Source organism: Paenibacillus sp. E222, assembly GCF_013401555.1.
Taxonomy (GTDB): domain Bacteria; phylum Bacillota; class Bacilli; order Paenibacillales; family Paenibacillaceae; genus Paenibacillus.
Genome location: NZ_CP058552.1, coordinates 3,863,470 through 3,978,812 on the forward strand (window position 1 = coordinate 3,863,470; position 115,343 = coordinate 3,978,812).

A 115,343-nucleotide genomic window follows, 5' to 3' on the forward strand; every position below is an offset into this window, starting at 1 on the left:
ACGCCGGATTTATTCGGAAAATCAAAGAGAGCACAGGCATTGATCTTGCTCAATACAAGGAAGGCCAGATGAAAAGACGGCTGACCACACTTCGTAACAAAAACGGATTTCATACGTTTTCTATCTTTTTTGATGCCATGCAAAAGGACAAGTCTCTATTTTATGAGTTTCTGGACCGCATGACCATTAACGTCTCGGAATTTTGGCGCAACCCTAATCGCTGGGAAGTACTGCGGGATGAAATCTTGCCCGAGTTGCTGGGTCCGAAGCGTGGCGTTAAGGTGTGGAGTGCCGCTTGTTCCACAGGCGAAGAACCTTACACGCTGGCGATGATTCTGGACACGATGGGCATTCTTAAGGGAAGCTCCATTACGGCAAGTGACTTGGATGAAGGTGCTCTCGCAAAAGCCAAGGAAGGGCGTTATATGGAACGCTCGCTTAAAGATGTTCCGAAGGAAACGGCCAATCGATACTTCAAGCAGGATGGCTTGGTGTACCGTATTGATGAACAACTGAAAAGTTCAGTTAAGTTCATGAAGCAAAATCTGTTGCTGGATCGTTTTGACGAGGGATATGATCTGATTGTGTGCCGCAATGTCATGATCTATTTTACCGAGGAAGCCAAAAACCTGTTGTATCACAAGTTTGCAACAAGTTTGCGTCCAGGTGGTATTTTGTTCGTGGGCAGTACGGAACAGATTTTCTCCCCAGGACAATATGGTCTGGAGACAGCGGAAACATTCTTTTATCGCAAAAAATAATTTTAATTATTTCATAACCGTCTGGCGTGCACATGTATATGTGTCCAGGCGGTTATTTGCATAATGGATGAATGGATATTTCCCAGACACGTCGGAATCTCAAACAATCACCATTCGAGTCCAATCCATTTTAGGACAAGAAACGACCGGCTTTCTTGTCAAAGCCGGTCAGCTATACTATAATAAGCAAAGAAATTATGGGATTTTAGCAATGTGAAGTTTAACAGTTTAAAGGGGGAACGTATTATGAGTTTACGCTATTTAACCGCAGGGGAGACGCACGGACCCCAATTAACCGCAATTATTGAAGGCTTGCCAAGCAATCTGAATATTGACTTTGAAGAGCTGAATTTTCAGCTTCACCGCCGCCAGAAGGGATATGGCCGTGGACGTCGCATGCAAATTGAGAAGGATCAGGCCAATTTCGTTGGTGGTATCCGTCACGGATATACAACGGGTGCTCCCGTAGCGTTGGTTGTTCAAAATAATGACTGGAAACACTGGCAGAATATTATGAATATTGAGCCGATTGAAGGCAGTGACGAAGAGAAACGTCGCGTTCATCGTCCACGTCCGGGACATGCCGACTTGAATGGCGGGCTCAAATATAACCTGAAAGATTTGCGTAATGTGCTGGAGCGTTCCAGTGCGCGTGAGACAACGGTGCGTGTAGCGTGTGGTGCTATTGCACGTCAATTCCTCGCTGAATTCGGAATCAAAGTAGCTGGACGTGTGTTGCGTATCGGAGAAATTGAAGCTCCTTATCAAGATCTGCCGATCGATGAACTGATCGAAGTGACAGAAGCTTCCTCCGTACGTGTAACTGATGCAGAAACCGAGAAGAAGATGGAAGCCTACATCGACCAGATCAAGCAGGAAGGCGACTCCATCGGTGGAATCGTTGAATGTATCGTTGAAGGTGTGCCTGTGGGTCTTGGTAGCCACGTACAATATGACCGTAAACTGGATGCACGGATTGCTCAGGGCGTAATGTCCATTAACGCATTCAAAGGTGTGGAAATTGGTATCGGGTTCGAAGCCGGAACGATTCGTGGTTCTCAGGTGCATGATGAGATTGTGCATAGTGAAGAGCGTGGTTATCACCGGGCTACCAACCGTTTGGGCGGATTCGAGGGCGGAATGACTAACGGTATGCCAGTTGTGGTACGTGGGGTTATGAAACCTATTCCTACGTTGTACAAACCGCTTCAAAGTGTGGATATCGATACCAAAGAAGCATTTACAGCTCAGGTTGAACGTTCTGATGCATGTGCTGTTCCGGCAGCGAGTGTCGTAATGGAGCATGTGGTAGCCTGGGAAATTGCAAAAGCTTTCCTTGAGAAATTTGGCGGAGACTCCATGGAGGAAATCCGCGCGAACTTTGCCAACTACAATAATCAACTGGAGAATTACTAAGATGCGCCAGCTGACAGTGCAGTTGGAGGAGCGCTCTTATCCAATCCTGATTGGCAGCGGTCTGTTGGCTCAAGCGCCTCAATATTTTGAGCAATATGGCTTAACCAAAAAAAGCCCCTTACTCATTATTACCGATGAGCATGTGGCCCCCAAATACTTGTCTGGTCTGGAACAAACATTGCGTACGGCTGGTTTTACAGTCGTCTCCGCAGTTGTTCCATCGGGTGAAACATCCAAATCCCTTTCGGTATATCAGGATATGATGACTGTCGCCATTGAAGGCAAACTGGATCGCAGTTCGGCGATTGTTGCTCTAGGCGGGGGTGTAGTAGGGGATCTGGCTGGTTTTGTTGCTGCTACATATATGCGTGGAATCAAGTTTGTACAAGTGCCTACGACGATTCTGGCGCATGACAGCAGTGTTGGCGGCAAGGTGGCTGTCAATCATCCGCTGGCTAAAAATATGATCGGTGCATTCCATCAGCCAGAGCTGGTACTTTATGATGTGGATACTCTTCAAACCTTACCGCCACGCGATGTCTCGGCTGGTTTGTCAGAGATGCTGAAGCATGGACTGATTCGTGACGAAGCTTTTGCATACTGGTGTGAGGAGCATGCGGATGAGCTGCTTGCCCTTGATCCGGAAGCTCTGGGATATGGCTTGGAACGAGGCTGTGGTATTAAGGCAGAGATTGTATCGCGTGACGAACGGGAAAATGGAGAACGCGCATTGTTAAATCTGGGTCATACGATTGGTCATGCCATTGAAGCGATTGCCGGTTACGGCGAATTTCTGCATGGTGAAGCCATCTCGATTGGTATGGCGGGTTCGGCATTGCTCGGTGAGAAGTTGGGAGCCCCAGCAGGCCTCTATGACGATACGGTTCGCATGCTGCGTTCACTGCGCCTGCCGGTGACGATGCCAAAACATTTGGATACGGATGCATTAATGGATGCAATGATGCACGACAAAAAGTTCCGTGAAGGCCATATGGTCTTCATTATTCCTGACCGGATCGGCGCTGCCAGAATTGTGAAAGATGTACCGGTATCGGCAGTACGCGACGTCATTGAATTGCTCAAGAAGGGAGATTAAAAGCGATGGTTACTCGGGGAATTCGCGGGGCTACTACGGTCACGCATAATAACGAAGAACATATTTTGAAAGAAACGGCTGTACTATTGCAGGAAATCGTGGATCGTAACGAGATCCAACCCGAAGATATTTGCAGTGTGTGGATTACGATGACTGGAGATTTGGATGCTGCTTTCCCGGCAAAGGCAATTCGCCAGTTGGATGGCTGGGAGCTTGTACCCTTGATGTGTGCGCTGGAAGTTCCGGTTGCAGGCGCCTTGCCACAGTGCATCCGTTTTATGGTACATGTTAACACTGCAAAAGGTCAGAATGAAATCAACCATGTGTATCTTAACGGAGCACAGTCTCTGCGTCCCGATTTGGCGGCACCTTCCAAATCGTAAGATTAGAGTGGTTGTCAAATCATTCGGAATGCTGTATAGTGAGAACCAGTTGAGTAGAGTAGAGATTGAGCTGAGAGCAGCTGAGATGAGTGGAGTATATAGCAGAGTCTAGCGGGTGGTAACCGGAGCAACAGAAGCCGGTCAACTGATTCGCGGTACGTCGTGCTACGGAATTGTTGGAAACAGGATGAAGGAATGCAAACGTGTCTAGCGACATCGTTTTGTTTAGGTATAACACAACCGATATCCTCATGCATTTCATGAAAGAATGAGTGCTATGAATGAGAATAGTGTATACCGGTACATTTCCTTATGATTTGATGGATATATATTACATCAATACAACAGCCTGTGTGATAATTCGGTAAGGATGCATGTATATGGACTTGTTATTTATGAAGCACCAACCTGTTGAAACAGCTTATAACCAAACCTCTACCTGATGGTAGAGGTTTTTTTGTATATTGACTTGTTTCTTCTACCCATATAGGTTCAACTAAACTTTTTACACAAAAACGGAGAGGACAGAAATAACCTGAAGAAGCGGAGCGTTCGCCTTTATCACCGGATTTTCCCTTTAGAAAGGGAATCAAAAAATCTGGGGATAACAGCGATCGGAAGGTTGTTCTGTCATCGGAGTGCTCAGTGTAAACCTCTTTAGTTGAACTTATATAAATCTGAAAGGACGTGATCTGATGATAACGCCAAACGTTAATCAAGTACTGAAAATGTCGAATGAATATAATCTGATTCCGGTAGTCAAACGGATTCTGGCAGACATGGAGACCCCGATTCGGATTTTTCGCCGTTATGCTGACAACGACCGGGCATTTCTGCTGGAAAGTGTGGAGGGTGGAATTCAATGGGCGAGATATTCCTTCATTGGTACAGATCCGTTCCTGATGATCTCCGCCAAAAAAGGCCGGATCGTGGTAGAAGAAGCGGGACAGATTCGAGAACTGCCAGGCAAGCCGATTGAAGAACTCAAAGCGCTGCTGCGTAAGTATCGTAGTCCGAAGGATGATGAACTTCCCCCATTTACAGGCGGGGCCATCGGTTTCTTTGGATACGATCTGCTGCAATATTATGAGAAGCTTCCGGCCCACGCGCTGGATGATCTGAAAATGGATGATATTCGCTTCATGTTCTGTGACCAGATTATCGTGTTTGACCATGTGAAGCAGCAGATGCTGCTCGTGGGCAATGTGCACGTGAAAGACGGTGCAACGGATGATGATATCCGTAAAGCTTATGCTTTAACTTCTGAGAAGCTGGAACAGGCGGCTGAACGCTTGCAGCAGCAAGGACCAGGGGAGAACCTGAACCCGCGTTCCATCCCAGGAGACGTGGAACTGGGAGATATCCAATCCAATCTCACGAAGGAACAGTTTATCGGGAATGTAGAACAGGCCAAAGAGTACATTCGGGCAGGAGATATTTTTCAGGTGGTGTTATCCCAACGTTTCCATATTGATACCGAAGTTTCTCCGCTGCATGTATATCGCGTGCTTCGGACGTTGAATCCATCACCCTACATGTATTATCTGAAGATGGACGATGAAATTATCGTAGGGACTTCACCGGAAGCGTTGGTAAAAGTGGATGGAAACCGCGTAGAGACACGGCCGATTGCGGGAACCCGTCCAAGAGGAGCTACGGAAGCAGAAGATCGTGCATTGGCCGCAGATCTGCTGCAGGATGAGAAGGAACGTGCGGAACATCTGATGCTTGTCGATCTGGGTCGTAATGATCTGGGACGTGTGTCTAACTTCGGAAGTGTGAAATGTGACATGTTCATGGAGATTGAACGATATTCCCACGTCATGCACATGGTGTCCAACGTTACAGGTGAGCTTAGAGAAGACAAGGATTTCTTTGATGCATTTCTTTCATGTTTGCCAGCGGGTACCGTATCAGGTGCGCCGAAGCTGCGTGCGATGGAAATTATCGCCGAACTGGAAAAAGAAGCACGGGGTGCTTATGCAGGTGCAATCGGTTATCTTGGTTTCTCAGGCAACATGGACTCCTGTATTACAATCCGAACGATTATTTTCAAAAAAGGAAAAGCTTATGTGCAGGCTGGAGCCGGAATCGTATGGGATTCGGTGCCTGAGAATGAATATGAAGAAACAGTAAACAAAGCCAAAGCGTTGCTCAAGGCAATTCGTACAGCAGAAGCGATGTTTCCTGCCAAAGAAAAGGATCACACGTTGAAACTTGCCAACGCCGATTATTTTGTTACCCCGGCCACGGCCGCACAAAACTGAGAGAGGAGAGACCGGAAATGAATATGAACCCAGTCATGAATGAAGAATTCGAGCGATCTGTAACTGAAGTTAGTCATGCTGAAGGCATGAAGAATGGCCTTGCCAAAATTTTGGAGGGCAGCCACCTGGAGCAGACAGAAGCGCGCGACCTAATGTACTCTATCATGAGAGGTGAGGCGACTCCGGCTCAAATCGGAGGTTTGCTTATGGGCTTGCGGATGAAGGGGGAAACGGTGGATGAAATCACGGGGTTTGCCGAAGCCATGCGTGGACAGGGCGGACGGATTCTGACGGACGGCAATGGACTGCTGGACACCTGTGGAACAGGTGGTTCAGGGATTCATAAGTTCAACATTTCAACGGCGTCAGCCATCATTGCCTCAGCAGTCTCTGTCCGGGTGGCTAAGCACGGTAATCGCTCTGCCTCAGGCAAGGCGGGCAGTGCGGATGTACTTGAAGCATTGGGCGTGAATATTCATCTGGACGGAGAGCAGGCGAGACAATGTCTCGATGAGATCGGAATCTGTTTTTGTTTTGCTCAGGTGTACCACCCTTCTATGAAACATGCTGCTGCGCCAAGAAAAGAGCTGGGTGTGCGTACGATCTTTAACATGCTCGGACCTCTCACCAATCCTGCGGGAGCGGATCGACAATTGCTTGGTTTATATGACCGCAGCCGGACACCGATGATCGCTGAAGTGTTGAATCGTCTGGGGCTGAAAAGAGCTTTGGTCGTAGCGAGTCATGATGGACTGGATGAAATCAGCATTTCCGCACCTACCCAGGTATCCGAGCTGCGCAATGGTGAAGTGCATACGTATGACATTGATCCACGTGACATGGGATTATCGTTGCATCCGCTGGAATCGGTTCTTGGAGGAGATGCGGCTCAGAATGCCGAAATTATTAAAAGGATCTTCCAGGGAGAACGGAGCGCATACCGCGATGTCGTTCTGTTGAATGCTGGAGCGTGCATCTATGTATCCGGTCTAGCGAATACCATTGCAGAAGGTGTGTTGATGGCAACAGAAGCTGTAGACTCTGGTAAGGCTGCCAGAAAGCTGGAACAGTTAATTCATACAACGGAGGCGTACAGTCATGTATCTTGATCGAATCGTAGCAACCAAACATAAAGAAGTTGAAGTTCTCGCACAAACATTTCAGATGGACGATGCGCTGAAAAAGATAGAGGCATTACCCAATACTCGTGGATTCGAACGTGCTTTATCAGAGAGACGTAATCGTAAACTGGGTCTCATTGCCGAAGTGAAGAAGGCTTCTCCGTCCAAAGGACTGATTCGTCCTGATTTCCATCCGGTAGAGATTGCTTCCGCATACGAACGGGCTGGAGCGGATTGTATATCCGTATTGACCGACGTTTCTTATTTCCAGGGAAATAGCGAATACTTGCAGGCTATTCATGAAGCTGTGAACATACCGCTACTGCGCAAGGATTTTATTATAGATGAGCGACAGATTGCCGAGGCAAGGCTGCTTGGCGCGGATGCCATTTTGCTGATTGCGAGCATTCTGACACCCGAACAGATGCGTCAATATCTGACGTTTGCCAAAAGTCTGGGCCTTGATGCATTAATTGAAGTCCATGACCGTGCAGAGCTGGAGCAGGTACTTGATATTCCGCAAGCAACACTTGTAGGCATCAACAACCGCAACCTGAAAACATTCGAAACCAGTCTCAACACCACGTTGGATTTGATGAACTTGATTCCGGATGGTGTAACATTAATCAGTGAAAGTGGAATTGACGGCCCTCAACCATTGGAATCTCTTATTGAGGCAGGTGTGCATGGTATCCTTGTTGGGGAGCATCTGATGCGCAAGGACGATGTTGAGGCAGCTGTATATGAACTGATGGGAACAAAAGCATGAATGCATTCAATCATGACGGCAAAGGCAGCAGAGACGTGGATCTGCGAAACCGGCCGGCAGCGGCTGTAAAAATATGTGGACTTCAGGACGTTGAAGTGCTAAAATCGATGATAAACTTGCCTGTGGATTACATTGGTGTTGTTTTTGCCCCATCTCGTCGCCGTATTACACCTGAACAGGGTGCCGAGCTAAGAACGGTTCTCTTGGACTGGACGATGTTCGATCGGCCGAAGCTGGCGGGTGTTTTCGTGAATCCCACGCTCGAAGAGCTGGAAAGCATCATGCAGATTTCACGCCTGGATGTCATTCAGCTGCATGGACAGGAATCGCCGGAATTTTGTGAACAGGTGAAGCAGCGCTTCGGTACCGAAGTGTTTAAGGCTTTCTCTTTTCCCAAGGATGAAACAGGTTCATTATCTGACGATACCGCCTTGCTGGCACTTGATCCATATAAAAATGTGGTGGACGCCATATTGCTCGATACGTTTGACCCGCTCTATGGAGGGGGCTCCGGTAAAACCTTTGCCTGGGAACGAATTCCTTTCTATGCCGAATGGGCAAGAAAACATGGAATCGCGTTGTTCGTGGCAGGAGGATTGCAGCCGGATAATGTGCAACAACTGATACAGACATATGCACCGGACGGCGTCGATGTATCCAGCGGCGTAGAGTCCGAAGGTGTGAAGGATATTGCGAAAATTACAGCATTTGTAGAAAGGGTGAAGCAGGCATGACACATCAATTGCCGGATCAACACGGGCGTTTCGGTCCCTTCGGAGGCCGCTTTGTACCTGAGACACTAATGAACGCTCTAATCGAACTGGAGGAAGCGTATAGCCACTTCTCCGAAGACGAGGATTTCAACAAGGAACTGAATTACCTGCTAAGCGAGTATTCTGGACGGGAAACGCCTTTATATCATGCAGAGCAATTGTCCCGCCGCTTGGGTGGACCCAAAATTTATCTGAAACGTGAAGACCTGAACCATACGGGAGCGCACAAGATCAATAACGCTATTGGACAGGGATTGCTGGCTAAACGGATGGGGAAAAAGAAAGTCATCGCTGAAACAGGTGCAGGACAGCATGGTGTTGCCACGGCAACCGTTGCTGCATTGCTAGGGCTTGAATGCAAAGTGTTTATGGGCGAAGAAGATACGCAGCGACAACAATTGAACGTATTTCGGATGAAGCTGCTTGGGGCGGAAGTCATTCCGGTGACATCTGGAACGCGCACATTGAAAGATGCAGGCAACGAAGCACTCCGCTACTGGGTTAGCAATGTGGAAGATACCTTCTACGTGCTTGGATCTGTAGTCGGTCCTCATCCGTATCCAATGATGGTACGTAACTTCCAGCGAGTGATCGGTGATGAGACACGGCGCCAGATTCAGGAGATTGAAGGACGGCTGCCGGATGTGATTGTTGCAGCTGTAGGCGGCGGAAGTAATGCAATCGGCATGTTCTATCCGTTTATTGGCGATCAGGATGTGAAGCTTGTTGGTGTTGAAGCAGCAGGTAAAGGGGTGGACACCGAGTTCCATGCGGCTACGATGAGCAAAGGAACACATGGTGTATTCCAGGGTTCGATGAGTTATCTACTGCAAGATGAATATGGACAGGTTCAGCCAGCCCATTCCATTTCGGCGGGACTTGATTATCCAGGTGTTGGTCCCGAGCATTCCTATCTCAAAGATATTAAACGTGCAAAATATGTCCCGATTACGGACCAGGAGGCATTGGATGCCCTGCAGTTACTGAGCCGAACCGAAGGCATTATCCCTGCTTTGGAGTCAGCCCATGCTGTTGCGCAGGTCATCAAGCTTGCACCTGAACTCAGCGCTGATGATATCGTTGTGATCTGTCTTTCCGGTCGTGGTGATAAAGACGTTGAATCCATTATGAAATATACAGGAGGGGACTTGGCATGAACCTGATGGACCAGACCTTCCAGCAATTGAAAGAACAGAACCGGACAGCACTTATCCCATTCCTTACGGTTGGAGATCCAGATGTAGACACCACGGTAGAAATCATTAAGGAATTGGAACAGGCGGGGGCAGACATTTTGGAGCTCGGTGTTCCCTATTCTGATCCGCTCGCAGATGGACCTGTAATCCAGCGTGCTTCCGAGCGTGCATTGAAAAGCCAGATCACGATTCGGACTTGTATGGAGACAGCGGCAAGAGCGCGTGCTGCGGGTGTAAAACTGCCTTTTGTACTGTTCACCTACTATAATCCGGTATTACAGACGGGACTGGATGTATTTTTTGACGAGTTGATCAAACACGAAATCAGCGGCATGATCATCCCGGATCTTCCGATTGAGGAAGCGGAGGATATGCGACGCCGTGCGGATGCTGCAGGTGTGCATCTGGTTCCGCTCGTAGCTCCTACGTCCAATGCGAGAATCGAGCGTATTGTCACGGGAGCACGTGGTTTCATCTATTGTGTCTCTTCTCTAGGTGTTACGGGAGAGAGAGCTTCCTTTTTCGATGGGGTAGAGAGCTTCATTGAAACTGTAAAGAGTCTTACAGATCTTCCGGTCGCTGTTGGCTTCGGCATTTCCAGTCACGAGCAGGTCGCTCGTTTCTCCCGTATCTGTGACGGCGTTGTTGTAGGCAGTGCTATCGTTCGTCAGGTGGAAGAAGCCATACCTCTTCTTGGAAACCCGGATACACGTCAGGCGGGACTGTTGCAAATTCGCAACTTTGTGGCACAATTAAAAGGATAGGGATTCAATGATGTTACATCCACGGGGCATGCTCAGCACAGGCTGAGGCATGTCCATAACTATTTTAATAACAGGAGGCGGTCGAGTTGAAACCGAAGTCCCAGATTGTCAATCTGCCTGTATATAAACCGGGCAAACCGATTGAAGAAGTGAAACGTGAACTGGGTTTGGAGCAAGTGATTAAGCTGGCCTCCAACGAAAATCCATATGGAAGTTCGCCTGCTGCGCTTGAAGCGATCACCAGAGAGCTGGTCAATGTAAGCATATATCCGGATGGAAGTTCCAAGGAACTGACTGAAGTGCTGGCGAAGCATCTGGGAGTGGAACGGAATAATCTGATCTTTGGTTGTGGATCGGATGAGATCATTGCGTTGATCACTCGTGCATTTTTCCTCCAGGGAGACGAGAACATCATGGCCGACCAGACGTTCTCTGTATACAAAAGTAATGCTGACATCGAAGGTGCTGTCAGCATTGAAGTGCCACTTAAAGATGGAACTCACGACCTGACTTCCATGCTGGCGCAAATCAATGATAAGACCAAAGCAGTTTGGGTGTGTAACCCCAATAACCCAACGGGTACAATTATCTCTGAGCAGGAATTGACGGCATTCCTGGATCGTGTACCTTCTCATGTCATGGTTGTGCTGGATGAAGCCTATTATGAATTTGTAACGGATGAGGCGTATCCACAAAGCATCCCTATGATTGAGCGTTATCCTAACCTGGTCATTTTGCGGACATTCTCCAAAATCTATGGCTTGGCTTCATTGCGTATTGGATACGGTATTGCACGTCCCGAAGTGATCGATCTGATCAACCGCGTGCGTGAGCCGTTTAATACTTCACGCTTTGCTCAGGTTGCCGCAAAAGCAGCGCTGGAGGATCAGGCTTTTGTCCAAGCATGTGCGGAGCGTAATGCAGTAGAGCGAGCGTATTTGCAAAATGAATTCAAGCGGTTAGAATTGCCGTTTTTCCCTTCCCAGGGTAACTTTATCATGGTTGATCTGGATATGCCTTCCGCAACGGCGTTCCAGTCGCTATTAAAACAAGGTATTATTGTTCGTCCTGGATTCGATGTATATCCAACATACATTCGTGTGTCCGTCGGAACATCAGAACAGAACCGTGCGTTCGTCACGGCACTGGAGAACACGCTGGCTGAGAAGGCGGTAGCACGCCCTTAAATCTGGCGACGAAAAGAGTGAGGACCCATGAAATTAAAAATTGCAATGATCGGTGTAGGGCTCATCGGCGGTTCATTGGCGCTTTGCTTTAAAGGCAAGCCCGGTGTAACGGTGATGGGCTATGCCCACCTGCCTGAATTGAAGGACAAGTACATAGCGAGTGGTGTAGTGGATGATGCTACACTCTCCCTGGAGGAAGCGGTACAGGATGCCGACTTTATTTTTTTGTGCGTACCTGTTGGGCTGCTCGAATCATATTTTGAACAGTTGGCCAAGCTTCCCTTGAAAAAGGGATGTATCATTACAGATGTTGGCAGCACAAAGGCGTCCATCGCAGCCTGTGCGGAGCATGTACGCATGAGTGATGCCTACTTTATTGGCGGTCATCCTATGGCCGGATCTGAGCGTGCAGGTGTGGATGCAGCCTCAGCTGTGTTATTCGAGAATGCATACTATGTCTTGACCCCTTCAGAATATGTACCTGAAGAAGCTTACGACAGGTTATCTGATCTTCTTGCGTATACACGTGCCCAGATTGTTCGTGTAGAGCCGCTGCTGCACGATGACATTGTGGGAGCGATCAGTCATTTGCCACATGTCATTGCAGTTGCGCTCGTCAATCAGGTGCGCGAATATAATGAATCGAACCCTTTATATAAAATGCTGGCTGCAGGCGGTTTCCGGGATATTACCCGGATTGCCTCCAGTGATGCCATTGTATGGAGAGATATCCTGCTGAGCAACCGTGAGGTGCTGCTGGGCTTGCTGAAGGACTGGAACAGCCAGATGACGGCTTTCACTGAAATGCTGGAGCAACAAAATGGTGAGGGCATTGAGGAAGCGTTCCGTCAGGCACGCGAGTTCCGCAGCGTGCTGCCAGAACGTCGGAAAGGTATGATCTCGTCGTTGTTTGATCTTTATACGGATGTGCAGGATGCGCCGGGAATGATCGGCAAGATTGCCACCGAGCTTGGGGCGAATGATATTAACTTAAGCAACATGGAAATTATTGAAAACCGGGTCGATGTGCCGGGCATTATGCGTTTGTCGTTCCGGCAGGAAGAAGAAATGGAACGGGCCAAAACGTTGCTGGATTCCCTGGGGTATCAAGTATGGGTTTAGGTTTTTGAAAGGGGGCGAAAGCCCTCTTTTTTATGTTGAAAACCGTCTGTTACAGGATATGTCCTAAAAAAGGACAAAAAAAAGACCGCTTACATAAGCGGCCATTGCTCACGTGGAGCAATACAGTTATTGGATAGGAGTGGAGAGAAACCATACTGTACTTTTATTATATGTATACGTTTTCATTTTGTCAACACTTTGAGTAAAATTGTTTAAAATAATTATAACATTCGTAAATTAAGGAAATATAATCCTTGCTTAAAGTGGAATTGATCCTTATTTGGACAATTGCATGGTAACGAAATTCTTCTGAAATTTTAAATTAATTCTTTATTCGCATAAACTTTTTGAGGCTTTCGTTCGTCCAATATAATAGTGGCTTCACAAAAGGGATCAAATTGAAGTCATGGACGAGAAAATGGCTGCATAATAATGACTGGTCGGGCTTCAATGGAAGCCATGGATTTGCCAGGATGATGCAGACCGTTGTACAATAAATACTGTTAATGTAGAAACGTTGGGGAAATTGCCATTACATAGGGGAATTTGGCGGGAAGGCCTGTTTTGGCGCTGAACGCTGTTTTATGCGGTGAAAACCGCAACTTTTTTGTGCCTGTTCGGTAATACATGGATAGAGTCGAACGGGGAGAAGCACATGGATGGGCGAGGAGGGGTCGCACTCAAATGACGGATTCCCAGTTGATTCGAGAGATCAAGGAAGGTAACCTAGAGTTATATTCCGAGCTGATGAGTCGTTATCAGCGTAAAATACTGGCTTTCGTATATCATATGTTGAAAAGTTCTAATATGGAGCTGCTTGCGGAAGATCTCTGTTCTGAGACTTTCTATAAGGCGTTCCGCAGTCTGCACTCATTCCGAGAGGTGGATGCCTCGTTCTCAACCTGGTTATATACCATTGCGAGAAATACGGTATTGAGTGAGCTTCGCAAACAGCGTAGTGGGAGTGTTCCACTTGAAGAGAGCGGTATTGTACCTGTTGCTCCTTCTGAGAATGCGCCAGAGCATGCTGTATTGCGCAGTGAGCGGGTGATGCTGGTTAGGGATGCAATTAACAATTTACCGGAGAAGCAGCGTTCTGCCATTATACTCCGTGAGTATGATCAACTAGATTACCAGGAGATTGCAAATATTCTTGGGCAGAGCGTTAGTTCTGTGAAATCGTTATTGTTCAGAGCAAGATCAAGCGTAAAAACTCAATTGGAACCTTATTTCTTCGAACCGGTCTACGAGCCATATGAAGGGATGAAGAACCGATGAATTGCAATGAAGCCCAGGAGCTGTTTGCACTGGTCTGGGACTTGCCGGAAGCTCATCCTCAGCGGATTGCATTTCATGCTCATCTCGCTGGTTGTGAAGATTGCTCGCAGCAATTTGAGGTTTGGGAAGAAGCTCAAATTCTGCTGCACAGCATACCGGTCCCAGTGACAGAACAACAGGCAGAGAGAGTAAACCGTAATGTTATGGAACGGATCTATGCGGAGTCTCCATGGCTATTGCCGGAAGAGGCAAAGGTTAATCGTTTCTCTGCTGTGATCCGCAAGCATATGTCTTTGTGGATTGCTGCTTTCCTGGCAATTTTCTTATGCAGCTTTTTGTACATGGCGATGTTTAAGCCAGACGTAACAGAAGCTGAGCAGACCAGCGTGGTCTCTACAGGTATTTTGGAGACAGGGGTAGCGGGCAGTGAGCCTACTTCCTCCGGATTGTACAAGTACAACATGACGGGAGCGGACAGAGGGAGCATTATTGAGCCCTTCGTTGTGAGCATGGGCCCAGCGTATCCTCAGTACTGGATGGCGTTGTCGTTGCTTGCAATTGGTATGGCTCTGTTCTCTCTTGGGCGTATGCATCGTTCAACGAACAAACGCAAACAAGGTGCACGTGCTTAGGTAAAGCTTTCGTTCACCGTATAGAGAAATGAGGGATGAGATGCGGATCGGGCTTATTCGTCACGGCCTAACCGACTGGAATGCGGCAGGACGTATTCAAGGACAGACAGACATACCTCTGAATGCAGAAGGTCGAGAGCAAGCTGAGCGTCTGGGTAGACGTTTGCTTACCGAAGAGTATCGTTGGGACCACATCATAACAAGCGGGCTGTCCAGGGCTCAGGAGACAGGAGAGATCATCTCCGGGCTATTGAATGTTCCTTTGCTGGAGCCAGATGCACGCTTGAAGGAGCGTGCTTTTGGTCAGATTGAAGGTCTGACGTCCGAAGAACGTGTGGCTCGCTGGGGCGCTTCCTGGGAGACGCTGGATCTGGGACAGGAACAGATTGTTGATATTCAGACACGTGCATTGGGCTTTCTGGAGGATTTATGGGAGGCTCATCAGGACCAAAATGTGCTGATTGTCTCCCATGGCGCTTTTTTAGCCAATCTGCTATCAGCTTTGTACAAAGACCGCTATACGGAACGAATTGGAAACCTGTCACTCACGATCCTGGAGAAGGAACGTGACGATTGGAGACCATTGCTTTACAACTGCACACGACACCTTTCATTGGATCTGGCGAAACAACCTGAGTGATTGACTCAGGTTGTTTTTTTTGCATTATGGGCGTTTATTACCATCTTTCTATATGATTTTGAACCTCTCATTCTTCTTCTGAGCAGGCAACTTTGGGCATAGTATGGTTAAAACATAAAAGATTTGCAAAAAAGAGGTTTAGATCATGGGAATTCCGTCAACGATGTTTACAAAACCAAACTACTCCAGGCCCCGAATCAACAGCCAAAAAGTAGTCAAGGGCGAGGCGATGGACCCATGAATCTAGCGGATATGCTTACTTTTGCCGATATCGGCCAGCTTAATCGAATAGCAGACTATTACCAGTGCGAGTGTAAGCCCAATTCCAAACATGAACTCATCCAGAGTATTCTCACTACATTGGGCAGCAGACCATTTTTTGAGCAGCAGGTTCGTGAACTAAACCAGGTAGATCTGCGATTTTTAAACAACTTGCTGTTTGATGCCCGCCAATACTTCGGTATGGAGGAACTTGTCGCCATTGCTCGTCAATCGATGGATAAAAAAGATAGCGAAGCTGGAGCCAGTCCACGTGATCTTATCGTACGGTTCACGAAGAGTGGATGGTTGTTCAATGGCACAACTCAGCAGACCAGATACCTGTATCAGGTACCTAAGGATTTGCAAATGAGATTTCGGGATGTGTTATCCAATCATCTGAAATCAGGCATTGCACAGACGAGCGAGCCTCCCGTTTACAGGGATGAATACCATCTACTCGCGGATGATCTGAAACTGTTTCTCCAATTTGTCCAGCAGCATGAAATAGCACTAAATGCAGAAGGCATGATGTACCGTCGTTCCCAGCAGCAGATCATGGAGCATTTACATGTGAGTGAAGCGTTGGTGGGTAAGGCTGGATGGAGATTCGGTTATGGTCGTTCGTTCAAGGACTACCCCGACCGATTTGCTTTCATCTATGACTACGCTTTTCATCATCGTCTGGTCCGTGAGGAGCAGGGCACGCTGAAATTGTCAGCTTCCGGTGAAGACAAGCTGGGTGCGGAGAAAACAGCCGAGATGATACAGCTATTTCGGTTTTGGTTAAGACTTTATAAAGGTGCTATTCCCAATCTGTCCTCCATTGTGTACTGGACAGGGGAATGTGCAGCTGGCTGGTCCACAGTAGAGTCTTTGTTCCGCCAGATTGGTCCCTACATTCAGCCGTTCTATTATGACACTGCAGAGACAATTTATGACAACAGGATACTTAAAATGATGCTGCACCTAGGCATGCTTCGCATTGGAGAACATGCAGATGGGCGAACAGTACAAATGACAGCATGGGGTTTACGTCTTGCGTCATCCTGTCGCTCGCTGTCCGGGGATATTACGCCCGTTATGTTTGACAAGTGAAGGACAAGTTGCTAAAATCACTCCCAAATTAAGGAGTGATACTTATGATAATTCCATACAAAGGTATGCAACCCCAGTTACACCCTTCGGTATATATGGCTGAAGGCGCCAAACTTATAGGTGATCTGACAATGGGTGAAGAATCTACGATCTGGTTCAATGCTGTGCTGCGCGCCGATCTGGCACCCATTGTGATTGGACGGCGCTGTAATATACAGGATAATGCTGTTGGGCATGTCAACACGGATCAGCCTTTGATTTTGGACGACGATGTGTCGGTGGGGCATTCTGCGATTATCCATGGATGTCGTATCGGAACAGGTTCGCTGATTGGTATGGGCGCTATCCTACTCAATGGAGCCGAAATTGGTGAATATACGCTGATCGGGGCCGGTTCTGTTGTTACTGAAAATACTAAAATACCGCCTTATACTCTTGCTTTGGGCACACCAGCCAAAGTGATACGTGAGTTGACTGACGCAGATCTTGAGCGGATGTCGAGAACTACACTAGGTTATGTTGCCAAAGGAAAGGAGTATAGGAGCTCTTAAATCCGTTTTGGAGGTGCATCCTATTGGATAAAATGAAAGTTACGTATGAAGTCATGTTGGGGCTGGCTGCTGAGATGGTGTGGGACGACGCGCTTCGTAAACAGCGCAGCGAGAAGCTGTATATGGAAATCGATAAGGCATTGGCTACCGGAGACGAAGTAGCTTTCCGGAATCTGACGGATGAACTGAAGGCCATAAACTGATGAGCATGTAAAAATAAATATATAACACAGGAAATGCGTGAAACACGCATTTCTTTTTTTGCGTTTATTACCATTCCTGCACAGAAAAAGTATGAATCTCTGGATTTATAATATACGCTCATATATAATATGGGAATAAAATGGATAGAGAGGGGAATTAGGGAATTGAAATTCAGTGAGATGACTCAAGACAGCTGGGCGGAACTACAACTCTATCTGGATACATGCCTTATTCCATATACAGCCCTGACGGGCAAGCAGTCCCCGGTTGAAGCGACCGAGGCGTTGGAGCGGCTTAGAGATTTTTTGGATATGGTAGAGATTCCGTTCAAAGGGCGTATCATGACTTACCCTGCATTCCATTATGCGTGTCCGGATATGTCAATGGCATTAAATACCTTATCCGAACAAATCAAATCCTCCGGTTTCAAATATGTGGTTATAATGTCATCTGATGGAGAATTGGAACAGACCCAAGTGACTTCAGCTGATTTGGTATTAAGTCGTTCTGTTTTAATTCAAGAGGTTGGAGAAGAGGGGATTTCGCGTTTGGTCGGGGAAAAAATTCGTGAGTTATGGAAAAGATGACCTTCCTATGACAAATGTGACAATTTACCAACATTTTTTTAATAACGCTTACAAATGAACCTTAAAAATGTGTGACAAATTCTTGACGGTGTTCTAGGGCTACTATATGATTATGTATGTTCTAGTAAGTCGTGGAATTTCTGATAATGAAAACGATTGAGAGAGTTGGCTGAAAAAGGGGGTTGGAGACAGTATGAGCAGTGAGCATGACCAGCACGAAGCTTCGATGAAATTGCCAAGCCGCATGGAAATGTCACGCAGGCAGTTTTTGACGTACACGCTTGGTGGAGCTACAGCCTACATGGCCGCCGGTGCAATACTCCCCATGGTCCGTTTTGCGGTGGACCCGATATTGCAGCACAAGGGAGAAGGCACCTCTGTCAAAGTAGCGGAAATCAGCAAAATTACGAATGAACCTCAAGAATTTACGTTTGAATTGAAACAGCAAGACGGTTGGTATTTGAGCAATGCTTCGTTAATCGCCTGGATCAGGAAAGATGAGCAGGGCAAAATTTATGCGCTTTCACCCATTTGTAAACATTTGGGATGTACCGTAGGTTGGAACAGTGATAAGCAATATCCCGACGAATATCATTGTCCATGCCATGGCGCGCATTATGACAAGGAAGGCAAGAATCTTGCCGTAGCCCCGAAGCCGCTTGATGAGTATGTGGTGAAGGAAGATCAGGGTTGGGTTTATCTGGGAGACATTATTCCGAACACCCGAGTCAAATAGGAGGCGTGAACGCAGATGTTTAAAAATGTCTATGACTGGATTGACGAGCGTCTCGATATCACGCCAATTTGGAGGGACGTTGCGGATCATGAAGTTCCAGAGCACGTAAACCCGGCTCATCACTTTTCCGCATTCGTGTACTGCTTTGGTGGATTGACGTTCTTTATCACTGTTATTCAAATTTTGTCAGGGATGTTCCTGACCATGTATTATGTGCCTGATATTATTAATGCTTACGCCAGTGTCGAGTATCTGCAGACTAAAGTAGCCTTCGGCCAAATTGTACGCGGGATGCACCATTGGGGAGCCAGCTTGGTTATCGTTATGATGTTTTTACATACGATGCGTGTGTTCTTTACCGGCTCTTACAAAGCGCCACGCGAGATGAACTGGGTTGTCGGCATGCTGATCTTTTTTGTCATGCTGGGTCTGGGGCTTACCGGGTATCTGTTGCCTTGGGATAACAAAGCCTACTTTGCAACCAAGGTTACGCTTGAGATTGCGAATACGGTTCCTTGGCTGGGACCGATCATTAAGGAATTCCTGCAAGGCGGAACTATTGTAGGTGCGCAGACGTTAACACGGTTCTTTGCCCTGCACGTCTTCTTCCTTCCGGCTGTGCTTCTGGTGCTTCTGGTCGGTCACTTTATTATGATCCGCAGACAGGGCATTTCGGGACCACTATAATCTGAGAAGGGAGGAATCGACATGGCTCACGGACACAAGTCAGATGACCAGGAAAAGATTATCTTCGTCGGGGACTCACGCGTCCGTAAAGGAGCGGGGTTTATAACTCCACCGGATTACACGGCGTATCCCGGCAAATCAGAGGCTTTTATTCCTAACTTCTTGCTGAAGGAATGGATGGTTGGTGTCGTTGTACTGGTTGGTATTCTGGTATTAACGATTTCGGAACCTGCACCACTGGGCTACCCGGCCAATCCAAGTGCATCGGTTATCCCGATGCCGGACTGGTACTTCCTTTTTCTGTATCAGTATTTGAAATACCCATATGCCTCAGGTGATTATGTCCTGCTCGGGGTACTTGGAGTCAGCGGAGTTGCTTTCGGCGCTTTGTTACTGGCCCCTTTTCTGGATACAGGCAAGGAGCGGCGTTTCTACAAACGTCCGATTGCATCATCACTTATGATTCTATCGGTGATGGCCGTTTTCTACCTGACCAATGTTGCGTGGACACACTACGCGCATGAGTTGGAAGCAAGCGGCCAGAAGCCGGAACATATTCAGCGTGAAGAAGAAGCGCGGGAGAAACACGCGCAGGGCCTTCCTACGTCGAATGCGCCAGGTCAGAAAGAAGAAGTGGCGATCGTCGAGAAGGATGACCCTGCAATGGAAACCTTCAAAAAGGCCGGATGTATCGGATGTCATGCGGCAGATATGAAGGGAGCAGGAGGCCCTTCGCTTCGGGGTGTGGGCGACAAACACAGCCAGGAAGAAATCCTGACGATTATCAAAGAAGGATATAACAGCATGCCTGCTCAGTACGACAATGCCATCGCCCAAGGGCTGACAGATGATGACATCAATCACCTGGCAGAATGGCTTGCGAAACAGAAGGCAGAACAGTAAAATCGAAATAAGCAATGAAACCTGATCGTTTATGCGGTCAGGTTTTTTTGAGGCGTTTTTCGCAACATCATTTTTTGGAACGTACAATACATATGATGAAAGGGGCAGAGCCTGTGGCTTTATCGTACTTTTGGAGCCGGGAATTTCTAACGAACCGTTATTTCCTGTGGCTTCTTTTTTGGTGTAACGCATTAGGAACAATATATGGATACATATGGTACGGGGATCAATTGGAGTATACGCTGGCACAGCAACCACTGTGGCAAATTGTGTTTGTGCCGGACAGTCCGACTGCGAGTCTGTTTTTCACACTATCCTTGTTGTGGATTTTGTACAAGCCGAAATCGATGCTTCTGAATCGGATTGGACATGTCGTACAGGCGCTTGCTGTGGTTACTTCGGTAAAATACGGAGTATGGGCAGTCTCCATCATTTTTGCAGGCTGGATGCAGGGGGGCGCACAGAATTGGCAGGATTGGATGTTAATTGCGTCGCATAGCGCCATGGCTATCGAGGCTTTGCTGTATGTGCGATTCTTTGGGTTCCGTTGGGGTGCTCTGGTGATTGCTGCATTATGGACGCTGTTAAACGATACAATGGATTATACCTATGATATCTTCCCTTGGCTGCCTGCATCGCTGATGGACCATCTGGATGGTGTCCGCAATTTCACCGTTGGACTGACGCTAGTGAGCATTCTTTGTGCATGGCTTGCCTTAAGGCAGGCCAAACGGGCCTGATTCATCATGTAAGCTTGTTCTAAGGCACCCTCCCCTGCCATACATTGGTGATGGGAGGGATGTCCATGAAGAGAACGTTCAGGATCAAAACTGGATTTATGGTGGCGTCGTTCATGACTCTATTGTTCTGGACGAACTTATCATACAGCGTATCAGCAGACAGTACAGGTGCGAACGGAAATACAGATCAGCAAGTATCAGCCAAAAATTCAATTGAGCAATTAAATGAAGAAGCGGCCCTGCTGTATCGACATGCCTTGGAGAATGATATTGAAGAGGTTAGAGGCAGTATTTTGCGAATCAGTAAAGGTCTGGAGCATATATCCTTTGAGGGTCAGACGACAGTAGAAGGCATTCATGCCCTATCCGAGACCATTGTTGAAGTGAAAGAAGCTGCGGTCAGGGTGAAAAGTGATGATGCGTCTTTGCAGCAGGCCTCTGCCAAACTTCGACTTGCGGCAGATAGTCTCGCCAACCCGGCCAAACCTTTATGGCTCCAGTATTATAAAATCGTAAAAAATGATATTGATGCGCTGTCAACCGCGGCAGATCAGCAATTAAGTTCGGCGATAATCGCAAGCCGCTACGCCTTGCTGGAGGAGCATTACGAGACCATCCGGCCTGCGGCGATGATCCGCCGTGAACCTTACGAGATCGCCCAACTGGACGCCTGGTTATCTCATACCAAGGGTCTGGCTGAGGCCAAGCAGACTGACATTGCACAATTGAAGAGTATGGTAGCCCACGGTGAAGAGCTGGTAAACCAGTTGTTCGGTCGTGAAAAGGACGAAAGTGCCTTTGTACCGTTTGTTCAGGGGCCTAATCGGAGGGTAGCCGGGTTGCTGATTACTTCCATAATCATAGCAGCGCTAAGTTATGCGGGGTACCGAAAATATCGGGCGCAGCAGCAAGGTATTTTTCCGTTTCGGCGTTAAGCTATTACTGCTATTACTGCCATTAGAATATGACAAAGACCTCTATCTGCAAGGAAGGCCAACCCGTGGCTCTTCTCTTGGGGAGAGAGGTTTTCTTTTGTGTACAAATATAAGGTCAGCTTTCCTTGAACCCTTCTCCATGTACATCATGCACATCGCTAATAATAACAAAAGCTCTTGGGTCAACCGAACGCACAATCGTCTGCAAACGTCGGAATTCCTGCCTGGAAATAACACAGTAAGCAACATGCTTGGCTTGTTTCGAATACGCACCAATGGCGGGAATGAGCGTTACACCGCGGTCCATATCACGGGTAATCAGATCTGCAATTTCGGGTGCATGGTCACTGATGATCATAAATGCGCGAGCCGAGTAGGCTCCTTCCTGAATAAAGTCGATCACTTTAGAGGCGATAAACACAGCTACAAGGGTATACAGTATTTTTTCTTTGGGAATGTAGACGAGGGAGATACCAATAATGATGAAATCGATACCTAATAGAACACGTCCCATACTCCAGCCATATTTTCGATTAAGTATGCGGGCAATAATGTCAGAGCCACCTGTCGTTCCGCCCCAGCGGAATACGATACCAAGGCCTGCCCCCAGGGTAACTCCAGCGTAAAGCGCCGCAAGTAAAAGGTCATTCTGGGTATGAAGCGGTTCAATCCAGCCAAGATGAATCATTTTCTCAAATAACCACAGAAACACCGTAAGTGCTCCTATGCCCACGCCTGTATAGATCATCTGTCTGCCGCCCAAAATCTTGAGCCCCACCAGAAAGAGCGGAATATTAACAACCAAGGTTGTAAGCGAAGGAGAGATGTTGAATGCATAGTTCAGCAGGACCGTAATCCCGGTTACGCCGCCTTCCATAAGCTGGTTGGGGATGATGAAGTACAGAAGTCCAAAGGCATATAATGCCGTACCCAATAGGATGGGGAGAATCAATTTGAATTGAACCCAGGTTTTGGAAGTGCTCATAAGTTCCCTCTCCGTTTTACAAATTAGAATGAGAAAGCAATCATTCCCATCTTAGTATACCTGTTTATCGATTCTTTAAAAATGATTTGTCGTTTATGATGGTGGAAGTGAATCTAAATAACTGATATATTAGGAACAAATACGACACAATTTCAAAAGGAGAATCCGTTCTCATGGAGAAAAGCATTGCAGAAATGCAGCGTGAGGTTGATCTGTATATTTCTCAGTTCAAAGAAGGATACTTCAGCCCGCTGGCCATGCTCGCCCGTATGTCTGAAGAGGTGGGAGAGCTTGCAAGGGAAGTGAATCACGAATTTGGTGAGAAGCCGAAAAAATCTTCCGAAGCAGACAATTCCATTGAGCTTGAGCTCGGGGACATATTATTTATCACGATTTGTTTTGCTAACTCTCTAGGGATCGACCTGGCTGAGGCGCACGACAAAGTCATGCATAAATTTAACACACGCGATGCAAATCGGTGGACGCCAAAAAACACCGATTAGGCGTAGATTACATATGCTGTACCATCACCTCATTGGGGAGGGACAGCTTGGATGATGACACCGGAAGAGTATATGCAGCATGCTTATCGCTGTATTTTGCAAAATGATTTTGAGCAGGCGATTCGTTGGTTTGAATCTGCTATTAATGCTCACCCGGAACATGCGGAGCTCTATTATCGTTGTTCCATTACACATGCCCGCAGTCAACACCTGGCTCCAGCGCTTGAATATGCGCGTAAGGCTGTTGAACTGTCACAGGGGATAGAGGAATATGTTTTGCATTTGCAGACCCTGGAAGCCAAACAGATAAGCCTTCAGGCCAAGGTGCTGCTGGAGCAGGCCGGAGACGGAACGCATGAACGATATGTGCAGGCGGCCGATCTGCTGAAACAGGCGGTTAAACTTGATCCGTTATATGTGGAAGCGCATATCATGCTTGCACTTGCTTACAGCGATCTGAATGAGTTCGATCTTGCAACCCGGTCCGTTCGTGACGCATTGTTACTGGACCCGCAGAATGAGCAACTGCATCTAATGTTACAGGAAATTAAGCAGCGTATGAAGTCCATTCAATAAGGGTCCATTTCATAACGGAATGGATATCTGTTGAAATGGATTCAACCAAACGAACCAACATAGTGAGGAGATGCAGCCAAGATGAGTGAAGTAATAAGAGTTGCCGTAATCGGAGCGGCTGGCCGGATGGGCCGTGAAGTAGTGAAACTGGTGCTTCAAGATCCTGAACTGGAGCTCGCCGCAGCGGTCAACCGCTCCGGAGTAGGCACGGATGCCGGAACACTTGTCGGTCTGCCCGAATGTGGGGTGCTTCTGACCGATGATATCGAGATGGCTTTTGCAGAGACTAAACCACAGGTTATGGTGGACTTCACAGTCCCTCAATACGCCTTTGCCCATACAGAGATTGCCATTCGTCACGGTGTAAGACCTGTTATGGGTGTTACCGGCTTTACGCCGGAGCAGATTGAACAGCTGGACAAGCAGTGTCAGGACAAAGGCATTGGAGGGCTAATCGCCCCGAATTTCTCGATCGGTGCTATTCTGATGATGAGATTTGCCGCACAAGCTGCCAAACATATGCCGAACGTGGAGATCATCGAATATCACGGCGATCAGAAGCTGGATGCTCCTTCAGGTACAGCAATCAAAACAGCCGAGCTAATTGCAGCAAACCGTGAGGAACTTCGTCAGGGCAATCCGAATGAAGAAGAGACGATCGAAGGATCGCGTGGCGGATATTATAATGGATTCCGAATTCATAGTGTACGGTTGCCGGGGGTATTCGCCCAGCAGGAAGTGGTATTTGGAGACTTTGGCCAATCTCTCAAAATTCGTCATGACTCTTATGAACGGGCAGGTTATATGCCTGGTGTTAAGATTGGTGTACAGAAGGTTATGGAATATACAGGACTCATCTACGGATTTGATCACTTTATCGACTAAAAGAGGTAGTTCAAAAAGTCAACTTTTGATCACGAGGTCACTCGAGAAGCGGATACGACATCGAATCTTGAATTCAGCCGGGCCTTCCGTTGCTCACGTAGGTTCGCAAGCACATGCTTCCGAAGCCGTTTTCTCCGAAAACGTGTAGCTCCGCTACTCAGTCCCTAGCTTTATCCAACCTTCTTGGTGCTGAAAACCTGACTTTTTGAACACACACTAAAAGGAGATTGTCATGTTGAAAATCGCATTTATTGCCCATGATCGCAAAAAAGAAGAGATGGTTAACTTCGTGACAGCCTACGAAAATGTATTTACAGACCATCAACTCTACTCGACAGGTACAACAGGTCTTCGTATTATGGAAGGCACCTCATTACAGATCCATCGGTTTGAATCCGGTCCACTGGGCGGGGATCAACAGATCGGAGCTTTGGTTGCGCAAAATGAGATGGATTTGATTATTTTTCTGCGTGATCCATTAATGGCACAGCCGCATGAACCAGATATTAACGCTTTGCTGCGTTTGTGCGATGTACAGGGAATACCGCTTGCTACCAATATTGCAACGGCAGAGATTCTCGTTAAAGCGCTCGATCGCGGTGATTTTGGCTGGAGAGAGCTTGTACATAAATACAAGCCTGAGGGTGGATTGAATTCGGGTGATGCTCAATGAGTTTGGACATTCTCATATTTGGTGCACACGCGGATGATGCAGAGATTGGAATGGCAGGAACGATTGCCAAACATACTGCAGCGGGACTGAAAGTAGGCGTGTGTGATCTGACCCGGGCAGAGATGTCCTCCAACGGGACAGTAGAGCGCAGAGCCGAGGAAGCGGAGCAAGCCTCCCGCGTCCTCGGTCTTTCGTGTCGAAGCAATCTCGGTTTGCCTGATCGGGGACTGTATATGACTCCTGAACACATCGAAGCTGTGACTGCCGAGATACGGCGTCATGCCCCTCGAATCGTGTTTGCGCCTTATTGGGAGGATCGTCACCCGGATCATGTGATGTGCAGCAAGCTGGTGCAGGAGGCTGTCTTTAATGCCAAGCTTAGAAACTATAAGCCGGACATGCCCGCAGTTCAGGTGAAAGAATTGTATTTTTACTTCATTAACGATATCGGACCAACGGATTTGATTGTGGATATTACGGAACACTATGAGCAGAAGGAAAATTCATTGCTCAGTTATCGTTCCCAGTTCGAATTGGGAGAAGGCGCAGTTGCCACTCCATTGACTCAAGGATATATTGAACGTGTAAAAGCCCGGGATTCTTTGCTCGGACAGCGTAGCCTTATTCCATTTGCAGAAGGATTCGCTAGTATTACACCATATGTAGTTCATCAATTTGGCCAAGCTGCCAAGTCATAAAACGATTGAACTTTCTCGTATAAATCATTTATCAATTGCAATTCCGTTGCATTACATCAACCTGCACACGCGGGAGATTAAAGGAGCGTCCACCGGATGGATCAAAAGCTAAAAATTGGTATAACCTGTTATCCGTCCCTCGGAGGGTCTGGCGTTGTCGCAACGGAGCTGGGCAAATTGCTTGCCGAACAGGGTCACCAGGTTCATTTTATTGCCAATAGTATTCCGTTTAGACTGGGTAAATTTCAGAAAAATATTTTCTATCATGAAGTTGAGGTCAACGATTATTACGTCTTCCGTTATCCACCGTATGACCTGTCATTGGCCACGAAAATGGCGCAAGTAGCCAAAGCACAGCAACTGGATCTGCTGCACGTACATTATGCAGTGCCACATGCGGTGTGTGCCTTTTTGGCTAAACAAATGGTGGGTGAGGATTTAAAGGTGGTCACAACGTTACACGGAACAGATATTACCGTACTGGCGCAGGATGAGTCGTTGAAGGATTTGATTCGACTTGCCATCAACGAGAGTGATGCGGTTACGGCCGTTTCCCAGGATTTGATTCGTGAAACGGTTGAATTGCTGGATATAAGACGTCCAATTGATCTGACCTATAACTTTATTGATAAACGAATTTATTATCCGCGTGACGCCGCAAGTCTGCGTAGAGACTTCGCAGCACCTCACGAAAAAATACTGATGCATATCTCCAACTTCCGTCCTGTGAAGAGAACACAGGATGTTGTAGAGGTGTTCCGCCAAGTACAGGAGCAAGTACCTGCCAAACTGTTATTTGTTGGAGAAGGACCGGATTTGCCGAAGATTCAATGGAAGATTAATGAGCTTGGACTGAATGACAAAGTTCATTTCCTGGGTAAGCAGGATGATATTGCTCAAGTCATTTCGATGGCTGATGTGCTTATGCTGCCGTCCGAGAAGGAAAGCTTTGGTCTGGTGGCACTCGAAGCCATGGCTTGTGGCGTACCTACCATTGGTTCACTAGCAGGAGGTATCCCTGAGCTGGTATTGCACGGCAAGACCGGATTTTTGTCTCCAATCGGCGACACGCAATCGATGGCGGAGAACACGATTCGTTTGTTGACAGACGATCGTTTGACTGCGGACTTCAGAGAAGCGTGCTTGAGACGGGCACACCATGATTTCTGTAATGATGCCATTCGGCACGAATATGAACAAATATACTACCGGGTACTGGGACGTGAAGTTCCAAATCTGAAGCCGGTTTGTGGCTGATCGTCAGATAGGATAGTTCCATCTTGGAAATAGTTCTGTGTAAGCCACACCAAGCAACACGTAGTTATGGGGTGAGAGTAAGTGGTTGAATGGACACAGGTAGACCATGAAATGGCAAGACAAAGTGAACAGGTGCTGCGGACATTAAATGAAAAAGGGTACGAGGCCTACTGGGTCGGTGGTTGTGTACGTGATGAACTGCTGGAACGTAGCGTGGATGATATGGATATCACCACGTCCGCTTCCCCTGAGCAAGTCATGGAACTGTTCGCCGATTGCATTCCTACAGGCCTCCAGCATGGAACGGTTACTGTTCGTTCAGGAGGTTTTTACTTTGAAGTTACGACCTTCCGCACCGAATCTGAATATAAGGATAATCGAAGACCCGCTGCCGTTCAATTTGTGCAGGATGTCAAAGAAGATTTGCAGCGGCGTGACTTCACAATGAATGCTCTCGCTATGGATCGAGACGGAAATATCGTTGATCCTTTCGGGGGACAATCGGATATTCAGGATGGGCGGGTCAGATGTGTGGGATCGGCAGCAGAACGCTTTGGTGAAGATGCGCTGCGGATGCTTCGCTGTGTTCGTTTTGCTTCGGTATTTGATTTCAAAATTGCCTACAACACCTGGAAGGGGCTTGTTCATCAAAAGGATCTGCTCCAACATATCGCCATGGAAAGAGTACGTACCGAAATGGTGAAAATGATGGCAGGCCCCCATCCGCTGCGCGGTCTGGAATTGCTGTTTCGCAGCCAGGCGCTGGAGCATGTGAAAGCACCGATCCATATGGAACGATTCAATAAAGCCCTCATGTGCAATATGGAACAATTGATGGAAGAGAACGTTTTATTGCGCTGGTCCATGATACTGATTGCAGGTCGTTATACCCGAGATGAAGCAGATGCTTTGCTTCGAAAATGGACGTTTTCTAATGACGATCGTTCCCGCATTAGTGGAGTTCTCCAGGTCGAACAGTTAATTCAGACTGTCGTACAGGAGCTGAGGGATGAAGAGACACTACGATCAGAATGGATCGTGACTGTGCTAGCTTGCGGACGTCAGGCAACAGAGGACTGGCTCATCGTTCAACGACTGTTTCCAGCAGGTTGGCGAGATCAAGAGGTTCTGCACGAAGAACAGATCGACATAATACAATCCCGAGGTGCTGCATGGAGTCAATCTATGAAAGTGCATGAACTGAAAGATCTGCAAATTACAGGTGAGAACGTTCTGCAGCTGCTTGGACGTAAGGGTGGACCATGGCTGGGACAATTGATGAAACATCTCTTAAGAGAGACTGCGATCGGAAATATAGCGAATCAGCATGACATGCTGACCAACGAAGTAAAGCGGGTGGCTGCAGATGACAAAGCATGAGGAACTGTTACATATGTTACTGAATGCCGAAGGGGAGTTTGTGTCTGGTGAGGAGATCAGTCGCAACCTTTCCATTAGCCGTACGGCCGTGTGGAAGCACGTAAACAAACTGCGCGATATGGGTTATGAGTTTGAAGCAGTATCTCGCAAAGGGTATCGCTTGGTGACGAAACCGGACAGTATCGATGCTACAGCGCTTCAGCTGGCTCTGGAAACGACGGTGTTTGGTCGGAAGGCGATCATTCTGAATTCCACGTTGTCTACCCAAGGTGATGTTCAGCACATGGCTGAGCAGGGGCAGGGCGAAGGGGCAGTGGTTCTGGCAGAAGAACAGACGGGTGGACGAGGTCGCTTTGGACGTAAATGGTACTCCCCACCTGGACGAGGCATCTGGATGAGTGTTCTAATGCGTCCGGAGCTTGCACTGCAAAATACACCACAGCTTACGTTATTAACGGGTGTGGCGGTGTGTCGTGCCATTCGGTCATATACAGGTGCTGATGCCGGGATTAAATGGCCTAATGATCTTTTTATTGATGGTCGCAAGGTATGCGGGATTCTGCTTGAATCGACTGTTGAAGACCACGAATTACGCTACTGTATCGCAGGCATAGGCGTAGATGTGAACTTTGATCCTAAGGATTATCCTGAGGATCTGAGTTCAATCGCAACTTCACTTAAGATGGAAACGGGACAAACCGTAGACCGAACCAAACTTGCAGCGGCCATTCTCTCAGAATTGGAGCGTTTGTATTTTTTGTATCAAAAGGAAGGGTTCGATGTGATCTCTTCGCTCTGGGAAGCTTTGTCCGTATCCATGAATCGTGAAATTAAGGTGGCTAATCCACAGGGGATCATCGAAGGTACAGCCATAGGCCTTGATTCTTCTGGCGCATTGATTTTGGAGAAGAAAAACGGTGAGCGTGTATCGGTTTACTCCGGTGAAGTTTCATTGGTAAATTAAACAATTTGTCGAATTTACACCGTTAAAATGAACATAAGACGTGAACTTTGGGCAGAACTTTGGTATACTGTGTTCGTGAGGCGATATCGGCTAATGCAGACCGAATTGCACTCCGGCAGTAGTATGCTTTGTTCTGCTTCAAAATGTTGCAGTGACAAGGCAGCAATGGTAATAAAGTGAGTTGTTGGATTCTGCTCTGAGCCGAAGAGGACCGAGACAGAAGGGACGATCGCAAGTGACTCTTTTTTGACTTTTCGGGACTTTTTAGTGGAAACTAAAAGGTTTTTTTGTTGTTTTTAAATTGAAAAGATGAGAGGAGCCATGACGAAAATGGCAAACAAATCAGCGTTGAATATTGTGAAAATGAAAAAATATAAGCAGGACGGCGTGCCGCTTAGCATGATTACAGCTTACGATTATCCGACAGCCCAATTGGCTGAGGAAGCGGGTATCGATCTGATTCTGGTTGGTGATTCACTGGGAAACGTGGTATTGGGTTATAACTCCACCTTGCCTGTTACGATCGACGATATGGTGTACCATACACGCTCTGTGGTACGTGGTGCGGGAAATACGTTTATCGTTGCTGACATGCCCTTCATGACGTATCATGGCAGCCTGGATGAGACGCTCAAAGGTGTTCGTCGCCTGATGCAGGAGGGGCATGCACAAGCAGTCAAGATGGAGGGCGGTCTCGAAATCGCGGATACGGTAAAAGCGGTTGTGCAAGCCGGTGTACCTGTACTTGGACATATCGGACTTACACCACAGTCCGTGAATCAAATTGGCGGTTATCGTATTCAGGGCAAGGATGCTGCAGATGCCAAACGGCTGATGGACGAAGCCAAGGCGCTTGAAGCAGCCGGAGCTTTCGGCATTGTACTAGAGCTGGTTACGGAAGAAGTGGCTAGAGCAATCTCGGAAGAACTGTCTATTCCTACGATTGGTATTGGGGCAGGTAGAGGGTGTGATGGTCAGGTACTGGTATTCCATGATGTGGTTCAGTATGCTTCCCCATACACCCCAAAACGCTTTGTCAAATCGTATGGAGACGTAGGTACATTAATTCGTAATAGCATTGAGTCCTATGTGAAAGAAGTCAAAGATCGCTCATTCCCGGCAGAAGAGCATATATTTACCGCCGCTGACGGCGTTCTGGATCAACTGTATGGACATCGCAAAGAAAAGGTGGAGACGAACGCATGAAAGTGATACGGACAATCGCAGAATTAAGACAAGAACTGAGCTTGAAACGTCAGTCGATTCAGTCCAGAGAGTCCGTTGTAGGACTTGTGCCTACGATGGGATTTCTTCATGATGGCCATGCAAGCTTGATGCAAGCGGCCAAACAACAGAGTGATATCGTGGTTTTGAGCATATTCGTAAATCCCATTCAATTTGGTCCGAATGAAGACTTTGACAGTTACCCTAGGGATGAAGCCAGAGATGTGGAAACAGCACGAGCAAAAGGGGTGGATATCGTATTTATTCCCTCTGTTGAAGAGATGTATCCACAGCCTACACAAACGACCGTATCGGTTTCCCGTTTAACAGATCGCTTGTGCGGTGCTTCTCGTCCAGGGCATTTTGACGGAGTGACTACGGTCGTGTCGAAGCTGTTTAACATTGTACAACCGCAGCGTGCATTTTTTGGCATGAAGGACGCACAGCAGGTAGCTGTGATCCAGCAGATGGTTAACGATTTGAACATGGCAGTTGAGATTGTACCTTGTCCTATCGTTCGTGAAAGTGATGGATTGGCGCTTAGTTCGCGCAACGTGTACCTCAGTACAGAACAGCGTCAGGAAGCTCTCGTTCTGTCCAAGGCGTTACGTGAGGCACAGGAAGCTGTAGATGCGGGGACGGCGTTGACGGCAGCGGATATCCGCGGCATATTGCGTCAGAACATTGAACGTTCACCAATGGCTGTGATTGATTATGCTGAAATTCAGGCTTTTCCAAGTCTGGAGCCACTTGCGGATCAGGAAAAAGTTCATGGTCGTGACGATTTGTTGATCGCACTTGCAGTAAAATTCGGCAAAACAAGATTGATTGACAATATAAGGCTGCAAAAATCGGAGGTACTGTCCCATGTTTAGAACACTAATGAAATCCAAAATTCACCGGGCAACCGTTACGGAAGCAAACCTCAACTATGTGGGTAGCATTACCATTGATGAAGATCTAATGGAAACTTCCGATCTGATGGAAAATGAGAAAGTGCAAATTGTGAATAACAACAATGGCGCACGTTTGGAAACCTATGTCATTCCAGGTCCACGGGGAAGTGGAGTAATCTGCTTGAATGGAGCAGCGGCCCGTCTGGTACAGCCTGGGGATACCGTCATTATCATTTCCTATGCGATGATGTCTCAAGAAGAGGCAAATAATCACAAGCCTACCGTTGTATTTGTGGATGGACAGAATAAACCTGTGCAAACGATGAAGCAAGAAGTTCATGCGACGATTATGTAATCGACTGGTAAGGGGAATGAAATCGCCCCATTCTACAAAAAATGAGTACAGGTCACTGCACTAATCCATTTTTTCAAGGGTGGGGATGCATCGATGTTCCAGCATGTTTTCGCAGAAATGAACGACATGTTAGATGAAATTATCAAGCGCTACCCTTCTGCTGAAGGCCTAAACAAACAGGAATTGCTGCAAAAGTGGAATTTTCTGAAGCGGATGAGTGACGGGATGATTGATGAGTGGCTGATGTTTGAAGAAAAAATGAGCCAGGTAAGGGAAAGGGAGCTGGATAAGCCCGCTACCCTCGAACCTGAACAGGAAGCTGTTACCGCTCTGCCGGAACTGCATCTGGAGTGTTTCAGTCGCGGTCAGGGATATTTCAAACTGCAAATGTACCCGCAGGCGATTATGCAATTTTCCAGGGTTGTGACCGACTATCCAGAAAGTGCATTAACTCGTTTTTACCTGGCTCTTGCTCATCTTAACCTGGAACAAACCGAGGAAGCAGGAATACACTTGCAGCGGATCATGCATCTGAATGGTTCGCCGAGATTGAAGGGGCTGGTGTGTAACGTCCTGGGCTGTATCGAGGCCAAGCTTGCGAACCCTGAAGGTGCATGTTCACTATTTGCTCAGGCGCTTCAGTATGACCCCACGTTGACCGAACCGCTGTATAACATGGAAGCCTGTCGTTTAAACAGCGGAAAATTGCAATATGCAAATCAGCTGACTGCCTTAAATTAAAGGCTATTCGGCGGCAAAAAGACGGTGTTCCCTCCTCTGGCATAGCGGCGGGGACACCGCCTTTTTTGTCAGTTAATTTTCAAATGCCCTTTTTTTTGCTATGCTGTAACATAGACTGGAATGGAAGGGACCGTACATTGCAATGAAATTTGCCGTATTGGATTTCGAAACAACCGGCACGCAGTCCGACGGTGAGATAATACAGGCCGGACTTGCCATCATAGATCATGACTACAGCATAACTCAAATATATAGTTCTTATGTGAACCCAGGTGTACCGATTCCCCCGTTTATTACGGGGTTAACCGGTATTACCGATGAAGATGTGGCGGATGCTCCCTCATTGGAAGAGATGATGATGGAGATGGTTCCGCTGCTTGACGATGTGGTTCTTGTTGGACACAATGTTGCTTTTGATTTTCATTTTCTTCAAAATGCACTTGATCGATGCGGTTATTTGCCATTTACCGGACGGATTCTGGATACGATTGATTTCCTGAAGATTTCGTTCCCGTCACTGGGCTCTTACCAACTCGGTTATGTGTCTTCAGAATTCGGATTTCAGCATGACCGCCCTCATCAGGCAGACAGTGATGCACTTGCCACAGCTTTTGTATTACTGAAGTGTCTAGATGAGCTGCGTGCATTGCCTCTGATCACGATTCAGCGCCTGAGTGACCTGTTTGCACCGGAAGACAGTGACTTGGGTTGGTTCTTCGACGGAATGCGTACTGAGAAGGAAGCAGAGCCGATTCAGGATCTGGATGGTCATACGTATTACCGCCAGCTTGCCTTGAACGTGAGTGACTGGACCGATATAGGCTCACCACGCGATGAGCGAGAAGGTAATCCGCTGGAAGGCGTAAGTTTTGAGCAGTTTATGGATCAGGTTAGAGATAACCTGAAGGAGACGCTGGACCATTATGAGGAGCGTGAGGCGCAAACTCAGATGTTCAGCAGTGTACGACAAGCTTTGGATGAAGAGAAACATCTCTTGATCGAAGCTGGGACAGGTACGGGCAAATCACTTGGTTATTTGCTGCCTGCCATCTATGAAAGTGTGAAACAGGAACAGAAAGTCATGGTCAGCACACATACCATCAACCTGCAGGAGCAATTGAGAGAGCGGGATATTCCTATGCTGACCCAAGTGGTTCCGTTCCCGTTCAAGGCAGCAGTGTTCAAAGGACGTGGGCACTATCTGTGTCTGCGTAAGTTTGAGCATAAAATCAATAAACGTGAATTTGCTACACCGAAAGAGGATTATTTTACAGCGGCTCAGATGATTGTCTGGCTTACCCAGACGGAGACTGGAGACGACGAGGAACTGAATCTAAGCGGGCGCGGAGGAGACTTCTGGGAGACGGTACAGAGCGAGTCTGAATCCTGTCTTGGACGTTCCTGTCCTTGGTTCCGCAAATGTTTCTATCATCGTGCCAAACATGAAGCCGGGCTGTCCGATATCGTCATTACGAATCACTCGAAATTATTTACGGATGTCAAAGCAGCACATCAGCTGCTGCCGGCCTACGAAAGTCTCGTCATCGATGAAGCACATCATCTGGAGGACGTAGCAGGTAAACACCTTGGTCTTCATATGAAATACTTTACGTTGGTTCATACACTGACCCGACTGTTTAAAGATAGCCGTAATGGCCAACTGCCGATGCTTCGTTCTCAATTGTCGGGACATGAAAATTCGGTACAGTGGGGCTCCATGATTGATCAGATGTTCCCGCTTGCTGTCGAAGTCAAGGAGATGTGGGATCGACTAAGCGATACCTTGTTCGGCCTCCTGCCTGAACGCAGCGATGCTTCTCCAGGGGAGACAGGACAATTTTCTCTTAGACTGAAGCCTTCGCAAAAACCAGCCAAATGGCAGGAATTGCAGGATGCTGAAAACCAAATTTATGTCACTCTAGGCGATTTGATTCGTAAAGGCGACAAGCTGCTGCTTGAAGTGAAAGAAGATCAGGACGATTATCAGTCCGATAGTCTGATTACGGATATCTCAGGTCTGCTGAAGGATTTGGCAACGATCAAGGATAACCTGCGTTTCTTCATGCGGATGGATGATGCCAACACCGTGTACTGGATGGAGGCCAGCGGCCAGTTCCGCAGCAAATCACTGCAGCTCTATGCTGTTCCTGTCGATGTCAGTGCCCAATTGAAGGATATGTTCTTTGATAAAAAGAAAAGCGTTGTGCTTACATCGGCTACGCTCTCCGTTGACAAGTCATTTCAATTCATGATCGAACAGTTGGGCTTGCAGGAAGCTGCCGAAAATAACCGTCTGTTGACGTCCATGCTGCCGTCACCGTTCAATTATCGCGATCAGGCTCTGCTCGTCATTCCGCGTGATTTCCCAAGCGTGAAGGGCAGTGTAGGCGATGCCCACTTTGTGGATATGCTCGTACACTCGCTCGCGGAAACGGCTATTGCGACTCGTGGACGCATGATGGTGTTGTTCACCTCCTACCGCATGCTGCGCCAGGTCTATGACCCGCTCAAAGAGGCTTTGTCAGGCAATGAAATATCTTTGCTGGGGCAAGGGGTGGACAGCGGCAGCCGTTCCAAGCTTACACGCCGCTTCCAAGATGCGAAAGCAACGGTGCTTCTTGGCACAAGCAGCTTCTGGGAAGGGGTGGACATTCCAGGAGAGGCTCTGACCTGTCTTGCGATTGTCAGACTGCCATTCCAGCCACCGAATCATCCATTGGTCGAAGCGAAGAGCGAGCTTTTGCAGCAGCAGAAGAAAAACCCGTTTATGAAGCTGTCCGTACCACAAGCTGTCATCCGCTTCAAACAGGGATTTGGCAGACTGGTTCGTACAGGCAAAGACAGAGGCATTGTAATTGTATACGATACACGCGTTATTGAAGCGTATTATGGCAAGTACTTTTTATACTCATTACCTGGTCCCAAAATGGAGCACATGCTCACTGAGCAGATGGTTCCACGCATTTCGGAATGGCTCGAGAGACCCACTGAAGAGCAACAATAACAGATACGCTTTGTAGCTTCCATTATTGCATGACGCCACTGATTGGCTGTAAAATTGAGTAATATCATGTATTCGTTTCATGGATATGCGAGTAAGGCGAATAAAGCAATTATCCATTATATAACAAGGAGCATCCTGTTTAATTCAGAAATCATGTTGCATCGTTTTAGACAGGGTGCTCATCTTTTCATCTATCTATCGTGGCTTTGGTAAGGGGGAGCAATTGAATGAAATCAGATAAAATTTCGGAAGCCGTGGTGCGCAGATTGCCTGTTTACTTGCGTTATTTGAATGAACTGCATCAGCGCGAAGTCAATACGGTTTCTTCACAAGAACTTGGACTGAGGTTGGATTTGAATCCGGCCCAGATTCGTAAAGACTTGGCTTACTTCGGTGACTTTGGTCGTAAAGGAATCGGGTATGACGTTTCATATCTCATCGAGAAAATTCGCCATATTTTAAAAATAGACCAGCAGATCAATGTGGCTCTTGTCGGAGCTGGTAATTTGGGACATGCCTTGTCCAATTACAATGCTTACCTCAAAGACAACATGAAGATTGTCGCTGTATTTGATGCCTATGGTCCGAAGATTGGGAGTCAAATCAACAGTTTGACGGTGCAGCCGATGAATGAATTAACGGATTCGGTCAAAAAGGATAACATACGCATCGGTATCATCACGGTTCCGGATACGGAAGCCCAAAATGTTGCGGATCAGCTGATTGAGTCAGGAATTGAAGCAATTCTTAACTTTGCGCCAACCATCCTGAAGACCCCGCCGCATATTCGCATTCACCATGCCGATTTTACGACGGATTTGCTTAGTCTGGCTTATTACTTGGAGAATGGAAAGGACGACGAGGAAGATGACGACAAATAGATGGGTAATTCACAACGGCAAATTTGCCGTGAGTGAAGGCGCGAATTGGAACGTGGTTCAAGGCTTTATGGTTGTAGAGAATGACAAGATTGTGCATATTGGTGAGACATTGCCGGAAGGAGACGAAAGTCTGACAAAGGTGGACGGAAAAGGACTGTTCTTCTTGCCGGGTCTGATCAATACGCATGGTCATGCGGCCATGTCGCTTCTGAGAGGCCATGGAGACGATCTGGCGTTACAAGTATGGTTGCAGGAGAAAATGTGGCCCATGGAAGCCAAAATGACGTCTGAAGACGTTTATTGGGGTACATCCCTATCCGTGCTTGAAATGTTGAAAGGTGGAACAACAGCTTTCCTGGATATGTATGATCATATGGATCAGGTTGCGAAAGTGGTGGAACAATCCGGCGTTCGGGCTGCTCTGGCACGTGGGGTCATCGGACTTTGCTCAGAAGAAGAACAACTGCGCAAGCTGGAAGAGTCCGCCGCATTTGCTCGTCAATGGAATGGACAAGCAGACGGAAGAATTACAACCGTAATCTCTCCACACGCACCTTACACTTGCCCTCCGGATTACATAGAGAAGCTGGTACAGGTTGCTCATGACCTGAATCTGCCTTTGCATACGCATATGTCTGAAACGCTTCGCGAAGTGGAGCAGAACGTGGCTGATTACGGACTGCGTCCGGTTGCCCATCTGGAGAAACTAGGATTTTTCTCCCGTCCATCTCTGGTTGCACATGCGGTACATCTGAATGATGAAGAGATCGAGATTCTCGCAAAGCATGATGTAGCAGTGTCCCACAATCCAGGCAGTAACCTGAAATTGGCTTCGGGTGTTGCACGTGTGCCTGATCTGTTGAAAGCTGGCGTAACCGTGTCCCTGGGAACAGACGGACCAGCAAGTAACAACAATCTTGACATGTTTGAAGAAATGAGACTGGCTGCCTTGATTCACAAAGGGGTGTCCGGTGACCCTACTGCAGTGCCGGCAGGGGAAGCACTTCTGCTTGGAACTTCATATGGGGCCAAATCTATATTCCTGAACAATACAGGCGCTCTGCAAGTTGGCATGAAGGCTGACTTCATCGCGTTGAACATCGAGCAGGCCCATTTCTATCCGCATACGGACCTGATTTCCCATACGGTCTACTCGGCTTCAGCCAAAGATGTGGAGCATGTGTGGGTGGATGGTAATCAGGTGGTTAAACATGGCGAATGTCTTACGATGGATGAAGAGCGCATTCTGCGTGAGTCTCAACTGGCATTTGACAGTTTGCTGGCCCGTTAATTACAAGGACAGCAGCGTCATAGGGAAAGGAAGTTCGGCTTTTGAAGAAAAAAAAGAAGTGGATATGGATTTCGCTGCTGCTCCTGGTTCTGATTCTGTTTGGACTTCAGCGTTATTATGTCTATGTTACCCAGGATCAGCGCAAGGAAGAGGCGTTGGCCATACAGGCGGCTCAGAAACAGCTGGGGATTACGTCCCACGAAGAGCTGCGTAAGTATGTCTGGGGACAGAAAGACGGCGGAGACAACATATACTGGACCCTGATCGGCAAAAATAAGGATAACCAGGATGTCATGGTATGGATCAAGTTTGATGAGAATAACAAACCGGTGACGGGAGCCAATGCGGTGCACAGTGAACTGTTGAAGAATGGCATGTCTGAAGCTCAGATACGAAATCGGTTCAGCTCTGAAGTTCCCGGTGGAGAGATCAAACGAATCATGCCAGGCGTTGTCAATGGAATCTATGTATGGCAAGTGTATTATAACGATGATACTCACAACTATTATCGGTTTTACCGTTTCAGTAACGGGGAACAGGTGGACCTGGTCTATACGATCCCGAACAGCTAGAATTGGCAGACCTGCTATGGTCTGAAAAGAATAGATTAAAGAACCGGCAGACGGAAACCCGACTGACCGGTTTTTTGACGTACTTTGTTGATCATTTTGGATTTGAATAGTTAAAATTCATATTTTCGCCTTAGATATTGTATATACGATGTGATATACTCAAATATGTATTCAAGGATACATCATACACAAATAAATCCTGTTAGGCACATCACAGGACATTATGTACACATATTCATATTCTTGCCTACAAGTTACAGGATGGGCCAAAATTTAGGAGGGGTAACTCACTTGAAGATAAAAGTATTGCCTATTGCTCTGACTGCCGTCATTTCAGCCGTTGTGTTGTTTGGAGGTTGGTTTGTGTATCGTCATGTGGCTGTGCAAAGCCCAATTGAAAAGATGGTTACCCAGTACGATGGAGTCAATGATGTTCAATTAACTATTAACCGCAATGATGTACAGTTGAAACTTGATCTGCAGCCGGATGTTGATCTGGGCAGATTGGTACAATATATTCACAAAGAAGGACAGACCTTGATTGGCACTCGTTCGTTGAAGCTGGATGTCGTGGATCATTCGAACGAAGCGTTAGAAAGCTGGTGGGGAAGCGCGATGTTTACCGTAGCTCAAGCGATGGAGAACAAGCAATACACCGAGATTACACCGACCTTGTCTAAAATGGCTACGAATGGAATCAAGGTAAATACAGCCATGGATGACAATAATGTATATGTCAGTCTCAGAGATGGAGATGCCAGCAAGTTTATTATTCTGCCGCGTGTGCCCGGTCAGATAGGAGTGTGGCCTAATGCCTAAATGGACGAAAGAAATTGTCATTGGATTTGTACCCGTATTGATTATCTTTCTTGCTTTTATCGGTGTAAACATGATTCCCATTCTGATCGCTGCAATGCTTGTGGGTGCTCTGCTGCTCATGATGCAAATGCGTGGTGGAATTACGGTGGGCGCAGGTCAGGAACGTAAACGCAAGAAAAAAGGACCGTCCAAGCTGACTTTTGAAGAAATCGGTGGTCAGGAGAGTGCCAAGCAGGAACTGCGGGAAGCGCTTGATTTTCTCATTCGACATGAAGAAATTCAGAAGTTTGGTATTCGTCCTTTGAAAGGTATCCTGCTTACTGGCCCTCCAGGAACTGGTAAAACCTTGATGGCCAAAGCTGCTGCTCATTATACCGACTCTGTTTTTGTAGCTGCATCAGGCAGTGAGTTTGTTGAGATGTATGTTGGTGTAGGTGCAGGCAGAATACGGGATTTGTTCCGTGATGCAAGAACACGTGCCGCTAAAGAAAATAAGGAAAATGCCATTATATTTATCGATGAAATTGATGTGATTGGTGGAAAACGGGAAGGTGGACAACAGCGTGAATATGATCAGACGCTGAATCAGCTGTTGACGGAGATGGATGGCATATACTCTTCCGACACACCGCGCATACTTGTGATCGCCGCTACGAACAGAAAAGAAATGCTGGACAGCGCGTTGACACGTCCAGGTCGTTTTGACCGTCATATTCAGGTAGACTTGCCGGATAAGAAAGGCAGACAACACATACTGGAGCTGCATGCAGTCAATAAACCTCTTCTGGAAGGGGTCAGCCTTGAGAAGACAGCAGAAGAATCCTATGGTTTCTCTGGAGCACAGCTGGAAAGTGTGATGAACGAAGCCGCAATTTACGCCATGAGAGACGGGCTGCCTAACATTGAACAGCGTCATCTGTCCCTTGCAATTGATAAGGTAATGATGGGTGAGAAGACAGACCGCGAATCCAGCGTGGAAGAGAAGAAAAGAGTCGCTATCCATGAATTGGGACATGCCATCATGGCTGAACTGGTTCGTCCTGGCAGTGTGAGTCAGGTTGCACTCAGCCCTCGTGGACAGGCCCTGGGATATGTACGTCATAACCCGCAACAAGAGCAATTTCTGTACACGAAGCGCTTCCTTGAAGAGCAAATCATGATTGCCCTTGGAGGTGCAGCAGCGGAGGAAATGTATTACGGTGGACGCAGTACAGGATCACGCAATGACTTTGAGCAGGCAACGAATGTGGTACAGACGATGATGGCTTCCGGGCTCACAACGTTGGGCATTGTTAACATGGATATGGTCACTACGGAAGAATTAATGCGGGAGAACAAATTGATCCTGCAAGACCTGATGGAACAGACCAAACGATTGCTTGAAGAACAGCGGACAATTTTCGACAATTCCCTCGACACATTGCTCAGGGAAGAAGTATTGTCTGGCGATCAATTTCGTTGTCAATTTCGTGACAGCGCCCTTCTACCGGCATAATTTATTTATGTCGGTTATTTTTTTTTACATTTCAGTCGTGCTAAGATATTATTATATGTTGGGTCGAAATTTGTAATTTTCGGCGAACAGGGTACAATAGAGAAATAGAGAACCGAAAGGATGGAGCAGAACCATGTTTTTCAAAAAGATAGGAGTTGTCGGCGGCGGCACGATGGGGCAAGGTATTTCCCAGATGCTTGCAGCCAAAGGACTTGATGTGCTTCTGGTGGAACACACAACGGAGAAGCTGGATCATGCATATAACATGATTGAGACCAACCTCGATAAACAACTGGAGAAATGGGCGATTACAAAGGCTGAGAAGAAATTGATTCTCTCCCGTATTACCAAAGTTGCTCATCTGGCTGAACTCGGAACTTGCGATATGGTCATTGAGACTATTTCTGAAGATCTGGAAGCGAAAAAAGCGGTATTCAGTCAACTGGACCAAGTTTGCCCAAGCAACGTAATTCTTGCAAGTAATACATCCACGCTGAGTTTGACTGAGCTTGCAAGCTCAACCAAATACCCAGAGCGTGTTATTGGTATGCACTTTATTCACCCGGTTTCCCGGGTTGATCTTGTAGAGATTATTCGTGGTCTGAAAACATCCGATAGCACTTTTGCAGAAACGAGACGTTTTGTGGAAGAAGTTGCGGACAAAAAAGGCGTTATGATCTATGAATCACCTGGATTTGTGACGTCCAGACTGATCTGTCTTCTGATCAACGAAGCGCTGCATGTACTGCAGGAAGGTGTCGCTTCCGCTGAAGATATAGATGACGCTATGCGTATCGGATACAATTTCCAGCACGGACCGCTTGAGATGGCAGACCGTTTCGGATTGGATTCGGTAGAAGCTGCACTCGAAAGAATGTTCCGTGAATTCGGTGAATTGAAATATCGTCCTTCCACAGTCCTGAAGAAAATGGTGCGTGCAGGACACCTGGGTGTCAAAACAGGCGAAGGATTCTTCAAGTACGACAAGGATGGTGACCGGCTGTGAAAGTACTCGTAATTAATGCGGGGAGTTCCTCGCTCAAATATCAATTGTATAACATGACGGATGAATCCGTATTGGCAAAAGGTCTGGTAGAGCGGATCGGGATGGATTCTTCCATTCTGACTCATAAACCAACGGGCCGTGAGGATGTTACGGAAGTTAGCGAAATTCTTGAACATACTACAGCGATTCGTAAAGTTATTGACATCCTGACAGACAAAGAAAACGGTGTGCTTGGTTCTGTTGATGAAATTCAGGCTGTTGGACATCGTGTAGTGCATGGTGGTGAAGCATTTAAGGAATCGGCGTTGGTTGATGATGCTTCCAAAGCAGAAATTCGCCGTCTGTTCGATCTGGCTCCACTGCATAACCCTGCAGCAATGATGGGTATTCGTGCGGCTGAATCCAACATGCCAGGCGTACCACAGGTAATGGTCTTTGATACGGCTTTCCATCAAACGATGCCGGAAAAAGCATATCTGTATGCCATTCCACGTGTGCTTTACAAAAAGTATAAAGTGCGTCGTTATGGAGCACATGGTACTTCCCATGATTACGTAAGCAAGGCAGCAGCTGAATATCTCGATCGTCCATTGGAAGATCTGAAGATCATCACATGCCACGTTGGTAATGGTGGTAGCGTAACGGCTGTACAAGGCGGCGTATCCGTGGACACGTCCATGGGCATGACTCCACTCGAAGGATTGATGATGGGAACACGTAGTGGTGACCTAGATCCGGCCATTGTACCTTATGTCATGAACAAGGAAGAACTGAGCGTGAGCGAAGTAAACTCCATGTTGAACAAACATAGTGGACTTCTTGCAATCTCCGGCATCAGCAGCGACATGCGTGAAATCACGGAAGGTATGGAGGCTGGCGATGCTAACTCCACGCTTGCATTCGAGATGTACGAATACCGTCTGCGTAAATACATCGGTTCTTATGCAGCAGCAATGAACGGTGTAGACGTGATCGTATTTACGGCTGGTGTAGGTGAAAACTCTGTTGTTCTTCGCCAAAAAGTATGTGAGCAACTCACGTATCTGGGTGTTGAACTGGATGAAGCGCTGAATGCAATTCGCTCTGGAGAACCACGCCGCATCACAACAGCCAATTCCAAAGTGGACGTTCTCGTAGTTCCCACGAACGAAGAATTGGTGATTGCAAGAGATACACACCGAATCGTATTGAATTCTCTGTAATCTAATTGTAAAGTGAATATAGCATGACAAGGAAGTGCAGGGGACAGGCATATAGCCTGCCCGCTGCATTTTCAAATTCAGGATTCCAAGGAGAGATATATGCATGAGTACGGATTGCGTAATTCGTAATGTGAGTGAGCATGTGGGCGAGACTGTTAAGATCGGCGCCTGGATTAACAACAAACGTTCCAGCGGCAAAATTCAATTTTTGCAACTGCGTGATGGAACCGGATATATTCAAGGGGTAGTCGTTAAAAGTGAAGTCAGCGAAGATATCTGGAATGCTGCGAAGAGCTTGACTCAAGAAAGTTCATTGTATGTAACGGGAATTATCCGTGAAGAACCACGTAGTGCATCCGGTTATGAGATGACGGTTACTGGCGTGGACATTATTCATCTTACTGAAAACTATCCAATTACTCCGAAAGAGCATGGGGTAGACTTCCTGATGGATCATCGCCATCTGTGGCTGCGTTCGACAAAACAACGTGCGATTATGGTTATTCGTGCGGAGATCATCCGCGCTGTTCAGCAGTTCTTTGATGGTAACGGATTCACACAGGTTGATCCTCCGATTCTTACACCTTCATCTGCGGAAGGAACAACGAACTTGTTCCATATCAAATACTTTGATGAAGATGCCTATCTGACACAAAGTGGACAGTTGTATATGGAAGCTGCAGCAATGGCGCTGGGCAAAGTGTACTCCTTCGGTCCTACGTTCCGTGCCGAAAAATCCAAAACACGTCGTCACCTGATCGAGTTCTGGATGATTGAGCCGGAAATGGCGTTTGTGGATCACGAGGAAAGCCTGCGAGTGCAAGAGAAGTTTATTGCTCACGTGGTTCAAACGGTTCTGAAAAACTGCCGTGCTGAACTGGAGTCCATCGGACGTGATGTGTCCAAGCTTGAAAAAATTGTAGCTCCATTCCCGCGCATTACGTATGATGAAGCCATTGAATTCCTGAATGGACAAGGCTTCGATATTCCTTGGGGAGAAGACTTTGGTGCTCCACACGAAACGGCGATTGCCGAGAAATACGAAACACCGGTCTTTATTACCCATTATCCGGCTGGAATCAAGGCATTCTACATGAAACCTGATCCGAATCGTCCTGAAGTGGTCCTCTGTGCAGATATGATCGCACCAGAAGGATACGGAGAGATCATTGGCGGTTCCCAGCGTATTGATGATCCGGAACTGATGCAGCAGCGCTTTGATGAGCATCAGTTGTCGGAAGAGGCATATCAGTGGTATCTGGACTTACGTAAATACGGATCGGTTCCTCACTCCGGCTTCGGTCTGGGATTGGAGCGGACGGTAGCATGGATCTGTGGATTGGATCACGTACGTGAAACAATTGCATTCCCACGTATGCTCTATCGTCTGTACCCTTAATGCTTAACCGCGAGTCCATGGAAGAAACCGGCTCCAAAGCCTGGTTGAACGGAGCAGCTTACGGTATGGCATCAGGGACAGCGCAGCTCCCATATGCTTTATTGCGCTATTATCATCAGCTGGGGTTAAGTGACGCAGAGGTGCTTCTGCTGATTCAATTGTTTGGATTCCGGCAAGTTGAATTCAATGAGTTTCCAACGCTTGAAGAGCTTGCAACCCGTATGGGTCTTGCTCCTGAAGGTATCGCCAGAATGCTGCAGCGTCTTATGAGAGACGGGTACATTCACATTGACGAGCATCGGGATGAAGAGCGTGACATTCAATATGAACGGTATGATCTGCATGGATTATATGCCAAACTAGCAGGATGTACAGCAGAGGATATGGCCGTTGCTCGTAAGCAGCAGCTGGACAGTAATGCATTGCGCCCGGATTCGAACAGTGTTCAAAAAGAAGAGGAAGAACGAAATATGTTCTCTATTTTTGAAAAAGAATTTGGCCGCCCGCTTTCCCCGATGGAATGCGAGACGATATCCGGCTGGCTGGATCAGGATCGCTATCAGGAGGAACTGATTCTCATGGCATTGAAGGAAGCGGTCTTTGCTGGTAAAGTGCATTTTCGCTATATCGACCGAATTCTGCTTGAATGGAGCCGTAACCGCGTGAAGAATGTGCAGGATGCCAAGGCATATACGCAGCGGTTCCGTAACGGTGGACGTTAATACCAATGTTAATTTAAGCAACAATTTCATTCAGAATAAACCAAAAACAGGCCAGAATTTATTCTGTGCCTGTTTTTTTTAGATTATAGAGATGTTAAGTAAGATACGTTAAATTCCTGGTAGGACTGACTTTTCAGGCAATGTGTAACCTTTTTATAAAAAAATAAATGAATACGCAGGGGTCAACAAACAAGTTGTCGTCTATTGTAGTGGAGAGGAGGGGAGAGTCATTGATGAAGCGCGCTTAATCGAACAAATCCGTCAAGGCGATACATCCCAGATACGCTTGTTGATCGAAAAGTACAGTCAGCATGTATACCATGTGGCCTATTCCGTATTGCGGAACGATCAGGATGCACAGGATGCAGCGCAGGAGGCGTTCATTCAGATGGTTAAATCTCTCCCCGATTACCGATCCGAAGGTTTCAAAACGTGGTTAACCCGAATTGCCTTTCACAAAGCAATAGATGCCAAACGCAAGCTGGGCAGACGAAGCGCTGAGGATCTGGGCGGAGAAGAAAAAATAATGAACATGCCCGGTCGTGAAGAAGATGTTCTTGCCCGCCTCGTGCGTGAAGAGCGTCAGGAGAAGTTGCGCGAGCGAATCAACCAGCTGCCTGCCCAGCATAGGGACATTATTACTGCGTATTACTTAAGCGAAAAAAATTATGAGCAGATTGCCCGTGATGCACAGGTAGCAGTGAAAACCGTGGAGTCCCGTCTGTATCGTGCCCGGCAGTGGATTCGAAATCATTGGAAGGAGGATGAGTGGCGTGAGGAATAAAAGGATGTATACCGTCCAGGAATGGACTGATTATATTGAAGGCCGAATGACTGCAGACCAGGCAAGTATGATGGAACAGATGCTTATGGACGTTCCGGAAGCGATGGACAACTATCTCGAAGCACTCGACATTCATCGGGAGCTGCCACAACTGAAGGACCCGGTAGGCTTCGCCGATTCGGTGATGAATCAAATTACGGAAATGCAATCCTCCAAGCCAAAGCGCAAATCGCGTTCTGGACGAAGACGTATCTGGCTGGATCACAAAGTGTTTCATTATGCCGTAGCGGCTTGTCTGACGTTAATCTTCCTCTCCTCGGGATTGTTTGACAAGGTAGCGCCATATCATAAGTTCCAGGACGGTGAGCACAGGGGGTCATTTACGGAAAAGTGGACAGAGGCAGCCACGTCATGGCTGGATCACTTCAAGCCTGGACCATAAATTGTTTCGCATTGCCTGAAAAGAAAGGATGAAGACTGTGCAATCAGATCGTAACAAAATACTTGCATTTTTATTAAACCTGATACCGGGTCTTGGTTTTCTCTATTGGAGGCGGCCTACCAGAGCTGTGGTCTATCCATTACTCTTTTTTGGAACAGGCATTGGCTTCGTCATGTTGGCGTTGTTGACTGATGAGAAGGATTTGATGATTGTCGGGTTCCTGGGAGCCATATTCTTCTGGTGTATCAGCATGCTGGATATGATTATCGTTCTGCTCCGTGCTCCTTCACTACATGATGCCCGATACCATGGATATGGCGCACATTACAGTGGACCGCATCAGGGGGCGGCATATCAGGGAGCATACACTGGGCAGGAAGGTCATCTGGGACAGATGGAGATGGACATGGAGGGGATACATCAGAATCAGAACGGTGAGTATGGCGTGCCTGCGGCTCCTTATGGTCAACCCATGTATCAAAAAGGCAGTGAAAGCGAACGATTTTTTACGATTCTACTTTCTTTTGTTCCAGGTCTGGGACATCTTCATCTCGGACTGTTACATCGCGGTTTATCATTCCTGATGGCGTTCTTTGGCTCATTTGCGATGATGGTATTTGTAGCTTCGATTACGAATGAATCGGTATTTCTGATGTTCTTGCTCATTCTGCCTGTCATCTGGGTATACTGCATGTTTGATGCGGTTCAGCATGTGCATCGCAAACAGGCCGGTGAGGTATTGCAGGATCGTACGTTGTTCGAGGAGCTGGAGATGGGCAGGGCTTCTGGACGGCGAAGCAAAGTGCTGGCAACCCTGTTATCAGCCTTCCCGGGTGCGGGACATCTGTATCTGGGACTGCAAAAAAGAGGCATGCAACTCATGTTCCTGTTTCTCGGCAGTATCTACGTTCTGGACCTGCTTCATTTATCGGTGTTCCTGTTCATGATTCCGTTGATCTGGTTCTACAGCTTCTTTGACGGACTTCAGTGTTCAAGCCGTTATGGCCGTGAACCGTTGACCGATCAACCCATTTTCAAGGATTGGGCTCGTCACCAGCGCCTGATTGGATTCGGAATTGCTGCATTGGGATTGTACTATCTGTTTATCCGCCTGGTCATTCCACAGCTGAATGAAATGTTCCCGAATGCATTTATGACGTACGAGATTCGTTCGTATGTGAACACCGTCATTGTGTCCTTGCTGCTCATTTTTGGCGGTCTGAAGCTGCTGTTTGGCAAGCAGCGCGGTGCGAGTACGAATAGTACGGTTCATCGAACTGATGAGGGAGCAGACAGTCTCTTTTTATTCAAGGATCGGGAGGATCGATTGTAGAACTTTACAGATTTTTTCGATTCCCTTTTCCAAAGGGGAACAAAGAGAATCATAGAAAACAAGGAATTAACCAAACATAAAAACACGCCGTGGGCTATGTCTATCAGCCTTGGCGTGTTTTTGGTTGTGCAGCTTTGATTTCGAATGAATGATTGCTATTTCGTAGCACCCTTCAGTAGAAGTTGACGGTACATCACTTCGAACAGGAACTCGAACGCTTCCAGATGACGTTTCGCTTCAAAAGCATCTTTGCCCCAGGCATAAATCCCGTGATTACGCAGCAAAATTCCCGGTACATTCGCGTCAAGTACACCTGGTACCAATTCAGCGATGGATGGAATATCAGCGAAGTTAGGCAGAACTGGTACACGAATCTCTGCATTTTCTTCCCAGATGTTGAAAGCCTTGATCAATTCGATGCCTTGAATCGGTACGTGTCCATCTGCTCCAAAGAACTCACTGATCAGGTTGTTAAATACGGTATGCACATGGAACACCGCGCCACAGCCGGTTAAACGATAGATTTCGCAGTGAATCAACGTTTCAGCGCTTGGTTTCAGGGTTGTGGTCTCAATGGCTTTACCATGCTTGTCTACAAACAGAAAGTCTTCCGGTGTACGGAGAGATTTGTCTTTGCCTGATGCAGTAACTGCAAAGTAGAATTGCTCCGGGTCGAAGTCGCCCACACGCATTGACAGGTTGCCACTTGTACCAGGGAACCAGTTACGGCTGGCAAACAGCGCTTTGATATCAGCCAGTTCTTCGAGCACCTGACGTTTATGTTCCAATGTAATCTTTTCAAAACCCATCTTTACAGCACTCCTTGTGTTTGCTTCTGTTTCATATCTTTCATAATATCGTAGAAGGTTGTGAATGGGACATGATCCACACCCAGCTCTATACACTTATCCGTCAGGATAGAACGAGAGTAGACAAGATCAGCGATTTTGGCACCTTCAAAATCCGTCAGACTGTCTCCAATGAGGATACGATTATATTGTTCTTCCGGGAATGTACGAATAACCGTCGTTTTACACATGCCGCAGCCGTTCTCACAAGGAGGCCGACATGGATTAGGCCATTCAATACGTATGAATTCATCTGTGAAATCCGCCCCGTTGCAATAAACATGATCCTGTGGAATATCGAATGGAGCGAGCAAAGGCTCGATAAAAAAGTCCATTCCGCCGCTCGTGACATTAAATTCAATGCCCTCGTCCCGAACGTATGCAAGAAATTCGCTGAACCCTTCTCGGATGCCAGCCTGTCCAAGTACAAATTCCACAATCTCATCTTTTTGCGAAGAAGGCAACAGAGCGAACATCGCTCCCACACCTTCGCGAAGCGAAATTCGCTGTTCAATCGTGTCTTTCATAATTGCTTCAATACCTTCGGGTTTAAAATGTTTCATAATCGCTACGATATTGTCCGAAAGGGTGATCGTGCCATCAAAATCACAGAAAATAACTGTTTTTTTATCACTTCTCATCGTTCGCCACCCCACAGATCTATTGCACTTTTCAGTTCGGGATGTTCGACTGCATATTCTGCCAGTGGAATGGAACGTTGGGCTGCCTCGATAGCCTGCAAGAATGCCCGTCCGCCTGCCTCAGTACCCATGGGATGCCCATGAATACCTCCGCCGGCATTAACGATGACATCGGTGCCGAAGTCACGCAGAATAAGAGGTACAAGCCCTGGATGTATACCAGCCGAAGGCACAGGCATGCTGGTTCTGACAGGAAGCTCAGGTGACAGCAACTGTTCTGTAATGGCCATATTCTCTTCCTTCGGCATCGTCACCGATCCGTAAGGGGAAGGGAAGAGCACCAGATCCGCTCCGGCAAGTCGCATCAGCTGTCCCAGCAGGACGGAAGCCGAGATTCCATAGTGTGGTGAAGGATACAGTGCACCTGCAAGCGCAGGGTGAGCCATGATCGGTACGTTGATGTCCGGATCACTGCTTAGTTCGTGCAGCACGTCATATCCGTATGACAAGACATTGAACAACAGCGCATTTGCTCCTGCACCTATCGCGCGTTCAGCCTGTTGTTTCAGGCGTGAGGTAGGTCCAGTTAAATTTGCGGCATAAAGAAGTTTCTTACCCGTTTCCTTGCGTGCCTGTTCCGCAGCTTTCATGCAGACCTCGACTCTTTTCTCAATCGGAGTCAGTTTGTTCTCAAACAGAATTTCATCATCTTTAATCAAGTCTACTCCACCAAGAGCTTGGCGAATAAACTGTTCCCTCAGTTCGTCAGCATCCAGTCCAATGACTGATTTAAAAATACTCATTAACAACGGACGATCATGTACACCTAGCAGATCACGAACACCGTTCAGTCCAAACTTGGGACCAGGGAATGCGCTGAGGAAGCCGTCCGAGAATCCAAGCCGTGTCAGTTTGATGCGTCCATCCATTGAAATTTTGCCAAAGACCGTCACGAGCAGAGCAGGAATATCACGGCTAAAGTTGATATCGGGATAGCCGATGGTAATGTCAGCGTAACGCTCACCCGCAGCCATTCCATCAGCTTCATGTACTTCTACGCTTATGACTTCACCCAGATGCTTCTGCATTGCTTCACGCTGGGCTTGCGGCAACTCCGTCCAGCTACCCACGGTCATGCCGATCGCGATGGACTCGGCCTTCTTGCGAAAGTCTGCATGATCATCATGCAGACGATATGTGGCTGTGCACATGTTATTCATTTTTTAAATCCCCTTCCAAAGCAGCTCCCATCTCCCGTGAGCGCTCTGCACAGCGGTTGACGGCTGCGATTACATTTTCAAAGAAATCTCCCTCGTCCAGCGTTTTTAGTGCTGCCTGAGTTGCACCTCCCGGGGAGGTTACATCACTACGAAGTTTCATTGGTTCCAAGCCAGTTTGCTGCACCATACGTGAAGCACCCAGCACGGTCTGAACAGTCAGATCGCGGGATTGTTGGCTGGACAAGCCGCCACGAATACCTGCGGCAATCATGGCCTCCATCAAATAGTATACATAAGCCGGACCACTTCCGGAAATACCTGTGAGCACTTCGAGTTTATCTTCAGGCACGATGGTCACGATTCCAACAGCTTCGAACATCGTCATGACTGTACTGCGCTGGTCATCCGTAATTTCTTCAGAGAAGGCAAGTCCGGTTGCGCCAAGCCCGATTGTACTGGACGTATTCGGCATGGTGCGGGCGATCGGTTGCTTGCGTCCCAGCAGGGATTGCATCGTACGGATCGATAATCCGGCAATAACGGAGACGATTAATTGATCCGGAGACAGGAGCGGCCCAAGCTCACGCAGCGCTGCGGCAGCATCCTTCGGTTTCATGCAGAGTACAATAACGGGAGAAGCGGCGAGATGATCCAGCGATTGTGCAGCAGTTCCGGTATGTACGGCATAACGGGTACTGAGCTCCTCCTGACGTTTCTGGTTGCTGCGGTTCAGCATCGTAATATCCTGAGGACGAACGACAAGGCGGGAAATTAATCCGCGCACGATGGCTTCCGCCATCGCACCTGCTCCGTGAAAAGTAATCTTTTGTTGTAATAACGTCTGTTGTTCTTGACTCATATTTATCGTTCCTCCTATATAACTGTAGCTGCGATATTATTGCCGGATTTGTCCATTGCCAGTGATACGGTATTTGGTTGACGTTAATGCAGGCAGACCCATCGGTCCACGAGCATGCAGCTTCTGGGTACTGATCCCAATTTCGGCTCCATAACCGAACTCAAATCCGTCTGTGAAACGTGTGGAAGCATTATGGTATACAGCAGCTGCATCTACATCATGTAAAAAACGTTCTGCATTGCTCGTATCCTTGGTGACGATACACTCTGAATGCTTTGTGCCATAACGTGCGATATGCTCCATCGCTTCATCCAAATTCTGAACTACACGAATATTTAAAATATAATCATTGTACTCTGTCGCATAATCTTCTTCCGTCACAGGAAGGGCAGAGGGAACCAGACGACGAACCGTGTCACACCCCTTCAACAGGACGTTCGCCTCACGGAATTGTTCAGCCAGTGTCGGCAGATGCTCCTCGGCGTAAACAGCGTGCAGCAACAAGGTTTCCATGGAGTTGCATACGGATGGACGCTGTGCCTTGGCATTAACAGCAATCTCCGCTGCCATGACCGGATCGGCAGATTCATCCACATAAGTATGACAGATACCTGCGCCGGTTTCGATCACAGGCACTGTTGCATTGGTGACCACATTGCGGATCAGTGAAGCTCCGCCGCGTGGGATGATGACATCGAGCAGTCCATTTAACTTGAGCATTTCGTCCACGGAGGAACGGTCTGCATCCTCAACAAGCTGCAATGCATCAGCTGGCATGTCTGTTGTTGCCAGTGCCTGATGAAGTACCTCCACAATTTTGCGATTGGAGGAGAGGGCAGAGGAGCCGCCTCGCAGCAGTACAGCGTTGCCTGTTTTGAGGCAAAGTCCCGCTGCATCTACTGTAACATTTGGACGTGCCTCGTATATGATGCCGATTAGACCGATAGGCACTCTCAATTTTTCAACGTGTAATCCGTTCGGACGAGTGAATGTTTCTAGCACTTCGCCTACAGGGTCCTGCAACTCCACGATCTGACGCAGTCCTTCAGCGATGCCGGCGATCCGCTCCTTATTCAAAGCGAGGCGATCCAGCATCGATTCTGGCGTGCCTTGCTGTCTGCCTCGTTCCAGATCGTCAGCGTTTGCTGCAATAATGGAATCCGCTTGCGCAATCAATGCGTCCGCCATGACCAGCAGGGCGTTATTTTTTTGTTCTGTGCTCAGTCGATTCAGCTGTGGAACGACGGCTTGGGCCTTACTCGCTTTTTCCCTGACTTCACTCATTATAAATTCCTCCCATATATAAATTGGAAACAAAAGATTATTTAATGGCTATATCATATGATTTTGAGCAGTACACTCGGTAGGATTATAGGAGTTCTATTTTAACGTAATCCACTCGTCCCGATGAATAACCTCAAGTCGATGGATGCTGTTCAACTGCTTCATTACTTCGCCACTTGGCAGTCCTGCGATGAGGCGTAGCTGGTCATCATCATAATTGACGATACCACGACCGAGCAAGGTGTCATCCATACCCAGCACCTCTACAACATCTCCTGCATGGAAGGTACCCAGCACGCGTTTGACACCTACAGGCAGGAGGCTATGACCACCATGGACCAGTGCTTCTTCGGCACCATTATCCACAACGACGGTGCCGAGCGGAGTAGACATGAAGCCAAGCCATTGCTTTTTACGAGAGAGAGCCGCAAGGCGAGTCTCGAAGTAGGTTCCTTTTCCGGTCCCATCAACTGCCCTCTGCATATCTCCAGGTTCCTTAACACTTCCTACAAAGACAGGTACGCCTCCACGCGTTGCCACTTTGGCTGCATCTACCTTGGATCGCATGCCGCCTGTACCTACGGATGATCCTGAACCGCCAGCATAGGCGTAAATTTCTGCCGTAATTTCGGGGATGCGGTCATAACGAAACGCAGACGGATCTTTTCGCGGATCAGCCGTGTACAGACCGTTGGTATCCGTAAGAATGACCAGATGCTGTGCCTTGACCAGATTCGCTACCAGAGCAGACAGGAGATCATTATCTCCGAACTTCAATTCATCGACAGATACGGTATCATTCTCATTAAAGATTGGAATGACGCGCTGCTTGAGCAGCTCTTCCACCGTCATGCCCGCATTGCCCATACGTTTCCGGCTGTGAAAGTCGGTACGGGTGAGTAGAATTTGTGCTGTAGTAACGCGGTGCGCTGCAAAAGCCTGTTGATATGACTGCATCAGCAAAGCTTGCCCAACAGCCGCTGCAGCTTGTTTTTCATGCAATTGCTTGGGACGCTGGGGGTAACCAATCTCCCGGAATCCGGCAGCTACCGCTCCTGATGTGACCAGAAGAACCTCATGGCCTTGTTCAGCCAAGCCAGCAATTTCTCCGGCAAAAAAAGTAATGGCATTTCGATCAAGTCCGCCTTCTTCCGTAGTAAGCGAACTGCTTCCGATCTTAACTACAATACGTGAGGTCATGTTTTCACTTCCTTAAACAATATTAATGATTGACCCTGGAGCAGACCGTTGGGTACAAAAAAAACTCCCGCCCTTTTAATTAAAAAGGACGAAAGTTCGTTACTTCCGCGGTACCACCTTTATTGATGATTGGATCATCCGGCTTCATGCCCTGTAACAGAAGGCACTGTCCTGTGCATCACAGGCCGCTCAGGGGTAGGTTTCGGAGAGAAGTCGCGGTAAATTCTTGCAGCCGGGTGGAATTTACTCTCTGGGCGCGGCTGATCCTCTCGTACTGGTCCCGTCATCACGTTTCGTTCAATATTTCCTTATAACATACCATGGAAACTTGGCAGATGCAAAGGGGTTATGCACCTGTAAATTACTTGAATAAATTCAACTTGCCAATCCGCTCTACAGCTTCCCTTAATCGATCTTCATCACTTAGTAGCCCTGCGCGCACATAGCCCTCACCATGTGAACCGAAACCAATACCCGGTGCTACCGCGACTTTTGCTTCACGTAGTAACACGTCGGCAAATGAAGCAGAAGTAAAGCCTGCTGGTACAGGCAGCCAGCTAAAGAAGGAACCTCCCGGTTTTGGGGCCAGCCAGCCGATGGCTGAGAGTGCTTCATAGAAAGCATCGCGGCGTGATTCATAACGTGCAACCAGTGAAGTGACACATTCCTGGGAAGACGTAAGTGCTGCCGCAGCAGCGGCCTGGATGCCTCCGAAGAGGCTCACGTAGATATGATCCTGCAGCAGATTGATTTTGGAGATGATCTCTGCATTGCCCAGAGCAAATCCGACACGCCAACCCGCCATATTGTAGGTTTTGGATAATGTGTAGAACTCAATGCCCACTTCTTTGGCACCTGGTGCCTGCAAAAAGCTTACCGGACGATGGCCGTCGAATCCAATTGCACCATAGGCGAAGTCACTGGCTACGACAATTTTATTTTGAATGGCGAACTCTACCGTATCTTTATAGAAGGAAAGCGGGGCTGTTGCCGATGTTGGATTGTTGGGATAGTTCAGGAACATCAGCTTGGCCTTTTCCCGATCCTCGGTAGAGATTGCTTCATAATCAGGCAGAAATGCATTGGACTCCAGCAGTGGCATAAAAGACATGTGCGCTTTTGCCAGTGCCACACCGGACCAATAATCCGGATAACCTGGATCAGGTACGAGACATACGTCGCCAGGATTGAGCAATACCTGAGGTAGCTGGACCAAGCCCGTTTTTCCGCCAAATAAAATCGCAACTTCCGTTTCGGGGTCCAGGTCCACGTTGTAATCTTCCTTATAACGCTTCGCAACGGCTTCCTTCAGGAAAGCATGCCCGCTAAAAGGCGAATATTTGTGATAGAGCGGGTTCTCCGCCGACTCCTGCAATGTTTTAACAATGTGGGGTGGTGTAGGTGTGTCCGGGTTACCCTGACCCAGGTTAATCACGTCATGACCACTTGCGATTTCGCGGTTTACATTTTGAACAAGGGTAGCAAAAAATTGTGTTGGAAGCTGTGTCATTACATCGGATGTAGGTATGGTAAAGGCTGAACGACCCGATGCTTTTGGCTGATTAGTCATGCTATACATCACTCCGGTTATTAAAGATGGCAATATAGTACTCATTAATTTATCACGTCAATCCCGAGCTGTATAGGGGGAAAACACTTCATGAATACTTGAATGGAGCCAATATCCGAGTTTTTGTACAAAACTGAAATGAGGTATTTTAATTTATCCATTGAGATTAGGATAAAGCCTGTTTTATGATAATATTCGATAATGATAATCAATATCATTGATGAAATAGGAACGAAGCACTTATTAGGGGGAGAAATAGAAATGAAAAAGGGTATACGAAATACGGCAGTATTATTGACGGTGACGTGGTTGTCCATGCTTCTGCTTGCTTGCGGAAATCAGGCTTCAACTCCATCTGCCGGAGCGGATGATTCCAGAACGGTCGGTGAAACACAGACAGATGGGGAAAATGGGGATCAGTCCAATCAGGAACAGACGGCATCCGCGGATAACAGTGAGGGTGAAACCCGGATGTTCAAGGACTGGACAGGCCATGAAGTGGAGGTTCCGGTTACGCCAAAGCGTGTGATTTATCATGGTGAAGTTACAGGAGATCTGTTAGCGCTGGGCGTTGTACCTGTAGGTATTCTTCGTCAGAATGGAACGGTATATGATGATCAGGTGGCACAAGCGGAAGATGTGGGTTTCCCTATGAGTGTTGAAAAGGCGCTTACCTTGAATCCTGATCTGATCATTTTCTCGAATAGCGATGAGGCACAATATGATCAAATCTCGAAGGTAGCGCCAACGGTTACCTTTGATTCATTTGCCTCATTGGACGACCGCATGCGTATTCTCGGCGATCTGTTGAACAAAAAGCCGGAAGCGGGAGCTTGGATCACGGCCCATCAAGAAGCAACGGAAGAGATGTGGAAGCAGCTTCATGAGAATGGACTGAAAGAAGGGGAAACGGCTTCGGTATTCACCATGTATCCTGGTAATCGACTGTTTGTCATGGCCGGAGCAGGATTGCCACAGTTGTTATATGGAGCCGATGGGATGAAGCCAACTGCGGAAATTCAGAAAGTGTTAGATGAAGGAATGGGCTTTGCAGAGATTTCTACTGAAAAGCTGCCTGAAATAGCGGGGGATCGCGTATTTATACTGAATCCAGTAACGGATGATGCGAAGCAGTCCACCAAAGAATTGCTGGATAGCCCGATTTGGAAGAAATTGCCTGCTGTAAAAGAAGGAAAAGAATATCGCTTTGATCTGGTTAAGGCTTCAAGTGATGCAACTTCAAGAGAATGGCTTTTGAAAGAGTTGCCGAAACAAATGATTCAATAGTTGTTTATCGATTGATACATCATAATATAGTATTGGATTAAGAACGAGAATGCCGACTATAAAAGAGCCTTCAACATTTCGTTGAAAGCTCTTTTTTTGTGCTGATTACAGCCAGATCTGGATTAATGACAAAAGCTCGCTTATAATCAGTTCATACAGAAATAATGATAATCATTCTCATTTTAAAAAACGAGGTGAACCATCATGCAGGCTTTGAATGCCGATGCGGGAGGGTTGTATTTTTCAGCATTCATGTTTCGGCTGGCTCATCTGGAACAACGAATTGAACCACCAGAGCAGGTGATGCTTGAAGTAACATGCGATAAACATACATTCTTGATCTGCGAAGAAGGGGAAGGTCGCTTATATATAGGATATGAACAGTTTCCCTTTACCACCGGATGTGTTTACCCGCTTTCTCCGAGCGAGGGATACCAAATTGAACATGGAAACCGAATGGAATTGAAATATATGGTGATATCATTTGATGTTATTCATGTGTTGACAGGAGATCCGGAACAGTATACGCGCCCTGTATTCGAACATAGAAATCAATTGAACGGCTATCCTTATGCCCCGTTAAGTGGGCTGCTGGAGCAGATGTATGCCATTCGGGATTATCAAACAGATGCCGAATACAGCCATTTGAATGCACAGTTTCAGAGATGGATGGAGATGGTCATCACCCGGTACACTTCACCAAAAACGGAGCAGAGTATGGAATCCAGACTACACAGTACAATTCAATATGTAGAAGACCATTACGCTGAAGAAATCACAGTAACGAAACTGGCCCGTCTTGCAGATATCCGACCCGTGCAATATACAACCTTGTTCAGACAATTAACCGGCCACAAGCCGCTTGATTATGTGAACCATATACGAATTAAACATGCCAAGGATTGGCTGCGCAAATCCGATGAACCACTTCGGGATATAGCAACCCGGGTGGGCTTTAAGGATGAGTATTATTTTAGCAGGCGTTTTCGTCAAATGACCGGATTATCGCCTCGTCAATATGACCGATCTATTCAGCAACAAACACTGGTTCAGGATTGGTTGGGTCATGATGTGAATATTCCGGCACGGCCGGAGCGAATTATGTTTTATGGTGATTCCGGTGGAGATCTTCAAGTGCTGGGCATAGGTCTATTAGGAGATCAGACATATGATGCGGTTGCCCCGGTTAATGTGGAAGAGGCAGTCCGGATGAGACCAGACCTGATCATTTTCGATAGCACCAACGAACAACAATATGACCAATTTTCCCGAATTGCACCCACACTGGCATACAACTCTCACGCAACGCTGGAAGATCGGATTTGCAGGGTGGGAAGCTGGTTTGGCAAGCAAGCAGAGGCTGAGAAATGGCTCTCCTCCTATCAGGAGCGTATGGAAAAGATGTGGATGAAGATTCATGCTTCAATTGAACCGGGGGAAACGGCGTCCGTATTTACATATCATCGGGGTGCACGATTGTTTGTCATGGGCAATATTGGTCTGGCCTCGCTCTTGTATCATTCGATGGGATTCAGACCCGTTACGAAAGTGAAGGAGGCGCTTGTGGCGGGCAGAGCATATAAGGAGATTTCGTCTGAAGCGATTCGTCAGTATGCGGGTGATCATATATTTGTCTTGGTTCCTGAAGAGGTTATTGCAAGGCAGGCCACAGAGAAGTTGATGCATAGTCCAAGCTGGCGAGCACTTCCAGCCGTGCAGAAGGGGCAAGTGTACGGAGTGGAGGAAACAACATGGAATTTGGGCGATGCAATGACTAGCAACCGTTTGTTAACTTTGTTGCCCGAATTATTATGTAGGAGTTCAGCACGAAAACAGGTTGCAGATGATTGAATGATCAAGCTATGATTACAGGTATTACGGTTCAGAGGAGTGCTGGTTATGACAGAACAACAACAAGGGGAAATGCGTGTAGCCCTGATTCAGGGCGATATTCAGATCGGAGACCCTGAGGCCAACCATAAACATATGCAGTCTTTGCTCGAACGAGCGGTAGAACAGGTTCCCGACTTGGGATTGGCTGTGCTGCCCGAGATGTGGAATACGGGCTATGCTTTGGAACAAATTCATGAGCTTGCTGACCCGGAAGGCCAGAAATCAAGAGAGTGGCTAGCGACTTTTGCCCAAAAACATCGAATCTCCATCGTTGGCGGTTCCATTGCGGAGAAACGTGATGGCCAAATCTTCAATACAATGTACGCCTATAATAGTGAAGGAAATCAGGTGACACGTTACGATAAATTGCATTTGTTCCGCCTGATGGATGAAGAGAAGTATTTGCAGCCTGGTGCAGAACCGGAAATATTCGAATTGGAGAACGGCCTCACCGCTGGAGCTTCGATCTGTTACGATATCCGTTTCCCTGAGCTTGCTCGAACGCTTGCCTTGAACGGAGCCAAAGCATTAATTGTCCCCGCTGAATGGCCGAACCCGCGCTTGCATCATTGGCGCACACTGCTTACAGCAAGGGCCATTGAGAATCAGATGTATGTTATTGCCTGCAATCGCGTTGGGAAAAGCGGAGACACCGAATTTTTCGGGCATTCCCTCATTATTGATCCTTGGGGTGAAATTGTGGCTGAAGGCGGAGAAGGGGAAGAGATTGTGACCGGAATTATTCGTCCTTCGCTTGTGGATGAGGTTCGTGGCCGTATTCCGGTATTCGAAGACCGCAGACCTGGCATTTATTTTGGCAGCAAATAAAAATCTGTAATTTTCCAATAAAGTGTTTATTCATCCGGGAGGCGGGTAATGATAACTATCCCGTCACCAAGGAGGATGATCAATCAATGGACAACCATGTGAAAGATACGCTCAGGAGACTGGAACAGGAAAACACTAGGGTAGATCACTTGAGGCCATTCTTAGAGAATGGGGCAGGAGGGCTATCACCCCCTGAACAATCTGTTCAGGACGAAGGCCGCCTTGTGAATCAACAGAACAGGCTGACAAGTGAACGTAATTTGCGAAAATAAACCGCCAAACTTGAAATTCTTATATGTACGTTTTTACGTTAACAATTCAATGGTGATATCAGCAACATTGTACTGTAACGATGATGTACTGCTAATACCATGTAAGAACTTTATCCTGCGGATGCGGGAGACGAGTATAGAACAAAGGCTTGGCCCTTATGGGTCAAGCCTTTGTTTATTTTATTGCCATGTATGGCGGGCTAGTTCGCTGACTGTCCAATTATTCTCCTTGAGAGAGCTCGGCAACGGTTTGTTGAAACGTATGAATGAACGCCTCCGCGGCTTTGGAGAGAACCCGTCCTTGGCGGTATGCAACGACAAGAGTACGACTGGGAGTTGGCTCGGCCAATGGTACATAAACAGGAATAAATTCACTGCGCGGCGCGCGAGCAATAAAGCGCGGAACGAGCGTAATCCCCATACCTGTAGCCACCAGTGACTGCACCGTCTCAATATTCGTGCTCTCAAACACCACGTTGGGGTCAAACCCGGCTTCTTCACACAGATCAAATGTAAGCTTCCGGAAGCCTTGTCCTTTCTTCAGCACAACAAAGGGTTCATCGCGAAGCTCTTCCATCCGTACTGGAACCGGATGTTCCGGATCTCCTCTACGTGCAAGAGGGTGATTTGGTGGAACAGCCAGATCAATTCGCTCTTCACCAATCGTCACATAAGATAGGCTTGACTCCTGCAATGGGAGCGAGAGAAGGCTTAAGTCGGCCTTGCCACTGGCGGTCAACTTTTCAAGCGTAAGTCCGGAGTCTTCCAGCAACGTTACTTCAATCTCGGGGTAGGCCTGCTGAAATGCGGGAAGCACATGCGGAAGCAGGTGGGAGCCAGTGATCGGCATACTGCCTACAACGACTTTACCTTTACGCAGCTGGGAGATGTCCGACATTTCCTGTCTGAGCAGCTCGACTGCATCAATAATTTTCTGAGCCTGCTCTACAAAAGTCACCCCTGCATGGGTCAACTCCACGGTGCTGGTATTACGCTGAAATAACAGTACACCCAGTTCCTTTTCGAGTTTGGATAGCTGCTGACTTAAAGAAGGCTGGGCAATGTGCAGCTTCTCGGCTGCCCGGGAGAAATTCCGCTCTGCCGCAATTTGCAGCGTATATTGAAGTTGTCTGAATTCCATATCCACACGTCATTCCTTTCGTTATGCCATCATTATATCACTACAGATGAAGAAATCATTATTTTTGCTGAAACGCTTGCACTGCTTAAAAAGAGCTGATATACTGTGTCTGAAAACGCTTAATGGTTTAAACTTACCCGGGTATAACAAGAAAATCGTTTTCAGATGTATTCTTTTTCAGTACAGATAAAGTCCAGCTATTCATATTCTTTTCGTTAATATAATTGAATAATAGTTCATCCAACGATGGCGTGTTACTGTTCGGCAGGCAAGACCTAGATTGGGTGGGAAGAGTTTCTTTTTCCTACCCTATTTAGGTCTTTTTTTGTTCCCAGCAGAAAAAAGGCGGAGGTGCACCATGAATCACAAACAATTAGCCCAATCGATTATGGAGCTGGTTGGTGGCAATGATAATATCAACACGGCAATTCATTGCTCCACCAGGCTCAGACTTACTTTGAAGAACCCTGATTTAGCGAAAACGGCCGAGATCAAAAACCTGGATGGCGTCATCGGCGCAGTGAATAGTGGCGGCCAATACCAGGTAATCATCGGCAATGATGTTGGATATGTCTATAACGAACTTGCCAAGATGGTGGATACCCAGCAATCCAGTGAGGTTCTGGAAAAGAAAAAAGCGGATTACAGTCCCAAAGGTCTGTTTAACACCTTTGCCAGTGTAATTGCAGGCATCTTCCAGCCGATTATCCCGGCCATTGCTGCTTCAGGCATGTTGAAGGCGCTGCTGCTTCTGGCGACCGTGACTGGATTAATGTCCAAAGAAAGTCAGACGTATACCGTTTTGAGTGTTATGTCGGATGCAGCCTTTTATTTTCTTCCGGTCCTGCTGGCCTATTCTAGTGCAAATAAATTCAAGACCAACCCTTTTGTAGCTGTCCTGTTCGCAGGAATCATGCTGCATCCCAATATGATTGGATTGCTTGGCGGTGAAGATCCGGTATCCTTTATCGGATTGCCTGTGGCTTCTGTTCAATATGCATCATCGGTTGTACCGATTATTTTAACAGTCTGGTTTATGTCCTATATCGAACGTTTTGCCGACAAGGTCTCACCAGGACCCGTTAAGATATTCCTTAAACCGTTGATTGTCATTCTGATTGTTGCTCCAATTGCGCTAATTGTACTTGGTCCACTGGGCATGTATCTCGGCACAGGCATGTCCAACCTGATCTACTGGATTCAGGACAAAATTGGCTGGTTGACTGTTGTCATTATGGCGATTCTGATGCCTTTAATTGTGATGTTCGGTATGCACAAAGTGTTTTATCCCATTATTTTCGCAGCACTCGCTTCACCTGGTTACGAGACACTAGTACTGGTTGCCATGCTGGCATCTAATATGGCGCAGGGAGCAGGATCGCTGGCTGTATCGTTCAAAACCAAGGATGTGAAGCTCAAACAAGTCGCGCTGTCTGCGGGCATCTCCGGTGTATTTGGCATCACGGAACCAGCATTGTACGGTGTACATTTAAGACTCAAGAAAACGCTGTTTGCATGCATGATCGGTGCGGGCATCGGGGGATTATTCGCAGGAATTGTGAATCTCAAGGCGTATGCAGCCGTGGGACCAGGGATTGCATCCATGCCTATGTTTATCAGTGAAGACAACATGAACATTATATATGCCATTATTACGATGTTAATCTCCTCCATTATCGCGTTTATTGCAGTGTATGTTATTGGATTTCAGGATGTTGTTCCAGCAGCAGTTCCAGCAACAGACTCTTCGGTAGCAAAAGTGGAAGTAAAACCTGAGATCAGGCCTTCGGCTGGAATCAAATCAAAAAAAATGGTATTTGCGCCACTGGAGGGTACAGTCCTTTCCTTAAGAGAAGTGAAGGATGAGGCTTTCTCCCAAGAGGCAATGGGACAGGGGATGGCGATTCAGCCAAGCATCGGCAAAGTGTTTGCTCCGTTTGATGGTACCGTTGAGACGGTATTTCGTACCAAACATTCGATCGGGTTGAGATCGGTGGATGGGGTGGAACTCCTAATTCATGTAGGACTGGATACTGTGAAATTGAAAGGGCAGCATTTTGATGTAAAAGTAACTGAAGGGGAACCAATCTCCCATGGTCAACTTCTGATGGAGTTTGATCTTGCAGCAATACAAGCCGCAGGTTATGACACCACGACCCCTGTAATTGTGACCAATTCCTCGGATTACCTGGAGGTATTGGGTAATGAATCATCACCAATAACGGGACCGGAGAAACCATTAATTACAGTGTTATAACCGCCCGAAATATCAATGAGAGGCAGGCAGCCAGATATGGAAGTCGTGAAAATACTGAACTCGAGCGTTGTTCTTGCCAGACGTGGCGAGGATGATAAGGAAATTATTGTGATGGGGAAGGGCATCGGCTTCAAGAGCAAACCTGGAGATGTCGTGAATGAGGACGAGATTGAGAAGGTATATGTGCTTGAAAATGAAACAATTTCTTCGGATCTCACCGCTCTGATGAAGGAAACGCCAAAAGAATATCTCATTCTGGCTGACGAAATCATTTCTTATGCCAAACATACATTGTCCCGACATCTGAGTGATCATCTCTACGTCTCATTGACGGATCATCTGTATATGGCGACTAAACGGTTCAAGGACAATATGACCATCCAGAATCGTATGCTTTGGGAAGTAAAGAAGTTCTATCCACAGGAATTCAGCATTGGCATGCATGGTCTGTCTCTCATTCACAATCAGCTTGGTCTCTCCCTGCCTGAAGAAGAAGCGGCCAATATCGCTTTTCATCTCGTCAATGCTCAGCAGAATGATGACAATATGAATCAGGTCATGCTGATGACGGGCACGGTCAAGGATGTACTCAATATTATTAAAATTCATTATCAGGTGGAGCTGGATACACACAGCATTAACTATTCCCGCTTTTTAACCCATTTGCAATTCTTCATTCAGCGACTGTTTGAGCATAAAACGTTAAATACGCAGGATCATGAGCTGTTTGACCAGATTGCGAGCAAATATCCGCAGGAAGAACAATGTGTACAGCTGATCAAAGAGTACATTGAAGCCCGCTTCGAACATACGATTTCTAGCGAAGAAATGATGTACCTGATTATTCATATTAATCGTGTAATGAGTCGCAATTAAGATAGAACCAATCAAGGAGGAATACAAAATGACCAATACAACAAGAACGTTCCCGGAAGGTTTTTTATGGGGAGGAGCCATTGCAGCCAATCAGGCGGAAGGTGCCTGGAATGTGGATGGCAAGGGTCTGTCTACAGCTGATATCGCCATTTATCGAAAAGGTGTTTCCAAGAGTGAGTACAAAAAACATAACGCAATTACGGAAGAACAGATCCAGGAAGCGATGGAATCAACGTCGGACAGAGAATATCCGAAACGCAGGGGCATCGATTTCTACCATCGTTACGAGGAAGACCTAGCCTTGTTTGGGGAAATGGGTCTAAAAACATTGCGTTTGTCCATTGCATGGACACGGATCTTCCCTAATGGGAATGAAACGCAGCCCAATGAAGCCGGTTTGCAATTCTATGATCGTGTCATTGATGGCATGTTAAAGGAGGGCATTGAACCGTTGATTACGTTGTCTCATTATGAGATGCCGATGTATCTGGTCAATCATCATGGGGGATGGACGGATCGCATAGTGGTCGATTACTTTGTTCACTTTTGCCAAACGGTGTTCAATCGATATAAAGACAAAGTGAAATATTGGATTACCTTTAATGAGATTGACAGCATCGTTCGTCACCCGTTTACGAGTGGTGGTATCGTTCCGGATCGTTTCAACAACGTGGAACAAGCTGTATATCAGGCGCTGCATCACCAATTTGTGGCCAGTAGCCTGGCGGTGAAATATTGTCATGAGATCATTCCTGGTTCTCAGATCGGATGTATGCTTACCAAGCTTACGACATATGCCCATACGTGTAACCCCGAAGATGTATTGGTCGCTTCCCGGGATAATCAATTTAATCTTATGTTCACGGATGTTCAGGTCCGTGGGGCATACCCATATTTTACGAAGAGATTGTTTGCTGAAAAAGGGATTGTACTGGATATGCTGGAAGGTGACGAGGAGATTCTGAAAGTGCACACGGTGGACTTTATTTCATTCAGTTATTACATGTCGCTTGTATCGAGTGTTGATGGGGATCGATTGGAACAGGTGAGTGGTAACACTACTGGGGGTGTAAAGAATCCTTATCTGAACACCAATGACTGGGGCTGGCAGATTGATCCGGTAGGTCTGCGCATTTCCCTGAACGAACTTTATAGTCGCTATGGAGTGCCATTATTTATTGTTGAAAATGGGATTGGAGCCGTCGATACGTTCGAAGAAGACGGTAGCATTCAGGATGATTACCGGATCGATTATTTCCGTTCCCATATGGAACAGATGCATGAAGCAATTCTCGATGGAGTCGAATTGATGGGTTACACGAGTTGGGGCATTATTGATCTGATCAGTTATTCTTCCTCCGAAATGGAGAAAAGATATGGTTTTATTTACGTTGATCAGGATAATGACGGTAACGGAACGCTGGAGAGAAAGCGCAAAAAGAGTTTCTTCTGGTACAAAGATGTGATTGCCAATAACGGTTTGTAGAATCCGTGTAGTAGTCTGGCATAATTACAAAACCGCGCATACAGCAATTGATTGTAAAAAGTTAATGAAGACAGCGCAGCCCTGGTATCAGGGCTGTTTTTCTGTTTAACATAAAAAGCATTGACAGCGAAGAGGCTGGAACGTAGTATAGATGTATATGATAATGATAATTGTTATCAACTGAAACCTCTGCGTAGAGCAGTGGTTTATTTGCGCTCCCCTCATTATAGGTTAAACCTATTACATCTATAGATATTATATCTTGGAACAATCAAGGACAGGGTGATATATTTATGTCATTCAAGAGCTTCACTTTTAGAGGAATACAACATGAGGCTCTTCCAAGGACCGAACTTATGATGAGGTGAAAATGATGAGTAAAAAAACGATGTTTGAGAAAATTTGGGAAAATCACGTGATTCATCAGGAAGAAGGCAAACCAAGCATTTTGTATATCGATCTGCATCTGGTGCATGAAGTAACATCCCCGCAGGCGTTTGAAGGTCTGCGTCTGAGCGGCCGTAAAGTTCGTCGCCCTGAGCTGACGTTTGCAACCATGGATCACAACGTTCCAACGAAGGATCGGTTCAACATAACAGATCCAATCTCCAAACAACAAATTGACACCCTTTCACAAAACTGCCGTGACTTTGGCGTAAAACTGTATGACCTGGATACGATTGATCAAGGTGTCGTACACGTTATGGGTCCTGAACTCGGTCTGACTCATCCAGGTAAAACGATTGTATGTGGCGACAGCCACACTTCCACACACGGTGCATTTGGCGCACTCGCATTCGGGATCGGAACGAGTGAAGTAGAGCACGTTATGGCAACTCAATGTTTGCAGCAAGCCAAAGCCAAAACGATGGAAGTCCGTTTTGTCGGCAAACGTAACCCGGGTGTAACGGCGAAGGATATGATTCTCGCAGTCATCGCTAAATACGGTACAGACTTTGCTACTGGATATGTTATTGAATATACAGGTGAGTCGATCCGTGAACTGAGCATGGAAGAGCGTATGACCGTCTGCAACATGTCCATTGAAGGTGGAGCAAGAGCGGGCATGATTGCTCCGGATGAAACAACATTTGAATATCTGCGTGGACGTGAATACGTACCTGCCGATGGCCAATTCGATGAAGCGGTTGCTGCCTGGAAAGAGCTTGTAACTGACGAAGGTGCTGAATTCGACCGTGTGGTTGAAATCGATGTGGAAACATTGATTCCACAAGTAACTTGGGGTACTAGCCCAGGTATGGGAACCGACATTTCTTCGAAAGTTCCTGTCCCGGCTGAACTGCCAACCGAAAACGAACGTAAAGCTGCTGAAAAAGCACTTGAATATATGGGCTTGGAACCTGGAACACCGATCTCCGAAATCCCGGTTGATTATGTATTTATCGGTTCATGCACCAATGGACGGATTGAAGATCTGCGAGCTGCTGCACAGGTAGCCAAAGGTCACACCGTATCCAGCAATGTTACAGCGATCGTTGTACCAGGCTCAGGACGTGTTAAAATTCAGGCGGAAAAAGAAGGTCTGGATAAAATCTTCACGGAAGCTGGATTTGAATGGCGTGATGCAGGATGCAGTATGTGTCTGGCAATGAACCCGGATGTACTGAAACCAGGACAACGTTGTGCTTCGACATCCAACCGTAACTTCGAAGGACGTCAAGGACGCGGAGGACGTACTCACCTTGTATCTCCTGCAATGGCGGCAGCAGCAGCGGTTAAAGGACACTTCGTTGACGTACGTGACTGGAATTTCAAAACGGAAGCAGCTATTTAACTAGGAACGGATTGAAGGGAGAACGAATGATATGGATGAATTCAAAACACTGCAAGGCATCGTTGCACCTGTAGACCGGGTCAATGTAGATACAGATGCAATCATTCCAAAACAATTTTTGAAACGGATCGAACGGACCGGATTTGGACAATTTTTGTTCTATGAATGGCGTTTTGACGAAGAGGGCAACAACAATCCTTCTTTCGAAATGAATAAACCTCGCTACGAAGGAGCATCCATTCTGATCTCACGCGCTAACTTTGGTTGTGGATCTTCTCGTGAGCACGCACCATGGGCGATTATGGATTACGGATTCCGTTGTGTAATTGCACCATCGTATGCGGATATTTTCTACAATAACTGCTTCAAAAACGGCATTTTGCCAATCAAACTGTCGGAAGAGCAGGTAGAAGATCTGTTCCAGCGTACAGCGACTCATGAAGGTTATGAACTGAATGTCAATCTGGAAAACAAAACGATTACAGATGCGCTCGGATTGCATATTGATTTTGATCTGGATGAGCACCGTCGTCAGTTCCTGTTGCAAGGCCTGGATGATATTGGCCTGACACTCCAGCATGATGATGAAATTACCGCTTATGAACAGCGCCACGCGGCAAAGCTGTTTGGACAAACGGCCTCAGTCTAATCTTTCATCTGTAGTTCGTATATCTAACCTCCAATCATGCAGGGAACTTCACCGTTCCTTGGATCGAATTGGAGGTTTTTTTGCATTTGGCAATGAAGCGATTTGTCTTCGAATTGCAGGATAATCCGACTAAATATGACAACGTTGTAACCGGATGAAGTGACAATATCTGATAAACTGATTAGTAGATTATGGAAGGGTAGATAGAGTCGAGTGTTGCACCACAGCGAATCAGGTCGAAGGTTCAAAAGACAAACAGAATGGTGGTAGATGTATGAAGAAATGGTCGGCAGCAGTCTTTGTTTTTCTGTTCCTATGTTTATTTCCTGTCATGGCAAATGCCGATTCGTCTCCCTCGATTGTGCTGGACGGTGTGACCATTAATCAGCCGTCGGGAGCTCCGGCCGAGAATACTGGCAAAATCGTGATGGTGCCCATTCGGATCGTCTCGGAAAACCTCGGTTATCAGGTGAAATGGGAGAAAGCTACCCAGACGGTTCGTATTCTCAAAGGCAACAGCAGTATCCAGATGACGGCAGGCGAAGATGCGGCCACCGTGAATGGAAATCGGGTGAGTCTCGATTCTCCGCCTCTAATTAAACAGGGGACTACACTGGTTCCGTTACGTTTTGTTGGTGAAGGCATGGGCCTTCAGGTGGGATGGGACAATGGAACCAAGACAGTTAGCCTATCTAGCATTCCTCCTGTAGCCGGTACGGAAAGTGAAAATGACCCAGTGGAAGCTCCTGAACCGGATGGTCTGTCAAAGCTTCAAAGCATCAGCTTCGGCGGGGATCGTCTGATCCTGGCGACGAACGGGAAAATCACACCGAAGGTTTCCAGTCTTAGCGAACCTGATCGTATTATCGTAGATCTGCCCGGCACCACGTTTGCCAAGGAGTTCATCCAGGGACAGGCTTCCAATCCGGATGGCAGTGGGACTCTTCTGGTTACGGATTCATCGCTGGTTTCCAAGGTGCGATATGCAATGTTCAGCCAAACGCCTTCAACGGTGCGTGTGGTCCTTGATCTGAGTCAGGTGGCGACAGCCAAATGGTCACTGGGCGAGAACAACGTGTTGCTCGTTGACCTTGCGGCGAGTAATGGAGAACCAACAAGTCAGCCTGCTGTGCCAACCAATGATGGCAAAAAGGTTGTCATTATCGATCCAGGACATGGCGGACGACAGTCGGGAGCCGTCAGTGTGACAGGTGCCTATGAAAAGGACTTTAATTTGGCTGTGGGACTCAAAGTTCAGGCACTTTTGCAACAGCATACGGAGATTCAGACGGTGATTACAAGGCAGGACGATACGGAATTATCCCTGCAGCAGCGTGTGGATATCGCCCAACTGAATCAGGCGGATATTTTTGTGTCGATCCATGGAAACAAGTTTACAACGCCTGTTCCTAATGGAATTGAAACGTTGTACAGTCGTAAGGAAAGTAAGGAATTGGCCGACATTTTGCACAAGCATGTGTTGCCGATTACGGGATTTAAGGACCGGGGAGTCAAAACGGCAAGTCTGCATGTAACCCGTGAAACAACGATGCCCGCAGTTCTGCTTGAACTTGGATTCCTGAGTAATCCAGCTGATGAGGCAATGATGCTGACTGAAGATTATCAGGACAAATGTGCACAGGCCATCGTAGACGGAATTGTTGAATATTTGGGTCTTTAATGTGGATCGTGCGCAAATATGAAGGTCAGGCTAGTGCGTTGTTTCGAGATGCATAATTGATAATTAAGGAAAAATACAGACAATAAAATGTAGAAAAAGCTTGATTTGACAACGTTTTTTTTCTGTTATGTTGGAATATATTCGCAACTTTTGAGAGTGAGAGGCGTCTAATAGGTGTCTGGTAATGCCTCAGTGGTCAGTCGGAGCTGAAGGTTCACAACATGCGGCAAAAAAATATGAGAATGGTAGGGGTGAAGGATGAAGAAGTTCGGTTTTTTGGTACTGTTATTTGTCTTTGGGCTCGTTTTCCCGGGCTATAGTCATGCAGCAGCAGATACGCATATTATCCTAGATGGGAAAGAAATTGTGCAGCCTTCGGATGCCAAAGCGGAAATCATCAATAGCAAAGTGATGGTTCCGATTCGGGTTATTTCGGAGAGCCTGGGATATGGTGTGGACTGGAAACAGGCAACAAGCACCGTGACTATTAGCAAAGACAACACTGCCATGCAGATGATTGTTGGACAGAAGACGGCAACGGTGAACGGCAGTAACGTGAACCTGGATGCCCCGCCACTCGTGAAAAATGGAACTACACTTGTGCCTTTAAGGTTCATTGGTGAGCAAATGGGCCTTAAGGTGGGTTGGAACAATACAACGAAGACGGTAACATTAGTTACCCAGAATTCAGGTTCCGGAAACGGGACAACCACTCCTCCGAACTCTGGTAATGATGGTGGAGGATCGGATCAGGAGGGTCTTGTACTGGTGAACGGCATCAGCTTCAGTGACAACCGCTTTTTGATTGCAACAAGCGGAAATACGAAGCCGAACGTCTTCACGATGACAGGACCGGATCGAATCGTTATAGACTTGCCAAATACCGCATTCGCTGATTCTTTCAGTGAAGGACAAGCTCTGGACAGCAACCAGAATGGACAGCTTGTAGTGAGTGGATATCCGGATGTATCGAAGATTCGTTATTCCTTGTACAGCAATAGTCCTTCTACTCTTCGTTTTGTCATTGATCTGAGCACTGCCAAAGGTTATGACGTGCAAAGTGACTCCGGTCTGGTTATGATTGATCTGAACAAAGAAGGCACTACAACGCCGCAACCTCCTGTTGGAAACAATGGCAAAAAAGTTGTTGTTGTAGACGCTGGACATGGTGATCAGGACCCGGGAGCCATCGGTGTAACCGGCAAGAAGGAAAAAGACTTCAATCTGGCAATGGCTCTGAAAGTAGAAGCATTGCTGAAAAAAGAATCTAACATTGACGTTGTGCTGACGCGCAGCGATGATACATTTTTGGCTTTGAGTGAACGAGTAAAGATCGCAGAAAAATTGAAGGCGGATATCTTTATTTCCATTCATGCGAACAGCGGGTCTGCAGCGGCAAACGGTGTGGAGACGTATTACACCCGTTCGAATAGCAAGGCATTGGCTTCGGTGATGCACAAGTACCTTCTGCAATCATCTGGTCTGAAGGACCGCGGAGTAAAAACGGCAAGTCTCCACGTAACCCGTGAAACAACGATGCCGGCTGTTTTGCTGGAAGCTGGTTTCCTGAGCAACAAGAGTGATGAAGCGGCATTGTTCACTGAAAGTTTCCAGAACAGTGTAGCCAAAGGGATTGTTGCAGGGATCAAGGAGTATCTGGGAATTAAATAAGGGTTCAACCCTTATGATCAGGAGGCGGAGTTAGAATGAACAAAAAATTATGGATTGCAGCGCTGCTGGTAACGGTTATGACAGTTGCTGCTGGATGTGGAAGCAAGCCAACAGCTGCTCCAGCTCCAAATCAGACTCAAGGTGCGGGAACAGAGAATAATGCGTCTGAGAATCAGAATGAGACGGATATTACTGAACCTGTAACCGTGGATCCGGAGGATACAACGACAACGACACCGGGTACAACAGAAGGCACTACGGAGGGTACAACGACTCCATCGGGTGGAACTACTTCAGAGAAGCCTGGAACATCCGAAGGTAATGAGAAGAAAACCATTGATGTGTACTACACAGATCTGGAAGAGTTGGAATTGCACAAAGCAACGGCAGATATTACTTACGCTTCGGATGATGCCAAGTACAAGGCTGCATTTGCAGCGCTGCAACAAAGCAAGGACGATAAACTTGTTCCGCTTTGGGCGAAAGAAATTGAATTGAAATCTGTTCAGTTCAAAGACGGTGCGCTTACCTTGGATATCCATATGCCGGATACAGCACGTCTTGGTGCAGGTGGTGAAGTATTTGCCATTGATGCTTTGAAGCAAACGTTCTTCCAGTTTGATGAAGTCAAATCGCTTGATTTGCTGGTAGACGGCCAGAAATCCGAGAGTTTGATGGGACATGTGGATCTTGAGCATCCAATGACACGATCCGAATAGGTTGTACAGCATGTTGTTTTACCGTGAATCTGCGGAATATCGGCCGTTTTACATGAGAGAGGGGAATCACAGGTGACTTTTAAATATAACAATCCATCACACTCTAAAAAAGTAGTTTCAGCCGTGCTTGCAGGCATGATGGCCCTTAGCGCCGGCGGAGCTGCCATGGCAGCAGAATCAACAGATACGGGGCAAGGCCAGACTGCAACTGTAAGCAATACAGCTGCACCAACCGGTTTGTTCAGTGATATCAAGGTCGGATACTGGGCTGAGAAACATGTGTACAAGCTGGCCTATCAAGGTATTCTTCTCGGTAACAACGGCCTGTTCCGTCCGGGAGACGCGGTAACGCAGCAGGAAGCTGTGACGATGGCGATCCGTTTTATGAACAAGGAGAACCAGTTGAACGACAGCACGGCTACGGCATTACCGACAAATATGGAAGTGGGAAACTATTTCAAGCCATATGTCGCTTTGGCGCTTCAACTGGGACTCATTGATAAAACGGAAGAATCCACTGTGGATGTATCGAAAACATCATGGGGACAGAAACCAGCATCACGTGAATGGATTACGAAATTGCTGATCCGTTCGTTGAACAAAGATGCTGAAGCGAAGGCGCAAAACAACCAATCTACCGGATTTGCTGATAATGATAGTATTTCCGAAAGTGGCAAAGGGTACATCAATCTGGCTGTAAGCCTGGATCTGGCCAAAGGTGTAGATGGCAACAAATTTAATCCAACTGGCTCTGTAACGCGTGCCCAACTCGCTACATTCTTCAGCCGTGGCGAAACGTTAACGGATACGAAGTATGCGAACACATCCACGGGTTATGTAACTGGATTAAAAGATGGGCAGATCACGCTGGTTGTGGACGGAAAAGCTGTCAACTTCGCAGTGAACAGCAGTACACCTTACTTTACAAAAGACAGTGAATCCCGTGCATCGTCTGCGGATGTGAAGCTGTATACAAAAGTTCAGATTGTAGGTACTACCGGTACGGCTTCCTATGTCGAAGTGGTTGATGCTACACCACAGGTAGAAAGCGTTGAAGGTACGTTTGCCCGTTCATTGTCAGGGAATAAAATTGGCTTGTTTGTAGGCGAGAATTATGAAACGTACGGCTATGATGAGGCAACGGCATTTATCGATCAAAACGGAAATGCAATCAAACTGTCTGATATAACAGCAGACAGCACCATTGAAGTACAGCGTGAGACGTTCTCTGCTGACAAAAAGACAGTTGTTATTCGTGTGAAGTCCGGTATTGTCAACAAAAGTGATAGTGGCGTTGTTGCGGAAGTAACGACTGCTGCCAAAACGATCAAGCTTACCAATGCTGCCGGAACTACAGAGCAATATACCTACAACGATAATCTGATCATTCGTTACCAGGACCGAATCCTTTCCCTGGCCGAGCTCAAAGCGGGAAGTGCAGTGAAGTATACGGTGAAAGACAGCATCCTGCAAACGATCGAATTGTCGCAAGGTGTAGAGCAGTCTTTACGCGGTACACTGGTGGAGGTCGGTGGTAACCAATCGACACTGACGTTTAAACGTGAAGGTGGATCATTGGAAGCGAAGCTGCTAGCAGAGAAGCCGGAAGTCGTAATTAATGGAATCCAGGATGCTACGCTGAATGATCTGATTTCGGATGCAACCAATGGGGATCAGGTTGAGCTTACGTTAAATTCTGAAGATCGTGTGACGCGCATTCAAGTGATCGGACGTCAGATGGAGCCAATGAACGGGGTTTCCGTTGTATCCTACAACAGCAAAACAAAAGTATTGACGATTCTCGACAGCAATAAAAAACCGTTTGTGTTCACGCTCGATGACAAAACGAAGCTGGACTACAACACATCGAAGCCTACACTTGCTGGGTTGGAGCCTTTGTTGAATGATGGCCGCAAATTGGATCTGACGTATGTGGGAACTCGTGCGTTATCCGTTAAAGTGATCTACAAATACGAAGGCACAATTAGCAGCATCGATACTGCGGGCAGAAAAATCAGTTTGTTGTCCGGAAGCCAGACGGTAACAGTACCGTACTCTACAGTTCCAACCATCGAGATCTACAACAAATCTGGAGCAAGTCTGAGTGATCTGAAGATCGGTGACAGTGTCACAGTTACGCTGGGTTCGAATCAGGACTATGTGCAAAAAGTGGCTTTGAACACCGTGGCTCAATTTGAAGTAGTCTCTGTAGAGACCAATGGTCGTGTTCGTGTGAAATCGGATTCGCTGACAAGTCAGTTCTACGTTGATCAAGCGGTACTGACAGGGGAAAGCGGTCAGACTATTACGGTCTCGCAGTTGACAGCCGGCAACCTGATTAACGTTACATTTGAGGGAACGACGCCTAAAGCGGTTCAAGTTGTTAAACGTACGCTTGCGGAGGTTACATCTGTTGATGCTTCGTCAGTTACACTGAAACTGTTTAATGGTCAAAGTGAGACGGTTCCTGTTAGTGGTTCTGTAAAAGTGGTCAAATCGGGATCTACATTAACTACTCTTGGCAGTCTTACTGTAGGTGATCGTGTTGAAATGACGAAGGATACGGATAATTCCACCCGTTTCAGAGTGTTGACAGTCATGAGCAAACAGTTCTGGTCTTATGATGGAGTTGGTAACCAAATTTTGGTTAAACGTGAGTCCACATCGGACACGAATTATCGTTTTGCACTGGGTACAGGCGCATTTGTTCACCAGGGTGACAACACTTTAAGCGTGCAATCTCTCAAAGATAATGATAATATTGTATTGTATCTCCTGAACAACGTTGTACTGGAGATACAAAAACAGTAATCGTTTCTTTTCGAGGATCAAAAGAATGACCGTCTTGATGCGGGATCTTTCCCGCATCAGGACGTTTTTTTTGCAAGATTTTTGGGGTCCCCGCAAAGTACTCGAAAGAAGCTTCGAAGTAAGGCTCCACCGCGTGGAGTCATTTTGTGGGAGGTAGCTCTTCATGAATGCAGCCACTGTTAGGCATATACTCGATACAATGGAAGCAATGTTTCCTGATGCACATTGCGAATTAAATCACAGCAACGCGTTTGAATTGACTGTAGCCGTCCTGTTGTCTGCCCAGTGCACCGACGAAACGGTAAACAAGGTAACCGCAGACTTGTTCAAAAAGTACACCAGTCCTGCCGATTATCTGTCTGTTCCTCTCGAAGAGCTGGAGCAGGATATCCGGCGTATCGGCTTGTACCGAAACAAGGCCAAGCATATTCAGAACATGTGCCGAATTTTAATAGAGCAGTATGGCGGTGATGTACCGCAGGAACATGATCAGCTTGTGACGCTCCCTGGTGTCGGGCGGAAAACGGCAAATGTCGTTGTATCCAATGCATTTGGAGTCCCGGCGATTGCGGTGGATACGCATGTTGAACGTGTATCCAAAAGGTTGGCACTGGCAGGTTGGGATGATTCCGTACTTGAGGTCGAGAAAAAACTAATGAAGCGCGTACCCCGGGATGAGTGGACTTTAACCCATCACCGGATCATATTTTTTGGACGCTACCATTGCAAGGCACAAAACCCTCAATGTCATGTCTGTCCATTGCTGGACATATGCAGAGAAGGTAAAAAGCGTATGAAAACGTCCCAAATCAGGAAAGATAAGGAACGTGCCATAACCCCAAAACGAAAAATAAATTAATGAGCAGAAGAGGATGAGTAATCATGAAATGCATTTCCGTGTACACTGACAATTTTGAGGCCTTCTCCGATATTTTCGAACAAATCGTTGAACAGGAAATGGCTGAGAACGAAGAAAAAGAAGTAGAAGGTATCACTGTAAGCCATTCTGGCGATGTGCCTGAACATTATCTGGAGCGTATGTCCACGAAACCAGAAGTGGTTGTCATGAGAGACAAAGGTCGTAACATTACGATTTTGCAGCATGGACAAGTATTTGAAATTTTGCTGCCTTCGATGGAGAACGCTGTTTCTTAAGAGATTTGAAATAATAAGATGTGCTGCTTCTATGTCACAGGTTATCCTTTTGAAGGTGATCCATGGGGCATGGACGCAGCAAGCTTATGGTATCCAATCGTTTCACAGATAAAACCGACAGCATCGGTTTTATTTTTTTATGTGGAGAATTCCAACCGTTCAATTTCAAACTTGATAATGGTAAAATAAATGAATTATAAGATAAAGACATCGGACCAGATGTCAAATTAGAGGAGCCAGGGGGAAGGCCAGTCATGTCCAGAACAGATTACCCAGTAGAGATGGCTAAACCTCTGCTTCCACTGCGAGAAGCGATGGAGCAGACAGGGGACCATACAGCTGTACAGGCTTTAACGGATTTGATCAGTAAGGCGGAAATGAAACAGTTAACGATTGCGTTTTGTGGACACTTCTCGGCAGGCAAATCGAGTCTAATTAATAGTTTATGCGGCAAGCGGGTTCTGCCTTCGAGTCCTGTACCTACAAGTGCGAATGTTGTATCCATCCGCAACGGTGAGCCGAGAGCACTTATTTATACGTCATCGAACGTAAGCGCTGACAATTCAGCGGGAGTACTTGAGGTTTCGCCAGAACAATTGGAAGAGTATTGCAAGAATGGTGGGGCATATACCTCCATTGAAGTATGGGATGACATTCCCTTACTGAAAGATGATGCGGTATTACTTGATACGCCAGGCGTGGATTCGACCGATCAGGGGCACAGCCTTGCAACCCATTCAGCACTGCATCTTGCCGATGTGGTGTTCTATGTGATGGATTATAACCATGTGCAATCGGAAAGCAATCTTTCTTTTGCCAAAAGTCTATCGGATTGGGGCAAACCGTTGTTTCTGATCGTAAACCAGATTGATAAACATCGGGAACGGGAGCTTTCGTTTGACCAATATGTTGAAGGTGTAGAAGCTATTTTTGCTGCCTGGGAAGTTCGGTATGATGGTCTGCTGTTTACTTCACTTCGCGACAAGGAGCATCGTTACAGCCAGTGGCAGCAGCTTCCTCAACTGATTGAACATATGATGAAGGAGAAGGAAGGGTTAATCAAGCACAGCCTTGCGAGCTCTGCGAGCCATGTGACGGAGCAGCATCTGACAAGACAGGCGGAAGAACGCGAAGAGGAAGAGACAGCGCTCCTGGAGGAAGTTGGGGGCAAGGAAGGTATCGAACGCCTGGAACGGGAGTTGGGTCTGCTGGATCAACAGGAAGCCGAACTTCGTTCCAAACCATCGCGTGAACGGGAGAAGTTTCGGGCGGAACTGGAATCCCTTCTGGCGAATGCGAACCTGACCCCGGCTGATATTCGTGCCTCTGCTGCGGCTTATTTGGAGAGCCGTAAACCCGGTTTTCGGGTAGGTTTATTGTTCTCTGGTGGCAAGACAGAGCAGGAGAAACAGCGTCGGGCCGCTGAGCTTGTGAGACTGTTGCAGGATCAGGCCTCAGGACAGGTAGAGGTACATATCCGTACCATGCTCAGACAGCTGGGTGAAGCCCACCAGCTGTGGGGCGCTGAATGGGAGCAGGCGCTGAACGCGGAGCTGCCTGCGGTAGATGAAGCACTGCTGGAGATGAAACGGAGCACTAGCGCAGAAGTATCTCCCGAGTATGTGCTTCAATTCAGCAAAGATATACGGGGCGAGATTGAGGCCCGTTACCGCAGGTCGGCCATGATGCTGGCCGACCGCTTGCTTGAAGCGCTTGGCGCGCAGGGCGAAGCCGCGCTCCAGGCGCTGGACGCCAGCCGCGCAGCGCTGATGGCGCAATCCGCGTCGGCGGCGCGCTACACGGCGCTGCAGCGCGCCGCCGACGCCGAGGCAGCAGGGCTGCGCAGCCTGCTGGCGCCTGCGGGCCCCCTCACCTCCGGGCTGTTGCCGGAGGTGCAGGGCCCGCCCGTGCCCGCGCACGAGCCGGGTGAAGCACCCGGCCCGCACACGGGCACGGCGGAGTCTGTGGCTGCGCAGCCACAGACTCCAGGGGCACCGCCGCCGCGCAAAGCGGCGGTGCCTGGGCAGCCGGCGGCTGGCGCACAGCGCCGCCGGCGCCTGGACGCAGCGGCGGCACGGCTGGAAGCCGCCGCTGCGCTGGTAGAGCCGTACCCCGCCATGGGGTCGGCGGTACGGGATCTGCGTGCCCGCGCGGCTTCGCTTGAGGGCGGCACGTTTACGCTGGCGCTGTTCGGAGCGTTCAGCGCCGGCAAGTCCTCCTTCGCCAACGCGTTGCTGGGCGAAGCTGTGTTACCGGTCTCGCCGCATCCAACGACAGCGGCCATTAACCGGATCATGGCTCCTTCCGGTGGCGCGGAGCATGGAACTGCCCGGGTCCGGATGAAGACCCCGGACGCCTTCCAGGAGGATCTCGCGTACTCCTTCCGCTTGCTTGGACTGGGCGAGCCTGGGGCAGACTGGCAAAAACGCGTCAAAGCCCTTTCACCACAGGATGTGCATCCGGCAGGGCGTCCGCATTACAGCTTTTTGCAGGCAGCCGCAGCAGGCTGGGAGGATACCGCAGCTCAACTCGGCCAGGATGTGCTGGTGGATCTGAACGGATATCGTAACTTTGTCGCGAATGAAAAGAAATCTTGTTTTGTCGACAGTATTGACCTGTACTACAGTTGTGATGTGACAGAACAAGGCATTGTCCTTGTAGATACGCCAGGGGCTGACTCCGTGAATGCCCGTCATACGGGTGTCACTTTCAATTATATGAAGAATGCGGATGCACTCATTTTCGTAACGTACTACAATCATGCCTTCTCTCAGGGAGACCGACAGTTCCTGAATCAATTGGGACGTGTGAAAGACAGCTCGGCGATGGATCAGATGTTCTTTGTAGTTAATGCGAGTGATTTGTCTTCCTCTGAAGAGGAGTTGGAGCAGGTTCTGGACCATGTGAGCACGCAGCTGCGCAGTAATGGCATTCGGGCACCACGTCTCTTTCCTGTATCCAGCATGCTGGCATTGGAAGGCAAGACGGGCAACGATGCGACATTATTGGAGCAATCCGGCTTCATTCGGTTCGAGGAAGAATTTAACCGGTTTGCAGGAAGTGAGCTTGCGGACCTTGCGGTTGGTGGAGCTTCTGAAGAGATCGCACGGGTGATCAAACGACTGAAGACACGTGCCGAGGATGCGACTCAGGGGGAAGAGGTTCTACAGCGACGCCGGGATGAGCTGGGCTCCATCCAGGAACAGTCCCTTCAGAGGGTACATTTGCTCGCGGAACGGTCCATGAAGGCAGAACTGGCTCAGGAAACGGCTGAACTGCTCTTCCATGTGCGGCAGCGCCTGGGCTACCGTTTTGGTCTGTTCATGGCTGAAGCGTTCCATCCATCCGTTCTTCGCGAGGATCGCGGGAATCTGAAAGCAGCATTCGCAGCCTGTGGTCGTGAATTGCTGCGCATGATCGCCATTGAACTGGAGCAGGAACTGCTTGCCACTACACTCAGACTTGAACAGGCGGGTCAGACTTGGCTGCACAAGCAAGTGACCGATTGTGTAGATGAATTGAAACGAGTGTCCGGAGGTATGGATCTGTCGTTGCCGCTGAACGAACGCTGGAGTACACCTGTCCTGGAAGAGGTGCGTCTGGAAGAACCTTCAGGTTGGAAAGCATATCTGAGTTATTTCCGTAATCCGAAGCAGTTCTTCGAAGGAGATGGACGACAGCGGCTGCAGGAGGCACTTGACCCCATAATTAAACAGATGGTGATCGATGTTCTGCCTGACGCGGAGAATAAGCTGGTTCAATTCTATGACAACCAGCTTGGGCAGTCTTTGCGGCATCATTCTCGTCAATTGGAAGAGAGACTTGAGGAGGCCGTGAGTGCCCTTCACGAGACGCTGACCAGTGGAATCCCTGCCGAAGAATGGGAGGGTCTGGCTGTACAACTGGGGCAGATCGAACGTGAATAAAAGGGATTCAAATCCATGTATGTATGGAAACGGTTTTAAAACAAAATGAGTTATACAGCGATATGTTGAAATGTTGTCGTTGTACCCAAAAAGGCCCCTGCCTGTAAAGGCATACAGGGAGCCTTTTTTGGTACGAACAACCTGAAAGGAAGAGAATATTCAAACATTTGATTGATAGGAGGGTATCTACCTCCCTTAATGACGCATTAAGGTGAAAGTAGCCTGAATATGGTCGCTTATTCGCTTTGCCGCGAATGGGGGACGGTGATAAACTTCATAAATGTTCATACTGTTTTTGAACGATATAAGAGGAGGAGAGACATGGATGTTCTCAGGCAATTGCAGATCTTTTTCTGGGAGAAGCGCACGTATTTATTTTTATCGATCTTATGCCTCGCCATAGCGACCGCGCTTGGGCTGGTGTATCCGAACCTGCTAAGGATACTGATTGATGACGTCATCACTCCGCGCAATTTTGAAGACGTTCCCAAACTTGCTTTAACGGTATTAGGTGTCGTTATTTTGAAAGCGGGAATGCAATTTTTACACGGTCTTTTTGGAGGGCGTCTCGGAAACTTCCTGGCTTACCGACTTCGTAACGCTTGTTACGAAAAGCTTCAATTTTTATCCTTCCGGTATTACGACACGGCCAAAACGGGAGACTTGATGTCCCGCCTCACGGGAGATCTCGAAGCGATCCGCAACTTTATCGGATTTGGCTTCGCTCAAATTCTCAACATGGTTCTGATGGTCGTATTCGGCGCAATCATGATGATGACCATGAGTTGGAAGCTTACCTTGCTAACGCTCATATGTATTCCTCTGCTTGCCTTCGTTGCGCTGAGATTCGAATCACGAATTCACCCTGCGTTCCAAGAAATGCGGCTGGCACTCAGCTCTTTGACGACAGCAGTACAGGAGAATATTACAGGTGTACGTACTGTAAAGTCATTTGCACGTGAGCCTCACGAAGTGGAGAAGTTTTCCGTCCGCAACGAGCGTTACAAAACGAACCAGATTCATGCAGCAACCTTATGGAGTCAATATTTTCCGATCATGGAGATTCTCGCTTCGGTCAGCGTAGTTCTTCTGCTCCTCATTGGTGGAAACATGGTTATTCAGAAAACGTTAACACTCGGTGAACTCGTTGCCTTTTTCAGTTTGATCTGGTACATAATCGGTCCAATGTGGAACCTTGGATTCCATATCAACAACTATACGCAATCCAAAGCATCGGGTGAACGGGTGTTGGAACTTTTGAATACGCCGGTAGATGTACAAGAGACAGAAGATCCAGTCATTGTAGAAGCAGATCAAGTCAAAGGGCATGTGACCTTCGAGTCCGTTACCTTTGCCTACGGCAATAAAATGCCGGCAGTGACTGATATTAACTTTGATGCCCCACCAGGCTCTGTCATAGGCTTCCTGGGAGGAACAGGCTCGGGTAAATCAACTATTATTCAGCTCCTGATGCGTGCATACAACGTGAACTCGGGCACCATCAAGCTGGACGGCAAAAATATTAAGGATATTGGCATTCGCAGCCTGCGGAGTCAGATTGCTTCTGTGTTCCAGGAAACGTTCCTGTTCTCATCCAGCATTCGCAACAACATTTCATATGGACTCAAAAATGTAACAATGGACGAAATTATCCGTGCCGCTAAACTGGCGAAAGCCCATGATTTTATCATGGAATTCCCTGAAGGATACGATACGGTTGTAGGGGAGCGTGGAATGGGTTTGTCGGGAGGACAGAAACAGCGGATTGCAATTGCAAGGGCTTTGCTCAAGAATCCGAAAATTCTCGTTCTGGACGATGCAACCAGTGCAGTCGACATGGAAACTGAACATGAAATTCAATCTGGATTCCAGGAAGTCATGCGTGGCAGAACGACGTTTATCATTGCGCATCGGATCTCTTCCCTGCGTCACGCAGATGAGATACTGGTGCTGGATGAAGGACGGGTCGTTCAACGTGGCACACACAAACGTCTTATTGAAGAGCCTGGGCCTTACCGGGACGTATATGAGATTCAATACGCAGATTATATTGCCCGCGGTAAGCGAGAGGCTGGGGAGCAGGTGAATTCATGAGTGCCGAAACGGTAGCCGACAGGCGCGAGGTCAAAGAGACCTCTGACAAGAAAATGAATGAACGTTTTGTATATCAGGACGACGAAATAATTGAAAAACCGTTTAACTGGCGTGAGTTCGGACGTTTGTTCTCGTACATGAAACCTTATGCAAGACAACTTTTGCCACTCATTATTCTAATGATGATTTTGGGTACCATTACGAAATTGTCCGTTCCATTTTTGATCAGTTTGGCGATTGATAAAGCGATTGCACCTGCAACGGGGTTGCCAAGCTTAACGATGCTTTATATTATTGCTGGTTCTGTGCTTGTGTTGTATCTGATTCAATGGGCGGCTAATACGTACCGAATCAAATTGACGAACGTTATCGGGCAACGGGTCATTTACGATCTTCGCTCGGATCTGTTCAAACATATCCAGAAGCTGTCCTTTAACTTCTTTGACAAAAGACCTGCGGGCTCGGTGCTGGTGCGTGTCACCAATGATATCAACTCCCTGCAGGATTTGTTCACTAACGGTGCGGTCAACGTCATGATTGACTGTGTGCAGCTGCTCGGTATTATCGTCATTTTGCTGCTGATCAACTGGAAACTGGGCCTCGCGGTCATTATTACGGTTCCGCTCATGTTTATTATTTCGACCAAACTGCGTGTGCTGATCCGCCGGGCCTGGCAGGATGTACGCATGAAGAACTCCCGTATTAATTCCCACTTGAATGAATCCATTCAGGGGATTCGTGTGACTCAGGCGTATACGCAGGAAAAAGAAAACATGAAGTATTTTGACAACATGAATCTGTCGAGCAAAAAATCATGGGACAGAGCATCGGCCATGAACCAGGGCTTTGGTCCTCTGATTGAAATTACGGGCGGCTTTGGAACGTTAATCCTGTTCTGGTTTGGTGCTTATCTGATTCAAGAGGGGCAGCTGACAATCGGATTGCTTGTAGCCTTTGCCAACTATGTCGGCAACTTCTGGGACCCGATCAACCGTCTGGGACAGATGTACAATCAATTGCTCGTAGCCATGGCTTCCTCCGAACGGATCTTCGAGTTTATGGATGAAGAGCCGAGTATTGCAGATAAACCTGGAGCCAAGCCGCTTGCTTCTATTAAAGGAGATATCGTATTCGACAATGTCGTGTTTGAATATGAGAAGGGCAGACAGGCGCTGAAGGGAATCAGTTTTGCTGCAGGTGCCGGACAATCGATTGCCCTTGTAGGTCATACGGGTTCAGGTAAAAGTACCATTATCAATCTGATCAGCCGGTTCTATGACATCTCTGGCGGACGTCTCACCATTGATGGTCAGGATGTAAGGGATGTAACGGTTGAAAGTCTGCGCAGCCAGATCAGTATTGTGCTGCAGGATACGTTTATCTTCTCTGGCACCATTCGCGATAATATTCGTTTTGGACGACTGGATGCAACCGATGAAGAAGTGGAAGAAGCTGCGAAGGCTGTTAATGCCCATGAATTTATTATGAAGCTGCCGGGTGGATATGATACGGAAGTTGAAGAACGCGGGAATGTATTATCCATGGGCCAAAGGCAATTGTTATCCTTTGCCCGTGCCTTGCTGGCTGACCCTCGAATCTTGATTTTGGATGAAGCGACTGCCAGCATCGACACCGAAACGGAGCTCAAAATTCAGGAGGCTTTGAAAGTGCTGCTGAAAGGAAGAACTTCCTTTATGGTGGCCCACCGTCTCTCCACGATCCGAAATGCGGATAACATTATCGTGCTGGATCATGGTGAAATCAAGGAAGAAGGAAACCATGAGCAACTTATCCAGAAACAAGGAGTTTATAATGGGTTAATAGAAGCTCAATACAGATTTTTGTAAAAATTGATCGAAAAAACACAAAAAATCTTGTAAAATTCACAAGAAAAATAGGGAGCACTCTTGCAATCTTTAACCAAAACCCCGAAAATAGAGAGATAGATATAGAAGATTTCTCTTTGGGAGGATTGGAAAGAACATGTGGGGTGCTCCATTTTCGGCTCAAGCCAAAAAAATGCTGCTACTGGGCAGCGGAGAATTGGGAAAAGAGGTCGTTATTGAGGCCCAGCGACTGGGAGTAGAGACGATCGCTGTTGATCGCTACGAAAACGCACCTGCCATGCAGGTTGCACATCGGTCTTACTGCATCGACATGTTAAATGCCGAAGCTTTGAAGCAATTGATCCGAAAGGAACAACCTCATTACATCGTACCTGAGATTGAAGCAATCGCAACAGAAGCTTTACTCGAGCTTGAGGAAGAAGGATTTTGTGTCGTTCCTACGGCCCGTGCTGCTCGTTTGACGATGGATCGCGAAGGCATCCGCCGTCTGGCAGCCGAACAATTGAACCTTCCGACAGCGGCCTATCTTTTTGCGGACAACCTGGAACAACTTCAGGAAGCTGTTCGTGAATTGGGTACACCATGCGTCATCAAACCACTAATGAGTTCTTCCGGTAAAGGGCAGAGTGTATGCCGCACACCGGATGACGTAGAGAATTGCTGGAACATTGCTCTTTCTGGAGCACGTGGCAAATCCGTACGTGTCATTGTGGAAAGCTTTGTGAAGTTTGACAGCGAAATTACGCTGCTCACGGTTAGATCTGTCTCAGGGACTGTATTTTGTCCTCCGATCGGTCATATTCAGAAAGATGGGGATTATGTCGAATCGTGGCAGCCTCACGCGATGACACCGGAGCAATGGGAGCAAGCTTGTCATATTGCCAAGTTGGTTACCGATGAACTCGGTGGTTATGGACTGTTCGGGGTTGAATTATTCCTGACATCAGATGGAGTTGTGTTCAGCGAGGTATCGCCTCGTCCGCATGATACAGGTATGGTAACCATGGTCACGCAAGATAGTTCCGAGTTTGCGCTGCATGTGCGTGCAATTCTTGGTTTTCCGGTCACAGATGTACATTTACTGACACCGGGAGCTTCAGCAACGCTGAAGGCTAATGATGAAACATCTGACTTTACTGTAGGCGGGATTGAAGAAGCACTGGCGCTTCCTCGTACTCAGGTTCGTGTATTTGGCAAACCTGAGACCAAAGTGGGACGCCGAATGGCCGTAGCGTTAAGTGCCGGCCAAGATGTGGAAGAAGCTCGTAAAACAGCGGTACAAGCCGCTAATATGCTGAAAGTGGAGGTAAATCATGTCCAATAATGTTGAGGCCCCTGTACTGATGATCCGAGAGTGTGAACTGCGAGATGCTGAAGCGGTAACGGGACTGATGCGAGAGGTTAGCTATCCGACAACAGCCAATGTCATGAAAGAGCGCATTGAATGCTTGGAAAGCAATCCAAACGCATGCATGCTTGTTGCCGAAGTGGATGAACAGATTATTGGTGTGATTGGCTTGCAATGTGTGCAAAGTCATGCCTATCCGGAACCTGCCGCCCAAATTACGTCCTTGATTGTAGGGCAAGAACATCGTGGGGGCGGAATTGGCCGTCGTCTGATGGCTCGTGCTGAGGATTGGGGCAGACAGCAAGGTGGGAAACAATTGTTTGTCACCGGAGCGAACCGTGAAGTGACTTCAACAACCTATTCTTTCTACGAGCATATTGGTTTCCAGAAGAGAGGCTATCGTTTCAGTAAAGTCCTTCTATAGAAAAAGAGTTTTATTATATCGCGATCTTCACGTTTTTGGTGTGGTGAATGATAAATAGAAGCTAAGTGGCATTCGGCGAGCATTTCTTGTCCGGATGCCATTTTTTTATGCCGTATTTTAAGGTTGATGGTTGCGATTTTGGCTGATATACCAGCGTTTTAAGAGCAAGTTGCAGGATATGGTGCAATGTACTATAAACCGTCCAAACCCCTTTGAAACAGGTTGAAAAATGACAAAAAAGTTACTTTTCCATAATTTATGGGTTCACAATCTACTATTCAATTGATATACTCCAAGAGTATTAATTACAAAGTTGTCATAACTAATATTTCTAAGGAGATGAATGAATTTGAAGAAGAAATGGATGAAAACCGTCGTAACCAGCAGTCTGACAGCCGTACTCGCCGTAGGGGTTATGCTCCCTGCTTCCGCTTCAGCTGCAGATGCATCATATAAAACAACTACTAAAACTACAACGTATAAAATTACGAGTGCGGAAAGCTTAAAAGCGTACATTGAACAATGGCTGAAAGATAATGGTTACACTGTATCCACTGGCGAAGGGCAAACAACAGTAGAGAAGCCTGCAGCACAGCCTGATCAAACTACGAAGCCAGCTCAACCGACAACACCAGCAAAACCAACTCAAGAAGAGAAACCGGCAACTACACCAGCCAAAGATCCTTCAAATAGTGGAACTGGAACTGGAACAACTACAGGCAACACAGGCAACAGTGGCAGCGAGAGCACACAATCGGATTTTGCAGTTCAAGTCGTAAAACTTGTGAATGCTGAGCGTGCCAAAGCTGGCCTGAGCGCATTGGCTTCCGATGCTCTGTTGGACAAAGTGGCTGTAGCCAAAGTTAAAGATATGAGCAACAACAATTATTTTGATCACCAATCACCGACTTATGGTTCTCCGTTTGACATGATGAAACAATTCGGAGTAACTTACAGCTATGCTGGCGAGAATATCGCAAAAGGGCAAAAAACACCTCAAGAGGTTGTTACTGCCTGGATGAATAGCGAAGGTCACCGTGCGAATATCCTGAACAAAAACTTCACAAAAATCGGTGTTGGATACTATAACGGATATTGGGCTCAAGAATTTATCGGCAAATAATTAATCTTATTGAAGAAAATTCTGATTTTAGTTCAAAAAAAGGTTATGTCATCACAGCTTGAAGCTGTGTGTGACATAGCTTTTTTTTGTAGAAGCATATTTAATATTGAATTCTACTTATATAGCGGCAAAATTTGCAAATTAACGACAGAACATTTATGTTATTTAGAAAAAGCGTCATCTTAATGTAAAATCATTTTAAATTTTAAGTACCCGGCCAGGTGTACATGAGCGGAGATGTGATGAATGAAAAAAAGAAATCTTGATTCAGCGCCATGGATCTGGAGAACCATTAGTACAGTATCCATATTAACAACATTACTGCTGTTATTTGGATTTGGATACGCCATTAAAGACGTTATTTTTCCTGAGGGAGATGCCCAATTAGGTACAGGACAGCAAACAACGTCACCTGCCAAGGAAAACGGACAATCAAAGCCTGCGGTGAATGATGGCAAAATTCGAATGGCTGTGATTGGTGATTCCCTGGCAAGAGGTACAGGGGATGACGAAGGGCTTGGATTTGTAAGACGGGCAGGTAATTTGCTCAAAGATCAGGGATATGATGTGCAGGTGCTGAACAATATGGGTGTGAATGGTTTGAGAACAGACGCATTGTTGAACAAGTTAGATGAACAGGGCGTACGTTATGTCTTACAGCAATCCAACTTTATACTGTTGTCGATCGGAGCCAATGATCTGTTCCAGGGTGGACAGGTTCTCCAGGGAGAAGACGCGCCAACGGCAGAAACACTTGCTGCGGCGTTACCGGAGACGTCGAAGCGTTTGCAGGAGATTTTGAAGAAAGTGAAAGAAATTAACCCTGATGCACAGATTGCCTACATAGGGCTATACAATCCGTTTGGGGATGTGAAAGAACTCAAAGAGCCAGGAAATGCGGTTGTAGCTGCATGGAACGATGCTGCAATGAAGGTTCTGAACAACGAGGACAAGATGACACTTGTGCCTACATTTGATCTGTTTGAAAATCACCTGGGACAGTATTTGTCGTCAGATCATTTTCATCCCAATGGAGAAGGCTACGAGCAGATTGCGGTTCGGATTGCACAGGAATATCAGGCAGGGACTCCAGCAGAAGGGAGCGGAAAATAAATGGCACAAGAACAGACTGATTCCGTATTGTCCGTGCATCATCTGAAGAAAAAGATTGGACGCAAATGGATCATTAAGGATGTCACTTTTGATGTTAAACCAGGTGAAATTTTCGGTTTTCTGGGGCCCAATGGTGCCGGGAAAACAACTACCATCCGGATGTTAGTCGATCTGATTAAACCGACAGAAGGCAAAATTCAAGTCTGCGGATATGATGTCAATCGTGATCCTGAACGGGCCTTGAAATACGTCGGTTCCATTGTTGAAAACCCGGAAGTGTACACGTATTTGACCGGATGGGAGAATCTTGAGCATTTTGCCCGTATGCAGCCCGGTGTAGATAATGACCGTATTCAGGAAGTTGTGGATATTGTACGTCTCGATCAGCGGATTCATGATAAAGTAAGAACCTACTCTCTGGGGATGCGTCAACGACTTGGCATTGCACAGGCATTGCTTGGTCGCCCACGGCTGCTGATTCTGGATGAGCCAACGAACGGACTTGATCCCAAAGGGATTAAGGAACTTCGTGTCTTTATCAAACAGCTTGCAAGCGAAGGCATGGCAGTATTCGTCAGTAGTCATTTGCTCAGCGAGATCCAGCTTCTTTGTGACAGGGTGGCAATTATCAGTGCCGGGCGCGTGCTTGCAGTTGGCGGCGTCAATGAACTGATTGAAGACCATTCCAAATTGGCAATATGGCATGTTACTCCGTTGGAGGAAGGTAAAAAAATGCTGTTGAATGCAGGTGTTTCCCTGGTGGATCGGCCTGCGGATGTTATGGACGATACCATTGTTGCAGGGCTTGGTCTGAATGCGGTCGTTGCTGAAATGCATGAAGATCGGATTCCCGCCTTAGTCCAGCAAATGGTGCAAGCCGGAATTCAGGTTGAAGGAGTGCAGCGGATTCAGCCTACGCTGGAACAGCTATTCTTAAAAATGACAGAAGGTGAATCCATTGAGTAACATCATGCCGCTGATCCGAAACGAAACGATCAAGATGGTAAAGAAAAAACGTCTTTATATTATTTTTATCGTGCTCGCGGTCCTGGTTCCGATGTTTACGTATGCCCAGATGAAATCTGCGGAAAATAATCGTGACAAGTTTGGCGGCGACTGGCGGCTTGAACTGCAACAAGCCATTACGGATAATCAGAACTCGCTTGGCAGTGACCGGGTACCTGAAGAGTACAAAAAGTACAGGACTGTGTACATCCAGCAAATGCAATACTATCTGGAGAATGACATCAATCCGAAGGAGCCTGGTGGTGTAACTTTTACGCGGGAATTCATGAATAACGCAGTTGGATTGTTTATCCCACTGCTCATTATGGCGATTGCTTCGGATCTGGTATCTGGTGAGCGCACCACAGGTACGATTAAAATGCTTCTGACCCGTCCCGTCAAACGTTGGAAAGTGTTGCTGAGTAAGCTCATCACGTTGATTATGTTCGTGTCGATTATTGTGGTGTCAGCGTACGTTATCTGTTATGTCATCTCGGGAGCGGTATTCGGATATAAAGGTTTCGGTATGCCGATCTTTACCGGATTCAAGGTTGTGGGTACAGATGTCGATATGTCAGCAGTCCATGCTGTGGACCAGTGGTTGTATATGCTAATGCAGGCAGGGCTGATCTGGTTTGTCAGTATCATTGTGGCGATGCTTGCCTTCATGGTCTCTGTATTAGTGCGAAGTACAGCAGCAAGTATTGTCATCATGATGGCAGCACTCATAGCAGGAACTATTCTCACCAGTATGGCGGCATCCTGGCAGTCAGCCAAATATTTGTTTATGGTTAACCTCGAACTTCCGAATTATTTGTCTGGCGGATTGCCACCAATCGAAGGGATGAATTTAGGTTTTTCCCTTATTGTGCTTAGTGTTTGGGGCATTGCTTCACTCTTTGTGTCATTCATTGTCTTTACGAAACGGGATATCTTGAATTAAAATGGACAAGGATAAGAAAACATCTGTTTGCATTTCAGGCATTTTTTTAGTTGCAAGTTAAGAAGGGGGAGCATGAATGGTCGAGCAAATCGATATGTCGGCAGGTTCGACAGGCGGAGGACAAGGGTCTTCAGGCTACGACGCGGACGACATTCAAGTACTTGAAGGACTGGTAGCGGTACGGAAACGGCCGGGGATGTACATCGGCAGCACCAGTACTTCGGGTCTACATCATTTGGTATGGGAAATCGTGGATAACGCTGTCGACGAACATCTCGCCAAATTCTGCTCCAAAATCGATATCACGCTGCATAAGGACGGTTCTGTTACGGTTCAGGATAACGGAAGGGGAATTCCGACAGGTATACATAAAACAGGGATTCCTACTCCCCAGGTCGTGTTTACGATTTTGCACGCAGGCGGAAAGTTCGGTGGATCAGGATATAAAAAATCCGGCGGTTTGCACGGTGTAGGTGCGTCAGTTACAAACGCATTGTCCGAATGGCTTGAAGTCGAGATTTTCCGTGATGGCAAGATTCATCGTCAACGATTCGAGTATTGGCAAGACAAAAAAGGCGTTGAGCATGTCGGAGAACCGGTGTCTGGTCTCGAAGTATTGGGCAATACCAATCGAACGGGAACCAAAGTTACGTTTAAACCGGATATTCGGGTGTTCCAGAACGGCATTCAATTTAATTATGATACACTGGCAGAACGTCTTCAGGAGATTGCTTTTCTGAATTCGGGTCTGAGAATTGTGCTCAAGGACGAACGGTCAGGCAATCAGGATGAGTACATGTACGAAGGCGGAGCAAGCCAGTTTGTTGCTTTTCTTAACGAAAATAAAGATGTGCTGCATGATGTCATTCACTTCTATGCGGAGAAGGATGACATTGAGGTCGAAGTAGCGATTCAGTATAACGCGGGTTATACCGAAACGCTGGCGTCGTTCGTGAACTCGATTCCCACTAGGGGCGGCGGTACACATGAGACCGGATTCAGAGCCGCTTATACACGTGTGATGAATGACTACGCACGGCGTACCAGCATGATCAAAGAAAAAGATAAAAACCTCGAAGGCAATGATCTTCGTGAAGGCATGATGGCGGTCATCAGTGTCAAAATGTCGGAGGTTGAATTCGTAGGCCAAACGAAGGATCAACTCGGTAGCGCTTCCGCACGTAGCGCAGTGGATTCTGTCGTGTCCGAGAATATCCAGCGTTTTTTGGAAGAAAACCCGCAGGTTGCGCAAACGTTGATTCGCAAAGCGGTTCAGGCCTCCAGAGCCAGAGAAGCTGCACGAAAAGCTCGGGATGAGATGCGGACCGGCAAAAAACGCAGTGAAAGCTCCAACCTGAACGGCAAACTGACTCCGGCACAATCCAAGGATTTTACCCGAAATGAACTGTTTATTGTCGAAGGGGATTCCGCAGGGGGTTCAGCCAAACAGGGACGTGATTCCAAGATTCAGGCGATACTCCCGCTTAAGGGTAAACCACTCAATCCGGAAAAAGCGAAATTGGCTGATATCCTCAAAAATGAAGAATATCGTGCCATTACATCGGCCATCGGAGCAGGTATTGGAACCGAATTTGCAGTTGAAGACAGCAATTATTCCAAAATCATAATTATGACAGATGCCGACACAGATGGCGCACATATACAGGTATTGTTGCTGACTTTCTTCTACCGGTATATGAAACCGCTCATTGATGCAGGCAAAATATATATCGCTCAGCCGCCATTATACAAACTCACACGCAAATCAGGAAAAATGGCTAGTGTACGTTATGCCTGGACTGATGAAGAGCTGGCGAATTACATGAAAGAATTTGGAAACAATGTGGAGCTTCAACGTTATAAAGGACTTGGCGAGATGAACCCGGATCAACTGTGGGAGACAACGATGAACCCTGAAACACGCGCATTGCTCAAAGTAGAAATTGTCGATGCAGCAAAAGCGGAACGTCGTGTATCTACACTCATGGGTGATAAGGTTGATCCGCGCAAACGCTGGATTGTAGAGAACGTCGACTTTACAGAGTACGAAGAATAGAAGGTGCTTGGAATGAGTCTATCAGAACAATTTATGCCGGCCTTTCTCGAAGAGGTCGTAGGTGACCGTTTCGGTCGCTACTCCAAATACATTATTCAGGACCGGGCCATTCCCGATGTACGGGATGGATTGAAGCCGGTGCAGCGGCGTATTCTTTACGCTATGTACGATTCAGGTAATACACCGGAGAAACCATATCGGAAGTCCGCAAAAACAGTTGGGGATGTTATGGGTAACTACCATCCTCACGGGGATTCCTCCATTTATGATGGTATGGTACGGATGGCACAGCCATGGAAAATGGGGCATATGCTTGTGGACGGTCATGGAAACTGGGGATCACAGGATGATGACCCGGCAGCGGCCATGCGGTATACGGAGGCCCGTTTGTCGCCCATCGCAATGGAGATGCTTCGCGATATCGAGAAACGGACTGTTCTGTTTAAGGATAATTTTGATAATACGGCCAAAGAACCGGTGGTATTACCATCCCGTTATCCGAATCTGCTGGTCAATGGTGTAAGTGGGATATCGTCTGGTTTTGCTACAGAGATTCCTCCACATAATTTGCGTGAAACCATTGATGCTTGTATTGCCGTAATGGAGAAGCCGTCAATTGAACTGGATGAAATCATGATGTTTATGAAGGGTCCGGATTTTCCAACAGGCGGATTAATCATGGGCGGCGACGGCATTCTGGATGCTTATCGCACAGGTAAAGGACGGATCTATCTCCGCTCCAAAACCGATATCGAGAATATGCGCGGTGGCAAACAACAAATCGTGATTACCGAGATTCCTTATCAGGTCGTAAAATCCCGTTTGGTTACGGCGATGGAGAACATCCGACTGGAGAAAAAGGTTGAAGGCATTGCCGAAGTACGGGATGAGAGTGGGCGTGAAGGCCTGCGTATCGTCGTTGAGCTGAAAAAAGAAGCAGATGCACAAGGGATTTTGGCTTATTTGCTGAAGAAAACCGATCTTCAAGTCACTTACAACTTCAACATGGTTGCGATTGTGAATAAAGCCCCACAGCAATTGGGATTGAAATCAATCCTAGAGGCTTATATTGCCCATCAGCGTGAAGTAGTAACGTTCCGTACCCGCTTTGAGCTGGAGAAGGCGGAAGACCGTGCACATGTGCTGGAAGGTCTGGTAAAAGCTCTTAACATCCTCGATGAGGTCATTGCGGCTATCAAAGCGTCGAAGAACCGTCAGGATGCTCAAAATAACCTGATGTGGATGTTTGGTTTCTCCGAACGACAGGCGGATTCCATTCTCACTTTGCAATTATACCGTTTGACCAACCTGGAGATTACTTCTCTGGAAAAGGAACTCGGCGAACTGATGAAGAAGATCGCGCAATTACGCTCTATTTTGGATAGTGACCGCAAGCTGATCGGAGTCATCCGCAAAGAGCTGATGGAGATTCGTGAGAAATATGGAATTGATCGTCGGTCAGCCATTCAAGGCGAAGTAGAAGAACTCAAGGTTAATCTGGAAGTGCTGGTGAACGCCGAAGATGTATTTGTCACCTTGTCCAAAGAGGGATACATCAAGCGTACAGGCATGCAATCATTCACACGATCCGGCGGGGAACGTAACGCAAGTGGTGTGAAGGAAGGCGATTATATCGCCCAGGTCCTTGAAGTTAACACGCTGGAGAACCTGCTGGTATTTACGCAGAAAGGCCAGTATTTCCTGTTGCCTGTACATCAGGTACCGGAATTCAAGTGGAAAGATCCGGGGACGGCAATCGTCAACGTTATTCCTCTGGCAAAAGACGATCGAATCTCAAGTGTGCTTGCTGTTAAATCCTTCGAAGAGCCGGATCACAGTCTGGTCTTTGTCACCCGCAAAGGGCAGGTTAAACGTACCGAGCTGAAGGAATACGTCACCAAGCGTTCCGGCGCAGTAGCCGCATGCAAAGTTGGCAAGGATGATGAGGTATTATCCGTTCATCTAAGCACAGGTGGCAAAGATATTATGCTGATCACCAAAGAAGCCATGGCTATCCGTTTCCGTGAGGATGAAGTAAATCCGATGGGGCGTGTGTCTGGAGGCGTACGTGGTATTCAGTTAAAAGAAACGGATGAAGTTGTATCTGTTCTGTGGGTGGAAGGCGATGAAGGCGAGGTTGCTATATTGTCTGACTTGGGTTATGGCAAACGCTCGTTACTGCTGGATTATGCTCTGCAGAGCCGTGGCGGCAAGGGACTGGCAACATTTGAATTCAAGGAAGGCAAACGGGTGAAACCGAACGGTAGCCGAATTGCCGGAGCATTCTATTGTCGGGAACAACGAAATGTAACGGTGATGACCAAGGAAGGTCAATCACATCACATTTCTTCCGAAGCTGTACCTATTACTGAACGGAAACATATTGGTAAATTGCTTGTGCATGTGGACAAACAGGATGAAATTGTGGAGCTTATGATGGATCTCACAGAGAATCAGGCAGCTTCTTCGTCCTAATAAGGATTCAATAATGACTTAATAATGACTCTTTGCAGATCAGGGAAACCTGTCATGTGAAGAGTCTTATTTTGTTGTTCCGACGCGGATTACAAGAGGACCTCCATGCGAAGATTAACAACCTTCGTCGATTACGGTCGATCGCTGGGAAATTGAAAAAAGGCAGCAGGAATGCGGCTTTGAAGGGCGAAAACTTAAGCAGGTGAAGTGATAACCGGTTGCAGAGAGGAGCGATTCAAGATGTATAATTCCGATTTTGCCAAGTGCTGGTCAAGGCTGACTAAGGACTACAAGCTGCATATGGATCATGAGCTGGCACCCTCGTTAACAGAGGCACAGCTGGCCGTACTGGAGGTTCTTGAGGATCATGAGAAGATGAAACCTTCCGATCTGATTCCTTTTCTGGCTACAACACCCGCAGCAGTAACGATGTTGTTGGATCGTATGGAGAAAAACGGACTGATTCGCCGGGACCGGGATGATCAGGATCGACGAATTGTATGGATATCCCTATCAGATAAGGGACGCATGGAGACCGAACGGGGAATCACGATTCGTAATGAATTTATGAATTCCGTTCTCAGCAATATTTCAATGCATAACCAGCAGTTGCTGGTTTATCTACTAGGCAAAATGACCACACCAAAAACAAAAGAGCATGCCTTGTCCACATCTTAATTACGATGGACGGATGAACAATAGTAACCATGGAACTCTTGCTTAACATGCAGGAGGGCTGTGGTTATTTTTTTATTGATGCGTACTTTAAAGAGTTTTGCCTGTTTTGGATGGATAAGAATAAAATCTAAAATTTTATATGTAAAGAGTTGACTATGTAAATATTTTTGCTATAATAAGTAATTGTTCCCCTGATATTTCGTGTACGAAATATTATATTCCATAAGTAAAAGGGTGAATTAATGTCTGACACATACGAAGTATTCTACATTATTAATTCGTTTCGGCAGGTCAATCAAATGCTCTTCCGGGTATTCTGGAATGAAAACAAGGAAATTGAGCTCACTTCAATTCAATTCATGGTGTTATCCATTCTGAGAGAGCGCCCTTCAATTGGTATCAATGAAGTGGCTGACCTCTGTCATATGGGCAGCAGCTCCATGAGCGCTGTGGTGGAGCGCCTGGTCAAGGGTGAGTACATTGTGCGAACACGTTCCGACTCGGACCGCCGATCCGTAAAGCTTCAGATTACGGATAAAGGGGAAAAGGCCCAGCAGGAAACACACCGTTTGTGGATGGAGCGGGTGTCACCGATTCTGGATATCCCGAAGGAAGACCTTGAGCACCTGCTAAGAATTCATAATCAAATGATGGAAAAGCTAGAAGGAAGAGAGATGAACAACCAATGAGTACTACTGCAGCAGCAGCGCCATCCTCTGCGATGGACAACATTAAGAAAGGCCCGATTGTGGCCGCATTGTTAATCGGTGCATTCGTCGCCTTCCTGAACCAAACTTTGATGAACGTAGCTCTTCCTAAAATTATGGAGGACCTCGGCATCGGAGCGAATAAAGCCCAATGGCTAACTACGGGTTATATGCTCGTCAATGGTGTGTTGATTCCGGTTACGGCGTATCTGATCGCCAAATTCTCAACACGTCAAATTTTCATTACGGCCATGACGCTCTTTACATTAGGGACCTTGGTCTGTGGTCTAAGTCCGAACTTTGGTATTCTGATGGTCGGTCGTGTTATTCAAGCGGCAGGGGCAGGTATCCTGATGCCTCTGATGACGGTTGTATTCTTGACCATCTTCCCGATTGAGAAGCGTGGTCAGGCTATGGGTACGATGGGGATCGCGATGATTCTCGCTCCTGCCATTGGACCGACACTGTCAGGTTATGTGGTTGAGCATTATTCCTGGAGACTGTTGTTCTATATCATTTTGCCATTCTCCGTGATTGCAACTGCAATCGGTATTGCGTTTGTCAAAAATGTAACACGTCAATCCAAACCTAAATTGGACTATCCAGGTGTTATTTTATCCACACTCGGTTTTGGTAGCTTGTTGTACGGCTTCAGTGATGCGGGTACAGACGGATGGGGCAGTGCAATTGTAATTGCATGTCTGGTCGTAGGGGCCATTTCCCTGATCCTGTTCGTTATTAGACAGATGACAACCGATCATCCGCTGTTGGAGTTCCGTATTTTCAAATACAACATGTATACATTAACAACGATCATTAACATGCTTGTTACGATGGCGATGTTCGCTGGTATGATTTTGCTTCCGATTTTCTTGCAAAATATTCGTGGATTCTCACCGATTGAATCTGGTTTGCTGATGATGCCGGGCGCCATCCTGATGGGGATTATGTCTCCAATCACAGGTCGCATCTTCGATAAAGTCGGAGCACGCTGGTTGTCCGTTGCCGGCCTTGCCATTACCGCTGTCACAACTTGGGGGCTCAGCCGACTGTCGATTGACACTACTTATGGTTACATGATGTTTATCTACACAGCTCGTATGTTCGGTATGTCGATGTTGATGATGCCAATTCAAACAGCGGGTCTGAATCAGCTTCCACAGCGCCTGAATGCACATGGTACAGCGATGTCCAACACATTGCGTACAGTTGCGGGTGCAATTGGTACAGCGATTCTTGTTACGATTATGAGCAGCAAGCTGAAATCCCATCTGGCTGATACTTTGGCAACTGGTCAAATCTCTCCAGATGATAAGGCTGCGATGCTTCGTGCTACTGCAGATGCAACAATTTACGGCGTAAACTATGCGTTTGTTGTAGCGACAGCGATGACTGTAGTTGCACTGCTGCTGGCGTTCTTTATCCGTAAAACAAAACCGGCTACTGAACCTGTAACCACTGAGCAACAAAAAGTGAATGCAACAGCTTAAATCAAACTCGATTACTGTTATTATTCATGTAATAAAGGTCTTATATATACAAAAGAGAGTTCAGGCAGATCACACTGCTTGAACTCTCTTTTTGTTATGCCTTGTTTGGACTTTATTCTTCATCGGTCGATACATCAAGATCAAGTAGGAAGGCAGGACCAGGATCATGACCAAAGAGTCGGAGGTTGATGCTTCCATCCATCTGAAATTCAACGCCCTCGCTAATGAGCTCCGACTCCTGCATCAAACGGGAATGCTCGTCGGGAATGGCTATCAGCCCTTTGGCGTTGACGACGCGGTGCCAGGGAAGGCGCTCCTTCCGGCTCATGGAGTGCAGAATGCGTACAACCTGTCTGGCAGCTCTTGGGCTGCCTGCATGAGCGGCGATCTGTCCATACGTCATGACTTTTCCTTCAGGGATTGCTGCGATGATAGCGACGACCTGTTTCGTAAACGGTGTCATAAGAGTGGCTCTTCCTTTCCATTGGAGTAAAAAACCGTGCCATTCAGATAGGAATCTGGATGACACGGTTGACGGTCGGATTGATCTGATCTTGTGAATGATTATTAAAAATAGATCGATTAATGTTCCGCTTTAAATGATTTATCATACACAGCCGCCGGCCACTCTGCCCATGGGAATTCACGGGGAGGCAGGGATTGCAGCACAATTTCTTCCTTCGTTACCGGGTGGGGAAAAGCAGCGATCGCAGACCAGAGCGCAATTTGTTGTCCGGGCTTATTCACACCTGCACCATACTTTTGATCTCCGAACAGCGGACAGCCCATTTCTTTCATTTGGACCCGGATCTGATGTGATCTGCCTGTGTGCAGCTCGATGTGAACCAGACTGTAACGGTCCGTTTCGCCGATGACCCGATAATCCAGAACAGCATCTTTACCACCAGTTGTACCCTTAGGCACAACAGTAACGGTATTGGTACGCGCATCTTTCAGCAGCGTGTGCTTTAACGTCCCGTGTTGTGCAGGCAGCTTGCCATGTACAACAGCCGCATATATTTTGCGGAAATGACGTCCCCGAACCGTCTCGGATAATCTTGAAGCAGCCTTCGATGTTTTGGCAAAAATCATTGCACCACCAACGGGGCGGTCGAGTCGATGTACTAATCCAAGATAAACGTTACCAGGTTTGTTATATCGCTCTTTCAAATCCTGCTTCAGCAGTGTAAGCAGATCCGGATCACCCGATGCATCTTCCTGGGTAGGCACATTGACTGGTTTCGTAATGCCTAACAAATGATTGTCCTCAAACAGAATCGGAATATTTCCCGTTGTTTGCGAATGTTCGGACATCATCAGGACTCCCAGCGGCCCAAGATGCCGCATGGCAGATCCAGACCACTACGGGTAATGGGAAGACCGATTTCACCTGCTGTAATTTGACCGCCGTATTGAGCAGACATCGTCATTGTCAGCATGTTGCGCAGAACAGTAGACGAAATACCGGTTGTATAGGAATTGACCAGCATGAATAATGGGTTATCGGACAAAATTTCCATACACGATTTCAGGAAAGGGTAGAGGTTCTCTTCCAGCTTCCATGTCTCTCCGTTAGGGCCGCGGCCATAGGAAGGCGGGTCCATAATAATCGCGTCATACCGATTGCCGCGACGTTGTTCGCGTTGTACGAATTTGAATACATCGTCTGTAATGAAACGAACAGGACGATCCGCGAGACCGGATAATTGAACATTCTCTTTAGCCCACTGTACCATGCCTTTAGCGGCATCCACGTGCACAACGGAAGCTCCGGCATAAGCAGCAGCAACAGTTGCACCACCTGTATACGCAAACAGGTTCAATACAGAGATGGGACGGCCTGCTCCAGCAATTTTATCCATCATCCAGCTCCAGTTAGCCGCTTGTTCAGGGAACAGACCGGTATGCTTGAAGCTGGTTGGTTTAATATGAAATTTCAGGTTTTCGTATCCGATGGTCCAGCGTTCCGGGATCGGTTTTTTCATGTCCCAGCTGCCGCCGCCCGAAGAACTGCGGTGATAATGACCGTGAACCTGGCGCCATTCATTGGTTTCTTTTTCAAGGGGCCAAATGATCTGTGGATCGGGTCTGCGCAAAATTACATCGCCCCAGCGCTCCAGCTTTTCGCCGCCTCCTGTATCGATTACTTCATAGTCCTTCCAATTCTTTGCTACGTACATAATGATTTATCCATCCTTCAAAAGTCATTTGGATACTATTGTACAACAAAAAAGGGCCTGTACGCCAGTTAGGGTGGGCACCTGAAAGGGTGAATTGCTTTTCGTGGTGTTGAATTTGGTTCATCCCCATATACTGAATTGGAATAGAAATGAAAATTTAATTTGACAATGATAATCATTATCACATATGATTTTGATAATTTCAAATGTTACTTCTACAGGAACAGTATGACATGATCAATAAAAAGTGAGGGAAAAATAGATGGCTAAATTGTTAGTGGCTTATGCAAGTATGACAGGAAATACGGAAGAGATTGCGGAACTGATCGTCGAAGGAATCAAACAAGGTGGGCATGAAGTGGATCTCAAGTCCGTAACGGATTGCAATGCAGCTGATGTGCTTGATTATGACGGGTTTCTCATTGGCGTATACACGTGGGGAGACGGTGAACTGCCAGATGAATTCCTCGATTTTTACGAAGAGCTGGATGAGCTTGATCTGAGTGGCAAACGGGCAGCGGTGTTCGGAAGTGGCGATACTTCTTATGAGCAGTACTGCGGGGCCGTAGATCTTGCGGCAGCGAAGCTGGTGGAGCGTGGGGCGGAGGTATCTCCAGAGATGCTGAAGATTGAATATAGTCCGATGGAGCAGGAGAAGGATACGTGCCGTGACTTTGGTAAACGTTTTGCTGCTGCCGGATTACAGGTGTCCTAAAAATCATGTTAAGACATAATGTTCAGGCAGCTCTGCAGCCGGGAATGTCAGACACCCCGCTATGTCTGCTTGAAGATTACAGATTGGAAGAGATGCTGCGCAGCCCGCATCGGTTCATCCGCCCGGAACCGGAGGCTGAACAGCGCTCAGCGCTGCAATGGAGACACCGTGTTCAATATGCAGTCAGCCATGCAGTCAATGCTTTTTACAGTTTGGACCCGGAAGTGCGCAAAGAGGTGCCTGTACAGTATTTACTCGAAAAGTGGTGGCCTAGAAAAGCGACCGGATTCGAATCTGTACTTCATTACTGGGATGTAAAAAACAAAATTACGGATGAATTATCCCTTGCAATTGCGATGAACGATGATTTGAAGCATCCGACCATTCTGTTTGAACAATGGCGAACGGAGCTTCCTACCTTGTCGATGCATCTGTCCATGATCTTCCAGGCGGCTTGGCAGCCAGAGGGCTGGGATTCGCTGCTCATCCAAAAATATATGGTTGTCCATGATCCAAACGTCGTTGAGGCGTTCCAGCATATGGTGAGCGTGTTCTGCTGGGAAGCATTTGGCAAGCTGCCAGGCATGATCGAAATTTATTGTTTGCTTGAAGGTCGCAAGATTAGATGTATCCCGGGACGTCAATCGCTTGTCCGATCGATGGACTATATTCGACTGATTCGTGACAGCATTCCGAGCATAGAGAAGGTCGATTCTGACCAATTTACGGTTCAGGACAAAGCGAGAGTGCATGATGAAGTCGATCGGTGGAGAAGTGAGACTGAACCGAAAAAAAACTGGTTGATGTAAAGAATGACAAGGGATGTTGCGAACTATCGTGCAGATTAAGGAGGGATGAGCCATGTCTACCGGTTTGAGACAAGATACAGCAAACGGCAAGAAACGTACAGGAACTTGTGAATTCAGCCCGTTGCCTGTACCGCAGTCGGTGATAAGACGGTTGCTGGATGAAGCAGATCCATCTTTATATGTGATAAGTTCAGAGCCTTGGCGGTTTATGTTGTTTGCCAGTGAAGGCCGTCAACTGTATCTGGAGGCGGTCAGACAGAGTTACCCACCACATTTGGCAGATCGTTACGGGGACTGGGCTACATATCAATATACAGAGGCTATTCCGGCACATCTGGTTGTTGTCGCTCCTTCGAGTGCCAGGGAGGACCATGTATTGCCTGCAAAAGCCTGGAGCAAACGTTTTTGCATCCTGGCAGCAGAACAAGGGTTGAATGCCGTCTGGAAGATCAATGATTATCAACAGCATCCCGTGTTTATGAATTTGATGGGTTTAACGAGTGAGGAAAAGGTATTGGGTGTATTCCACATCGGTTACGGAGACCAGTCTGCACTTCGGGACATCGACGCAGGCAGACCAGCCTCTGAACTGATGACGGTTTACGACCATCTGGTTTAAACGGGGGGATTATCCCTCATTCCTCATTCTTATTTGCCGGTTTTGGCAATAAACTTACGAACGAGCTGACGATAGGATTGATCTGCAGAAACTGCTGAATACAGCCGGTTCGACACGGTGATCGTGTTACCAAAAAAGAAACGTTCGAACTGGGTCTGTCTGCCACCGAAAGATCCTGCTCCAAGCTCCCAGATCAGACGAAACAATGCTGTGCGTTCCTGAGATACCATGTCGGTTCCTCTCAGGTACGTATCCAGGTGTGGTGCGATATCAGAGCGGAATTCTTCTTCCTGAGGCACCATAATTACACCGCTGGAACCCAGGAGCTGCAAGATTTCAATCATCTCTGGATACAGCTTGGGAAATAAAAGGTTTGCTGCCATTAACGGTTTGGGGGCAGGTATTATAAATCCCCGTCCATCATCTATAGCACCGACTTCTGCTGCCAGAGCCAGTGCTTTTAACGATTCAAGACCGGCGAGTACCCTGGCTGTTTTCTCTATCACATGCGTTTCAGCAGCTTGATCGAGCGTGTCAGCGAGTAACTGGATGGTGCCCAGGACAAATTCCGTTTTGGCGATATACCGGCATATGACCTGATGTCCTGCGTGAATGTGAAAATGGCTTCCACTAAAAAGACGGCCAGACAATTCCTCATTACCGGCGAAGAATATCCGTTCATGAGGAACAAGCACATGATCAAAAATGACGATGTTATCCATCTCTTCATACCTGGAACTGAGAGGATAGTTGAAATTGGATTCGGCTGCGTAGGTATCCCGGCAGATCAGACTAATTCCAGGCAGGTCATTCGGTACAGCAAAGGCAAAAGCGAACGGATTTTCATCGTCGAACGGTGCCGGTGAAGGGGAAGGATATACCAGGATTTCGTCTGACGTAGCGGCCTGAGTGGCCATCATGAATGCACCATTGATGATCAGACCTTCTTCAGTGCGATCAACCACTTTGGCGGCAATGGCATCTTCGGTCGCGTCCAATTGTCCCGACATTTTACTGGCATGAGGCTGGATAAAGGCATGGGAGAGGGTAATATCATTATCCCGGCAGTAGGCATAGTAGTTTCTCAGATTTTCGGCGTATTGTGGCGATACTTCTTCAATAATATCTGCTCCGGTATAAAAGGCCATAATTGCTGTGTTCATATAATCGGGTGATCGTCCCAGAAAACCATGGTGAGTCCCTGACCAAATGTTCATTGCTTCTCGGCGTCTGCGCAGGTCATCCACACTGGTTGGAGGCAGAAAGGACATACCGACTGGTTTTCCGTCAGCTGGGGATGCATAAGTCATCGTATCGATCAAATGCGGATCGGACTGAAGATCGTACAGCTTCGCTTGTGTCTGCATCAAACCTGCAAACGCAAAATGTTCAGAACGTTTTCCAGTAACAAGTTCTCCTTTATACCAGCATGGGACCGTCTGGGCATCGATACGTTCGATATACTGTTTGCCACTTTTTACGGGCATCGTTACTCACCTCTATGATCTATTCGTTCATGGGCAGTTTGACTGCTCTCGTAGTGTACGTGAATAGGCAGTCCAATGTGCATGAAGAGAGGGGAGTTCAGATTTTGCAGAAAAGAGCTTGATAATAATTATCATTCTTGTTACAATAGAAAAAGAAAAAGGAACCATACGGCTCCTTTAACTTGTACAATTTGAATTTGTTATTTTACTTCAAAAGTTTTGCAATCCGTTTCAGCGGATTCACTCACTTTTTTGGAACTGTGACTCACGATGTAGATTGAAGATGCGTTGCATTTGTTCTCTTCAGCCCAGTGACGACAGGAGTTAACCTCGCATAATACGTCTTTTGCTATGATTGATAACCTCGCTTTAATTGGATTACAGTCGTTGGTATAAAAGAACATCCGGAATTGGCAAGTTGCCGCTTGCAAATCTGGAAATATTTTGTGCTCTCTCGAGTAAATAGAGGGCTTTTTTGCGTTATACACAACGATGCATATTTAGAATAGCAAATTTTACTACCGCTTGCAACAAATTGGACTGGACTCACGATAAATGATGGACAAGTCACATAAACTTTGCAAAGAGGCCGTCTTATGTTATTATTTAATAGTAATAATTACGATTAAAAGATCATTAAATATAAATGAGAATGAATCGACACGATTTAACCTGGATGACTTCCTGAGACATAGAAGAAGGAGAACGATCAACGATGAGCAAAACCAATCACATAAACCGGATTCCCCGAGCGAAAGGCATCGATATGGCCGCTTTTTATTCGCCGAAAGAGTGTGGCCGCAAGGCAAAGCATATTGTATTCTCTGCAGACAATGCACGGGTTGTGGAGGAGTTTATTACGATTCTCGGTATGAAAGAGCAGTTTGCAGAACATGATGTACCGATGCCGAACAAAATGGTGATGTTTGGTCCACCGGGCACAGGCAAAACCTTAACTGCTTTCCATCTGGCACACCGACTTCAGCTTCCTCTGGTCCTTGTAAGGCTTGATGCCGTTATACACAGCCATCTTGGAGAGACGGGAAGCAATGTCCGTAAATTATTTGAATATGCACGGGCTAACCCCTGTGTGTTATTTCTAGATGAATTTGATGCCGTAGGTCGTACGCGTGAAAGTAATGATGAGGTTAAAGAAATGGCTCGTGTCGTCAATACATTGTTGCAGTGTCTTGATGAATTCGATGGAGACAGTATTCTGGTTGCCGCTACGAATCTGGAGAGACAGCTGGATCATGCGATATGGCGGCGATTTGATACCAAAATGACCTATGGGATTCCGGATGAATCAAGCCGCAGATTATATATTAGCAAGCTGATGGGGCAGTTTGAGCAGGAGAGCCGACTGGAAGAATTCACGTGTGAACGCCTCGCAGGATGCAGTTATGCGGATGTAGAGCAGATTGTCTTAAAAGCTAAGCGGAAAGCCATTATTGCCAACAGCCCATTACATGAGCAATTCATTAATGACGCGTATGCAGAATATATGCCGCGGGTTCTGGCCACATAGCTTGTATATGAATATCAGCAACCACTGTCACATAACGAATAGCCCGGTTCCTGTGAAGGAATGTCGGGCTATTCGTTATTTCAGCAAGCTGCATAGGCCGTTGGGTCTTGTTCTTTGGCAGATGAAGAAAGCCCGTTTATGACATGCATGCATTGATTTGATGCATTGAATTTAGGCGTTAGCCGTTGCGCGGTAAGACGGTTCTTTCTCTGTTTTTTCAGGACCAGACCATCGTGGCAAAGTTAAGGTGAAAAGACTGCCTTCAGGACTGCTGGAGGTTAAGGATAGCTCCCCTCCCTGAGCACGAGCAAGCAAGCGGCTGTAGGTCAGTCCCAGACCCAGCCCACGGGTAAGGCGTTTTTTGATCTCGCCACGGTAAAAACGTTCGAAGATCTTGGGTTGATCTTCTTTAGTGATCCCCATACCGTTATCCTGCACATCAACAAACAAGTTGTCCTCCACCGCGCGCAAACGGATATGAAAGACGGCAGCTTGGTCGGAAGTGGCTGCTTGCAGCCCGTTATTGAGCAGGTTGACAATGATCTGCTGAATCCGAAGGGCATCACCGATGGTATAGAGCGTACCCGATGGTGTATGCAATTCAATCTCGGGAGACTTGTCCTCATAAGCGATTTTCCACTGATAGATAATCTCACTTACCAGCAAATTCAAATCTAAGCGTTCCCGACGAACAGCAACACTTCCAGCGCTCATCGCATTGTAATCCAGCAGGTCAGCGACCATGCGTTCCATCCGTTCGGATTCTTTGAGTGCGATGTCCAGAAATTCCTTTCCTTCCTTCGGACTAACAATATCGTCCCGGACAGCCATCACGAGTCCTTTAATGGACGTTACCGGCGTTTTTAATTCATGGGTTACCCCAGCAAGTGACAGGGCACGCCATTCCTCCAATTGCTGCAAACGAATGGACATCTCGCGAAAAGACTCTACGAGTTCATTCATCTCCCGTTCCCGTGTGTTCAGATCCAAATTCACTTCATAGTTTCCGTTTCGAATCTGCTCCGCGGCATGGGCGACTTGACGAATAGGCCTGGACAGCTTGCGGGACAGGAGGTAGATCGTAAACCAACCACATAGGATTAAAGCAACGAACAGGATGCACACCACCAGCATCGTTTCCGGATTGTATGCAATGGACTTTTTGGATTGCATGACCCACACTTTACCCAGCATCTGATCGTCATCTATCACGTTAACCATCACCCCGGCGAATTTTTTGTTTCTTGGTTCGCGTAGGTCGTCAGACAACCTGTAATACACATCCTGCTGCGTCATTTTCGGTTGGGAATAAATCAATTGATTATTGTTGTCGAGCACCATAATACAAAAGTAATTATCTGTATTGAAAAGCTTGGTACGCTTGTCCACGAGCCTGTCGAGATCCGGAGGAATATACAGGTTGTTTTGTGTTCCTGTGACCTTCTCGGCGATTTCCAGCCCTAACAGCTGGGCCGTTTTGAGACCTTTCTCAATGGAAGTGGTTCTGATCCAGTAGAGTGCCCCTGCAACAATAATGGTGAAACCGATGCAGAGGATTAGAAAATAACGAAGCGTCCAGTAGGACAGAATGGATGTTTTACGTTTTGGTGTATTTCGTTTTAGTTGGCGATCCAAAATTGATACCCCATTCCCCGTAAAGTCCGGATTTCTCCCGTTTCAGGCAGCCAGTGGGATAACGCCTGACGCAGCCGTTTGATCGACAGGTCCACAGCCCGGTCACTTCCGTCATAGTCCATGCCCCATACCTGTTCAATCAGATGGTCCCGGGTGAATGTGCGGTTGGGGTATTCCGACAGAAACAGGAGCAGTGACAAATCACGTGGTGTGAGTGCAACCTTGGCACCGTTCAAAAGTACCTGTTTGGCAGCCAGATCAATGACCAGATTGCCAAAGTAACGTTTGCCTTCACCTTCAGCTGTCCAGTGTGGATTGCGGCGAAGCACAGCATTGACCCTGGCGACCACTTCCTCGGGCACAAAGGGTTTGCTCATATAATCGTCAGCACCGGCATTCAGCCCATTCAGGCGGTCCTGAATATCATCCAGTGCGGTTAACATGATGACGGGACAAGCACTTTTTTCGCGGATGATTCGCAGCAGATCCCAACCGTCCATTCCAGGCAGCATCACATCCAGCAAGACCAAGGAAGGCACATCCGAATCAAATAAAGTTAGGGCAGTGGGCCCATCCGCTGCCTGGCGAACGTCGAATCCCGCTTTTCGAAGATAGGCAGCAAGCACGCGTGCAATGGCTTGTTCATCTTCGACGATAAGTATGGATTTCAAGAAGGTGTCTCCTTTCACTTCAGAAGCTTGTGTACTGATTTTACATGAGCGGAAGCACAATGCCAATGAGGCAATTATTTTCAGAAAAAAATGCGTTATAAGTCATTTCTTGACGTCATCCTGACACATTGGGCTGTTAAGATGCTGATAAATAACCAACTTATACAGTTACCCATTGGAGGAAAATAGAGATGAATAAAAAGACAAAAACATGGATGATCTCAGGCGCGGCAGCAATTGTTATTCTTGGAGGCGGAGGGTACTATTTCGCGAACAGTTACCTGGGCAACAACGTTGAGATTGAACAGGTGCTTCCTGTCAGCACCGCCGCGTCCACTACGGAAGCCGGATCGCACAGTGGTACAAGCGTATCCAACGTTGCAGCGGGAGCAGAGCAGTTAAATGGAGACTGGAACATCAGCGAAGGTTCAAAAGTATATTTCTCGGTCACGACATCCCAGGAGACGGTCAATTTTGCGGACGAGCAGGTCAGTGGTAACCTGACCCTTAATGTTGACGATGCGTCCCAGATGAAAGCGAATGGACAGATCGAGATGAGTGACATTGATTCAGGCAATAGCCAGCGGGATGGACATGTGAAAGAAGCAGATTACTTCGATGTTTCGACCTATCCACAAGCTACATTTACGGCTACCTCATTTGAAGGTGTACCCACGGAGTGGCCGGCAGGACAGACTGTAGACTTTAAAATGAACGGCACCCTAACGGTAAAAGGGATGGAGAAAGAGGTAACGTTTGATGTAAAAGCTGCTTATGAAAATGACCAGGTGTTGTTGTCCGCCACAACGATGGTTACCTTTGAAGATTTTGGTATGGAGAATCCACATTCGGTGGTCCTGTCTACTGAAAATGACATTCAGATCCAACTGGAGCTGAAGCTCAGTAAATAAGCATTTGGGTATGTAAGGCTAAAATCTGTTCTAATCTGCCTAGTGAGGCGGAGGGACAGATTTTTTCTGTTAAGAATGGGAATCGATCCGCGATGAGCAAGGAATTACCATTCGATCTGTTAAAATAACTGCTGTTTCCTTGGCATAATACCGTGTCCTCGATTGTTGTAAAGCGCTTACAATAATAATGGTTTACAACATGCATTGTTCAAGTTGAACCAAACACGATAAGGGGGAGATCAAGCGTGCACAAAAGATACATAAGCGGCTGTCTCGTATTACTGATGTTGTTCTGTGATTTGAATTTGGCAGTTCGACCCGCAGCGGCAGCAGCGAAAGTAAACGTTGCGCTGAATAAGGCGGTTACGGTCAGCTCAGAGGATCTACAATGGGGGGGCAATAAAGAAAACGCGGTGGATGGTAAAGGAGATACAAAATGGAGTGCGAGCAGTCCTACTTCAATAGATCATCCGCATTGGCTGACGGTAAACTTGGGAGCTTCATACAACCTTTCCGGTTTGGAACTAACGTGGAAGGATGCAAATGAGGTTGTGAAGTTTTTGGTTGAAGTGTCTGAGGACGGAAATACATGGACACCTGTGGCAGATCACTCTGCCAATGATAAAGCGGAATCACAGGTCAATCTGGATTTCGAAGCAGAGGCGGTTCAGTATGTGAAGGTCACGATTCCTTATTATGCGGGTACCGACTGGTGGCCTGGCATTTCCGAGCTTCAAATCTGGGGGGAGGAAGAGGTGCGGAACCCGGCAGACATCGAGCATTATGATCAAGTCAACGTGTCTACTGTAAGTCGTACTGCTCCTGTTCTGCCAGAAAAAGTTACGGCACATTACAAGAACGGGAAATCGGGCCTAGTCCCGGTTGCATGGGAGGAAATTAATCCTTCACAATATGCATCAGCAGGCAGCTTTACTGTTACGGGTGACGTATATGGGGCTCCCATTCAACCTGAAGCTACCGTTACGGTAGAAGGATATCGCAGTGATTTTGTCAGAGGTGTGGATATTTCCACGTTAACAGCCATTGAGGATAATGGAGGTTATTATCTGGACAGTAATGGTGCAAAACGCGATCTGCTCGATATTCTCAAAGACCGTGGCGTGAACTATGTGCGGCTTCGGCTGTGGAATGATCCACAGAAGTCCAATGGGTACAACGACAAGGAAGATGTGATTCGTCTGGCCCAGCGGGTAAAGGGGAAAGGTATGAAGGTTTTGCTCGACTTCCATTATTCTGATGAATGGGCACATCCGGGCCAACAGCTTCGTCCAAAGGCCTGGGAAAACCTCTCGTTCGAAGACCTGAAAACTGCGGTGTATAATTACACGCGTGAAGTGGTTGGAGACATGGAGAAAGCAGGCGCCATGCCCGACATGGTTCAGATTGGTAATGAAATCAACAGCGGTGTATTAAACGGGTTGAAAAGTGAAGTCAATTTTGATGAGAACGTAGCATTGCTTAAGCGTGGAGTGGACGGCGTTCGCGATGTCCCTGGTGGAGAACAGGTTCAAATTATGATCCATTTGGCTGAAGGAGGCAAAGCAGATACCTTTGATTGGTATTTCGGCGAATTGGAGAAACGGGATTTGAAATACGATATTATCGGGCTGTCCTATTATCCATTCTGGCATGGGACATTCGCAGATGTGCGCAAAACGATGAATGAAGTATCTGTGAAATATGGAAAAGAAGTCATTATTGCTGAGACGTCCTATCCATTCTCGTATAAAAACGGGGACGCTCATGGCAATATTATTGGCAATCCCGAAACGCTGAATGTCGGAGGGGCGACCTTCCCGGCAACCGTACAGGGACAATATGATGCGATTGCAGGCATTATGGACATGATCTCACAAGTTCCAAATCAGAAGGGAGCGGGGTTCTTCTATTGGGAACCGGCATGGATTGCGGCCAATGTAGGCTGGATTGCTTCCGAGGGAGACGCATGGGAGAATCACGCCATGTTCGATTATGACGAATATCCGGCGAATGGCGGTTACTCGTATGAAGGGCGTGCCCTGCCATCGCTGGATGTGTACAAACGCGGCCTGAACATTCTTCCCGCAGATCGGAAGGAGCTGTCGGCAGCGATTACACGTGCAAAGGCGCTTGAATCCAGTGATTTTACCTCTGAAAGCTGGACCACACTCGCTCCAGCCATTGCAGCAGCCGAGAATACGTACAAATTGGCTTATACATCTGGTGGTGTAACCCAACAGGATACCGACGATGCGACTGCTGCTCTTCATGAGGTAATGCAGAAGCTTGATGTTATAGCGGCGAATCGGAATGCTCTCGAGGCGATCATTGCCGAAGCCAAAACATATAAACAAGCGGACTGGTCTGCTGCAACCTGGGCTGTTCTGACCAAGGCTCTTACTCGTGCAGAACAGATCATGGCAGATCCAAGAGCCACCCAGACCGAGGTGAATACGGCTGCAAAACAAGTGGAAGCAGCCATTCATGGTCTGTCCAATGTAGACAAAACCGAGCTGACACAGTTCATCGGTGAAACCCAGCAGCTGACCGAATCATCATATACACAGCGAAGCTGGGCAAACCTGAAAGCGGCTTTGTCATCGGCTATCACAGTCAGAGACAAGCAGGATGCCATTCAAGCCGAAGTGCAGGAGGCTCTGACAACACTTCAAAAAGCCAATAACAATCTTGTTTTGCTGGAGGCGTTAACAACAGGTAAAACAGCTACCGCATCAAGCAGTGCCGGTACAGGTGGTGGAAAAGACAACTCGCCTGGGGGAGCGATTGACAGTGACCCCACTACTTCATGGGGAACAGACGAAAGTGTGCAAAGTTGGTGGCAAGTGGATCTGGGGGCGACCGCTGTGATCCGCAAGCTGGAAATGTCCATGTGGAGCGGAGGCATTAAATACAAGATCGAAGTATCCAACGATAACAAGAACTTTGTCAAAGTCGTGGATACAACAAGTGATGTGGTTGTTTCCACCAGTCCGAGGCATATCCTGCCCGCAGGCACGGAGGCGCGTTATATTAAACTGACCATTACCGCTGGTTCTCAGTGGGTAGGCTTTATGGATTTTGAAGCTTATGGTATGTTCCCGGCGGACAAATCTGCGTTGGAGACTACCGTGAATTCTGCTGCGATGCTGCAACAAAGTAATTACACGACCGCAAGCTGGAATGGGTTTACACAGGCCCTGTCATTTGCTCGTGTGCTTATGGATGATGCAGAAGCCAGTGCACAGGAAATCAGTGCTGCGGATAACGCGTTGAAAGAGGCTGTTAGTCAGCTTGTAAGGCAAGAGTCAACCCCAGGTCAGCCGTCACAGCCCGGTCAACCTGCGCAGCCTTCCACGCCTGGATCATCGCAGAATTCCGGCAATCCTCCTGTTACGCCGCCTGTTGAATCCGGTAATCCGGCAGAAAGTGGTGTCATTACATTCAAAGGGAAAAGTACCGGAGCGAGCACCTATGTGATTCAACCTGATATGAAGCGGTTGTCTCAAACGATTGAAGGAATGGGAGCAGGGAGCAAAAAGTTAATCTTGATTGCAGATGTTCCTAAAGATGCAAAGGCTACGACCTTTCAGCTCAATGCAAATCAACTTCAGGAATGGGCACGTACTCAGGCATTACAGTCGCTGGAGCTGTCCATGAAACAGACATCTGTCCGCATCCCATTAAGTTTATTGAAGGATGCTCGTAGTGAAGATGGGGATACAATGGATATCGTTCTGGCCGAAGACTCCACAGCAAATCTGTCTGAAGCGCAAAAGAAAGCTGCTGGCAATCGCAACGTGGTCAGTGTGGATCTGTTGTTGAACGGACAGCCTTTACAGTGGACAGATAGATCCATTGAAATTGCGATGTCGAATGTGCAACATTCAAATGCAGAAGACGTTGTGCTGGTCATCCAATCCCTTTTGCCAAATGGTGAAATGAAACCAGTAACCTTTGCTCAATATGATGAAATGACCCAAAGTCTGGCTTTCAAGCCACTTGAATCAGGCCGTTTCGTGATTACTGAAGTGCAGGTGCCGTTGAATGATTTGCAATCCTACTCCTGGGCCATTAAAGAGGTTCAGAATCTGTATGGCAAAGGAATCATTTCAGGCATGACGGATACCCGATTCAGTCCGCAAGGTGAACTGACACGTGCACAATTTCTGCAAATGATCATGAAGGGTATTGGCGAATCACGTTTGCCGGATACATCCACTTCAGCTCCAATGGATGTGAAGAATGATCAGTGGTATTCAGATTCCGTACGCCTTGGTTTGGAGATGGGAATCGTGCAAGGCCGAGCAGACGGTTCGTTTGCAGCTAATGAACGTATTACCCGTGAGGACATGGCGGTGATGTTAAACCGTGCAATACAGATCATGAAGCAGAACACCAGTGCAGCCGTTGATTCAACACCCAACAACACCGCATTTAATGACAACGCAGATATCGCTGAATATGCAAAACAAGCGGTTGCAGCGATGCAGGAGCAAGGCCTGCTTAAAGGAAGGGCAGATGGCTCGTTTGCGCCTAAACTGCATGCTAATCGTGCACAGGGTGCAGTGGCTGTAGCCAGAATGATGGAGCAGATCTATAAATTCTAATTGTATATATGATATAGGGATCGGGTCTTTCTGGCTCGATCCCTATGTTTATGGATTTGAAATGGTAGACAGTTAGTAATCAATTCTGCTATGATTCCAATGACAATGATAACCATTATCACAAAGAGTGTTGAATTATAGGGGGCATCATGTTTATGTTTAAATCCAAATCGATTCTTTCCATTTGCACATTATTCATTGTGTTTACGCTAGTTCTTGCGGGCTGCGGAAATGCAGGAAAGACAACGAATGAAACGAGGAACGGCTCAGGACAGACGACTGAGAATCAGGAATCCACTGGAACCGATACAGCTCAGAATGAATCAGCGGAAAGTGAAACACGCGAATATGAGACGGATAAAGGGACGGTTACTATTTCTGCACATCCGAAACGCATCGTGACCGATTACTACGGGGGCGAAATTCTGTCTGTAGGCGGTAATCTGATTGGTGTGGAGCCAAGTGCCTTTGATAATCCATTTATTAAGGACAAGCTCAAAGACACTTCAGATGTGGGTTATCCGGTGAACGTGGAGAAGACGCTGGAACTAGCGCCTGACTTAATCGTTGTGATGTATGATGATAACTACGAGGAACTTTCCAAAATTGCTCCAACCGTGCATATCCCATATGGTACAGCGACAGATATTTACAAGACCGTTGAGCTGTTTGGTGATTTGATCGGTCAACCGGAGCAGGCGAAGGCGTTCATTGCCGATTATGAGAAAAAGGCGGCAGACGGACGTGAGAAGCTGAAAGGCATCGTGGACGAAAATACGACCGTTGGATTATACGAGTTAACGGACAAAGGAGATCTGTGGATTTTTGGCGACAACGCAGGCCGGGGAGGACAAGTTGTATACAATGCTTTGAAGTTGAAAATGCCGAGCAAGGTAAGCAAAGACAATCAGACTGTACAGCTATCACTCGAAGTATTGCCTGAATACGCTACGGATTACATGTTCATGACGGTGTACGATCCTGAGAAAAAAGGCGAAGCGCTGAAGGAATTCAAACAGTCCAAAGTATGGAACGGTCTGGATGCGGTGAAGAATCACCGATTCTTCGAGAATGATTTTGACACATTCTATCGATATGATCCGATCGCCATTACAGCCCAGATTGATTTGTTTGTTGATCTGATCTTGAAGAGCGCTGAACAAAAAAAATAGGAGTACCAATGTTGATGACACCACCCGCAACGAGTGGATTAAATAGGAAATTTAATTGATTAATAGCCTCGTTAAATTCATTTTGTGCATCGGTAATCGCCAGCTTTGAATAAACTTCTAACGACTTTCTGCTTTCATGATCAGAATAAGGTTGAATCAGCGCGTCATCAATGCTCTGCTTTTTTAGCCAGGCTAATTGAAAGTGACGTAATTTATGTGGTGACAGGTTTTGAGATAATTTGGATTCCTATGAATATTTGGCCAATATCTTGCGGATTTACCTGTCCGTGTACTTTTTCTTCCATGAGGACTCAATCAAAAATGCTTTTTTCTTCTTTTTCATCGGATCTGCGTGCATGGGCAGTAGTTCTTTGGAAGTCTGAAAATGGAACAATGCGATCTTTGCTACCCTTTCCTTTGTTGATTCGAATCTGGCAGTAAAGAAAATCGATGTCTGCCAGCTTGATGCTGGTTAACTCACGGACACCTGCATACATAAGGGTTTTCACGATCATCATGTCCTGAAAATTTTTGTCCTTTCAAAATCACTTCATAGTATCCTTTAATTCTTCTTCTGTCAGCACGTAAGGTAGCTTCTTTGATGATTTTGGAATCTCAATTTCAAGCTTGCTTCTTAATTGCTGAAACAAACTCTTTAAGTAAGCATAGTCCGGGTTCAGCGCGAAGATATTTCGCCAGTTCCCGGGCTTTCTTTTTTGCGGAAACGTTTTTCAATCACACCAGTTCACCTTCCAATGGAATTCTATCCTTCATTTCCAATCGGAATGTGCCATTTCGTTATGAGGTTTTTGTCCCTCGCCCCAAATTTCTGCATTCGTACTTTGAAAATAGCGTTCACTACTTTGGAAATCGTGTTGCGAAGGTTATCCTTATGAATGAATTTGCGCCGGATGTAAAGGAGATCTTTATAGCTTTCACACACGATCACTGCCGCTAACAATCTATAAACCAGTATTTGTTCCCAAACCATAAAGAGATAAGAGCAACCGCTTTTGCAGGGTATCTCGATCTAATTCTCTCGATGGAATGGTCTTGAACAATTCTGTAAACGAAATACGTAAATTAGTTTCCTTCAATATATCCAACAAGCTTGTCATTGGCCAGCGGCGTGCCGCAGTGCAGAAAGCATTAGACAATGCGGCCAAACTTCTCCTCAAGGATCACTTGGAGAGTTGTGTTGTGGACGCTGTACACCACGGAAATCAAGAAAAGGTACTGTCCGATCTAAATAAAGCATTAGAAAATTACATTCGATAGGAAGTGGTTGCTTTGGCAAATGACTTAACGATAGATGACACCACTAACCGGATGGTGTCATCTACGCTGGTACTACCCCAAGTTGATGACTAAAATTTTTTCTGACGTCAGCTCGCATGGTTGTCTTGACAAACGGATCAGTGATCCATTATAATCGGATCACTGATC

Annotated in this window: 103 protein-coding genes (1 of these 103 running past the window's edge); 85 read left to right on the forward strand and 18 right to left on the reverse strand. The window is 47.1% G+C overall.

The window, feature by feature from the left end:
• The 24 genes from HW560_RS17455 to HW560_RS17570 all read left to right on the forward strand — a co-directional run.
• Positions 1–761 carry the 3' portion of a CheR family methyltransferase gene (locus HW560_RS17455; protein ID WP_076288938.1) on the forward strand. It extends 34 nt beyond the left edge of the window, so the window shows 761 of its 795 coding nt (coding positions 35–795); the start codon falls outside the window, past its left edge; its stop codon occupies positions 759–761.
• Between the two features lie 246 nt (positions 762–1,007).
• Positions 1,008–2,177, forward strand: coding sequence for a chorismate synthase (gene aroC / locus HW560_RS17460; protein ID WP_063566771.1), 1,170 nt, complete (start codon positions 1,008–1,010; stop codon positions 2,175–2,177).
• A 1-nt stretch (position 2,178) separates the two neighbouring features.
• Positions 2,179–3,273: a 3-dehydroquinate synthase gene (gene aroB, locus HW560_RS17465; protein WP_090900583.1), complete on the forward strand. Its 1,095-nt coding sequence runs from the start codon at positions 2,179–2,181 to the stop codon at positions 3,271–3,273.
• A gap of 5 nt (positions 3,274–3,278) precedes the next feature.
• Positions 3,279–3,656 carry a chorismate mutase gene (gene aroH / locus HW560_RS17470; protein ID WP_090900580.1) on the forward strand — a complete coding sequence of 126 codons (378 nt, stop codon included), beginning with the start codon at positions 3,279–3,281 and terminating at the stop codon, positions 3,654–3,656.
• Positions 3,657–4,351: 695 nt separating this feature from the next.
• On the forward strand, positions 4,352–5,923 hold the full coding sequence (gene trpE, locus HW560_RS17475) for an anthranilate synthase component I (RefSeq protein ID WP_090900577.1): 1,572 nt from the start codon (positions 4,352–4,354) through the stop codon (positions 5,921–5,923).
• A gap of 86 nt (positions 5,924–6,009) precedes the next feature.
• Positions 6,010–7,032 (forward strand): anthranilate phosphoribosyltransferase, encoded by a 1,023-nt coding sequence (gene trpD, locus HW560_RS17480; RefSeq protein ID WP_373565002.1) that lies wholly within the window; start codon positions 6,010–6,012, stop codon positions 7,030–7,032.
• Positions 7,022–7,813 (forward strand): indole-3-glycerol phosphate synthase TrpC, encoded by a 792-nt coding sequence (trpC, locus tag HW560_RS17485; RefSeq protein ID WP_090900574.1) that lies wholly within the window; start codon positions 7,022–7,024, stop codon positions 7,811–7,813. The genes trpD and trpC overlap by 11 nt, the downstream gene beginning before the upstream one ends.
• Entirely contained in the window at positions 7,810–8,547 is a 738-nt protein-coding gene (locus tag HW560_RS17490; RefSeq protein WP_090900571.1) for a phosphoribosylanthranilate isomerase, read from the forward strand. Before trpC ends, HW560_RS17490 begins: the two co-directional genes overlap by 4 nt.
• On the forward strand, positions 8,544–9,743 hold the full coding sequence (gene trpB, locus HW560_RS17495) for a tryptophan synthase subunit beta (RefSeq protein WP_090900568.1): 1,200 nt from the start codon (positions 8,544–8,546) through the stop codon (positions 9,741–9,743). The genes HW560_RS17490 and trpB overlap by 4 nt, the downstream gene beginning before the upstream one ends.
• A complete protein-coding gene (trpA, locus tag HW560_RS17500; RefSeq protein ID WP_090900565.1) occupies positions 9,740–10,546 on the forward strand; it encodes a tryptophan synthase subunit alpha in 807 nt (268 codons plus the stop codon). Before trpB ends, trpA begins: the two co-directional genes overlap by 4 nt.
• Before the next feature lie 86 nt (positions 10,547–10,632).
• Entirely contained in the window at positions 10,633–11,733 is a 1,101-nt protein-coding gene (hisC, locus tag HW560_RS17505; protein ID WP_090900562.1) for a histidinol-phosphate transaminase, read from the forward strand.
• A 27-nt stretch (positions 11,734–11,760) separates the two neighbouring features.
• Complete coding sequence (locus tag HW560_RS17510) at positions 11,761–12,855, forward strand: prephenate dehydrogenase (protein ID WP_090900559.1); 1,095 nt, start codon at positions 11,761–11,763, stop codon at positions 12,853–12,855.
• 684 nt (positions 12,856–13,539) lie between these two features.
• The gene (locus tag HW560_RS17515; RefSeq protein ID WP_053780698.1) at positions 13,540–14,133 is read left to right on the forward strand and encodes an RNA polymerase sigma factor; all 594 of its coding nucleotides are present in this window, start codon (positions 13,540–13,542) and stop codon (positions 14,131–14,133) included.
• A complete protein-coding gene (locus HW560_RS17520; protein WP_090900556.1) occupies positions 14,130–14,765 on the forward strand; it encodes an anti-sigma factor family protein in 636 nt (211 codons plus the stop codon). The genes HW560_RS17515 and HW560_RS17520 overlap by 4 nt, the downstream gene beginning before the upstream one ends.
• Positions 14,766–14,805: 40 nt before the next feature.
• Positions 14,806–15,405, forward strand: a complete 600-nt coding sequence (locus HW560_RS17525) for a histidine phosphatase family protein (protein WP_090900553.1) — start codon at positions 14,806–14,808, stop codon at positions 15,403–15,405.
• Between the two features lie 237 nt (positions 15,406–15,642).
• On the forward strand, positions 15,643–16,761 hold the full coding sequence (locus tag HW560_RS17530; RefSeq protein WP_179264051.1) for a hypothetical protein: 1,119 nt from the start codon (positions 15,643–15,645) through the stop codon (positions 16,759–16,761).
• Between the two features lie 44 nt (positions 16,762–16,805).
• Positions 16,806–17,312, forward strand: a complete 507-nt coding sequence (locus HW560_RS17535; protein ID WP_063566783.1) for a gamma carbonic anhydrase family protein — start codon at positions 16,806–16,808, stop codon at positions 17,310–17,312.
• Positions 17,313–17,335: 23 nt separating this feature from the next.
• The gene (locus HW560_RS17540) at positions 17,336–17,515 is read left to right on the forward strand and encodes an IDEAL domain-containing protein (protein ID WP_024630643.1); all 180 of its coding nucleotides are present in this window, start codon (positions 17,336–17,338) and stop codon (positions 17,513–17,515) included.
• Between the two features lie 165 nt (positions 17,516–17,680).
• A complete protein-coding gene (locus tag HW560_RS17545) occupies positions 17,681–18,103 on the forward strand; it encodes a DUF2487 family protein (RefSeq protein ID WP_179264053.1) in 423 nt (140 codons plus the stop codon).
• 193 nt (positions 18,104–18,296) lie between these two features.
• On the forward strand, positions 18,297–18,839 hold the full coding sequence (locus tag HW560_RS17550) for a QcrA and Rieske domain-containing protein (RefSeq protein WP_090900541.1): 543 nt from the start codon (positions 18,297–18,299) through the stop codon (positions 18,837–18,839).
• A 15-nt stretch (positions 18,840–18,854) separates the two neighbouring features.
• Positions 18,855–19,526 carry a menaquinol-cytochrome c reductase cytochrome b subunit gene (gene qcrB, locus HW560_RS17555; RefSeq protein ID WP_017687726.1) on the forward strand — a complete coding sequence of 224 codons (672 nt, stop codon included), beginning with the start codon at positions 18,855–18,857 and terminating at the stop codon, positions 19,524–19,526.
• A 21-nt stretch (positions 19,527–19,547) separates the two neighbouring features.
• Positions 19,548–20,429 (forward strand): menaquinol-cytochrome c reductase cytochrome b/c subunit, encoded by an 882-nt coding sequence (locus HW560_RS17560; protein WP_090807379.1) that lies wholly within the window; start codon positions 19,548–19,550, stop codon positions 20,427–20,429.
• Between the two features lie 113 nt (positions 20,430–20,542).
• The gene (locus tag HW560_RS17565) at positions 20,543–21,169 is read left to right on the forward strand and encodes a DUF1405 domain-containing protein (protein WP_090902507.1); all 627 of its coding nucleotides are present in this window, start codon (positions 20,543–20,545) and stop codon (positions 21,167–21,169) included.
• Between the two features lie 65 nt (positions 21,170–21,234).
• Positions 21,235–22,104 carry a sporulation protein YpjB gene (locus HW560_RS17570; protein WP_177185751.1) on the forward strand — a complete coding sequence of 290 codons (870 nt, stop codon included), beginning with the start codon at positions 21,235–21,237 and terminating at the stop codon, positions 22,102–22,104.
• Between the two features lie 115 nt (positions 22,105–22,219).
• Here HW560_RS17570 and HW560_RS17575 read toward each other — a convergent pair whose 3' ends face one another.
• On the reverse strand, positions 22,220–23,089 hold the full coding sequence (locus HW560_RS17575; RefSeq protein WP_063566789.1) for a YitT family protein: 870 nt from the start codon (positions 23,087–23,089) through the stop codon (positions 22,220–22,222).
• Positions 23,090–23,262: 173 nt separating this feature from the next.
• Here HW560_RS17575 and HW560_RS17580 point away from each other — a divergent pair, with 173 nt between their 5' ends.
• The 25 genes from HW560_RS17580 (at position 23,263) to HW560_RS17700 (ending at position 48,191) form a co-directional block, all read left to right on the forward strand.
• The gene (locus HW560_RS17580) at positions 23,263–23,592 is read left to right on the forward strand and encodes a nucleotide pyrophosphohydrolase (protein WP_024630636.1); all 330 of its coding nucleotides are present in this window, start codon (positions 23,263–23,265) and stop codon (positions 23,590–23,592) included.
• Between the two features lie 51 nt (positions 23,593–23,643).
• Positions 23,644–24,168 (forward strand): tetratricopeptide repeat protein, encoded by a 525-nt coding sequence (locus tag HW560_RS17585; protein WP_090900535.1) that lies wholly within the window; start codon positions 23,644–23,646, stop codon positions 24,166–24,168.
• Between the two features lie 81 nt (positions 24,169–24,249).
• The gene (gene dapB, locus HW560_RS17590) at positions 24,250–25,053 is read left to right on the forward strand and encodes a 4-hydroxy-tetrahydrodipicolinate reductase (RefSeq protein WP_053780709.1); all 804 of its coding nucleotides are present in this window, start codon (positions 24,250–24,252) and stop codon (positions 25,051–25,053) included.
• Positions 25,054–25,285: 232 nt separating this feature from the next.
• A complete protein-coding gene (gene mgsA / locus HW560_RS17595; RefSeq protein WP_024630633.1) occupies positions 25,286–25,726 on the forward strand; it encodes a methylglyoxal synthase in 441 nt (146 codons plus the stop codon).
• Positions 25,723–26,424 (forward strand): bacillithiol biosynthesis deacetylase BshB1, encoded by a 702-nt coding sequence (gene bshB1, locus HW560_RS17600; protein WP_090900532.1) that lies wholly within the window; start codon positions 25,723–25,725, stop codon positions 26,422–26,424. The genes mgsA and bshB1 overlap by 4 nt, the downstream gene beginning before the upstream one ends.
• A 96-nt stretch (positions 26,425–26,520) precedes the next feature.
• Positions 26,521–27,681 (forward strand): N-acetyl-alpha-D-glucosaminyl L-malate synthase BshA, encoded by a 1,161-nt coding sequence (bshA, locus tag HW560_RS17605; protein WP_090900527.1) that lies wholly within the window; start codon positions 26,521–26,523, stop codon positions 27,679–27,681.
• An 81-nt stretch (positions 27,682–27,762) separates the two neighbouring features.
• On the forward strand, positions 27,763–29,061 hold the full coding sequence (locus HW560_RS17610) for a CCA tRNA nucleotidyltransferase (protein WP_306459201.1): 1,299 nt from the start codon (positions 27,763–27,765) through the stop codon (positions 29,059–29,061).
• Positions 29,048–30,025, forward strand: a complete 978-nt coding sequence (locus HW560_RS17615; protein WP_090900524.1) for a biotin--[acetyl-CoA-carboxylase] ligase — start codon at positions 29,048–29,050, stop codon at positions 30,023–30,025. The genes HW560_RS17610 and HW560_RS17615 overlap by 14 nt, the downstream gene beginning before the upstream one ends.
• Positions 30,026–30,355: 330 nt before the next feature.
• Positions 30,356–31,231, forward strand: coding sequence for a 3-methyl-2-oxobutanoate hydroxymethyltransferase (gene panB, locus HW560_RS17620; RefSeq protein ID WP_090900521.1), 876 nt, complete (start codon positions 30,356–30,358; stop codon positions 31,229–31,231).
• Complete coding sequence (panC, locus tag HW560_RS17625) at positions 31,228–32,124, forward strand: pantoate--beta-alanine ligase (protein ID WP_090900518.1); 897 nt, start codon at positions 31,228–31,230, stop codon at positions 32,122–32,124. Before panB ends, panC begins: the two co-directional genes overlap by 4 nt.
• Positions 32,117–32,500: an aspartate 1-decarboxylase gene (gene panD / locus HW560_RS17630; protein WP_062327492.1), complete on the forward strand. Its 384-nt coding sequence runs from the start codon at positions 32,117–32,119 to the stop codon at positions 32,498–32,500. The genes panC and panD overlap by 8 nt, the downstream gene beginning before the upstream one ends.
• 93 nt (positions 32,501–32,593) lie before the next feature.
• Entirely contained in the window at positions 32,594–33,241 is a 648-nt protein-coding gene (locus HW560_RS17635) for a tetratricopeptide repeat protein (RefSeq protein WP_090900516.1), read from the forward strand.
• Positions 33,242–33,383: 142 nt separating this feature from the next.
• Complete coding sequence (gene dinG, locus HW560_RS17640) at positions 33,384–36,245, forward strand: ATP-dependent DNA helicase DinG (protein ID WP_179264055.1); 2,862 nt, start codon at positions 33,384–33,386, stop codon at positions 36,243–36,245.
• Positions 36,246–36,472: 227 nt separating this feature from the next.
• The gene (locus HW560_RS17645; protein WP_053780717.1) at positions 36,473–37,126 is read left to right on the forward strand and encodes a redox-sensing transcriptional repressor Rex; all 654 of its coding nucleotides are present in this window, start codon (positions 36,473–36,475) and stop codon (positions 37,124–37,126) included.
• Entirely contained in the window at positions 37,113–38,417 is a 1,305-nt protein-coding gene (locus HW560_RS17650) for an amidohydrolase (protein ID WP_090900508.1), read from the forward strand. Before HW560_RS17645 ends, HW560_RS17650 begins: the two co-directional genes overlap by 14 nt.
• Before the next feature lie 41 nt (positions 38,418–38,458).
• Positions 38,459–38,989, forward strand: coding sequence for a cell wall elongation regulator TseB-like domain-containing protein (locus HW560_RS17655; protein ID WP_179264057.1), 531 nt, complete (start codon positions 38,459–38,461; stop codon positions 38,987–38,989).
• Positions 38,990–39,280: 291 nt separating this feature from the next.
• Entirely contained in the window at positions 39,281–39,808 is a 528-nt protein-coding gene (locus HW560_RS17660) for a hypothetical protein (RefSeq protein WP_063566800.1), read from the forward strand.
• Positions 39,801–41,303, forward strand: a complete 1,503-nt coding sequence (locus HW560_RS17665) for an AAA family ATPase (RefSeq protein WP_179264059.1) — start codon at positions 39,801–39,803, stop codon at positions 41,301–41,303. The genes HW560_RS17660 and HW560_RS17665 overlap by 8 nt, the downstream gene beginning before the upstream one ends.
• Positions 41,304–41,436: 133 nt before the next feature.
• Positions 41,437–42,309, forward strand: a complete 873-nt coding sequence (locus HW560_RS17670; RefSeq protein ID WP_063566802.1) for a 3-hydroxyacyl-CoA dehydrogenase family protein — start codon at positions 41,437–41,439, stop codon at positions 42,307–42,309.
• On the forward strand, positions 42,306–43,511 hold the full coding sequence (locus HW560_RS17675) for an acetate/propionate family kinase (RefSeq protein WP_076288965.1): 1,206 nt from the start codon (positions 42,306–42,308) through the stop codon (positions 43,509–43,511). The genes HW560_RS17670 and HW560_RS17675 overlap by 4 nt, the downstream gene beginning before the upstream one ends.
• A gap of 103 nt (positions 43,512–43,614) precedes the next feature.
• On the forward strand, positions 43,615–44,910 hold the full coding sequence (gene asnS / locus HW560_RS17680) for an asparagine--tRNA ligase (protein ID WP_090900499.1): 1,296 nt from the start codon (positions 43,615–43,617) through the stop codon (positions 44,908–44,910).
• Between the two features lie 17 nt (positions 44,911–44,927).
• On the forward strand, positions 44,928–45,632 hold the full coding sequence (locus HW560_RS17685) for a DnaD domain-containing protein (RefSeq protein ID WP_090902502.1): 705 nt from the start codon (positions 44,928–44,930) through the stop codon (positions 45,630–45,632).
• 289 nt (positions 45,633–45,921) lie between these two features.
• Positions 45,922–46,416, forward strand: coding sequence for an RNA polymerase sigma factor (locus HW560_RS17690; protein WP_257031352.1), 495 nt, complete (start codon positions 45,922–45,924; stop codon positions 46,414–46,416).
• On the forward strand, positions 46,406–46,858 hold the full coding sequence (locus HW560_RS17695) for a hypothetical protein (protein ID WP_090900493.1): 453 nt from the start codon (positions 46,406–46,408) through the stop codon (positions 46,856–46,858). The genes HW560_RS17690 and HW560_RS17695 overlap by 11 nt, the downstream gene beginning before the upstream one ends.
• A gap of 37 nt (positions 46,859–46,895) precedes the next feature.
• Positions 46,896–48,191: a multi-tm2 domain protein gene (locus tag HW560_RS17700; RefSeq protein ID WP_371129139.1), complete on the forward strand. Its 1,296-nt coding sequence runs from the start codon at positions 46,896–46,898 to the stop codon at positions 48,189–48,191.
• 155 nt (positions 48,192–48,346) lie between these two features.
• Here HW560_RS17700 and HW560_RS17705 read toward each other — a convergent pair whose 3' ends face one another.
• The 7 genes from HW560_RS17705 to HW560_RS17735 form a co-directional block, all read right to left on the reverse strand.
• A complete protein-coding gene (locus HW560_RS17705) occupies positions 48,347–49,000 on the reverse strand; it encodes a methylthioribulose 1-phosphate dehydratase (protein WP_036607600.1) in 654 nt (217 codons plus the stop codon).
• 2 nt (positions 49,001–49,002) lie between these two features.
• On the reverse strand, positions 49,003–49,680 hold the full coding sequence (locus tag HW560_RS17710) for a 2-hydroxy-3-keto-5-methylthiopentenyl-1-phosphate phosphatase (protein WP_179264061.1): 678 nt from the start codon (positions 49,678–49,680) through the stop codon (positions 49,003–49,005).
• Positions 49,677–50,900 (reverse strand): 2,3-diketo-5-methylthiopentyl-1-phosphate enolase, encoded by a 1,224-nt coding sequence (locus tag HW560_RS17715; RefSeq protein ID WP_177185750.1) that lies wholly within the window; start codon positions 50,898–50,900, stop codon positions 49,677–49,679. Before HW560_RS17715 ends, HW560_RS17710 begins: the two co-directional genes overlap by 4 nt.
• Positions 50,893–51,759: a pyrroline-5-carboxylate reductase gene (gene proC, locus HW560_RS17720; RefSeq protein ID WP_090900484.1), complete on the reverse strand. Its 867-nt coding sequence runs from the start codon at positions 51,757–51,759 to the stop codon at positions 50,893–50,895. Before proC ends, HW560_RS17715 begins: the two co-directional genes overlap by 8 nt.
• A gap of 36 nt (positions 51,760–51,795) precedes the next feature.
• Positions 51,796–53,043: a glutamate-5-semialdehyde dehydrogenase gene (locus HW560_RS17725; RefSeq protein WP_090900481.1), complete on the reverse strand. Its 1,248-nt coding sequence runs from the start codon at positions 53,041–53,043 to the stop codon at positions 51,796–51,798.
• 96 nt (positions 53,044–53,139) lie between these two features.
• Positions 53,140–54,243, reverse strand: coding sequence for a glutamate 5-kinase (proB, locus tag HW560_RS17730; RefSeq protein ID WP_090900477.1), 1,104 nt, complete (start codon positions 54,241–54,243; stop codon positions 53,140–53,142).
• A gap of 361 nt (positions 54,244–54,604) precedes the next feature.
• A complete protein-coding gene (locus HW560_RS17735) occupies positions 54,605–55,813 on the reverse strand; it encodes a pyridoxal phosphate-dependent aminotransferase (protein ID WP_179264063.1) in 1,209 nt (402 codons plus the stop codon).
• A 261-nt stretch (positions 55,814–56,074) separates the two neighbouring features.
• Between HW560_RS17735 and HW560_RS17740 the strand changes: the two genes are divergently transcribed.
• From HW560_RS17740 to HW560_RS17750, 3 genes are all read left to right on the forward strand, one after another.
• Positions 56,075–57,100, forward strand: a complete 1,026-nt coding sequence (locus HW560_RS17740; protein WP_090900471.1) for an ABC transporter substrate-binding protein — start codon at positions 56,075–56,077, stop codon at positions 57,098–57,100.
• Between the two features lie 204 nt (positions 57,101–57,304).
• Positions 57,305–58,951 (forward strand): ABC transporter substrate-binding protein, encoded by a 1,647-nt coding sequence (locus tag HW560_RS17745; RefSeq protein ID WP_179264065.1) that lies wholly within the window; start codon positions 57,305–57,307, stop codon positions 58,949–58,951.
• A gap of 48 nt (positions 58,952–58,999) precedes the next feature.
• On the forward strand, positions 59,000–59,821 hold the full coding sequence (locus HW560_RS17750; protein WP_076288978.1) for a carbon-nitrogen family hydrolase: 822 nt from the start codon (positions 59,000–59,002) through the stop codon (positions 59,819–59,821).
• A 492-nt stretch (positions 59,822–60,313) separates the two neighbouring features.
• Here HW560_RS17750 and HW560_RS17755 read toward each other — a convergent pair whose 3' ends face one another.
• Positions 60,314–61,234, reverse strand: a complete 921-nt coding sequence (locus HW560_RS17755) for a LysR family transcriptional regulator (RefSeq protein ID WP_090900462.1) — start codon at positions 61,232–61,234, stop codon at positions 60,314–60,316.
• Between the two features lie 358 nt (positions 61,235–61,592).
• Between HW560_RS17755 and HW560_RS17760 the strand changes: the two genes are divergently transcribed.
• The 25 genes from HW560_RS17760 (at position 61,593) to HW560_RS17880 (ending at position 97,563) form a co-directional block, all read left to right on the forward strand.
• Positions 61,593–63,491, forward strand: a complete 1,899-nt coding sequence (locus tag HW560_RS17760; RefSeq protein WP_179264067.1) for a beta-glucoside-specific PTS transporter subunit IIABC — start codon at positions 61,593–61,595, stop codon at positions 63,489–63,491.
• A gap of 36 nt (positions 63,492–63,527) precedes the next feature.
• A complete protein-coding gene (licT, locus tag HW560_RS17765) occupies positions 63,528–64,367 on the forward strand; it encodes a BglG family transcription antiterminator LicT (RefSeq protein WP_090900456.1) in 840 nt (279 codons plus the stop codon).
• Positions 64,368–64,395: 28 nt separating this feature from the next.
• Positions 64,396–65,853, forward strand: coding sequence for a glycoside hydrolase family 1 protein (locus HW560_RS17770; RefSeq protein WP_179264069.1), 1,458 nt, complete (start codon positions 64,396–64,398; stop codon positions 65,851–65,853).
• Positions 65,854–66,226: 373 nt separating this feature from the next.
• Positions 66,227–67,648 (forward strand): 3-isopropylmalate dehydratase large subunit, encoded by a 1,422-nt coding sequence (gene leuC / locus HW560_RS17775; protein WP_090900450.1) that lies wholly within the window; start codon positions 66,227–66,229, stop codon positions 67,646–67,648.
• Between the two features lie 31 nt (positions 67,649–67,679).
• On the forward strand, positions 67,680–68,297 hold the full coding sequence (leuD, locus tag HW560_RS17780; protein ID WP_090900448.1) for a 3-isopropylmalate dehydratase small subunit: 618 nt from the start codon (positions 67,680–67,682) through the stop codon (positions 68,295–68,297).
• A 274-nt stretch (positions 68,298–68,571) separates the two neighbouring features.
• Positions 68,572–69,978 carry an N-acetylmuramoyl-L-alanine amidase family protein gene (locus HW560_RS17785; RefSeq protein ID WP_179264071.1) on the forward strand — a complete coding sequence of 469 codons (1,407 nt, stop codon included), beginning with the start codon at positions 68,572–68,574 and terminating at the stop codon, positions 69,976–69,978.
• Between the two features lie 258 nt (positions 69,979–70,236).
• Positions 70,237–71,649 carry an N-acetylmuramoyl-L-alanine amidase family protein gene (locus HW560_RS17790; RefSeq protein WP_179264073.1) on the forward strand — a complete coding sequence of 471 codons (1,413 nt, stop codon included), beginning with the start codon at positions 70,237–70,239 and terminating at the stop codon, positions 71,647–71,649.
• Positions 71,650–71,684: 35 nt separating this feature from the next.
• Positions 71,685–72,368, forward strand: coding sequence for a GerMN domain-containing protein (locus HW560_RS17795; RefSeq protein ID WP_090900439.1), 684 nt, complete (start codon positions 71,685–71,687; stop codon positions 72,366–72,368).
• A gap of 72 nt (positions 72,369–72,440) precedes the next feature.
• Positions 72,441–75,179 carry an S-layer homology domain-containing protein gene (locus HW560_RS17800; protein WP_179264075.1) on the forward strand — a complete coding sequence of 913 codons (2,739 nt, stop codon included), beginning with the start codon at positions 72,441–72,443 and terminating at the stop codon, positions 75,177–75,179.
• Between the two features lie 163 nt (positions 75,180–75,342).
• The gene (nth, locus tag HW560_RS17805) at positions 75,343–76,038 is read left to right on the forward strand and encodes an endonuclease III (RefSeq protein ID WP_179264077.1); all 696 of its coding nucleotides are present in this window, start codon (positions 75,343–75,345) and stop codon (positions 76,036–76,038) included.
• A 23-nt stretch (positions 76,039–76,061) separates the two neighbouring features.
• Positions 76,062–76,334, forward strand: a complete 273-nt coding sequence (locus HW560_RS17810) for an NAD/NADP transhydrogenase alpha subunit (protein WP_090900431.1) — start codon at positions 76,062–76,064, stop codon at positions 76,332–76,334.
• A gap of 254 nt (positions 76,335–76,588) precedes the next feature.
• Positions 76,589–80,260 (forward strand): dynamin family protein, encoded by a 3,672-nt coding sequence (locus HW560_RS17815; RefSeq protein ID WP_179264079.1) that lies wholly within the window; start codon positions 76,589–76,591, stop codon positions 80,258–80,260.
• A gap of 321 nt (positions 80,261–80,581) precedes the next feature.
• Entirely contained in the window at positions 80,582–82,354 is a 1,773-nt protein-coding gene (locus tag HW560_RS17820; protein WP_179264081.1) for an ABC transporter ATP-binding protein, read from the forward strand.
• Complete coding sequence (locus tag HW560_RS17825) at positions 82,351–84,201, forward strand: ABC transporter ATP-binding protein (protein WP_090900424.1); 1,851 nt, start codon at positions 82,351–82,353, stop codon at positions 84,199–84,201. The genes HW560_RS17820 and HW560_RS17825 overlap by 4 nt, the downstream gene beginning before the upstream one ends.
• A 136-nt stretch (positions 84,202–84,337) precedes the next feature.
• Positions 84,338–85,525: a formate-dependent phosphoribosylglycinamide formyltransferase gene (gene purT / locus HW560_RS17830; RefSeq protein ID WP_090900421.1), complete on the forward strand. Its 1,188-nt coding sequence runs from the start codon at positions 84,338–84,340 to the stop codon at positions 85,523–85,525.
• On the forward strand, positions 85,515–85,973 hold the full coding sequence (locus HW560_RS17835) for a GNAT family N-acetyltransferase (protein ID WP_062328403.1): 459 nt from the start codon (positions 85,515–85,517) through the stop codon (positions 85,971–85,973). The genes purT and HW560_RS17835 overlap by 11 nt, the downstream gene beginning before the upstream one ends.
• 349 nt (positions 85,974–86,322) lie before the next feature.
• The gene (locus tag HW560_RS17840) at positions 86,323–87,096 is read left to right on the forward strand and encodes a CAP domain-containing protein (protein ID WP_257031353.1); all 774 of its coding nucleotides are present in this window, start codon (positions 86,323–86,325) and stop codon (positions 87,094–87,096) included.
• 246 nt (positions 87,097–87,342) lie between these two features.
• Positions 87,343–88,209 carry a GDSL-type esterase/lipase family protein gene (locus HW560_RS17845; protein WP_090900415.1) on the forward strand — a complete coding sequence of 289 codons (867 nt, stop codon included), beginning with the start codon at positions 87,343–87,345 and terminating at the stop codon, positions 88,207–88,209.
• Positions 88,210–89,175 (forward strand): ABC transporter ATP-binding protein, encoded by a 966-nt coding sequence (locus HW560_RS17850; protein WP_179264084.1) that lies wholly within the window; start codon positions 88,210–88,212, stop codon positions 89,173–89,175.
• Positions 89,168–90,157 (forward strand): ABC transporter permease, encoded by a 990-nt coding sequence (locus HW560_RS17855; protein WP_063563174.1) that lies wholly within the window; start codon positions 89,168–89,170, stop codon positions 90,155–90,157. Before HW560_RS17850 ends, HW560_RS17855 begins: the two co-directional genes overlap by 8 nt.
• 76 nt (positions 90,158–90,233) lie before the next feature.
• On the forward strand, positions 90,234–92,213 hold the full coding sequence (gene parE / locus HW560_RS17860) for a DNA topoisomerase IV subunit B (RefSeq protein WP_099858369.1): 1,980 nt from the start codon (positions 90,234–90,236) through the stop codon (positions 92,211–92,213).
• A 12-nt stretch (positions 92,214–92,225) separates the two neighbouring features.
• Positions 92,226–94,688: a DNA gyrase subunit A gene (gene gyrA, locus HW560_RS17865; RefSeq protein ID WP_179264086.1), complete on the forward strand. Its 2,463-nt coding sequence runs from the start codon at positions 92,226–92,228 to the stop codon at positions 94,686–94,688.
• 240 nt (positions 94,689–94,928) lie between these two features.
• Positions 94,929–95,366 carry a MarR family winged helix-turn-helix transcriptional regulator gene (locus HW560_RS17870; protein ID WP_090900403.1) on the forward strand — a complete coding sequence of 146 codons (438 nt, stop codon included), beginning with the start codon at positions 94,929–94,931 and terminating at the stop codon, positions 95,364–95,366.
• 242 nt (positions 95,367–95,608) lie between these two features.
• A complete protein-coding gene (locus HW560_RS17875; protein ID WP_090900400.1) occupies positions 95,609–96,055 on the forward strand; it encodes a MarR family winged helix-turn-helix transcriptional regulator in 447 nt (148 codons plus the stop codon).
• Complete coding sequence (locus HW560_RS17880) at positions 96,052–97,563, forward strand: DHA2 family efflux MFS transporter permease subunit (protein WP_090900397.1); 1,512 nt, start codon at positions 96,052–96,054, stop codon at positions 97,561–97,563. The genes HW560_RS17875 and HW560_RS17880 overlap by 4 nt, the downstream gene beginning before the upstream one ends.
• A gap of 112 nt (positions 97,564–97,675) precedes the next feature.
• Here the strand turns inward: HW560_RS17880 and HW560_RS17885 are convergent, their stop codons facing one another.
• From HW560_RS17885 to HW560_RS17895, 3 genes are all read right to left on the reverse strand, one after another.
• Positions 97,676–98,026 carry an MGMT family protein gene (locus tag HW560_RS17885; RefSeq protein ID WP_090900394.1) on the reverse strand — a complete coding sequence of 117 codons (351 nt, stop codon included), beginning with the start codon at positions 98,024–98,026 and terminating at the stop codon, positions 97,676–97,678.
• A 119-nt stretch (positions 98,027–98,145) separates the two neighbouring features.
• Positions 98,146–98,880, reverse strand: coding sequence for an RluA family pseudouridine synthase (locus HW560_RS17890; RefSeq protein WP_179264088.1), 735 nt, complete (start codon positions 98,878–98,880; stop codon positions 98,146–98,148).
• Entirely contained in the window at positions 98,880–99,743 is an 864-nt protein-coding gene (locus tag HW560_RS17895) for a class I SAM-dependent methyltransferase (RefSeq protein ID WP_024630567.1), read from the reverse strand. Before HW560_RS17895 ends, HW560_RS17890 begins: the two co-directional genes overlap by 1 nt.
• Positions 99,744–100,005: 262 nt before the next feature.
• Here HW560_RS17895 and HW560_RS17900 point away from each other — a divergent pair, with 262 nt between their 5' ends.
• Genes HW560_RS17900 through HW560_RS17910 form a run of 3 tightly spaced genes read left to right on the forward strand, consistent with a single transcriptional unit; the run spans position 100,006 to position 101,886 of the window.
• Positions 100,006–100,458, forward strand: a complete 453-nt coding sequence (locus HW560_RS17900) for a flavodoxin (RefSeq protein ID WP_064636952.1) — start codon at positions 100,006–100,008, stop codon at positions 100,456–100,458.
• Positions 100,459–100,463: 5 nt separating this feature from the next.
• A complete protein-coding gene (locus tag HW560_RS17905; RefSeq protein ID WP_179264090.1) occupies positions 100,464–101,267 on the forward strand; it encodes a hypothetical protein in 804 nt (267 codons plus the stop codon).
• A 52-nt stretch (positions 101,268–101,319) separates the two neighbouring features.
• Entirely contained in the window at positions 101,320–101,886 is a 567-nt protein-coding gene (locus HW560_RS17910; protein ID WP_090900381.1) for a nitroreductase family protein, read from the forward strand.
• 29 nt (positions 101,887–101,915) lie between these two features.
• Here the strand turns inward: HW560_RS17910 and HW560_RS17915 are convergent, their stop codons facing one another.
• Together HW560_RS17915 and HW560_RS17920 are read right to left on the reverse strand one after the other, a co-directional pair.
• On the reverse strand, positions 101,916–103,373 hold the full coding sequence (locus tag HW560_RS17915; protein WP_179264092.1) for a 4-hydroxyphenylacetate 3-hydroxylase family protein: 1,458 nt from the start codon (positions 103,371–103,373) through the stop codon (positions 101,916–101,918).
• A 200-nt stretch (positions 103,374–103,573) separates the two neighbouring features.
• A complete protein-coding gene (locus HW560_RS17920) occupies positions 103,574–103,726 on the reverse strand; it encodes a DUF1540 domain-containing protein (protein ID WP_090807335.1) in 153 nt (50 codons plus the stop codon).
• A 362-nt stretch (positions 103,727–104,088) separates the two neighbouring features.
• Here HW560_RS17920 and HW560_RS17925 point away from each other — a divergent pair, with 362 nt between their 5' ends.
• Positions 104,089–104,901, forward strand: a complete 813-nt coding sequence (locus HW560_RS17925; protein WP_179264094.1) for an AAA family ATPase — start codon at positions 104,089–104,091, stop codon at positions 104,899–104,901.
• Between the two features lie 171 nt (positions 104,902–105,072).
• Here the strand turns inward: HW560_RS17925 and HW560_RS17930 are convergent, their stop codons facing one another.
• Positions 105,073–106,536: a HAMP domain-containing sensor histidine kinase gene (locus HW560_RS17930; protein WP_179264096.1), complete on the reverse strand. Its 1,464-nt coding sequence runs from the start codon at positions 106,534–106,536 to the stop codon at positions 105,073–105,075.
• Positions 106,521–107,207 carry a response regulator transcription factor gene (locus HW560_RS17935; protein ID WP_090900369.1) on the reverse strand — a complete coding sequence of 229 codons (687 nt, stop codon included), beginning with the start codon at positions 107,205–107,207 and terminating at the stop codon, positions 106,521–106,523. Before HW560_RS17935 ends, HW560_RS17930 begins: the two co-directional genes overlap by 16 nt.
• Before the next feature lie 191 nt (positions 107,208–107,398).
• Between HW560_RS17935 and HW560_RS17940 the strand changes: the two genes are divergently transcribed.
• The 3 genes from HW560_RS17940 (at position 107,399) to HW560_RS17950 (ending at position 113,897) form a co-directional block, all read left to right on the forward strand.
• A complete protein-coding gene (locus HW560_RS17940) occupies positions 107,399–108,118 on the forward strand; it encodes a YceI family protein (protein ID WP_179264098.1) in 720 nt (239 codons plus the stop codon).
• A gap of 245 nt (positions 108,119–108,363) precedes the next feature.
• Positions 108,364–112,725, forward strand: coding sequence for a glycosyl hydrolase 53 family protein (locus HW560_RS17945; RefSeq protein ID WP_179264100.1), 4,362 nt, complete (start codon positions 108,364–108,366; stop codon positions 112,723–112,725).
• Positions 112,726–112,880: 155 nt separating this feature from the next.
• The gene (locus tag HW560_RS17950; RefSeq protein WP_179264102.1) at positions 112,881–113,897 is read left to right on the forward strand and encodes an ABC transporter substrate-binding protein; all 1,017 of its coding nucleotides are present in this window, start codon (positions 112,881–112,883) and stop codon (positions 113,895–113,897) included.
• Positions 113,898–114,208: 311 nt separating this feature from the next.
• On the opposite strand, the gene HW560_RS33895 is transcribed toward HW560_RS17950, so the two are convergent.
• Together HW560_RS33895 and HW560_RS17960 are read right to left on the reverse strand one after the other, a co-directional pair.
• The gene (locus HW560_RS33895) at positions 114,209–114,406 is read right to left on the reverse strand and encodes a site-specific integrase (RefSeq protein WP_257031354.1); all 198 of its coding nucleotides are present in this window, start codon (positions 114,404–114,406) and stop codon (positions 114,209–114,211) included.
• A 453-nt stretch (positions 114,407–114,859) separates the two neighbouring features.
• Positions 114,860–115,015 (reverse strand): Tn3 family transposase, encoded by a 156-nt coding sequence (locus HW560_RS17960; RefSeq protein ID WP_257031355.1) that lies wholly within the window; start codon positions 115,013–115,015, stop codon positions 114,860–114,862.
• Here HW560_RS17960 and HW560_RS17965 point away from each other — a divergent pair.
• Complete coding sequence (locus tag HW560_RS17965) at positions 114,945–115,175, forward strand: metal-sensing transcriptional repressor (RefSeq protein ID WP_179264106.1); 231 nt, start codon at positions 114,945–114,947, stop codon at positions 115,173–115,175. The genes HW560_RS17960 and HW560_RS17965 overlap by 71 nt on opposite strands.
• Positions 115,176–115,343: the final 168 nt, after the last annotated feature.

What these genes read in the sequence shown, in the direction of transcription:
- HW560_RS17895 (WP_024630567.1), bottom strand. Translation starts at nt 99,743, where the DNA reads ATGTACGTAGCAAAGAATTGGAAGGACTATGAAGTAATCGATACAGGA.
- HW560_RS17515 (WP_053780698.1), top strand. Translation starts at nt 13,540, where the DNA reads ATGACGGATTCCCAGTTGATTCGAGAGATCAAGGAAGGTAACCTAGAG.
- HW560_RS17650 (WP_090900508.1), top strand. Translation starts at nt 37,113, where the DNA reads ATGACGACAAATAGATGGGTAATTCACAACGGCAAATTTGCCGTGAGT.
- HW560_RS17965 (WP_179264106.1), top strand. Translation starts at nt 114,945, where the DNA reads ATGGTCTTGAACAATTCTGTAAACGAAATACGTAAATTAGTTTCCTTC.
- HW560_RS17755 (WP_090900462.1), bottom strand. Translation starts at nt 61,234, where the DNA reads ATGGAATTCAGACAACTTCAATATACGCTGCAAATTGCGGCAGAGCGG.
- HW560_RS17785 (WP_179264071.1), top strand. Translation starts at nt 68,572, where the DNA reads ATGAAGAAATGGTCGGCAGCAGTCTTTGTTTTTCTGTTCCTATGTTTA.
- panD (WP_062327492.1), top strand. Translation starts at nt 32,117, where the DNA reads ATGTTTAGAACACTAATGAAATCCAAAATTCACCGGGCAACCGTTACG.
- HW560_RS17490 (WP_090900571.1), top strand. Translation starts at nt 7,810, where the DNA reads ATGAATGCATTCAATCATGACGGCAAAGGCAGCAGAGACGTGGATCTG.
- panC (WP_090900518.1), top strand. Translation starts at nt 31,228, where the DNA reads ATGAAAGTGATACGGACAATCGCAGAATTAAGACAAGAACTGAGCTTG.
- dapB (WP_053780709.1), top strand. Translation starts at nt 24,250, where the DNA reads ATGAGTGAAGTAATAAGAGTTGCCGTAATCGGAGCGGCTGGCCGGATG.
- leuD (WP_090900448.1), top strand. Translation starts at nt 67,680, where the DNA reads ATGGATGAATTCAAAACACTGCAAGGCATCGTTGCACCTGTAGACCGG.
- leuC (WP_090900450.1), top strand. Translation starts at nt 66,227, where the DNA reads ATGAGTAAAAAAACGATGTTTGAGAAAATTTGGGAAAATCACGTGATT.
- licT (WP_090900456.1), top strand. Translation starts at nt 63,528, where the DNA reads ATGGAAGTCGTGAAAATACTGAACTCGAGCGTTGTTCTTGCCAGACGT.
- HW560_RS17510 (WP_090900559.1), top strand. Translation starts at nt 11,761, where the DNA reads ATGAAATTAAAAATTGCAATGATCGGTGTAGGGCTCATCGGCGGTTCA.
- HW560_RS17685 (WP_090902502.1), top strand. Translation starts at nt 44,928, where the DNA reads ATGGAAGAAACCGGCTCCAAAGCCTGGTTGAACGGAGCAGCTTACGGT.
- proB (WP_090900477.1), bottom strand. Translation starts at nt 54,243, where the DNA reads ATGACCTCACGTATTGTAGTTAAGATCGGAAGCAGTTCGCTTACTACG.
- HW560_RS17905 (WP_179264090.1), top strand. Translation starts at nt 100,464, where the DNA reads ATGTTAAGACATAATGTTCAGGCAGCTCTGCAGCCGGGAATGTCAGAC.
- HW560_RS17570 (WP_177185751.1), top strand. Translation starts at nt 21,235, where the DNA reads ATGAAGAGAACGTTCAGGATCAAAACTGGATTTATGGTGGCGTCGTTC.
- HW560_RS17790 (WP_179264073.1), top strand. Translation starts at nt 70,237, where the DNA reads ATGAAGAAGTTCGGTTTTTTGGTACTGTTATTTGTCTTTGGGCTCGTT.
- proC (WP_090900484.1), bottom strand. Translation starts at nt 51,759, where the DNA reads ATGAGTCAAGAACAACAGACGTTATTACAACAAAAGATTACTTTTCAC.
- HW560_RS17535 (WP_063566783.1), top strand. Translation starts at nt 16,806, where the DNA reads ATGATAATTCCATACAAAGGTATGCAACCCCAGTTACACCCTTCGGTA.
- mgsA (WP_024630633.1), top strand. Translation starts at nt 25,286, where the DNA reads ATGTTGAAAATCGCATTTATTGCCCATGATCGCAAAAAAGAAGAGATG.
- HW560_RS17870 (WP_090900403.1), top strand. Translation starts at nt 94,929, where the DNA reads ATGTATAATTCCGATTTTGCCAAGTGCTGGTCAAGGCTGACTAAGGAC.
- HW560_RS17950 (WP_179264102.1), top strand. Translation starts at nt 112,881, where the DNA reads ATGTTTAAATCCAAATCGATTCTTTCCATTTGCACATTATTCATTGTG.
- HW560_RS17615 (WP_090900524.1), top strand. Translation starts at nt 29,048, where the DNA reads ATGACAAAGCATGAGGAACTGTTACATATGTTACTGAATGCCGAAGGG.
- HW560_RS17890 (WP_179264088.1), bottom strand. Translation starts at nt 98,880, where the DNA reads ATGATGTCCGAACATTCGCAAACAACGGGAAATATTCCGATTCTGTTT.
- trpA (WP_090900565.1), top strand. Translation starts at nt 9,740, where the DNA reads ATGAACCTGATGGACCAGACCTTCCAGCAATTGAAAGAACAGAACCGG.
- aroH (WP_090900580.1), top strand. Translation starts at nt 3,279, where the DNA reads ATGGTTACTCGGGGAATTCGCGGGGCTACTACGGTCACGCATAATAAC.
- HW560_RS17575 (WP_063566789.1), bottom strand. Translation starts at nt 23,089, where the DNA reads ATGAGCACTTCCAAAACCTGGGTTCAATTCAAATTGATTCTCCCCATC.
- HW560_RS17815 (WP_179264079.1), top strand. Translation starts at nt 76,589, where the DNA reads ATGTCCAGAACAGATTACCCAGTAGAGATGGCTAAACCTCTGCTTCCA.
- HW560_RS17875 (WP_090900400.1), top strand. Translation starts at nt 95,609, where the DNA reads ATGTCTGACACATACGAAGTATTCTACATTATTAATTCGTTTCGGCAG.
- HW560_RS17795 (WP_090900439.1), top strand. Translation starts at nt 71,685, where the DNA reads ATGAACAAAAAATTATGGATTGCAGCGCTGCTGGTAACGGTTATGACA.
- HW560_RS17885 (WP_090900394.1), bottom strand. Translation starts at nt 98,026, where the DNA reads ATGACACCGTTTACGAAACAGGTCGTCGCTATCATCGCAGCAATCCCT.
- aroC (WP_063566771.1), top strand. Translation starts at nt 1,008, where the DNA reads ATGAGTTTACGCTATTTAACCGCAGGGGAGACGCACGGACCCCAATTA.
- HW560_RS17810 (WP_090900431.1), top strand. Translation starts at nt 76,062, where the DNA reads ATGAAATGCATTTCCGTGTACACTGACAATTTTGAGGCCTTCTCCGAT.
- HW560_RS17585 (WP_090900535.1), top strand. Translation starts at nt 23,644, where the DNA reads ATGATGACACCGGAAGAGTATATGCAGCATGCTTATCGCTGTATTTTG.
- HW560_RS17740 (WP_090900471.1), top strand. Translation starts at nt 56,075, where the DNA reads ATGAAAAAGGGTATACGAAATACGGCAGTATTATTGACGGTGACGTGG.
- purT (WP_090900421.1), top strand. Translation starts at nt 84,338, where the DNA reads ATGTGGGGTGCTCCATTTTCGGCTCAAGCCAAAAAAATGCTGCTACTG.
- HW560_RS17735 (WP_179264063.1), bottom strand. Translation starts at nt 55,813, where the DNA reads ATGACTAATCAGCCAAAAGCATCGGGTCGTTCAGCCTTTACCATACCT.
- HW560_RS17665 (WP_179264059.1), top strand. Translation starts at nt 39,801, where the DNA reads ATGCCTAAATGGACGAAAGAAATTGTCATTGGATTTGTACCCGTATTG.
- qcrB (WP_017687726.1), top strand. Translation starts at nt 18,855, where the DNA reads ATGTTTAAAAATGTCTATGACTGGATTGACGAGCGTCTCGATATCACG.
- bshA (WP_090900527.1), top strand. Translation starts at nt 26,521, where the DNA reads ATGGATCAAAAGCTAAAAATTGGTATAACCTGTTATCCGTCCCTCGGA.
- HW560_RS17635 (WP_090900516.1), top strand. Translation starts at nt 32,594, where the DNA reads ATGTTCCAGCATGTTTTCGCAGAAATGAACGACATGTTAGATGAAATT.
- HW560_RS17770 (WP_179264069.1), top strand. Translation starts at nt 64,396, where the DNA reads ATGACCAATACAACAAGAACGTTCCCGGAAGGTTTTTTATGGGGAGGA.
- HW560_RS17850 (WP_179264084.1), top strand. Translation starts at nt 88,210, where the DNA reads ATGGCACAAGAACAGACTGATTCCGTATTGTCCGTGCATCATCTGAAG.
- trpD (WP_373565002.1), top strand. Translation starts at nt 6,010, where the DNA reads ATGAAGAATGGCCTTGCCAAAATTTTGGAGGGCAGCCACCTGGAGCAG.
- HW560_RS17835 (WP_062328403.1), top strand. Translation starts at nt 85,515, where the DNA reads ATGTCCAATAATGTTGAGGCCCCTGTACTGATGATCCGAGAGTGTGAA.
- HW560_RS17900 (WP_064636952.1), top strand. Translation starts at nt 100,006, where the DNA reads ATGGCTAAATTGTTAGTGGCTTATGCAAGTATGACAGGAAATACGGAA.
- gyrA (WP_179264086.1), top strand. Translation starts at nt 92,226, where the DNA reads ATGAGTCTATCAGAACAATTTATGCCGGCCTTTCTCGAAGAGGTCGTA.
- trpE (WP_090900577.1), top strand. Translation starts at nt 4,352, where the DNA reads ATGATAACGCCAAACGTTAATCAAGTACTGAAAATGTCGAATGAATAT.
- HW560_RS17880 (WP_090900397.1), top strand. Translation starts at nt 96,052, where the DNA reads ATGAGTACTACTGCAGCAGCAGCGCCATCCTCTGCGATGGACAACATT.
- HW560_RS17645 (WP_053780717.1), top strand. Translation starts at nt 36,473, where the DNA reads ATGAAATCAGATAAAATTTCGGAAGCCGTGGTGCGCAGATTGCCTGTT.
- HW560_RS17525 (WP_090900553.1), top strand. Translation starts at nt 14,806, where the DNA reads ATGCGGATCGGGCTTATTCGTCACGGCCTAACCGACTGGAATGCGGCA.
- HW560_RS17925 (WP_179264094.1), top strand. Translation starts at nt 104,089, where the DNA reads ATGAGCAAAACCAATCACATAAACCGGATTCCCCGAGCGAAAGGCATC.
- HW560_RS17725 (WP_090900481.1), bottom strand. Translation starts at nt 53,043, where the DNA reads ATGAGTGAAGTCAGGGAAAAAGCGAGTAAGGCCCAAGCCGTCGTTCCA.
- aroB (WP_090900583.1), top strand. Translation starts at nt 2,179, where the DNA reads ATGCGCCAGCTGACAGTGCAGTTGGAGGAGCGCTCTTATCCAATCCTG.
- HW560_RS17560 (WP_090807379.1), top strand. Translation starts at nt 19,548, where the DNA reads ATGGCTCACGGACACAAGTCAGATGACCAGGAAAAGATTATCTTCGTC.
- dinG (WP_179264055.1), top strand. Translation starts at nt 33,384, where the DNA reads ATGAAATTTGCCGTATTGGATTTCGAAACAACCGGCACGCAGTCCGAC.
- trpB (WP_090900568.1), top strand. Translation starts at nt 8,544, where the DNA reads ATGACACATCAATTGCCGGATCAACACGGGCGTTTCGGTCCCTTCGGA.
- HW560_RS17820 (WP_179264081.1), top strand. Translation starts at nt 80,582, where the DNA reads ATGGATGTTCTCAGGCAATTGCAGATCTTTTTCTGGGAGAAGCGCACG.
- HW560_RS17705 (WP_036607600.1), bottom strand. Translation starts at nt 49,000, where the DNA reads ATGGGTTTTGAAAAGATTACATTGGAACATAAACGTCAGGTGCTCGAA.
- HW560_RS17530 (WP_179264051.1), top strand. Translation starts at nt 15,643, where the DNA reads ATGAATCTAGCGGATATGCTTACTTTTGCCGATATCGGCCAGCTTAAT.
- HW560_RS17940 (WP_179264098.1), top strand. Translation starts at nt 107,399, where the DNA reads ATGAATAAAAAGACAAAAACATGGATGATCTCAGGCGCGGCAGCAATT.
- HW560_RS17580 (WP_024630636.1), top strand. Translation starts at nt 23,263, where the DNA reads ATGGAGAAAAGCATTGCAGAAATGCAGCGTGAGGTTGATCTGTATATT.
- HW560_RS17710 (WP_179264061.1), bottom strand. Translation starts at nt 49,680, where the DNA reads ATGAGAAGTGATAAAAAAACAGTTATTTTCTGTGATTTTGATGGCACG.
- HW560_RS17520 (WP_090900556.1), top strand. Translation starts at nt 14,130, where the DNA reads ATGAATTGCAATGAAGCCCAGGAGCTGTTTGCACTGGTCTGGGACTTG.
- panB (WP_090900521.1), top strand. Translation starts at nt 30,356, where the DNA reads ATGGCAAACAAATCAGCGTTGAATATTGTGAAAATGAAAAAATATAAG.
- HW560_RS17670 (WP_063566802.1), top strand. Translation starts at nt 41,437, where the DNA reads ATGTTTTTCAAAAAGATAGGAGTTGTCGGCGGCGGCACGATGGGGCAA.
- HW560_RS17550 (WP_090900541.1), top strand. Translation starts at nt 18,297, where the DNA reads ATGAGCAGTGAGCATGACCAGCACGAAGCTTCGATGAAATTGCCAAGC.
- HW560_RS17825 (WP_090900424.1), top strand. Translation starts at nt 82,351, where the DNA reads ATGAGTGCCGAAACGGTAGCCGACAGGCGCGAGGTCAAAGAGACCTCT.
- HW560_RS17745 (WP_179264065.1), top strand. Translation starts at nt 57,305, where the DNA reads ATGCAGGCTTTGAATGCCGATGCGGGAGGGTTGTATTTTTCAGCATTC.
- asnS (WP_090900499.1), top strand. Translation starts at nt 43,615, where the DNA reads ATGAGTACGGATTGCGTAATTCGTAATGTGAGTGAGCATGTGGGCGAG.
- HW560_RS17960 (WP_257031355.1), bottom strand. Translation starts at nt 115,015, where the DNA reads ATGACAAGCTTGTTGGATATATTGAAGGAAACTAATTTACGTATTTCG.
- trpC (WP_090900574.1), top strand. Translation starts at nt 7,022, where the DNA reads ATGTATCTTGATCGAATCGTAGCAACCAAACATAAAGAAGTTGAAGTT.
- HW560_RS17750 (WP_076288978.1), top strand. Translation starts at nt 59,000, where the DNA reads ATGACAGAACAACAACAAGGGGAAATGCGTGTAGCCCTGATTCAGGGC.
- HW560_RS17915 (WP_179264092.1), bottom strand. Translation starts at nt 103,373, where the DNA reads ATGCCCGTAAAAAGTGGCAAACAGTATATCGAACGTATCGATGCCCAG.
- HW560_RS17845 (WP_090900415.1), top strand. Translation starts at nt 87,343, where the DNA reads ATGAAAAAAAGAAATCTTGATTCAGCGCCATGGATCTGGAGAACCATT.
- HW560_RS17715 (WP_177185750.1), bottom strand. Translation starts at nt 50,900, where the DNA reads ATGAATAACATGTGCACAGCCACATATCGTCTGCATGATGATCATGCA.
- nth (WP_179264077.1), top strand. Translation starts at nt 75,343, where the DNA reads ATGAATGCAGCCACTGTTAGGCATATACTCGATACAATGGAAGCAATG.
- parE (WP_099858369.1), top strand. Translation starts at nt 90,234, where the DNA reads ATGGTCGAGCAAATCGATATGTCGGCAGGTTCGACAGGCGGAGGACAA.
- bshB1 (WP_090900532.1), top strand. Translation starts at nt 25,723, where the DNA reads ATGAGTTTGGACATTCTCATATTTGGTGCACACGCGGATGATGCAGAG.
- HW560_RS17910 (WP_090900381.1), top strand. Translation starts at nt 101,320, where the DNA reads ATGTCTACCGGTTTGAGACAAGATACAGCAAACGGCAAGAAACGTACA.
- HW560_RS17760 (WP_179264067.1), top strand. Translation starts at nt 61,593, where the DNA reads ATGAATCACAAACAATTAGCCCAATCGATTATGGAGCTGGTTGGTGGC.